Annotated in this window: 100 protein-coding genes and 13 pseudogenes; 59 read left to right on the forward strand and 54 right to left on the reverse strand. The window is 70.5% G+C overall.

What is annotated here, in order from left to right; all coding sequences use genetic code 11:
* Positions 1-290 precede the first annotated feature (290 nt).
* Complete coding sequence (locus tag AB0M76_RS32180) at positions 291-4,493, reverse strand: trypsin-like peptidase domain-containing protein (protein WP_365956275.1); 4,203 nt, start codon at positions 4,491-4,493, stop codon at positions 291-293.
* Positions 4,494-4,549: 56 nt separating this feature from the next.
* A complete protein-coding gene (locus AB0M76_RS32185; protein ID WP_365956276.1) occupies positions 4,550-4,957 on the reverse strand; it encodes a CU044_2847 family protein in 408 nt (135 codons plus the stop codon).
* Between the two features lie 381 nt (positions 4,958-5,338).
* Here AB0M76_RS32185 and AB0M76_RS32190 point away from each other — a divergent pair, with 381 nt between their 5' ends.
* Positions 5,339-5,536 carry a hypothetical protein gene (locus tag AB0M76_RS32190; protein WP_365956277.1) on the forward strand — a complete coding sequence of 66 codons (198 nt, stop codon included), beginning with the start codon at positions 5,339-5,341 and terminating at the stop codon, positions 5,534-5,536.
* Between the two features lie 364 nt (positions 5,537-5,900).
* On the opposite strand, the gene AB0M76_RS32195 is transcribed toward AB0M76_RS32190, so the two are convergent.
* The 4 genes from AB0M76_RS32195 to AB0M76_RS32210 all read right to left on the reverse strand — a co-directional run bounded on the left by AB0M76_RS32195 (position 5,901) and on the right by AB0M76_RS32210 (position 8,882).
* Positions 5,901-6,683, reverse strand: a complete 783-nt coding sequence (locus AB0M76_RS32195) for an oxidoreductase (RefSeq protein WP_365956278.1) — start codon at positions 6,681-6,683, stop codon at positions 5,901-5,903.
* 77 nt (positions 6,684-6,760) lie between these two features.
* Positions 6,761-7,339, reverse strand: a complete 579-nt coding sequence (locus tag AB0M76_RS32200) for a TetR/AcrR family transcriptional regulator (RefSeq protein WP_365956280.1) — start codon at positions 7,337-7,339, stop codon at positions 6,761-6,763.
* A gap of 149 nt (positions 7,340-7,488) precedes the next feature.
* Positions 7,489-8,190, reverse strand: coding sequence for a 2-phosphosulfolactate phosphatase (locus tag AB0M76_RS32205; protein ID WP_365956281.1), 702 nt, complete (start codon positions 8,188-8,190; stop codon positions 7,489-7,491).
* 104 nt (positions 8,191-8,294) lie between these two features.
* Positions 8,295-8,882 (reverse strand): TetR/AcrR family transcriptional regulator, encoded by a 588-nt coding sequence (locus AB0M76_RS32210; protein ID WP_365956282.1) that lies wholly within the window; start codon positions 8,880-8,882, stop codon positions 8,295-8,297.
* A gap of 281 nt (positions 8,883-9,163) precedes the next feature.
* On the opposite strand from AB0M76_RS32210, the gene AB0M76_RS32215 reads away from it, so the two are divergent.
* From AB0M76_RS32215 to AB0M76_RS32245, 7 genes and pseudogenes are all read left to right on the forward strand, one after another.
* Positions 9,164-10,822, forward strand: a complete 1,659-nt coding sequence (locus AB0M76_RS32215; protein ID WP_365956283.1) for an ABC-F family ATP-binding cassette domain-containing protein — start codon at positions 9,164-9,166, stop codon at positions 10,820-10,822.
* Between the two features lie 59 nt (positions 10,823-10,881).
* Positions 10,882-11,814 (forward strand): virginiamycin B lyase, encoded by a 933-nt coding sequence (locus tag AB0M76_RS32220; RefSeq protein ID WP_365956284.1) that lies wholly within the window; start codon positions 10,882-10,884, stop codon positions 11,812-11,814.
* A 41-nt stretch (positions 11,815-11,855) separates the two neighbouring features.
* Positions 11,856-12,059, forward strand: a pseudogene (locus AB0M76_RS32225) (TetR/AcrR family transcriptional regulator); the annotation flags it as partial.
* Positions 12,060-12,494: 435 nt separating this feature from the next.
* A complete protein-coding gene (locus AB0M76_RS32230; RefSeq protein WP_365956373.1) occupies positions 12,495-13,997 on the forward strand; it encodes an MFS transporter in 1,503 nt (500 codons plus the stop codon).
* 431 nt (positions 13,998-14,428) lie between these two features.
* Positions 14,429-14,875, forward strand: a complete 447-nt coding sequence (locus AB0M76_RS32235; RefSeq protein ID WP_365956285.1) for an SRPBCC domain-containing protein — start codon at positions 14,429-14,431, stop codon at positions 14,873-14,875.
* Positions 14,872-15,228, forward strand: coding sequence for a metalloregulator ArsR/SmtB family transcription factor (locus tag AB0M76_RS32240; RefSeq protein ID WP_365956286.1), 357 nt, complete (start codon positions 14,872-14,874; stop codon positions 15,226-15,228). The genes AB0M76_RS32235 and AB0M76_RS32240 overlap by 4 nt, the downstream gene beginning before the upstream one ends.
* An 85-nt stretch (positions 15,229-15,313) precedes the next feature.
* The gene (locus AB0M76_RS32245; protein WP_365956287.1) at positions 15,314-16,471 is read left to right on the forward strand and encodes a CapA family protein; all 1,158 of its coding nucleotides are present in this window, start codon (positions 15,314-15,316) and stop codon (positions 16,469-16,471) included.
* A gap of 424 nt (positions 16,472-16,895) precedes the next feature.
* Here the strand turns inward: AB0M76_RS32245 and AB0M76_RS32250 are convergent.
* The 3 genes and pseudogenes from AB0M76_RS32250 to AB0M76_RS32260 form a co-directional block, all read right to left on the reverse strand.
* Positions 16,896-17,342 (reverse strand): annotated as a pseudogene (locus AB0M76_RS32250) (RNA polymerase sigma factor); the annotation flags it as partial.
* Positions 17,343-17,572: 230 nt separating this feature from the next.
* Positions 17,573-18,043, reverse strand: coding sequence for a hypothetical protein (locus tag AB0M76_RS32255; protein WP_365956288.1), 471 nt, complete (start codon positions 18,041-18,043; stop codon positions 17,573-17,575).
* Between the two features lie 188 nt (positions 18,044-18,231).
* Positions 18,232-19,209, reverse strand: a complete 978-nt coding sequence (locus tag AB0M76_RS32260) for a GNAT family protein (protein WP_365956289.1) — start codon at positions 19,207-19,209, stop codon at positions 18,232-18,234.
* Positions 19,210-19,261: 52 nt separating this feature from the next.
* On the opposite strand from AB0M76_RS32260, the gene AB0M76_RS32265 reads away from it, so the two are divergent.
* On the forward strand, positions 19,262-19,894 hold the full coding sequence (locus AB0M76_RS32265; protein WP_365956290.1) for a TetR/AcrR family transcriptional regulator: 633 nt from the start codon (positions 19,262-19,264) through the stop codon (positions 19,892-19,894).
* 104 nt (positions 19,895-19,998) lie between these two features.
* Positions 19,999-20,331, forward strand: a complete 333-nt coding sequence (locus AB0M76_RS32270) for an Lrp/AsnC ligand binding domain-containing protein (protein ID WP_365956291.1) — start codon at positions 19,999-20,001, stop codon at positions 20,329-20,331.
* Positions 20,332-20,529: 198 nt separating this feature from the next.
* On the opposite strand, the gene AB0M76_RS32275 is transcribed toward AB0M76_RS32270, so the two are convergent.
* Positions 20,530-21,465: a LysR family transcriptional regulator gene (locus AB0M76_RS32275; RefSeq protein WP_365956292.1), complete on the reverse strand. Its 936-nt coding sequence runs from the start codon at positions 21,463-21,465 to the stop codon at positions 20,530-20,532.
* A 134-nt stretch (positions 21,466-21,599) separates the two neighbouring features.
* Between AB0M76_RS32275 and AB0M76_RS32280 the strand changes: the two genes are divergently transcribed.
* The 3 genes and pseudogenes from AB0M76_RS32280 to AB0M76_RS32290 all read left to right on the forward strand — a co-directional run bounded on the left by AB0M76_RS32280 (position 21,600) and on the right by AB0M76_RS32290 (position 23,782).
* The gene (locus tag AB0M76_RS32280) at positions 21,600-22,844 is read left to right on the forward strand and encodes an MFS transporter (RefSeq protein WP_365956293.1); all 1,245 of its coding nucleotides are present in this window, start codon (positions 21,600-21,602) and stop codon (positions 22,842-22,844) included.
* A 236-nt stretch (positions 22,845-23,080) separates the two neighbouring features.
* Positions 23,081-23,428 (forward strand): annotated as a pseudogene (locus AB0M76_RS32285) (PAS domain-containing protein); the annotation flags it as partial.
* Positions 23,420-23,782, forward strand: a complete 363-nt coding sequence (locus AB0M76_RS32290) for an SDR family NAD(P)-dependent oxidoreductase (protein WP_365956374.1) — start codon at positions 23,420-23,422, stop codon at positions 23,780-23,782. The pseudogene AB0M76_RS32285 and the gene AB0M76_RS32290, both read left to right, overlap by 9 nt.
* A gap of 481 nt (positions 23,783-24,263) precedes the next feature.
* On the opposite strand, the gene AB0M76_RS32295 is transcribed toward AB0M76_RS32290, so the two are convergent.
* The 5 genes from AB0M76_RS32295 to AB0M76_RS32315 all read right to left on the reverse strand — a co-directional run bounded on the left by AB0M76_RS32295 (position 24,264) and on the right by AB0M76_RS32315 (position 30,783).
* On the reverse strand, positions 24,264-25,958 hold the full coding sequence (locus tag AB0M76_RS32295; protein WP_365956294.1) for a DUF885 domain-containing protein: 1,695 nt from the start codon (positions 25,956-25,958) through the stop codon (positions 24,264-24,266).
* 87 nt (positions 25,959-26,045) lie between these two features.
* Complete coding sequence (locus AB0M76_RS32300) at positions 26,046-26,651, reverse strand: response regulator transcription factor (RefSeq protein ID WP_365956295.1); 606 nt, start codon at positions 26,649-26,651, stop codon at positions 26,046-26,048.
* Positions 26,652-27,023: 372 nt separating this feature from the next.
* Positions 27,024-27,530: a GNAT family N-acetyltransferase gene (locus AB0M76_RS32305; protein WP_365956297.1), complete on the reverse strand. Its 507-nt coding sequence runs from the start codon at positions 27,528-27,530 to the stop codon at positions 27,024-27,026.
* Complete coding sequence (locus AB0M76_RS32310) at positions 27,523-28,788, reverse strand: MFS transporter (protein WP_365956298.1); 1,266 nt, start codon at positions 28,786-28,788, stop codon at positions 27,523-27,525. The genes AB0M76_RS32305 and AB0M76_RS32310 overlap by 8 nt, the downstream gene beginning before the upstream one ends.
* 9 nt (positions 28,789-28,797) lie before the next feature.
* Positions 28,798-30,783, reverse strand: coding sequence for a YcaO-like family protein (locus AB0M76_RS32315; protein WP_365956299.1), 1,986 nt, complete (start codon positions 30,781-30,783; stop codon positions 28,798-28,800).
* A gap of 760 nt (positions 30,784-31,543) precedes the next feature.
* On the opposite strand from AB0M76_RS32315, the pseudogene AB0M76_RS32320 reads away from it, so the two are divergent.
* Both AB0M76_RS32320 and AB0M76_RS32325 read left to right on the forward strand, forming a co-directional pair.
* Positions 31,544-31,693, forward strand: a pseudogene (locus AB0M76_RS32320) (DedA family protein); the annotation flags it as partial.
* Between the two features lie 606 nt (positions 31,694-32,299).
* Positions 32,300-34,786, forward strand: a pseudogene (locus AB0M76_RS32325) (SpoIIE family protein phosphatase); the annotation flags it as partial.
* A 464-nt stretch (positions 34,787-35,250) separates the two neighbouring features.
* Here the strand turns inward: AB0M76_RS32325 and AB0M76_RS32330 are convergent.
* Both AB0M76_RS32330 and AB0M76_RS32335 read right to left on the reverse strand, forming a co-directional pair.
* Positions 35,251-35,853, reverse strand: coding sequence for a TIGR03086 family metal-binding protein (locus AB0M76_RS32330; protein ID WP_365956300.1), 603 nt, complete (start codon positions 35,851-35,853; stop codon positions 35,251-35,253).
* Between the two features lie 103 nt (positions 35,854-35,956).
* Positions 35,957-36,031: pseudogene (locus tag AB0M76_RS32335) on the reverse strand (DUF6193 family natural product biosynthesis protein); the annotation flags it as partial.
* A 496-nt stretch (positions 36,032-36,527) separates the two neighbouring features.
* Between AB0M76_RS32335 and AB0M76_RS32340 the strand changes: the two are divergent.
* Positions 36,528-37,052 (forward strand): hypothetical protein, encoded by a 525-nt coding sequence (locus AB0M76_RS32340; protein ID WP_365956301.1) that lies wholly within the window; start codon positions 36,528-36,530, stop codon positions 37,050-37,052.
* A gap of 93 nt (positions 37,053-37,145) precedes the next feature.
* Here the strand turns inward: AB0M76_RS32340 and AB0M76_RS32345 are convergent, their stop codons facing one another.
* The 6 genes from AB0M76_RS32345 to AB0M76_RS32370 form a co-directional block, all read right to left on the reverse strand.
* Positions 37,146-37,775 (reverse strand): class I SAM-dependent methyltransferase, encoded by a 630-nt coding sequence (locus AB0M76_RS32345; RefSeq protein WP_365956302.1) that lies wholly within the window; start codon positions 37,773-37,775, stop codon positions 37,146-37,148.
* Between the two features lie 385 nt (positions 37,776-38,160).
* Entirely contained in the window at positions 38,161-39,282 is a 1,122-nt protein-coding gene (locus tag AB0M76_RS32350; protein WP_365956303.1) for a nucleotide disphospho-sugar-binding domain-containing protein, read from the reverse strand.
* 374 nt (positions 39,283-39,656) lie between these two features.
* A complete protein-coding gene (locus AB0M76_RS32355; protein ID WP_365956304.1) occupies positions 39,657-39,800 on the reverse strand; it encodes a hypothetical protein in 144 nt (47 codons plus the stop codon).
* A 171-nt stretch (positions 39,801-39,971) separates the two neighbouring features.
* A complete protein-coding gene (locus AB0M76_RS32360; RefSeq protein WP_365956305.1) occupies positions 39,972-40,580 on the reverse strand; it encodes a hypothetical protein in 609 nt (202 codons plus the stop codon).
* A gap of 287 nt (positions 40,581-40,867) precedes the next feature.
* Positions 40,868-42,937 (reverse strand): phosphocholine-specific phospholipase C, encoded by a 2,070-nt coding sequence (locus tag AB0M76_RS32365; protein WP_365956306.1) that lies wholly within the window; start codon positions 42,935-42,937, stop codon positions 40,868-40,870.
* Positions 42,938-43,366: 429 nt separating this feature from the next.
* Positions 43,367-43,570, reverse strand: coding sequence for a cold-shock protein (locus AB0M76_RS32370; protein WP_266670860.1), 204 nt, complete (start codon positions 43,568-43,570; stop codon positions 43,367-43,369).
* Between the two features lie 391 nt (positions 43,571-43,961).
* Here AB0M76_RS32370 and AB0M76_RS32375 point away from each other — a divergent pair, with 391 nt between their 5' ends.
* From AB0M76_RS32375 to AB0M76_RS32415, 9 genes are all read left to right on the forward strand, one after another.
* Positions 43,962-45,182 (forward strand): cytochrome P450, cyclodipeptide synthase-associated, encoded by a 1,221-nt coding sequence (locus AB0M76_RS32375; protein ID WP_365956307.1) that lies wholly within the window; start codon positions 43,962-43,964, stop codon positions 45,180-45,182.
* A 129-nt stretch (positions 45,183-45,311) separates the two neighbouring features.
* Positions 45,312-45,704: a nuclear transport factor 2 family protein gene (locus AB0M76_RS32380; RefSeq protein ID WP_365956308.1), complete on the forward strand. Its 393-nt coding sequence runs from the start codon at positions 45,312-45,314 to the stop codon at positions 45,702-45,704.
* A gap of 106 nt (positions 45,705-45,810) precedes the next feature.
* Positions 45,811-47,817 (forward strand): ATP-binding protein, encoded by a 2,007-nt coding sequence (locus tag AB0M76_RS32385; protein WP_365956309.1) that lies wholly within the window; start codon positions 45,811-45,813, stop codon positions 47,815-47,817.
* A gap of 116 nt (positions 47,818-47,933) precedes the next feature.
* Positions 47,934-49,430, forward strand: coding sequence for an MFS transporter (locus tag AB0M76_RS32390; RefSeq protein ID WP_365956310.1), 1,497 nt, complete (start codon positions 47,934-47,936; stop codon positions 49,428-49,430).
* Between the two features lie 63 nt (positions 49,431-49,493).
* Positions 49,494-49,934 carry an SRPBCC family protein gene (locus AB0M76_RS32395; RefSeq protein WP_365956311.1) on the forward strand — a complete coding sequence of 147 codons (441 nt, stop codon included), beginning with the start codon at positions 49,494-49,496 and terminating at the stop codon, positions 49,932-49,934.
* Between the two features lie 33 nt (positions 49,935-49,967).
* Complete coding sequence (locus AB0M76_RS32400) at positions 49,968-51,332, forward strand: carotenoid oxygenase family protein (RefSeq protein WP_365956312.1); 1,365 nt, start codon at positions 49,968-49,970, stop codon at positions 51,330-51,332.
* A 116-nt stretch (positions 51,333-51,448) separates the two neighbouring features.
* Positions 51,449-51,703 (forward strand): HNH/endonuclease VII fold putative polymorphic toxin, encoded by a 255-nt coding sequence (locus AB0M76_RS32405; protein ID WP_365956313.1) that lies wholly within the window; start codon positions 51,449-51,451, stop codon positions 51,701-51,703.
* Positions 51,690-52,172, forward strand: coding sequence for an Imm50 family immunity protein (locus AB0M76_RS32410; protein WP_365956315.1), 483 nt, complete (start codon positions 51,690-51,692; stop codon positions 52,170-52,172). The genes AB0M76_RS32405 and AB0M76_RS32410 overlap by 14 nt, the downstream gene beginning before the upstream one ends.
* Position 52,173: 1 nt before the next feature.
* On the forward strand, positions 52,174-52,566 hold the full coding sequence (locus tag AB0M76_RS32415; RefSeq protein ID WP_365956316.1) for an Imm50 family immunity protein: 393 nt from the start codon (positions 52,174-52,176) through the stop codon (positions 52,564-52,566).
* Between the two features lie 11 nt (positions 52,567-52,577).
* Here the strand turns inward: AB0M76_RS32415 and AB0M76_RS32420 are convergent, their stop codons facing one another.
* The gene (locus AB0M76_RS32420; protein WP_365956317.1) at positions 52,578-53,417 is read right to left on the reverse strand and encodes a class II glutamine amidotransferase; all 840 of its coding nucleotides are present in this window, start codon (positions 53,415-53,417) and stop codon (positions 52,578-52,580) included.
* 290 nt (positions 53,418-53,707) lie between these two features.
* On the opposite strand from AB0M76_RS32420, the gene AB0M76_RS32425 reads away from it, so the two are divergent.
* The 4 genes from AB0M76_RS32425 to AB0M76_RS32440 all read left to right on the forward strand — a co-directional run bounded on the left by AB0M76_RS32425 (position 53,708) and on the right by AB0M76_RS32440 (position 57,707).
* Positions 53,708-54,718: a hypothetical protein gene (locus tag AB0M76_RS32425; RefSeq protein WP_365956318.1), complete on the forward strand. Its 1,011-nt coding sequence runs from the start codon at positions 53,708-53,710 to the stop codon at positions 54,716-54,718.
* 51 nt (positions 54,719-54,769) lie between these two features.
* Positions 54,770-55,354: a TetR family transcriptional regulator gene (locus AB0M76_RS32430; RefSeq protein WP_365956319.1), complete on the forward strand. Its 585-nt coding sequence runs from the start codon at positions 54,770-54,772 to the stop codon at positions 55,352-55,354.
* A 107-nt stretch (positions 55,355-55,461) separates the two neighbouring features.
* Positions 55,462-56,892 carry an MFS transporter gene (locus AB0M76_RS32435; RefSeq protein ID WP_365956320.1) on the forward strand — a complete coding sequence of 477 codons (1,431 nt, stop codon included), beginning with the start codon at positions 55,462-55,464 and terminating at the stop codon, positions 56,890-56,892.
* Positions 56,893-56,948: 56 nt separating this feature from the next.
* The gene (locus AB0M76_RS32440; RefSeq protein ID WP_365956321.1) at positions 56,949-57,707 is read left to right on the forward strand and encodes an SDR family oxidoreductase; all 759 of its coding nucleotides are present in this window, start codon (positions 56,949-56,951) and stop codon (positions 57,705-57,707) included.
* An 82-nt stretch (positions 57,708-57,789) separates the two neighbouring features.
* Here AB0M76_RS32440 and AB0M76_RS32445 read toward each other — a convergent pair whose 3' ends face one another.
* On the reverse strand, positions 57,790-58,332 hold the full coding sequence (locus AB0M76_RS32445) for an FABP family protein (protein WP_365956322.1): 543 nt from the start codon (positions 58,330-58,332) through the stop codon (positions 57,790-57,792).
* Positions 58,333-58,825: 493 nt separating this feature from the next.
* Between AB0M76_RS32445 and AB0M76_RS32450 the strand changes: the two genes are divergently transcribed.
* Complete coding sequence (locus AB0M76_RS32450; protein ID WP_365956375.1) at positions 58,826-60,364, forward strand: MFS transporter; 1,539 nt, start codon at positions 58,826-58,828, stop codon at positions 60,362-60,364.
* On the opposite strand, the gene AB0M76_RS32455 is transcribed toward AB0M76_RS32450, so the two are convergent.
* Both AB0M76_RS32455 and AB0M76_RS32460 read right to left on the reverse strand, forming a co-directional pair.
* The gene (locus AB0M76_RS32455) at positions 60,358-61,026 is read right to left on the reverse strand and encodes a hypothetical protein (protein WP_365956323.1); all 669 of its coding nucleotides are present in this window, start codon (positions 61,024-61,026) and stop codon (positions 60,358-60,360) included. The two genes, AB0M76_RS32450 and AB0M76_RS32455, sit on opposite strands and share 7 nt — an antisense overlap.
* Positions 61,027-61,158: 132 nt before the next feature.
* Positions 61,159-61,281 (reverse strand): hypothetical protein, encoded by a 123-nt coding sequence (locus AB0M76_RS32460; RefSeq protein ID WP_365956325.1) that lies wholly within the window; start codon positions 61,279-61,281, stop codon positions 61,159-61,161.
* Between the two features lie 633 nt (positions 61,282-61,914).
* On the opposite strand from AB0M76_RS32460, the gene AB0M76_RS32465 reads away from it, so the two are divergent.
* The 7 genes from AB0M76_RS32465 to AB0M76_RS32495 all read left to right on the forward strand — a co-directional run bounded on the left by AB0M76_RS32465 (position 61,915) and on the right by AB0M76_RS32495 (position 68,189).
* Positions 61,915-63,237, forward strand: coding sequence for an APC family permease (locus AB0M76_RS32465; RefSeq protein WP_365956327.1), 1,323 nt, complete (start codon positions 61,915-61,917; stop codon positions 63,235-63,237).
* A gap of 203 nt (positions 63,238-63,440) precedes the next feature.
* On the forward strand, positions 63,441-64,118 hold the full coding sequence (locus AB0M76_RS32470; protein WP_365956328.1) for a macro domain-containing protein: 678 nt from the start codon (positions 63,441-63,443) through the stop codon (positions 64,116-64,118).
* Positions 64,119-64,191: 73 nt separating this feature from the next.
* On the forward strand, positions 64,192-65,811 hold the full coding sequence (locus AB0M76_RS32475; RefSeq protein ID WP_365956329.1) for an ADP-ribosyltransferase domain-containing protein: 1,620 nt from the start codon (positions 64,192-64,194) through the stop codon (positions 65,809-65,811).
* Positions 65,812-65,955: 144 nt separating this feature from the next.
* Positions 65,956-66,387 (forward strand): hypothetical protein, encoded by a 432-nt coding sequence (locus AB0M76_RS32480; protein WP_365956330.1) that lies wholly within the window; start codon positions 65,956-65,958, stop codon positions 66,385-66,387.
* The gene (locus AB0M76_RS32485; RefSeq protein WP_365956331.1) at positions 66,387-66,614 is read left to right on the forward strand and encodes a hypothetical protein; all 228 of its coding nucleotides are present in this window, start codon (positions 66,387-66,389) and stop codon (positions 66,612-66,614) included. The genes AB0M76_RS32480 and AB0M76_RS32485 overlap by 1 nt, the downstream gene beginning before the upstream one ends.
* A 289-nt stretch (positions 66,615-66,903) precedes the next feature.
* Positions 66,904-67,368 (forward strand): hypothetical protein, encoded by a 465-nt coding sequence (locus tag AB0M76_RS32490; protein ID WP_365956332.1) that lies wholly within the window; start codon positions 66,904-66,906, stop codon positions 67,366-67,368.
* 137 nt (positions 67,369-67,505) lie between these two features.
* Positions 67,506-68,189 carry a hypothetical protein gene (locus tag AB0M76_RS32495; protein WP_365956333.1) on the forward strand — a complete coding sequence of 228 codons (684 nt, stop codon included), beginning with the start codon at positions 67,506-67,508 and terminating at the stop codon, positions 68,187-68,189.
* Between the two features lie 323 nt (positions 68,190-68,512).
* Here AB0M76_RS32495 and AB0M76_RS32500 read toward each other — a convergent pair whose 3' ends face one another.
* Positions 68,513-69,556, reverse strand: coding sequence for a hypothetical protein (locus AB0M76_RS32500; protein ID WP_365956334.1), 1,044 nt, complete (start codon positions 69,554-69,556; stop codon positions 68,513-68,515).
* Between the two features lie 584 nt (positions 69,557-70,140).
* Between AB0M76_RS32500 and AB0M76_RS32505 the strand changes: the two genes are divergently transcribed.
* The gene (locus AB0M76_RS32505) at positions 70,141-71,292 is read left to right on the forward strand and encodes an NAD(P)-dependent oxidoreductase (RefSeq protein ID WP_365956335.1); all 1,152 of its coding nucleotides are present in this window, start codon (positions 70,141-70,143) and stop codon (positions 71,290-71,292) included.
* A 148-nt stretch (positions 71,293-71,440) separates the two neighbouring features.
* Here AB0M76_RS32505 and AB0M76_RS32510 read toward each other — a convergent pair whose 3' ends face one another.
* The 5 genes from AB0M76_RS32510 to AB0M76_RS32530 form a co-directional block, all read right to left on the reverse strand.
* Positions 71,441-71,638: a hypothetical protein gene (locus AB0M76_RS32510; protein ID WP_365956336.1), complete on the reverse strand. Its 198-nt coding sequence runs from the start codon at positions 71,636-71,638 to the stop codon at positions 71,441-71,443.
* 441 nt (positions 71,639-72,079) lie between these two features.
* A complete protein-coding gene (locus AB0M76_RS32515; RefSeq protein WP_365956337.1) occupies positions 72,080-74,152 on the reverse strand; it encodes a dynamin family protein in 2,073 nt (690 codons plus the stop codon).
* A complete protein-coding gene (locus AB0M76_RS32520) occupies positions 74,152-75,939 on the reverse strand; it encodes a GTPase (RefSeq protein ID WP_365956338.1) in 1,788 nt (595 codons plus the stop codon). Before AB0M76_RS32520 ends, AB0M76_RS32515 begins: the two co-directional genes overlap by 1 nt.
* A 157-nt stretch (positions 75,940-76,096) precedes the next feature.
* Positions 76,097-76,699, reverse strand: a complete 603-nt coding sequence (locus AB0M76_RS32525) for an HAD family phosphatase (protein ID WP_365956339.1) — start codon at positions 76,697-76,699, stop codon at positions 76,097-76,099.
* Positions 76,700-76,726: 27 nt separating this feature from the next.
* A complete protein-coding gene (locus tag AB0M76_RS32530; RefSeq protein ID WP_365956340.1) occupies positions 76,727-77,956 on the reverse strand; it encodes an MFS transporter in 1,230 nt (409 codons plus the stop codon).
* Between the two features lie 160 nt (positions 77,957-78,116).
* On the opposite strand from AB0M76_RS32530, the gene AB0M76_RS32535 reads away from it, so the two are divergent.
* Positions 78,117-78,884 (forward strand): DeoR/GlpR family DNA-binding transcription regulator, encoded by a 768-nt coding sequence (locus AB0M76_RS32535; protein ID WP_365956341.1) that lies wholly within the window; start codon positions 78,117-78,119, stop codon positions 78,882-78,884.
* Between the two features lie 78 nt (positions 78,885-78,962).
* Complete coding sequence (locus AB0M76_RS32540) at positions 78,963-79,193, forward strand: hypothetical protein (protein ID WP_365956342.1); 231 nt, start codon at positions 78,963-78,965, stop codon at positions 79,191-79,193.
* A gap of 172 nt (positions 79,194-79,365) precedes the next feature.
* Here AB0M76_RS32540 and AB0M76_RS32545 read toward each other — a convergent pair whose 3' ends face one another.
* Positions 79,366-79,962 carry a hypothetical protein gene (locus AB0M76_RS32545; RefSeq protein ID WP_365956343.1) on the reverse strand — a complete coding sequence of 199 codons (597 nt, stop codon included), beginning with the start codon at positions 79,960-79,962 and terminating at the stop codon, positions 79,366-79,368.
* A 465-nt stretch (positions 79,963-80,427) separates the two neighbouring features.
* Between AB0M76_RS32545 and AB0M76_RS32550 the strand changes: the two genes are divergently transcribed.
* On the forward strand, positions 80,428-80,982 hold the full coding sequence (locus AB0M76_RS32550; protein WP_365956344.1) for a superoxide dismutase family protein: 555 nt from the start codon (positions 80,428-80,430) through the stop codon (positions 80,980-80,982).
* 63 nt (positions 80,983-81,045) lie between these two features.
* Here the strand turns inward: AB0M76_RS32550 and AB0M76_RS32555 are convergent, their stop codons facing one another.
* From AB0M76_RS32555 to AB0M76_RS32565, 3 genes and pseudogenes are all read right to left on the reverse strand, one after another.
* A complete protein-coding gene (locus AB0M76_RS32555; protein WP_365956345.1) occupies positions 81,046-82,269 on the reverse strand; it encodes a M20 family metallopeptidase in 1,224 nt (407 codons plus the stop codon).
* A gap of 22 nt (positions 82,270-82,291) precedes the next feature.
* Positions 82,292-82,492, reverse strand: coding sequence for a DUF5988 family protein (locus tag AB0M76_RS32560; RefSeq protein WP_365956377.1), 201 nt, complete (start codon positions 82,490-82,492; stop codon positions 82,292-82,294).
* A 75-nt stretch (positions 82,493-82,567) separates the two neighbouring features.
* Positions 82,568-83,257: pseudogene (locus AB0M76_RS32565) on the reverse strand (TetR/AcrR family transcriptional regulator); the annotation flags it as partial.
* Between the two features lie 167 nt (positions 83,258-83,424).
* On the opposite strand from AB0M76_RS32565, the gene AB0M76_RS32570 reads away from it, so the two are divergent.
* Together AB0M76_RS32570 and AB0M76_RS32575 are read left to right on the forward strand one after the other, a co-directional pair.
* Positions 83,425-84,663 (forward strand): saccharopine dehydrogenase C-terminal domain-containing protein, encoded by a 1,239-nt coding sequence (locus AB0M76_RS32570; protein ID WP_365956346.1) that lies wholly within the window; start codon positions 83,425-83,427, stop codon positions 84,661-84,663.
* Positions 84,664-84,737: 74 nt separating this feature from the next.
* Positions 84,738-85,211 carry a DUF2809 domain-containing protein gene (locus tag AB0M76_RS32575; protein WP_365956348.1) on the forward strand — a complete coding sequence of 158 codons (474 nt, stop codon included), beginning with the start codon at positions 84,738-84,740 and terminating at the stop codon, positions 85,209-85,211.
* 13 nt (positions 85,212-85,224) lie between these two features.
* Here AB0M76_RS32575 and sigJ read toward each other — a convergent pair whose 3' ends face one another.
* The gene (gene sigJ, locus AB0M76_RS32580) at positions 85,225-86,187 is read right to left on the reverse strand and encodes an RNA polymerase sigma factor SigJ (protein WP_365956349.1); all 963 of its coding nucleotides are present in this window, start codon (positions 86,185-86,187) and stop codon (positions 85,225-85,227) included.
* Positions 86,188-86,366: 179 nt separating this feature from the next.
* Here sigJ and AB0M76_RS32585 point away from each other — a divergent pair, with 179 nt between their 5' ends.
* Both AB0M76_RS32585 and AB0M76_RS32590 read left to right on the forward strand, forming a co-directional pair.
* Entirely contained in the window at positions 86,367-86,771 is a 405-nt protein-coding gene (locus tag AB0M76_RS32585; RefSeq protein WP_365956350.1) for a hypothetical protein, read from the forward strand.
* Positions 86,772-86,816: 45 nt separating this feature from the next.
* Positions 86,817-87,533: pseudogene (locus AB0M76_RS32590) on the forward strand (phytase); the annotation flags it as partial.
* A 49-nt stretch (positions 87,534-87,582) separates the two neighbouring features.
* Here AB0M76_RS32590 and AB0M76_RS32595 read toward each other — a convergent pair.
* The gene (locus AB0M76_RS32595) at positions 87,583-87,987 is read right to left on the reverse strand and encodes an ArsI/CadI family heavy metal resistance metalloenzyme (RefSeq protein ID WP_365956351.1); all 405 of its coding nucleotides are present in this window, start codon (positions 87,985-87,987) and stop codon (positions 87,583-87,585) included.
* A 153-nt stretch (positions 87,988-88,140) separates the two neighbouring features.
* Here AB0M76_RS32595 and AB0M76_RS32600 point away from each other — a divergent pair, with 153 nt between their 5' ends.
* The 4 genes from AB0M76_RS32600 (at position 88,141) to AB0M76_RS32615 (ending at position 89,863) form a co-directional block, all read left to right on the forward strand.
* Positions 88,141-88,455, forward strand: coding sequence for a metalloregulator ArsR/SmtB family transcription factor (locus AB0M76_RS32600; protein WP_365956378.1), 315 nt, complete (start codon positions 88,141-88,143; stop codon positions 88,453-88,455).
* Positions 88,456-88,551: 96 nt separating this feature from the next.
* Entirely contained in the window at positions 88,552-88,971 is a 420-nt protein-coding gene (locus AB0M76_RS32605) for an arsenate reductase ArsC (protein WP_365956352.1), read from the forward strand.
* Between the two features lie 105 nt (positions 88,972-89,076).
* A complete protein-coding gene (locus AB0M76_RS32610) occupies positions 89,077-89,247 on the forward strand; it encodes a hypothetical protein (RefSeq protein WP_365956353.1) in 171 nt (56 codons plus the stop codon).
* A 79-nt stretch (positions 89,248-89,326) separates the two neighbouring features.
* Entirely contained in the window at positions 89,327-89,863 is a 537-nt protein-coding gene (locus AB0M76_RS32615) for an NUDIX hydrolase family protein (protein ID WP_365956354.1), read from the forward strand.
* A 151-nt stretch (positions 89,864-90,014) separates the two neighbouring features.
* Here the strand turns inward: AB0M76_RS32615 and AB0M76_RS32620 are convergent, their stop codons facing one another.
* The 3 genes from AB0M76_RS32620 to AB0M76_RS32630 form a co-directional block, all read right to left on the reverse strand.
* A complete protein-coding gene (locus AB0M76_RS32620; protein ID WP_365956355.1) occupies positions 90,015-90,251 on the reverse strand; it encodes a hypothetical protein in 237 nt (78 codons plus the stop codon).
* A 400-nt stretch (positions 90,252-90,651) separates the two neighbouring features.
* A complete protein-coding gene (locus tag AB0M76_RS32625; RefSeq protein ID WP_365956356.1) occupies positions 90,652-91,329 on the reverse strand; it encodes a response regulator transcription factor in 678 nt (225 codons plus the stop codon).
* Positions 91,326-92,585: a histidine kinase gene (locus AB0M76_RS32630; protein WP_365956357.1), complete on the reverse strand. Its 1,260-nt coding sequence runs from the start codon at positions 92,583-92,585 to the stop codon at positions 91,326-91,328. Before AB0M76_RS32630 ends, AB0M76_RS32625 begins: the two co-directional genes overlap by 4 nt.
* 158 nt (positions 92,586-92,743) lie before the next feature.
* Between AB0M76_RS32630 and AB0M76_RS32635 the strand changes: the two genes are divergently transcribed.
* Positions 92,744-93,070, forward strand: a complete 327-nt coding sequence (locus AB0M76_RS32635; protein ID WP_365956358.1) for a DUF4190 domain-containing protein — start codon at positions 92,744-92,746, stop codon at positions 93,068-93,070.
* A 43-nt stretch (positions 93,071-93,113) separates the two neighbouring features.
* Complete coding sequence (locus AB0M76_RS32640) at positions 93,114-94,283, forward strand: serine hydrolase domain-containing protein (RefSeq protein ID WP_365956359.1); 1,170 nt, start codon at positions 93,114-93,116, stop codon at positions 94,281-94,283.
* A 108-nt stretch (positions 94,284-94,391) separates the two neighbouring features.
* Here AB0M76_RS32640 and AB0M76_RS32645 read toward each other — a convergent pair whose 3' ends face one another.
* Positions 94,392-94,817, reverse strand: coding sequence for an RICIN domain-containing protein (locus tag AB0M76_RS32645; RefSeq protein ID WP_365956360.1), 426 nt, complete (start codon positions 94,815-94,817; stop codon positions 94,392-94,394).
* Positions 94,818-95,267: 450 nt separating this feature from the next.
* On the opposite strand from AB0M76_RS32645, the gene AB0M76_RS32650 reads away from it, so the two are divergent.
* Entirely contained in the window at positions 95,268-95,699 is a 432-nt protein-coding gene (locus tag AB0M76_RS32650) for an SSI family serine proteinase inhibitor (protein WP_365956361.1), read from the forward strand.
* 20 nt (positions 95,700-95,719) lie between these two features.
* Here AB0M76_RS32650 and AB0M76_RS32655 read toward each other — a convergent pair whose 3' ends face one another.
* Together AB0M76_RS32655 and AB0M76_RS32660 are read right to left on the reverse strand one after the other, a co-directional pair.
* Complete coding sequence (locus AB0M76_RS32655) at positions 95,720-96,241, reverse strand: DUF3887 domain-containing protein (RefSeq protein WP_365956379.1); 522 nt, start codon at positions 96,239-96,241, stop codon at positions 95,720-95,722.
* A gap of 192 nt (positions 96,242-96,433) precedes the next feature.
* Complete coding sequence (locus tag AB0M76_RS32660) at positions 96,434-96,856, reverse strand: hypothetical protein (protein ID WP_365956362.1); 423 nt, start codon at positions 96,854-96,856, stop codon at positions 96,434-96,436.
* Between the two features lie 1,011 nt (positions 96,857-97,867).
* Between AB0M76_RS32660 and AB0M76_RS32665 the strand changes: the two are divergent.
* The 3 genes and pseudogenes from AB0M76_RS32665 to AB0M76_RS32675 all read left to right on the forward strand — a co-directional run.
* Positions 97,868-98,461, forward strand: a pseudogene (locus tag AB0M76_RS32665) (HAMP domain-containing sensor histidine kinase); the annotation flags it as partial.
* A 112-nt stretch (positions 98,462-98,573) separates the two neighbouring features.
* Positions 98,574-98,678 (forward strand): hypothetical protein, encoded by a 105-nt coding sequence (locus AB0M76_RS32670; RefSeq protein WP_365956381.1) that lies wholly within the window; start codon positions 98,574-98,576, stop codon positions 98,676-98,678.
* A gap of 190 nt (positions 98,679-98,868) precedes the next feature.
* Positions 98,869-99,207 (forward strand): hypothetical protein, encoded by a 339-nt coding sequence (locus tag AB0M76_RS32675; RefSeq protein ID WP_365956363.1) that lies wholly within the window; start codon positions 98,869-98,871, stop codon positions 99,205-99,207.
* A gap of 80 nt (positions 99,208-99,287) precedes the next feature.
* Here AB0M76_RS32675 and AB0M76_RS32680 read toward each other — a convergent pair whose 3' ends face one another.
* From AB0M76_RS32680 to AB0M76_RS32690, 3 genes are read right to left on the reverse strand one after another with little or no spacing between them, the layout of a single operon-like run.
* Positions 99,288-99,782: an SRPBCC domain-containing protein gene (locus AB0M76_RS32680; RefSeq protein ID WP_365956364.1), complete on the reverse strand. Its 495-nt coding sequence runs from the start codon at positions 99,780-99,782 to the stop codon at positions 99,288-99,290.
* Positions 99,779-100,216, reverse strand: a complete 438-nt coding sequence (locus tag AB0M76_RS32685) for a metalloregulator ArsR/SmtB family transcription factor (RefSeq protein ID WP_365956365.1) — start codon at positions 100,214-100,216, stop codon at positions 99,779-99,781. Before AB0M76_RS32685 ends, AB0M76_RS32680 begins: the two co-directional genes overlap by 4 nt.
* A gap of 3 nt (positions 100,217-100,219) precedes the next feature.
* On the reverse strand, positions 100,220-100,594 hold the full coding sequence (locus tag AB0M76_RS32690) for a VOC family protein (RefSeq protein ID WP_365956366.1): 375 nt from the start codon (positions 100,592-100,594) through the stop codon (positions 100,220-100,222).
* A gap of 247 nt (positions 100,595-100,841) precedes the next feature.
* Between AB0M76_RS32690 and AB0M76_RS32695 the strand changes: the two genes are divergently transcribed.
* Positions 100,842-102,074 (forward strand): tryptophan 2,3-dioxygenase family protein, encoded by a 1,233-nt coding sequence (locus AB0M76_RS32695; protein ID WP_365956367.1) that lies wholly within the window; start codon positions 100,842-100,844, stop codon positions 102,072-102,074.
* 56 nt (positions 102,075-102,130) lie between these two features.
* Here AB0M76_RS32695 and AB0M76_RS32700 read toward each other — a convergent pair whose 3' ends face one another.
* Both AB0M76_RS32700 and AB0M76_RS32705 read right to left on the reverse strand, forming a co-directional pair.
* Positions 102,131-102,379, reverse strand: coding sequence for a hypothetical protein (locus tag AB0M76_RS32700; RefSeq protein ID WP_365956369.1), 249 nt, complete (start codon positions 102,377-102,379; stop codon positions 102,131-102,133).
* Positions 102,379-102,588: a hypothetical protein gene (locus tag AB0M76_RS32705; RefSeq protein ID WP_266670757.1), complete on the reverse strand. Its 210-nt coding sequence runs from the start codon at positions 102,586-102,588 to the stop codon at positions 102,379-102,381. Before AB0M76_RS32705 ends, AB0M76_RS32700 begins: the two co-directional genes overlap by 1 nt.
* 207 nt (positions 102,589-102,795) lie before the next feature.
* Between AB0M76_RS32705 and AB0M76_RS32710 the strand changes: the two genes are divergently transcribed.
* Positions 102,796-103,971: a hypothetical protein gene (locus AB0M76_RS32710; protein WP_365956370.1), complete on the forward strand. Its 1,176-nt coding sequence runs from the start codon at positions 102,796-102,798 to the stop codon at positions 103,969-103,971.
* Positions 103,972-104,030: 59 nt separating this feature from the next.
* Here AB0M76_RS32710 and AB0M76_RS32715 read toward each other — a convergent pair.
* Positions 104,031-104,345: pseudogene (locus AB0M76_RS32715) on the reverse strand (amidohydrolase family protein); the annotation flags it as partial.
* Here AB0M76_RS32715 and AB0M76_RS32720 point away from each other — a divergent pair.
* Positions 104,345-104,775, forward strand: a pseudogene (locus tag AB0M76_RS32720) (alpha/beta hydrolase-fold protein); the annotation flags it as partial. The pseudogenes AB0M76_RS32715 and AB0M76_RS32720 sit on opposite strands and share 1 nt — an antisense overlap.
* Positions 104,776-104,791: 16 nt before the next feature.
* Here the strand turns inward: AB0M76_RS32720 and AB0M76_RS32725 are convergent.
* Both AB0M76_RS32725 and AB0M76_RS32730 read right to left on the reverse strand, forming a co-directional pair.
* Positions 104,792-105,061 (reverse strand): hypothetical protein, encoded by a 270-nt coding sequence (locus tag AB0M76_RS32725; RefSeq protein WP_365956371.1) that lies wholly within the window; start codon positions 105,059-105,061, stop codon positions 104,792-104,794.
* A 195-nt stretch (positions 105,062-105,256) separates the two neighbouring features.
* Positions 105,257-105,514 (reverse strand): annotated as a pseudogene (locus tag AB0M76_RS32730) (ABC transporter ATP-binding protein); the annotation flags it as partial.
* Positions 105,515-105,666: 152 nt separating this feature from the next.
* Here AB0M76_RS32730 and AB0M76_RS32735 point away from each other — a divergent pair.
* Positions 105,667-106,039 (forward strand): annotated as a pseudogene (locus tag AB0M76_RS32735) (formyltransferase family protein); the annotation flags it as partial.
* Positions 106,040-106,151: 112 nt separating this feature from the next.
* Here the strand turns inward: AB0M76_RS32735 and AB0M76_RS32740 are convergent.
* Positions 106,152-106,442, reverse strand: coding sequence for an amidohydrolase family protein (locus AB0M76_RS32740; RefSeq protein ID WP_365956372.1), 291 nt, complete (start codon positions 106,440-106,442; stop codon positions 106,152-106,154).
* Between the last annotated feature and the right edge of the window lie 593 nt (positions 106,443-107,035).

The raw sequence follows: 107,035 nt of genomic DNA on the forward strand, positions 1-107,035 counted from the left end.
GCTCCAGCCTTGCCCACTGTGCATCCGTCAGATCTCCACGCGCCACACCATGATCATCACCGATCAAGATCCACTTTCGCAACAGACCCTAGTACCGCGCAGGGTCGGCTGGGTGGGGCTGATGCGCCACCACGACCGCATCGACGGGCGTGCTGCCGCGCACGGGGCGCCGAGGTGCTGGGCCCGAAGACCGCAAGATCCGGCAACAACAGCTCCGTCCGCGCCCACTGCGGGGCAGGCAACGACGCGACCGGACCGACGATCGGATGAACCGGAAGGGGCTCTCCGGATCAGGGAGCCGTACAGACCGGGTGCTCTGAGGGCTTTACCGGGAGGCTGCCCCGTTCCTCGGCCGTGAACTCGCGGTAGCCGATGATGCTGCACAGTTCGCGCTGCCACAGGTCGGGGTCCAGGACGAGGGGCCCGCCTTTGCCGTCGGCGTCCGCGTAGATGACCGTACGGCCGTCTTGGGAGACGTCCATGAACGAGAACCTGCCCTGGGACAAGACACCCCTGCCGTTGTCGCCGGGGCGGCCGAAGACATACGTGTCGCGGATGGTGCGCTGGGCAATGTCAAAGATCTGCACCGACCCGTTCGCAGCCATCAAGAAGGTGCCGTCACCGTCGATGAATGCGCCGGCCACCGGAGTCTCGCCGCTTTCCGAGACGCTGCGCAGCGGGCTGATCTGTTTGCGGGCCGGTTCGCGTTGCCACAGCTCCAGATGGCTCTGGCCGCGGGACAGTGCGAAGTACCGGCCGCTGGGGTCGAAACGGATGAAGACGGCGTCGGCGGCTGTCCGTACGGTCGTGACCGTGCTGCCCGTCACGATGTCGACGATGCGGACGACGGGATCGTCAAGGACGAGTACGGCGACCTGGTTGGGCGCTGGAAAGGCTGTGACGACCACCTGCGGGATGCCCTTGCCCTTGCTGTCGTTCCTGGGGTGGAAGACGGCGGTGTCGAACTGCGCGAGCTGCCGGCCCGTACGCGGATCCCACTGCTGGATCTTGGTACCCGAGAGGGTCACGAGGTGGTTGTCCATGTCGAAGAAGAAGGTGAAATCGAGGTCTTTGGGATCTCCCGAGGGTGGCATGGCAGCAGTGATCCGGACCACCTGCCGGAGGTCGGATACCGTCCTGACGGAGATGGTGTTCTTGCCGTCGCGGTCGGCGAACAGCGTGCCGTCGCGGGTCTGCCGCAGGGGGCTGTTCTTGGTGTCCCAGAAGGGTTCGGGGCGTGGGACCTCGGCGAGCAGCTGGTCGCCGGGTGTGCGGCGCAGTTGCAGGCGTGAGCCGTCGCCCAGGACTGTGATCGTCTTGGTGGCGTCGGCAGTGAGTACCTGCTGGGCGACATCGAGGACCGCGACGGGTTCCGATATTTCGGTGTAGGTGATGCGTGCGTCGGACCAGCCGACGGCAGTGAACTTGCCGCCGGCGGATTTCAGACCGTCGATGTGGACGTACGACCCCTTCGGTCCCGCAGCCTCGGCAGCGACGGCGCCCCGGTCCAAGTCCACCAGCCTCAGTACCGACGAGCCGAGGAGCACCTTGGATCCGGATCCGTCGACGCCCCCGATGAGGCAAACGGACGATTTCGTTCGGTACGGGCGTCCCAGCGGGGAGCCGTCCGAGATCCTGCGGAGGTGGTAGACCATATCCTCCTCCTCCGCGTTGCAGACCACGACCGCCGTCCCGTCGCCGGAGGGTTCCGCGCCACTTGCCTGGTCCACCACGGTCCGGGCCGTACCCGTGGCCATGTCGATGGCCTCCAGTCCGGCCGTGTTGTTGAAGGTACCGACCAGGAAGGAGTGGCCATCCGGACCGAAGCGCAGCAGAGTGCTCATGTAGTACGGGGCGGGTACGGTGCCGCCGACGGCACCGCTGTCCAGGTTCCACCAAACCAGCCGGCCCGTCCCGGTGGACGACCCTGTGCCGTTCATCACCCGGGTCGCGATCATCCGGCCATTCGCCGAGAAGGCTGCCCGGCTGCCGCCGTGCGAGTCCGGGCCCATCCCGTCGACTTTGGGAAGCTCGTGGAGGGGACCGGCGATCGTGCCCCCGGTTGCGCTGATGTCGAACCACAGGAGGGTGCCGTCGCGTCGGACGAGCGCGCCCCGCCTGCCGTCCGCGGACACCTGGGCATCGTCCAGTTTCAGGTCGGCCGCCACTTTCTCGCTGCGGACCTGGCCGTTCAGTGCGTGGACGAAGACGAACGCCCCGCCGAGATCCGAGACGGCGATCACGACGTTGCCGTCCATGCTGGTGCGGATCCAGCGGATCGTCCCCGGCACGCCGGACAGTTCACGTGTAGAGCTCGAGTACGCGATGTACTGCTGCAGCAGCTCGTTGCGTGCCTCCTGCGTGGGGGAGGTCTTGTACGCCGCCAGGGCAAGCATCGCCGAGAGCGTCGCGTCGTAGGGTTTCTCGCTCTGTGCCATCTGGGTCAGCCCGCGGGAGAGAGCCAACGTCTTCTGCTGATGGCCCTGTTCCTGGGCGGAGAAGAAGAGACTTGCGAGGACCAGCGCGAGGGCAACGACTGTCCCGATGCCGGAGAACAGCGCCTTCCGCTTGCGGTTTCGTGACCGGAACTGCGTTCGCCCCAGATCCAGATAGTCGCGTTCGACCTCGTTCAGATCGGTGCCGCGCTCGCTCAGCCAGCGCCGGGCAGTATCCAGCGCGATGGCTGTGGGCAGCAGCTCCACGGCGCGCTCGCCACGCTCCCAGCGTTCCCGGTCGTGCCGCAGTGTTTCCCGCCAGACCAGGAAGGAACGGTCTTCCGCGGCCCATGCGCCCAGCTTGCTCCAGCCGGTGATCAGCGACTCGTGGGAGAGTTCGACCGTCTCGGAGCCTTCGGGGCTGCGGCCGGCGACCAGCAGCCGGGTGGCGGCGAGCCGCTGGGCAATCTGCCACTCCTCCTCGCCCAGCTCGCTCCGCAGCGCCGTCCGGCGTGTGGCGGCTGCCGATTCGAGCGGCACACGGATGAGCTGGGTGAAAAGGCTCCGGGCGGCCGGTTCGTCTTCCGGATCGACCTGCTCCGCCCAGACCTGGTCGGCATAGGCCCCGAGCGCGCCGGGGACGCCGCCGAGTTGTTCGTACGCCTGATGCGTCAGGGCCCCGCCGCCCTGCCGCTGCCACAGCAGATCCAGGGTGAACCCGAGGAGTGCCAGGGCACCCGGCTCGCTGCTGGTGTCGGCAAGGATGCGGTCGACCAGGTGGGGTTCGTAGTGCACCCCGGGGATTGCGTCGACGGGGGCCGTGACGATTTCCCTGAGTTTTCCGCTGCTCATCGGCCCGAGCGCGTAGACCTGTCGGCTGAGGACGTGCCCGAGGCGGGGGTGGGCGAGGGCCGCCTCCAGGAAATCGGCGCGCAGCGTGGTCAGCACCCTGACCGTGGTGGGCAGCGCCTCGTCGAAGAGGACCTCGGCGAGATCGTCGACGGCCGCGGGGGCGAGTGCGAGCAGCTCCTCGAGCTGGTCGACCAGGACGAGGAACCGGTGGCCCCCGTGCAATTCGAGCAGGCGGCGCACCGTGTCGGCCAGGCCGTGTCCTCGGAGCAGGCCGGCCATGTCGGGAATCCGTTCGAGCCGTTGCGTCTCGGACAGTTCGGGCTCGAGCAGCGGCAGAAGCGCGGCCGCGAGGGCCGAAAGCGGGTTTCCGCCGGAAGCAGGACGCAGGACCACGGCGATGTTGCCGGTCGCTCGGATCCGCGGGAGGACTCCAGCCATCGCCAGCGAGGACTTGCCGGATCCGGAGGGCCCGACGACGGTGGTCCACCGGTTGCGAGCGAGCATCGCGACGAGTTCGGCGGTCTCGGGCTGTCTGCCGTGGAAGACCGGCGCGTCGGCCTCCTGGAACGGTGACAGGCTGCGGTACGGCGAGGGCGGAAGGACGAGATCCCGCAGCTCCGGCACCGACGACAGCAGTCCGGCGGTGGGGATCAGGTAACTCGCCGCAGGATCGCCGGCCTCCGCCACTGCCATCATGCCGACCACGCCGGCGAGCTTGTCGTCCCAGACGGGCCCGCCGCTGAAGCCCCGCGAGACCCGGTAGCCGTTGGCGGCCACGTCGACCTGTACCCAGCCGTTGGCCTGCCGGGCCCGCAGCACGCCGGAATGCCATACCCCGCCAGGGCGGCCGGAGGGAAAGCCGAAGGCGCGTGCGGGATGGCCCCACACGTCCTGAGCTTCGACCAGCCGGAGGGGATGCGAGCCGGGCAGCGGCGCGCTCAGCCGGAGTACAGCCACATCCCCGGTACCGGAGGATTGCTGTGGCGGCAACCACAACTCGACGCTCGCCGTTGTACCCGGCCCGTCCACCGCGGCCGGCGGCTGCAGAGGCAGGCCGATGCCGAGCCGGGCGGAGGCGTCCGGCTCGACATCCTCGGGAAGGCCCAGCGCTGCAGAGACCACGTGCGCGCAGGTGAGGGCCAGATCCGCGGCGACCAGGAAGCCGAGGCCCACGGTGTCGCCACGCCCGTCACGGATACGCAGCACGGCGGCGTCGAAAGCCCTCGGCCCCGCCGCCCCGACGGCATCAGGGGGCAGCGAGATCACTGTGCCGGGCCTGCGGACGCGGCGGGCTCGGCGGGCTCGGCGGGCTCGGCCGAAGGGGAATCGGAGTCGGTGGGCGGCGATTTGTGCCAGGTCAGCGACACACTGAAGTTGGCCTCGGCCGCCGTGCTGGAGATCACCACATCGGCCTCGGCGGAAAGCGACAGCCCGAATTCGACCACGATCTCGTCGGGCGCGTCAGCCATGCCGCGAAAGCTCTCGACGAACCGCTGCGCGACCGGCCGGACCCCGGCCAGCATCTCCCCCAGAGACCGCGTGGCCCGGGCCACGACCTGACCCGGTCGAGCGACCTGGACCAGCCCCTCCCCCGCCTCCGAGATCTCCACCCTCACCACATCGGACGCCTCGCCCGCCGCGCCCACAGGTAACTCCACCAGAAACGACATGCCCGTCCCTTCGCACGGGCCCCGTCCCCTCCGCGTGAGCCCCCCGCTCTCTTTACCTCAGCAGCCGCGCCCGGTGAACCCCTTTGCACCACCGAATGGCAACAACTGGCCCTGGAAAGACCGGCATGCGATGCAGCCGACCAGGCCGGTGACCGACAGCCGAACGGTCGTGGCGGACGAGCTCGGCAACGAGGTCGTCGGGTCTGAGGTCGCTCACGATGATTGTCCTTCGGGCTTGGTGATCTATTCGGACGCTGTCAGGGTGTCTTCATCACTTCATTCGCAGGGGGTGGTGAACTGCCCGCCGCTGTACAGGACGCGGATTCTCCGTCCTGGGCTGTACGCGCGGCAGCCGGGCGCCGGCTCGCCGCCGCCGCGGAGGTGCCGGAGATCGCAGAGGTCCTCCAGCGGCTCCTGCTCGACGCCTACGACACCGGAGTGGTCCAGGAAACAGCGGAAGCTCTTCTCCAGCGGAGGGACATGTGGGGGTTGCGGGCCGTGTTGGCGGCCCTGGCCCGCGCCGTGGACCTCTCGGTCGCGGACCAGCTCGCCGCCGAAGTCGACTGCGACCCTCGCTGACTGTCCGGCGAACCCGGCGGGAATGAGCTCTTCCAGCAGCTGCGGGTACTGGCCACGGACACGGATGAGGGCGTACGTGAGGAGGCCCAGCGGTTGCTGGCCAGGCTGTTCACGCCATAACGGCCAACCACCGAATTCGGGCGCAGGGCCACTCCGCTGCCGCGAACGACGGCCGACACCCCCGGCGTCTGTGATGCCGAGGCTCTCCGCGTGCCAGGTTCGTCAACTTCGGCTGGGACAACGGCAACTACAGGCAGATGGAACGCTACGCTGAGATCAGCGATTTCCGATGGGAGGGTGGGGACACCACCACGTCGCCCTCACCCCGCGAGGCTCGGGCTGGCTCCTCGGTGTGACCGCTGGGTCAGAGGGTCTTTACCGTGCCGCCGTCGATGACGTAGTCCGCGCCGGTGATGTTGCCGGCAACGTCAGAGAGCAGGAACGCGATCAAGGCGGCAACCTCCTGCGGTTCGGTGATGCGTCCGGTAGTGATGCTGAAGGCCTCCGGTATCTGCTGCAGGAACGCGCCATGCTCGGCCCCGGCGCCGGCTGCCACCTTTCCGCCGAAGCCGTCGGGGTCTTCCCAGATGGTCGTGCGAACGACTCCGGGAGAGACGGTGTTGACGCGCACTCCCTGAGGGCCGAATTCCTCGGCCAAGGACTTCCCGAGTGCTGCGAGGGCCGCCTTGGCCGCGCTGTAGGCGACCGGACCGGCGGCGGGCAGCCGGGAGTTGATGGACGAGACGTTGACGATCGCTCCGCAGCGCTCGATCAGGCTGGGCAGTGCCGCGCGGCTGGCGCGGACCGCGCTGAGGAGGTTGAGGTCGAAAATGCGGGTCCACTGGGTGTCGTCGGTGTCGAGGAAGCCGACGGGCTCCACATCGTCCCCGGCTCCGACGTTGTTCACCAGCAGATCGATGCCGCCCAATTCCGCGAGGGCGCTGTCCATGAGGGTGGCAACACCCTCGGCGGTACTCAGATCCGCCGACACGGCGAGTGCTCCGGTTTCCTTCAGCTCGGGCGTGATGGTGCGGGCGGCCCCCATGACGCGGACGCCTTCGCCGATCAGCGTCCGGACGGCAGCCAGCCCGATGCCTCGGCTGGCGCCGGTGACGACAGCCGTCTTGGAGGTGAGGTTGAGATCCACGATGCTCCAGTTTTTTACCTATGAGTACAGAATTTGGGCAGAAGAGGCCCCTGGCCCGGCAAGTGCCGCGGCCCCAGTCAGAGGGAGTCGATCACCGCGTCGATCACTCGGTCGAGCCGGTCCGGCCCTTCGGCGACGCGCGCCATGAGCCGCATGCCCACGACGGTGTTCAGCAGAAGGCTCCCCAGTGCAGCAGGGTCGCGCGCGGGTGCAATTTCTCCCGCCCGCTGGCCTTCCTCGATCAGCGCCCGGAAGGCACCCTCGGTGCGGTCGAACATGCGGCGGACGAGCGCGGTCGCCATCTCGTCGACCCCCGCGAGTTCTGCCGCAGCGTTCACAGCCATGCAGCCCCGGCGGTCCGGGTCCGCAAGGTCCATCTCGGCAAGGAACCTCAACACCTTACGGAGACGCACCTTCGCCGGGCCGGACTCCTCGAGCATCCCCACGAGAGCGAGGGCCTGACCGTCGCGATAGCGGCGGAGCGCCTGCTCGAACAGAGAGTGCTTGCTGCCAAAGGTGTTGTAGAGACTGCCCTTGCCGATGCCGAGCGCGTCCACCAAGTCCTGCGGAGTGGTAGCGGCATACCCCTTCCGCCAGAACACCTCCATAGCCTGGTCGACAGCGATCTCCGGATCGAACTGCTTGGGCCTCGCCATGATCGGAACACTAGCACCTTTCTTGACCTGTAGGTCAAGAACAGGGGGTTCGTCAGCTGCTTTTCGATCCATACCAGAGCCCGACCGGCTGCCAGCGGCATGCCTCCCGCACGGCCTGCCGCCCGAGGGCGTGACGTACTGCTACACCATCAGATCGATGCCTCGTCGGTCAGCGAAGGCACGGCGCACGGGCGGAGGATCATGAGCGAGTCTTCCAAGGTCGCCACCATGGCAAAGGGGAACCGGTCGAGCTCAAGACAGAGTGCGACGTCATCAGGATGGACTCCTTGACGCACACCCTCCGCCAGCTCGTAGGCGGCGCGCGATTCGCCGGCGCGGCGGAGGAAACCAGCTGCATCCGTCCCAGCCTCGGTGGCCCTCCGAGCGATGTATTGAGCGCATGCCAGATCTTCATCGGCGCGCCCATCTTCGCCAGTGACGACGAACGTGACACTGCCACACTCGCGTGTCCGCAAGAGCCGGGCCGTTGCCTCCGCCACCACGAAGCCGGCGCACAGCACCAGCGACGCCTCCTTCACCGCAAGGGCGCCGACCGTCCCTGCCGTGGTCTTCTGCACAACGGTCCGTCCGCCAAGGTCAATGGATCGCAGCAGGCCTGGCGAGTTGACGGCGTCGAACCCGGGCGCGGGCGGACCGTCCTTGAGCGCCACCCAACCCTGGTGGCGGGCCTTGAGCGCCAGGGCTTCGTCCAGCGACTCGGCAAGAACGATCTTGTCCGCCCCCTGGGCAAAGGCCCAGGCAGCCACTGTGAAAGCACGCATGACGTCGACCACGACCGCCACGGACGGGGCTTCTGCCAGCTCAGGGATACCAAGGAAACGAGCGTCCATCCGGCCATGATCGCGCATGCCCGACCCGAAGCGCCCAGACGGTCGTACGCATCACATCGACGGTCTCGGAATGCAACACCCCCGGAGCAGGGGCCTTCGCCGCGTCAAGCCACGGACGGCGCGTCCGGGGCCCGCGTGAAGACCCCCGCGGCCGCCGCGGCCCGGGCGGCGCAGGCCGCACGGCGCGGCAGGGCGGGATCGGGGGCAGCCCGCAGCAGGAGCAGCTCCTGGTAGAGCGGGGCCGTGGCCGCCACCAGCAGGGCCCGCGCGTCCGGACCGGGCGGGACCTCGCCGCGGTCCACTGCCCGGGCGACAACCGGTGCACAGCGGGCGTAGCGGCCCTCCCAGAAGCGGGTCAGCGCCCCCGCGGCTTCGGCGGAGCGGAAGGACGCGGCGATCAGCGCCGTGGTGAGGCTGCCGCCCGGGCCTTGGTGTCCCGGGTGCAGGGCGTCGTAGACCTCCTGGTTGAGCGCGGTGAGGTCGTCCTCCAGGGATCCGGTGTCGGCGGGCTCCCAGGTGTCGTCGGCCGCCGCGTCGAGGACGTCGGCCAGCAGTCCGCCGACGTCACGCCAGCGCCGGTAGACGGTGGTGCGGTGCACTCCCGCCCGTTCGGCGACGGCGTCCACGGTGAGCGCGTCGTACCCGGCGGCGACCAGGACCTCCCCGACGGCCGCCAGAACCTGGGCGCGCACCCGGGCACTGCGACCTCCGGTCCGGCGCCGGGTCCCGGCAGTTCCGGCCGACGCACCCGGTGCGGCCGGTGCGGCCGGAGCAGCCGGAGCAGCCGGAGCAGCCGAGGCGGCCTGTCCCCCGTCGGCGGGGCGGTCTGAAAGATCGCTTGCGGCTGACGTCGTCATCATGGCAACATCTTAAAGCAACTGCCGTCGCATTAAGGAGTTCACGATGCTCATCCGCATCCCGTCCACCGCCCGACCCGCCCTCCCCCTCGTCGCCCACGCTCAGGAGTTCCCGTATGACCGCAACCACCGCACAGCTCACCGCGCTTGACGTCACCAAGGCCTACGAGGGCCGTCGCGTCCTCGACTCCGTCAGCTGCTCCCTCCCGCCCGGCGGCCGGATCGGCATCGTCGGCGAGAACGGCTCCGGCAAGTCGACCCTGCTCCGCCTCTTCGCGGGCGTCGAGCGCCCGGACCGGGGCCGGATCATCGCCCGTGCAGACGGAGGCATCGGGTACCTCCCCCAGGAGGAGGAGCTGCCCGGGCAGCTGACCGTGCAGCAGGTCATCGACCGCTCCCTCGCCCAACTGCGGGCCATCGAAGCCGAGTTGCGCCGGATGGAGCAGCGCATGGCGGACGGCGCCGCCGAAACCGACCCCGCACTGCTCACCGCCTACGCCGACCTGCTGACCTGCTACGAACTCCGCGGCGGTTACGAGGCGGATGCCCGCGTCGAGCGCGCCCTGCACGGCCTCGGGCTGGTCCACGTTCCCCGCGACCGCATGGTCGGCGGCCTCTCGGGCGGCGAACGGGTCCGGCTGCGGCTCGCCGCCCTGCTGGCCGCCGCGCCCGAGGTCCTGCTGCTGGACGAGCCGACCAACCACCTCGACGACGTCGCCCTGCTCTGGCTGGAGGAGCACCTGCACAGTCGGGTGGGCACCACGGTCACCGTCTCCCACGACCGGCTCTTCCTCGACCGTGTCGCCACCGTCCTGCTGGAGGTGGACGGGGACACCCACCGCGTCGTCCGACATGGCAACGGGTACTCCGGGTACCTCGCGGAGCGCGCGGCCGACCGGCAGCGCCGCACCGAGGCCCATGCCGCCTGGCAGGCCGAAGTCGAGGCGCTGCGGGAGCGGGCGGCCGGCAGCGCCCGCAGAGTGGCGCCGGGCCGGGCCCGCAAGGACGGCAACAAGATGGCCTACGACCGGGCTGCCGGCAGGGTCCAGCAGTCCGTGGCCGGGCGGGTCCGCCAGGCCGGGGAACGGCTGGAGCGGCTGCTCGCCCACCCCCTGGCCGCGCCGCCCGAGCCGCTGCGCTTCACCGCCGCCCCGCGTGCGGGCCGGACGCGGGGGCTGCTGGTGTCGGCGGCGGCCCTGGAGGTCCAGGGCCGGCTGGCCCCGGTCGACCTGGCCCTCTCCGCCGGTGACCGGCTGCTGCTCGGCGGGCCCAACGGGGCGGGGAAGAGCACCCTGTTGGGCCTGCTGGCTGGGGAGGCCGCGAACGCCGGGCCACCGGCCCGCGGGCACCTCGTACGACGCGGACGGACCGGCTGGCTGCGCCAGTTGCCCGACCGCGGCCCGGCGGGCCGGAGCGTCCTGGCGGCCTTCGGGCACGGTCGGGCCGGCGGCCCCGACGACCATGCCGAACAGCTGCTCTCCCTGGGCCTGTTCACCCGCGACCGGTTGGACGTCCCGGTAGGCAGCCTCTCAGCCGGGCAGCGGCAGCGCCTGGCGCTGGCCCGGCTGGTGAGCGAGCCGTACGACGTCCTGCTGCTGGACGAGCCCACCAATCACCTCTCCCCCGCGCTGGTGGAGGAACTGGAGGCCGCGCTGGCCGGTTTCCCCGGCGCGGTGGTCGTCGTCAGCCACGACCGCATGCTGCGCTCGCGCTGGCAGGGGAGGCTGCTGGACCTCGAACCGGCTACGCGCCGCACGCCGGCCGCCGCCGCCTGACGCCCCGCGCCTGGCCCCCGCGCTTCTTCGCCCCGTCTCGCTCTGCCGAAAGGACCCCCATGCCCCGCGACGTGTCTCTCGCCTCCGGACGCTCCTTCCCCGTGGCCGATACCGCGTCAGGCCCTTACGCCCTGACCGCAGGCCCGGACGGAGCGCTGTGGTGCACCCTCGTCCACACCGGGCGCATCGCCCGCCTGGACCCCGACGGCCGGACACCCGTGACCGAGTTCCCCCTGGACTCGTCGCACTGCGGGCCCGCCCAGATCACCGCCGGACCCGATGGCGCGCTCTGGTTCACCCGCATGCGGGACGACAGGATCGGGCGGATCACCACCGACGGCACACTCTGCTCGTACCCCGTCCCCACACCGGGCAGCGGCCCGTACGGCATCACCACCGGCCCGGACGGGGCGCTGTGGTTCACGGGGCTGAACTCGGACCGGATCGGCCGGATGGAAGTGGACGGCTCCGTCCGGGAGTTCGGGCTGCCCGGGCTCACCGGCGCCTTCCCCTCCATGATCACGTCGGGTGGCGACGGCGCCCTGTGGTTCACGCTCAACCAGGCCCACGCCGTCGGCCGGATCACGACCGCGGGCGAAGTGACCGTCCGCCCCCTGCCGACCGCGACGGCCGGACCGGTGGGGATCACCGCGGGACCGGACGGCGCGCTGTGGTTCACGGAGATCGGAACAGGCCGGATCGGCCGGATCACGACGTCGGGGGAGATCACCAGTTTCCCGCTGCCTGATCCGCAGTGCCGTCCCCACGCGATCACCGCGGGCCCGGACGGCGCGCTGTGGTTCACGGAGTGGGCCTCTTCGCACATCGGCCGGCTGACCATGGCCGGGGAGCTGACGCGGTACCCGCTGCCCGCACGGGACTGCGAGCCCCACGGGCTGGCCTTCGGCCCTGACGGAGCCCTCTACACGGCCCTGGAGCGCGGGGACATCCTGCGGCTGGTCCCGGAGGTCGGGTGGCCGGGCGGCCACTGAGGCGGCGTCTCGTTCGGTACGGAACTCACATGCCCCGTAGCGCCCGCGAGGCCGTGAACGGCGTCCTGAAAAGCTGGCTGGTGTTCGTCCAGGTCCTCTGCGTCGACTGGCTCACCCACGAGACCTGCACCCGCAACCAGTTGCCCGACGTCTGCATCGGGGCGGTTCTCGGCGCCCTCCGGCCGCTCCTCGCCGAGGACCCAGCCCCCGGCTGGCCGCCACAAGGACCCGGCGGGGATGCCTGAAAGGTGTCGCAGAGGGCTTGGTTCGGGGCATTTCCGTGGCCACGTAATACCGCACAACCCTCATGATGCATCAGCTCGCCCCGCTGTTCGGGACCTCCCCGGCCACCGTCTGTCGGGCCATTCACCGCCTGCGACCACGATTGGCGCTGATTCCCGTCCGCCGCGCGGGACAGCATCGCCGCGTCGTTCCTGAACTCCACCGGATGGGGAGACTTCCGTCCCACCAGGACACCGTTCCTCGGACCTACGGATCCGTTTGTCAGAGTGTCCACACGAAGGGAGTCAACTCATCTTGTTACCGTTGTGCCCTTCTCGAAGTGGGCCGAACTCCCGTCAGGCTCTGGTCTCCGTCGCACGGAATCTACCGGAAGGGAATTCGTGAAGCGGCGACAGCAGTTTATGGGCGAGCATCACCGTTGGTGGGTCCTGGGCGTGATGACCTGCGCTTCGTCGATGATCGCCATCGATGCACTGGTGGTACTGGTCGCCCTTCCCACCATCCAGCGGAATCTGGATGCTTCGACCACCGGAGCGCAGTGGATCATCAATGCGTATCTGCTCGGTTTCGCCTGTACGAGCCCGCTCGGCGGACGCATCGCCGACGTCTTCGGGCACGAACGCGCCTTCCGCTTCGGAACCGTACTGTTCGTCGTGGCCTCGATCGCGGCGGGTCTGGCCCAGTCCGAGGCCTGGCTCATCGCCGCGCGCGCGGCCCAGGGGGCCGGTGCGGCAATCCTCCGGCCCGCCTCCCAGGTGCTCATCATCAAGGAATTCGACCGCGGGGAGCGGGGCCAGGCCATGGGCATCTCATCCAGCGTCTCCACTTTGCTGTACGGCACGGCTCCGCTGATCGGCGGCGTGTTGACGACGGCGTTCTCCTGGCGCGCGATCTTCTTCATCACCCCACCCCTGGGGATCGGCGCACTGCTCCTCGCGCATGTTCTGCTCACAAGCAAGCCACCACGGCGCGAACAAGTCGACTGGGCGAGCGCACCCTTGTTGATCGGCGGTCTGGTGTGTGTGGTTCTCTCGCTCATGCAGGCACGGTACTGGGGATGGTCCTCGGCGACCGTCATCTCGCTGCTCGCCACCGGAGCCGTACTGATGACGCTCCTGGTGGTACGCGAACTGCGACGTCCGGATCCGCTCATACACCTCGAGTTGTTCGCGAGCAAGGAGTTCGCGGTGGGAGCGGCGGTCATCTCGACGGTGCGTTTCGCGTTCGTGGGATTCGCGGTGTTCGGGGTCATCTGGCTTCAGGACGTCGTGGGAATGTCGCCCTTCGAAGCCGGTCTCGCCGTACTGCCGCTCACTCTCCCCACGGTTGTGTGCGCGCCTCTCGGCGGAAGGCTCTACGACCGCCTGGGGCCTCGCGTTCCCCTGGGAATCGGCATGAGTCTGTGTGTGGGCGCTCTGCTCGGTGCGGCGGTGGAGCTGCATCGGCAGAACTACGGCTGGCTGGTGCCTTTCTACTGCGCGATGGGCATCGGGATGGGGCTCTGCGTCAGTCCGGCCTGGGTCACCGCACTCAACGGCACCTCCACGCGGATGCGCGGCAGCGCGGCGGGGGTGTTGCAGACCGCCCGGGAGATCAGTGCAGCGCTGGGTCTGGCGGTCATGGGCGCGATCGTGGCGAATCTCCAGGGCGCGCGGCTGGGTCAGCTCCTCCAACAGGACGGCCGTATCCCTTCCGACCGCTTCGACCAGGTCGAGCGATCCATCGGGAAGACGGTGGCGGCGACACAGCAGGGGTCACCCTTGCCCGCCGGGATCCCCGCCGACCTGGTCCCGGCCCTCAAGGCTGCGGTCACCACCGCTGTCTCGGCCGCGTTCTACGTGGGCGCAGCCGTGATGGTCACGGCGGCCGCGGCGGTTGCCTTTCTCCCCCGGAAGGCGGAACTCTCCGAGTCGGGCCATGGCCAGGACGGTCCTGCGTAAGCAGCACGGTGCTCGCCGGCGCGAGAGAGGCGCCCGGCCGTTCCGAGGTGCTGCAGGTTGTGCTGAACGGTGGGCCGACCGGGGAATCGCCGCTGCGCGAATCGGCGCGCGCCTCACCTGCGGCGTGGCCGCCGTCTGCGAGGCAGGGAAGGTCGGCTCCCGAACGGGGGCACGACGCGGGTGCGCAGGCGGTCACGGTCGCGAGGACGCGCGGGGCCGGCTCGCTCCGTTGCCGGCCGGAGCGGGCAAGCCCCCGTTCAGGGGACCGGATCGGCCAGTGCGGTGCCGGTGTCCGCCGCGAAGCCCCCCGGGCACGCTCCCGCCGGCCCGGCTGGCACGAGCGCCCCAGACGCAACCTTCGGGTTGCACCTGAAACGCTGACGTGCAACCCTGGAGTTGCATCATTGGATCGCGGATGAAGGAGTTCCGTCATGAGCGAAGACCGGATCGAACGCGAAACCCTGATCGACGCACCCCTGGACCGGGTCTGGCCACTGGTGGCGGAGCCCGGCTTCTGGGTCGCCGACCCGGCGAGCCCGTCCGGCACCCCGGCCCGGGAGGGAGAGTCCCTCGTGGCGCGGAACGCCGAGTACGGCGATTTCCCGGTGCGCGTGGAGAAGGTCGAGCCCCAGACCTACCTGGCGTACCGCTGGGCCAGCGCGTTCCCGGGAGAGGAGCTGCGCGAGGACAACAGCACCCTCGTGGAGTTCACCCTGACCGCGGAGGGCGACAAAACGAGGCTCCGCGTCGTCGAGAGCGGATTCGCGGCCCTGGCCGGGCCCGAGGACCTGCGCGCCAAGGCCGTGAAGGACAACACCGGAGGCTGGCCCCAGGTGCTCGACGCCCTCAAGAAGCGCATCGAGCAGTCCTCCGCATGACGGACGAAGATCGCGGCGGGGCGGAGGGCGTCGACGGCGTCGACGGCGTCCTCGCCGCCCTGGCCGACCCCACGCGACGGCGACTGCTGGATCTGCTCGCAGCGCAGGGCGAGGCCTCCGCGACGGCACTCGCGAACCGGCTCCCCGTCTCACGCCAAGCCGTGGTCAAGCACCTCGCCGTGCTGGACGCCGCCGGTCTGGTTTCGGGCAGCCGGGTCGGACGCGAAGTGCGGTACGCGGTACGGCCCGCGGCACTGGACGCGACGGCCCGGTGGATGGCCGCGCTCGCCGCCGACTGGGACAGGCGCCTTGCACACATCAAGCGCATCGCCGAGTCGACGGAGGGGCACTGAGGCCTGCATGCCGGGGACGGCCGGGCCGGCAGTCGCCGGGACGACGCCTCGCCGGCCACCCGCACGAGCTCGTTAGCCTGGAGGGATGGGCGGTGAACTCGTGCAGCTGTTCCTCGCCGGGGACGTCATGCTCGGCCGCGGCGTCGACCAGATCCTTCCGCACCCCGGTGACGCTTCCCTGCCAGAGGCGTACGTCGCCGACGCCCTCACGTACGTCGAGCTGGCGCAGGCGGCGAACGGCCGGATTCCACGTCCGGCGCCCTTCTCCTGGCCCTGGGGAGAAGCGCTGGCCCTCCTCGACGGGGCCGCGCCGAACGCCCGGATCCTCAACCTGGAGACGTCCGTCACCCAGAGCGACGACATCGCCCCCGGCAAAGCGGTTCACTACCGGATGCACCCCGCCAACCTGCCCTGCCTGGCTGCCGCCCGTCCCGACGTCTGCGTTCTCGCCAACAACCACGTCCTGGACTACGGCCGGCAGGGGCTCGCCGAGACCCTCGACTCGCTCGCCGCGGCACGACTGCGGACGGCGGGAGCGGGCCGCGACCTCGATGAGGCGCGGCGGCCCTCGGTCGTCCCCCTCCCCGGGCGCCGACGCCTGCTGGTCTTCTCCCTGGGCATGGCGTCGAGCGGCATCCCCCACACCTGGGCGGCCACTGCGGGGCGGAGCGGAATCGATTTCTCCGACGAGGCCTCGGATGCGGCCGCGGCCGAGGTGGTGGGCCGCATCCGGCAGGTGAAACGCTCCGGCGACCTCGTGGTCGTCTCGATCCATTGGGGTCCCAACTGGGGCTACGCCGTCCCGGGCGATCAGATCCGGTTCGCCCACGCACTCGTCGACGGCGGGGCGGACGTCGTCCACGGGCATTCCTCGCACCATCCGCGTCCGCTCGAGGTGTACCGGGGGCATCCGGTCCTGTACGGCTGCGGCGACCTGATCGACGACTACGAGGGCATCGGCGGCCACGAGGAGTACAGGGACGATCTGCGGCTGCTGTACTTCGTCTCGCTGGAGCCGGACACCGGGCGGCTCGACCACGCCCGCCTCGTCCCCTTGCAGGCCCACCGGATGCGCCTGCGGCACGCCTCGCGCAAGGACGCCGGGCGGGTCCACGAGGTTCTCGTCCGCACCAGCCGCGCCTTCGGCACCCACATCACCCGCGCCCCGGAGGGAACCCTCACGGTCCACCCGCCGGGGCGAGGTGCACTCGGCCGTACGCGCCCCGATCCGGTGATCCCCTGACCAGGCGCTGACGCCCGGCACCCGACGCAGGCACCTCGCGTAGCGTTCGGCTCATGCACACCACCCTGACGGACACGCCCGATGCATCCGGGGCGACGAGGGCGGCCCGACGCCCGAGTGCGGAGCGCACGAGCACCACTGGATGTACTTCGCGGAGGAACTCACCTTCGCCGATGCCGAGGCGATCCTGGCCATGTTGCGCGAGCTCTGCCCGAACGTGGTCGACGGCCTCCTGCCCGTATGGGTCCGCAACCTCGCCCACCGGCTGATTCTCTTCCAGCGACCCGACGCTGATGCGGGTGGCCGCCCTCAACCTCGAGACACACGGCCCTTCCTGGGACGACGTCGCCGAGAACTCCGCGCCCGGGCGGACGCCCTTGACCCGGAGGGATCCCTGCCTTGGCGGCAGGCTCCGAGGCAGGGGCGCGGCGGCGGCCTCCGCGGAGCCGAGTCCGGACCAGACGCAGAGCGTGAAGACCTCCCGCTCGCTGCGCCGCAGCATGCCCAGCGCGCGCTGCGCGGCGGCCAGCTGGTCGGCGTCGGCGAGGCGGGCGACGAGCTCGTCGGCGAAGTCCGGCACCGTCTCCTTGGCGGGCAGCCGCCCGAGGGCACGCTGGTGCCGACGGGCGGCCCGCGTGGTGTTGCGCAGGACGTTCACGGAGATGCCCATGAGCCAGGGGCGCGGGCTGTCCCCCTCGTCGCGCAGCTTCGCGCGCCGCCGCCAGGCCTCCATGAAGGTCAGCGAGACGACGTCCTCGGCGACGGACCAGTCCCCCGTGACGCGTACGGCATGCCGGTGAACCAGCTGCGCGTGATCGCGGAAGATCTCCCGGAACGCCTCCGGTTCCCCGGCGCGTATCCGGGAGTGCAATGAGTTCACATCAGCAGTTGTCCGCCCGAGCAGGAGGGTTCCCGTGGCTCATGTCACATGGTGGTGGCTACCTGGTCCGCGGAAAGTCCTTCAACGGTCAGGTTGCCGGTCCACAGGTGGTCTCGGTCAGCTACGTCGCATCGAAGCGACCGTCGAAGCCGACCCGCTTGACCGGCGCGAGCACCCGAAGCCGTGCAAGCCTCCTGCGCTCATGAACCGGTGCGCCGCGGTCACTTCAGGCGGAAGCTGCACATGGACGCCTTGCCGTCCTGGTTGTCGGCGACCTTCTTGCCGTCGACGGTGATGACGCACGGCGCCGCCTTGAGCATGCCGTCGGCGGCCTGCACCGAACCCGGGACCACGGAGACCGTCGTGCCGATGCGCTTCTCGGCTTCGGTGGTGAAAGTGATCGTCTCCGTCTTCTTCCACGGCAGCGTCACCTGTTCGCCCTTGTTGGACGCCAGGTTGTAGTAGATCTGCGTGGTTCCGGAGCCGAGCACCTCCAGGGTCACCTCGTGGCTGACCTCGCCACCGCCCGAGGCCGGCTTGCCGGATCCCGACGGGCTGCTGCTCGCGGTGGCGGCGGGCTTGTCCGGAGCCGTCGAGCCCTTCGCGTCCTCGGACTTGCCCCCGCCGCCTCCGCATCCGGTCAGCAACCCGGCGGCCAGCACCAGAGCCGTACCCGTAACGATCTTCCGCATGGTTTCCCCTCGTTGGACGAAAGCCATGATCTTAACCAGGGCATTCGCGCCATACGACAACGGTTCGGGCCCGGGGCTCAGGGACGCCGGCGGGACGCGCGCGGCGGTCAGTAGCGCCGGCCTCCCTCACACCCCCACCCTGGGCATCCGAAGGCGCGAAACGGACCTGCCCACCAGGATCCGCACGGTCATTCGGCGACGGTGGCGGGTGCGTCGTCCCAGGCCAGGGAGGACATCTTCCATCCTGACGGGGTCCGGAGGAACTGGGTGGTCTTGTGGCCGGAGCCCTCGAACCACTTGCCGTTGTGGAAGCCGGACTTGCGGTATTCGCTGAACCGGTGCGCGATCGATCCGAAGATCTCGGTCCGCTCGGCGACTTCCCATTCGGAGAACTCCGTCAGCGTCCCGTCGGTCAGCATCTTCTGCCGTGGCTCGATGAACGCGTCGAGGTCGTAGATCACGGGCTCGTCCCCGACGTTCGCGATGATCCTGCCCTGCGGAATGAAGACGTCGCGGATGACGCCGAGGTCCGGCCGGCGGTCGCCGGTGTTGGTGAAGGCGCCGACGAACACGTCCATCAGCCGGTCCAGCTCTGCCTGGACGCCGGAGACGGGCACTTCCCCGAGAGGCGGCCATTCTTCGGAGAGGACTGACCAGACTTCGATGTCGTGCCGCACACCTCGGTACGAAGAATGCTGCCGCAGCACACCGTCGCGGGTCATGCCCAGCCGGCGCGCGACCTCGATGCTGCGGGTGTTGCCCGCCGCGGCCCACCATTCGACGCGGCTCATCCCGCGCTCCTGGAAGGCCCAGCCGATCAGTGACCGGCAGGCCCGGGCGACCAGGCCCCGCCCCTCCCCGGCCGACTCCAGCCAGCAGCCGATCTCACACACCCCGGAGGCGCTGTCGAAGCGGGTGAACATGACGCCGCCGACCAGTGTGCCGTCCAGCCAGATCCCGCAGATGCCGCCGGTGTCCGTGGCGAGGCGGTCGGCATATCGCTGGAGGGTAGCCGTGGCCGAGTCGAGGTCGGTGCTGAACGTCGCCCAGGGTATCCACGGGTCCACGGAGGCCCGGGCGCGGTCGATGTGGGCGAGGAACTCCGGTGCCTGCCAGGGCTCCAGGGGGCGGAGTTGAGCATGGTCGCCGAGCGGCAGGGTGAACATGGACGTCTCACTCTCTGGTGCGTAACGAGCATTCGGTACGTAGGATGGCAGTATGCCGCCTGCACCTGGAGACCGTGAAGCCCGCCGCACGGACGTATCCGAGGCTGTGTGGCACGTACTCGCAGCCAAGGGGTTCGGCGGGCTGACCCTGCGTGCCGTCGCCGCCGCGATGGAGGTCTCGACCGGGATGCTCATGCACTACTTCCCGACCAAACGGGCCCTGATCACACACGCCCTGGACCTGCTGGAGAAGCGCACCGCGGAGCGTCCCCGCCGCGCGCGTCCCGCCGTGGGCCTCGCCACCGTACGCGCCATGCTCCTGGACATCCTGCCGCTGACCCCGGGCGACATCGCGCGCAACCGCATCTGGGTCAGTTCCTGGGACCTCTCCCTCGCCGACGACGGGCTGACCGCGCAGCAGGCCGATCGCTACACCCGGCTACGCTCGACGCTCCGCCCCCACCTCGAGGCTGCGCGCGACCTCGGCGAGCTCTCCTCGGCAGCCGACCCGGACCAACTCGCCGCCGCTGTCGTCGCGTTCACCCATGGACTCGTCGTCCAGGCCCTGTTCGACCCCGACCGATTCACCGAGGACGTGCAGATCACCATGCTCGACGACTTCCTCGCCTCGACCGCGCTGCCCCGGTCCGCCGCCGACGGCAGCCGACCGGCCGCCGGCCGGTAGAGCGGCCCCCCTGGACTCCCTGTCCTGCCCGGCAAGGGGGCGCCGCCCTTGCGGGGTAGGTCGTCAGCCCTTGACGACCTTGTCGTATCGGCGCTCGGAGGGCAGTGGACCCAACGCATCCGCGGCTCACTGTACTGCTGTGGCTGGAGGTGGCACCGGCAGCGCTGGCCGAGGTGACGCAGTCGCTGTCACGGAACACCGCGGTCACCTTCGCCGCCGTCACCACGGGCCGGGCGTCGGTCTTCGCCATGGTCCAGTGCCGCGACACCAGCGCCCTGTACGAGTTCTTGGCCGACGAGCTGGCCGCGCTGCCAGGCATCGGGCGGGTGGAGAGCGCCCTGATCCAGCGACGCGCCAAACGGGCGGGGCCGCTCCTCCTGCCGCCGATGCCGCAACGGCCGGGAGAGCGCGCTCCGGGACGGGCCCAAGGTCGCTGACCCGACGAATCGGCGGGGGCCGCGCCTGGCTGGTATGCCGATGAAGCCCCCTTCCCCGCGCCCGCGCCCGCGCCCATGCCCGTCAAGAACCGGCCCGGATGGCCGACCGCCGGGCCGATGCAGTCCTGCGCCCACCAGTTCCGCGGGTCGGGCCGAGCAGCCGGACCGTGCCCACAGGGTCGCGGTGATCTGCGGCGTTCAGCGTGGAATCACCCAGCTCGGCGCCCAGCTCCCGGCGGCGTCGTGGGCGGCCGCCGTGCCGGCGAGGTGGGCGCGGAGGGTGGCCAGTGCTGGGTGGGGGTTGTCGCGGTGCCAAAGGAGCGAGTGCGGGTAGACGGGTGTCGGGTCGGTCACCGGGATGCGGCGCAGGCCGTGGTCGGCGGGCCAGACGAGCCGGGTGTGTTCGCCCATGAAGGTGGCCAGGGCCGGGGTGTCGGCGACGGTGTCGAGGAGCGCGTCGGAGCCGAAGTTGGGGCCGGTCGCCTCGATGGTGAGGCCGAACTCGGCGACGAGGGCGTCGTAGTAGGCGGCCCACTCGGTACCGGGGACGATGCCGGGCATCCAGATCCTGTGCCCGGCGAGCTGGGCGAGGGGCACCGACCGGGCACCCGCCAGCGCGTGGCCGGGGCCGGTGAGGAGCTGGAGCGGCTCGTCGAGGACCCGGACGGACTCGATGTCTTCGGGAAGGGGCCGGCCGGGTGCGGCGACGGCGCGGAAGGACGCGTCGATCTCACCGGACCGGATGGCGGCGACGGCCGTCTGGATGTCGAACAGCATGAGCACGTCGAGGTCGATCTCGGGGTGCGCGTGGTGGAAGCCCCGCATCAGGCCCGACGGCGCGACGCGCGAGGCGATCACGTCGACGCGCAGTGGACGGTGGCCGGTGCGCACGGACGCGGCCGCGCGTTCGGCGACGCGCAGCAGTTCGCGGGCGTGGGGCAGGAATGCCTGCCCGTCGATGGTGAGCGCGGCGCCGCGCGGGGTACGGGTGAACAGCCGCACCCCGAGGTTGCGCTCCAGCGCGGCGATGCGTTTGGAGACGGCCTGCTGGGTGACCGCCAGCTCGGCGGCTGCCTCCTGGAACTGCCCCGCGTCGGCGGCGGCGACGAAGGTCCGGACGGTGTCGAGGTCCATGCCGGTACCCTACGGCCACAACCATCGGTTGTGGCCGATGATCCTGCGGTTGTTTGATTCCTGACCGTGGTGCTCGCTTTGATGCTTCTGATCGCGGATCGGTTGTGCAGGCGAGGGGCATCGGACATGAGGACATGAGGAGCGGACAGCGGCTGGGGCGGCGGTTCGGGTGGCTCTGGGGTGCGTACGGGACCAGCGCGCTCGGCACGTGGCTCGCCTTCGGCGCGTTCCCACTGATTGCCGTCCAGGTGCTGCACGCCGGACCGGCCGAGGTCGCCGCGCTCTCCTCCGCAGGGGCTGCGGTGGGCGCGGCCGCGGCGGTGCCGCTCGGCCCGTGGGTGGAGTTCCGCCGCAAGCGGCCGGTGCTGATCGCGATGGACCTGGTGCGGTTCGCGGCGCTGCTGACGATCCCCACCGCGTTCGCGCTCGGCGTGCTCACCTTCGTCCAGCTTCTGCTGGTGTCGGTCGTCGTCGCGGCGGCCGACATCACCTTCCGGGCCGCCTCCGGCGCGTACCTGAAAAAGCTGCTGCCGGCCGAGGACCTGCTCGTCGCCAACGCCCGATTCGAGTCCACGGCCTGGACGACCACGATCATCGGACCGCCGCTGGGCGGCATGGCGATCGGGCTCCTCGGCCCGGTGGCAACAGTGGTGGCGGACGCGGTCAGCTATCTGCTCTCGGCCCTGGGCATCCGCGCGACAGGCGGGCACGAGCCCCAGCCCGAGCGCCCGGCGGCCACGCCCATGCGGGCCCGGGACCTGCTCGACGGCTGGCGGTACATCCTCGCCGACGCGACGCTGCGTCCGCTGTTCTTCAACACCGCCTTGTTCAACGGCCTGGTCATGGCCGCCCAGCCGCTGCTGGCCGTCCTGATGCTCGGCCGGCTCGGTTTCGCACCCTGGCAGTACGGCCTCGCCTTCGCCGCACCCTCGATCGGCGGGCTGCTCGGTTCACAGCTGGCCCGACCGCTCGTCATCCGGTTCGGACAGCACCAGGTCCTGGCCGTGGCAGGGACCCTGCGCGCGATCTGGCCCCTCGGCCTTGCCTTCCTGGGACCGGGCACCGGAGGGCTGCTGCTGGTGATGGGCGTCGAGGTCGGGCTCATCTTCTGCTGCGGGGTCTTCAACCCCGTCTACGCCACCTACCGCCTCGAACGCACCGCGACCGACCGGGTCACCCGCACGCTGTCCGCCTGGGCGGTGACGACCAAGGCCACGACCGCGCTCCTGACGGCCGGCTGGGGCGTACTGGGCGCCCTGCTCGGCCCGCGTACAGCCATCGGCCTGGCCGGCGTACTCCTCCTGGCAACCCCGCTGCTGCTCCCCCGCCGCTCGGCAGCGCTTCCCTCCGAGCCGGAACCGGCACCCGGCCGCACCTGACGGGCCACCGCAGCCGTCACCGCGACCGCTGCAGCCCGTGACACTCGCCGGGGCCTCCCACCCGGCCGGGCCAGGCACCCGGCGTGGCGTTGCTGCGACCGACCACCACGGGCGAGGGGCCGAGCCTGGCGCTCAGGCGGCCCTCCCACGTCCTGCCCAACGGATTCCCACGCTCTCATCACCCGGCTTCTATCGTGGGAACCACAAACGGCATCGAGCGCTGAGGCAGGCCGGCCATGGCGGAGGCGGATATCGACTACGCGGGAGTGTTCCAGGCACTGCCCGGCATGGTCGCGCTCCTGACTCCCGAACTGGTGTACGCGGACGTCAACGAGGAGTTCCTGCGGGTGTCGGGCCGGACGCGCGAGCAGCTGGTGGGCCGGTACCTGTTCGACGTCTTCCCCGACAATCCCGGCGGCCCCACCGCCACCGGCGCGCGGAACCTGCAGGCCTCACTCCAGCGGGTGCTCGCCACCGGCGAGCGGGACACGATGGCGCTGCAGCGCTACGACGTGGAGTCCGTGGAACGGCCGGGTGAGTGGGAGGAACGGTACTGGAGCCCGGTCAATGCACCGGTGCTCGGAGGTGAACACGAGCCGGAAGGTGGTGCCCATGTCGTCCTGGCCTGCCGCAGCCACGAGCGCGGGCGGGAGGCAGTGGAGCGGCTGCGAAGCGAAGTACCCGGTGCCCGCACCGAACTGCGCATGCTCGATCTCGCCGACTTGGAATCCGTCCGCGGTTTTGCCGAGGGCTGGATCCACGACCGGCTCGATCTCCTGGTGAACAACGCCGGCGTGGCCATGGTGCCATTCTCCCGGACGGCCGACGGCTTCGAGTCGAGCACCGATACCGAGCGTTGTTCACCTACCTGCAGTCCAAGCGGGCCAACCTCTACTTCGCCACGGAACTGCAGCGAAGGGCCGATGCCGCCGGGCTGAGGCTGCGCAGTATGGCGGTCGCCCCCGGACTCACACGCTCCAACGTGCTCACCGGCGGCGCCAACAGCACCCGCGGCCGCGCGTACGGGATCCTCACGCGCCTGCTCTTGCGCACCGCCTTCCGCCCCACGCCGGAAGGCGCCAAGACCTCGCTGTACGCCTCGACAGTCCCCAACCTGCCCGGAGGCAGCTACGTCGTGCCCGACGGGCCCTTCCAGCTCAGGGGCGAGCGAGCCCGTCCTGCGCAGCCGGGAACGTGTCATCCAGGACTCCGCCACGGCCCACCAGTTGTGGGCGCTCTCGGAAGATCTCACCGGAGTGCACTACGCGTTCCCCGCGAACCGATGTACGGGCTCGCGGCCTTGTTAGGCAGCAGCGGGGCGGGCGCCTGACGGGGGATCCTGGCGGCGCGCTCGGCAGACCGTCCCACTGCGCAGACTCACTGACAGGCGACAACCTCGAGCCGCGGCACGTTTATCCCTCAGAGCGCTGAAATCTCGCTCAGCAGGTCGTCCAGGCCCAGCGAGCCCTGCGACAGTGCGGCCATGTGCCAGGCCTTGAGGTCGAAGTCCGCGCCGTGCCGGGCTCGGGCCGCCTCGCGGCCCATGAGCCATACCCGCTCGCCGAGTTTGTAGCCGATGGCCTGGCCCGCCATGCCCAGATAACGGGTGACCTCGCTCTCGACGTAGTCGGCCGGGCGGCTGGTGTGACGGGCGAGGAACTCCTGAGCCAGCCCCGGCGTCCAGCGCTCGCCCGGGTGGAAGGGGGAGTCCTTCGGGATCTCCAGCTCAAGGTGCATGCCGATGTCGATGATGACGCGGATGGCCCGCATCATCTGCGCGTCCAGGTAGCCCAGCCGCCGCTCGGCGTTGGACAGGAAGCCCAGCTCGTCCATCAGTCGCTCGGCGTACAGCGCCCAGCCCTCGGCGTTGGCGTTCACGAGGCCCACGGTGGTCTGGTAACGGGAGAGGTCGTCGGCTACGTGCGCCCACTGGGCCAGCTGGAGATGATGACCGGGTACGCCCTCGTGGTACCAGGTGGTGACCAGGTCGTAGACCGGGAAGCGGGTCTCGCCCAGCGTCGGCAGCCAGGTGCGTCCGGGCCGGGAGAAGTCCAGCGACGGCTCGGTGTAGTAGGGGGCGGCGGCACTGCCTGGCGGGGCGATGCGCGACTCGACCCGGCGTACCCGCTCGGCCAGTTCGAAGTGGGTGCCGTCCAGCGTGTCGATGGTTTCGTCCATCAGTGACTGGAGCCACTGCCGGGTCTCCTCGACCCCCTCGACGGCCTCGCCGTGCCGGTCGCACCAAGCCAGCGCCTCCCAGGGGGTACCGGCCCCCGGCAAGACCCTTTCGGCCTCGGTGCGCATCTCGGCGAGCAGCCTGTGGAACTCGGTCCAGCCGTACGCGTAGGCCTCGTCCAGGTCGAGATCGGCGCCGTTGTGGTGACGGGCGAGACGGATGTAGCGCTCCCGGCCGACGACGTCGGGTGATCCCTCGACGGCCGGGGCATAGGTGCCACGGAGCCAGTCGCGCAGTTCCACCAGGCCGCCGGTGGCCACTGTGGCGGCCGTGGTGAGCTCGCCCCGCAGCCGCTCGGGACCGGGGTCGGTGAACTCCGCGAACCAGCTCCGGTCCGTACCGATCCACTCGGTCAACTGGCCGACGACGGCCGAGACCTGCCGCGGCCCTGCGGGCAGCCCGCGTGCGAGGCCGGCGTCCAGAGAGGCACGGTAGCCCGCCAGGGCGTCCGGCACGGCGCGCAGCCGTCGCGCGATCGCGGCCCAGTCCTCGTCCGTGTCCGTGGGGGTGAGGGTGAGGACGTCGCGGACCTGGTGCAGAGGTGAGTCGAGGTTGCTGACCGTACGCAGGCTCTCGCCTGCCTCGTCCACGTCGAGTTCGGCGGTGAGCCGCTCACGCAGCAGCCGGGCGCAGCGGCGCTCGGCGATGTCGCCCGCACCGGGAACGGCCTCTGCGGCGGCGAGCTGCCGCAGGGTCGTACGGGCGAGCTGGGCCACCGATTCCCGGCCCTCCGGCGAGAAATCGGGGAGTCGGCCGGAACTCTCGGCGACGCCGAGGAAGGTGCCGGCGATCGGGTCGAGTTCGACGAGGGCGTCGACATGGGCGCCTGCCACCTGACGGGGCAGCCGACCGTCGCTGGGATTGCTGGAGTTGGGCATTCGAGCCGTCCTTGTGCGATGCGTCTGCAGTTTCAGTGCCGCCGTGCCGGACATCTGGTCATCCTTCGGAATTCGACCCACTTCGGATCAGATCCATTCCAGATTCCGGGCAATGCGCAATGCATCAATACGGTTGCGTGCACCTATGTTCACCACGATGGATGAAATGTAGTTGCGAACCGTCCCTTCCGACAGAGACAGTCGGGCGGCGATCTCCTCCACCGTGTCACCGCGGTCGAGATGCTCGAGCACGGACAACTGCCGGGGGGTCAGCGGGCAGTCTCCATGGGCCACGGCCGCAACCGCGAGCTCGGCATCGAAGGCTCGCTCACCCTCGTGCACCAGAAGGATGGCCTCGAGAAGGCGCTGCGGCGGGACACTGCGCCGTACCATTCCGCCGATTTCCCCGGCGAAGGCCCTGCGGACGGCGGATCGGACACACGCGGTGGCAACCAACAGCGTGCGGACCTTCGGAAGGATGGCGATCTTCTCGGCAATGTCGACGGTTTCCTCGTCCCTGCCTTCGAAACTGATGATCACGACATCGGGTCGATTCATCTCAGCGAACTCAAGTGCGGCATACCTGTTGTCCACCGATCCCACGACTCTGATTTCCGGCTGCTGTTCCAGCAGTGCCGTGAGCGCAAATCGAGACAGGGCAAGATCATCGTAAACCATCACATCGACACTCATTCGAATCCCCCGATCAATTGAGACGATGCAGCCGGCCGGGCGGGCGCGACCCGGAAGGCGTGGGCATACCGAACACCCTTGCATGCGACGCGTTTCGGACGTCGAATCATCCGCTGCCTGTGTCAGGTCGTGCTCGCGGATCAGCTTCCGGTACGCGTATCAGGGGCGCGGAGAGCCGCACCTGGGCACCCGCGGCCCTGGGGTGACGCTCGGCAGCACGCAGGTAGCGCACGCTGCACGCCGACCGCGCGCCGACGGCGGAGCTCCACTCTGCGGCCCGGGATGTAGCGCGGCGATGGCGCGAAATGGTGTGCGGTCACTGCTCCGGGTCGGATCCACCAGAGCCTCGGAGGGGATGACCAGGTCCCCCGGTCACCGCAGCGGCGTCAAAGGGAGTGCAAGGAGGTCCACACCGTGCGGCGGCCCCGTGAGTTCGCCGACCTTCGTCCAGCCCCACCGCCGGTACAGCTCGCGCGCCGACGCCTTGCTCGACGCGGCGAGTACGGCGAACGGCTCGGTGCGGTCGGCCAGCAGCAGATCCAGCAGCTCGCGCCCGTGCCCGCGGCCGCGCAACTCCGGTACGACCGCGAGCTCGTAGACGTAGAACAGCGGCCGGCGCAGCCACCGCGGCGCGGGCGCGGCGGCACGCGGATGCCACCATCCCTCCTCACGGTGCACGCCGTAGGCGAAACCGCTGAGCACACCGCCGTCGAGGACGGTGGTCACGGAGAAGCCGGGCAGCGCCGCGTGGCCGGCCAGCTCTCGGGCGAAGTCGTCCGCGGCTGCCGCGTCCTCGTGGTAGGGCGGCTCGTGGTAGACCCGGTGGTAGACGTCGCGGAACTCCTCCGGGCGGCGGAGCTCGGCCGCGCGCTCAGCCATGGACGGCCTCCCGCTGGGCGTGTGCGGGCAGCACACGGTGGAGTCGCTGCAGCACCACGACCGCCGCGAGGCAGCAGAGGCAGAGCGCAAACCACGGCAGGCCCGCTCCCCGCGCCAGCAGCCAGGTGAAGACCGTCGGCGCCATCACCCGGGCCAGGCTCCACATCAGCTCCTCCAACCCCAGGTACCGGCCGCGAAGATGCCCTGCGGCGATCGCCACGGTCAGCGCACTGCTGGTCGGGGCCTGGAGCAGCTCGGCGACCGTGAAGACGACCATGCCGAGGATGAGCCCGCCGAAGGCCAATCCGACGTGCTCGCCGGACACCGCCGCGAACAGCGCGAAGGACACCATCCACAGGACGGACGCCACCTGCAGCACTCTGGTCCGCCGGTACCGCTCGACCGCCCTGGCCACTGCGGTCTGCGCCAGCATCACCATGACGGTGTTGATCGCGAACAGCATGCCCGGCTGCCACGCCGGCAACCCGCGTGCCTCGATCACGTAGGCGCTCAGCAGCATGGTCAGCGCGAGGTCGCACAGGGCGAACACGCAGACGGTGGCCAGGACGCCGAGGAACGCCCGGTCGGCGAGTACCTCCCGGTACCCGTCGCGCCGCTGTTCCGGAGCGTCCGCGGCCGGGACCGGGCCGCCACCGCCGCCGGAAGGCAGCACGATGGTCCGGCGCCAGGTCGCGACCAGCCCGGCGGCGACGAGGAACGACACGGCGTTCAGCGCGACCACGGCGGTGTAGCCCGAGGTGCCGCCCCACCCGACGAGCGTGCTGCCCACCAGTCCGCCGGCGCCGATCCCGACGTTGCGCAGGGACCGGTCCATCGCGTACCAGCGCGCCCTGTGCCCGTCGTCGGCCACCTGCGCCACCAGCGCGGAGACCGCGGGCCGGAACAGGCTGTCACCCCACAGGGTGACCGTGACCAGCGCGACCAGCTGCCAGGGAGTGTCGGTGAACACGTAGGCGGTGAAGGTCAGTACACGGATCAGATTGCTCGCGATCAGCACGCGGCGCGGCCCGATCCGGTCGATCAGCGGGCCGCCCAACGGTCCCGCGGGCAGCGAGAGCAGCGCGCCGACGGACAGCATGAGGCCGACCGTGGTCAGTGGGATGCCCTTGGCGGCGTGGAAGTACACGACGGCGAAGGGGAGAAAGAGCCCGGTGCCCAGAGCATCGACGACCTGCGCGACGATCAGAGGCTTGCGGCCTTTGGTGTTCGGCAGGCCGAGTGTGTCGATGACAGCCATCGGTATCCCTCACGCGTGGGGTAGTGGGAAGACGTTGAACTCCTCCTCGGCCAACGGCTGCGACCGCCAGCCGAGCCGGACGCCTGCGCGGCCGATCCTGCCGTCGCCCCACATGGGCATGCCGGCGGGGAAGTTCGACACGAGGCCGGGCACGATCGTGTGGGCGGCACTGAACCCGGCCGCTTCGGCGTCACAGGTCGTCAGGTCGACACTGATCACCTCGAAGCCACGGGCCTCGACCCGTTCGCGGTAGGCCTCGAGGCTCCTCTGCTCGAGCGCGGGCAGTCCGTCCCAGGGGCGGGTGGGGAGGTCCAGTACCCAGGGTGCGACCCGCTCCCCCGCCCGCGGGTCGAGGTGGACCTGCTGCTGGCACAGCAGGTCCCGGACGTCGCTGAAGTCCGGGCGGTAGGAGTCGAGATAGCGCCGGTCGGCTCGGTACGGCTTGAGGTTGCCCAGGTGCGGCAGCTCCGCCTGGCCGTCCGCCAGCGTCTTGTCGTCGTCGAGGAAGCGGCAGGTGTGGTGCAGGGTGAACCCCTCGGCGAGCGCCTTCTCCGCCGCCTCCTGCGGGTCGGGCCGGGTGGCGAAGCCGATGCCCAGCCACCCGGCGGCCCGGTCGCGTACGACCGCGGCGAGCACCGGGACGTCGAACTCGTTGTCCAGATGGATCAGGCTGATGTCGTAGGCGTCCAGGCTGTCGGCGACCAGCTCGCGGATCCGGTCGGGCATCGGCAGCCGGGGAAGGCGGGCGGCGTTGGCCCACCACAGCATGGTGGTGTCCCGCTCGATCACCTCTTCGAGCCCCGAGGTGACGGCGTACTCCTCGCTGACACCGCAGGCCACGCCGGCCACCAGCGGATCGGAGTAGGCAACCGGGTCGTGCTCTCCGTGGGCGACCAGGAAGGCGGGCACCCACGCCGGCTCGCCGGTCGTCCACGAGTGGCCCTCGACCCAGGCGCACTCTGCGTCCACGGTCAGCGGCGCGAAGGGGAAGCCCTCGCTGCGGTACTGCCGCTGCGAATACAGGTGCAGCCGGCGCGGATCGAGCGCGGGCACCCCGGCCCTGCGCAGCTGGGCGTAGCTGCCGAACCGGAGCCGGTCCTCGGGCAGCCGGCTGCCGCAGTATCGTTCGACCGCCTCGCCGACGGCGCTGCGGCGGGCGGCGCCGAAATCGGACCAGGACGTGCCGAACGCCTGCCGGTCGTTGGGCCAGTCCGCGACGCGCCGCATGTCGGCGACGTCCACCGCGCACACCCGCAGCCGCGCCGGCATGCCCGGCAACGGAGCCAGCTCCTGAACGCCGGTCACCACGCCGACCTGATCGTCGACGAGCAGGTCCGCCTCGGCGTCTCCGCGCACCACCGGCCGCGGCCGCGTCGGAACCGGCAGGATGGTGCGCTCGATCCGGTCGAGCCGGCGCGGATCGAGCTCGACCTCGTCGACGGTGGCCTCGCCCGTGACCCAGCGCTCCAGGTACGTGCCGAGCTGTGCGGATGTCCAGCGGACGTCGCCGTCGCGGAGCCGGTGGCCGTCGGGCTGCGGCGCATCCCGCACGGCCTCGACGACCCGCGGGTCGTGCGCCGCGCTGAGCCGGCGGTCCAGCACGTCCGCGAAGTCCGCCGTGGTTCCGGGGGTGATGGCAGGACCGAGGACGGCCCGGCCGCGTTCATGGCGCAGCGGCAGCCAGCGCAGGCCGGACCGGGCACACAGCTCGTCGATACGGCTCAGTTCCCGGTGGCCGGAGTATGAGAAGGCGGCGACGAGCACGGTGTCGCGGACATCGACGACGGACAGGTCCTCCGGGGCCGGCCCGACATGTGCGTAGCCGGTGGTGCTCAACGCGTGGGCGAGTGGGGCGGTGAGCTCCGGCGCGCCGGTGATGAGGACCGTCGTACGCGCCACGCGCGCCGCCCGTTCGGCGTCGACGCCGGCCCCGGCCGGACGCAGGCAGCCGTCTTGCCGCAGGACGTCGACCACCTCGGCGTATTCGGAGGTCATTCCCTCCAGCAGTTCGCTGCGGGACCTGGTTCCGTCGCAGCGCGCCAACCATGCACGAAACTCTGATGTGGGGGCGGATATATAGAACTGCCCACCGTTCGGGGTGGCGAGAAAGCACAGATCCTGCTCGAGGTCGTATATCTCAACGTCCACGATTTCCAAAGCGGTGTCGTCCGCCGACATATCAGCCCCCATAGAAACTGACTCCTGGTGCAAAGTGCCACGGTCCCGGGAGAACCCCGGGACCGTGGTCGAAGGACCTCAGAGGGTCAGCTTCACTTGGCGACCGAGCGGTTGTGGACGACCGCACGGTTGTGCACGACCGCGCGGTTGTGGACGACGGCGCGGTTGTGGACCACAGCGGTGATGGCGTTGGTCTTGACGGTCGAGATCATGGTAATACCTCCCGTTTGGCTGTCAGTTACGAGAAATACGTTACGGGCATTCAGCACCGCCACCTAGGTGCATTCTTCACGAATCCTCGTGGATGGCTCACGGGTTCACCCGGAACTCCCCGTCCGGGAATACGGAACAGGGATACGGCGTCTGTCGGCGAGATGTCCGGCCTTCCGGCGGGGCGTCGGTGAGCTGGAGGCAAGGCCCTGCGGTTTCCGCAGGGCCGGCACTGCGGAAAACACCACTAGGTCGGACGGCAACCCTCATACCCCCGCTGAACAGCGGTTTCCAGGCTGGAAGGGAATCGGGGCAGCTGCTCCGGGCGACCGACCCGGCCAATCTTGGAGACCACACCGTGCACCTCATGTACCTGCCTCTTCCCCAGGCGCCCGCCGACGGCTTCGCGGGCTGGGCCGCCGACCTCGCCGACACGATGCGCGGCCCCGTGGCCGGCCTGGCCATCGCACTGGAGAACCTCTTCCCGCCGCTGCCCAGCGAGGTGATCATCCGGATCTTCGTCCTGCCGGCCCTGATGGCGGCCCTCGGCAAGTGGAGCTGGTGGCCGGGCGGACTGTCCGGCGGCCACCGTGCCCAGCATGCCGCGGGCTCCGGCCGCGGGGCCGAGGCCACGCCCCGGCCCCGCCCGACACCCGCGGACGAGCCGCAGTACGCAGGATTCGGCGCCCCGCAGGCCGCCGGCCCCGGCGCCGGGTACCCCGGTGGCGCCGTGGCCCTGGCCCGCACCGGTCATACGCAGGCCTGGCCACCGCTGCCGCAGCGCCACGACGGCCGAAGATCGTCAGCCAGGCCCTGGGCCAGGTGATCGACCCGGCTGCGGCCACTCCCGCACCGCGCGCTCATCTGCGAGGGCCGAACAGGGCCCCGAGACCTCGCGACGCCGCCATGAACGAGCCGATCGGGAGCGCGCCGGCCATCGCCCGGGCACCTGGGTGCACGACCTCGTGCCCGCCCATGGCCGCATCCGCCGGGCTACCGGCAGGGTCCACGCACCAAGGGCTCCACCGGCCCCACCAGGACTCTGTCCGCTCCCGACTCGCCGTGACGGTGTGGGGCGCGACAGCATGGAGGGAGGGCGGTCGGCCGCGGCTGCCCTTGCAGAAAGGCGTTACAGACCGTGACGAGCCAGCGCTTTGCGTTCTGCGGGGCTGAGCTGGCCGCTGTCTACGTGCTCGCCGACGGCCGCGAGGAACTCCATCTGGCCGAGATGACCGGAAACCGCTCCATGCTGTACGGGCTGCCGGCGGTCCTCTCCGTGGACGGGCACTCCCCGGCCGCCGAGGCCTACCGCTCGGGCCGCCCGCTGTGGCTGAACCCGAAGGAACTCGCCGCATACGTGGAGGAGGACCCGCACCACTTCCCCGGACGGGTGCGGGACGACTCCGTCAGGGTGTCGCCGGCCAGGCTCTCGCTCGGCGCCCTGCCGCTCGGGCACGGCTCCAAGGAGCTGGGCTGCCTGATCGTCGCCGGCAATGTCCCCGACGGGTTCAGCAACGACCGCCGAAGCCTGCTGGAACTGTACGCCGACCAGGTCGCCGCCGGACTCGCATCGGTGGCCGCCCACGCGCCGGGGCGCACGGCCCCGCGCCCCGTGCGGGGACACACGCTGGTGCCGCTCCGGGGCGGCGCGTTCATCCTGGAACTCGGCTCCGGCCACATGGAGGCGCACGCGCGCGTACTGGAACTGCTCGGGATCCCGCCCGACCAGTTCGACGGCAAGGTGGAGACGCTGCTCGCGAGTGCCGTACCGGACGACATCCCTGCGCTGATGGCCGTCGTGGAGCCCGACAGGCTGGCGTCGGGTCCGCAACAGCTGGCGTTCCGCATCCGCCGGCCGGGAGGTGAACTGCGCTGGCTGGGCCTGCGGTGCCGGGTGATGACGGACGACGACGGCAACCCCGTACGGGTCCTCGGCGTGGTGGCCGACGCCTCCTACCTGCGCCCCAGTGCCGACGAAGTCTCCATCGTGCAGCGGCTGTCCGCCACGCTGGCCGGCGCGACGACCATCAGGGACGTCAGCCAAATAGTCGTCAACTCCCTGCGCGGCCCACTGGACGCGAGCCGGGTGGCGGTCGCCGAGCTGGAGGCCGACCGGCTCGTGGTCACCGTCCTCGACCCTCCCGAGCCGCAGGCATGGCCGGGTATGTGGCGTTCGGAATGGCGGTCCGAGTGGCCGGACGCCTCGATGCACGACCTGCCCACGCTGCAGACCGTACTGCGGGAGGGCCATGTGAGCCTATGGCCGCCGGGTGCGGACCTCGAACCCGCTCTCGCGGGGATCGGGCCCGGCGGCCTCGCGGTCCTGCCGCTGCCGGCGGACGGCCGGATGGTCGGCGTCTGCCTCGTGGGATGGGACGGTGAGCACCGGTTCGGACCCGAGGAGCGGTCGCTGCTGACGGCCACCGCGGGGCTCGTGGGGCAGGCGCTGATGCGCGCGCACGCGCTGAACGCCGGCCACGAACTCGCCACGATGCTCCAGCGCAGCCTGCTGCCGCGCAAACTCCCTTCGCTGCCCGGTGGGGTGGCCGTCGCCCGCTATCTGCCCGCGACCGCGGGGCTCGAGGTGGGCGGCGACTGGTACGACGTCATCCCGCTCGGCGACGGCCACGTGGCGCTCGTCATCGGCGATGTGCAGGGGCACAGCGCCGGAGCCGCGACCATCATGGGCCAGATCCGGACGGCCGTGAGGGCCTACGCAGTGGAGCGCCACCCGCCCGATGTGGTCATCGCCCGGGCCAACCGCCTGCTCGTCGGCATGGAGACAGACCTCTTCGCCACCTGCCTGTACGTGGACCTGGACATGGAGGAGGGCATCGCCTGGTTCGTCCGCGCCGGGCACCTGCAGCCGGTCCTGCGCAAGCCGGACGGCAGTACCGAGGAGATACCGGTCGAGGGAGGACCGCCGCTGGGAGTGGTCACGGACGCCGAATTCCCCATGACGGAAGTCGGCTTGCTCCCGGGGACGATGCTCGCCCTGCTGACGGACGGCATGGTCGAGTCGTCCAACGTCCGTCTGGAGGACGGCATGCGCCGGGTGTGCGACGTGCTGGCCTCGTCGGACCCGGCCGACCCGGGGATGGTCGCCGACGAGCTGGTCGCGCGGGTCAACCGGCGGGACGACGACGTGGCGCTGCTGCTCCTGCGCTACGACGGCACCCGCGTCCGGCCGATGCGGACGAACTGGACCGTCTGGCGGCTCCCCAACGCCGTCCACCACGCTCGCCGTTTCGCCGCGCGCACACTGCGCTCGTGGGGCGTGGCGGAGGAACTCGACATCGCTCTGCTGGTGGTCTCCGAGCTGGTCACCAATGCGATCGCCCATACGCAGGGAGAGGTGCGGCTGGATCTGACGTTGTCCGCGGACCGGCTGCGGATCGCCGTGAACGACGCCTCGCCCCGCAGCCCGGTCAAGCCTGGGAACGTGGACTGGTCGGCGACCGGGGGCCGTGGAATCCTCATCGTCGAGGCGACGACGGCGTCGTGGGGCTCGGTGCCTCTCAGCGGCGGCAAGCAGGTGTGGGCGGAGGTGCCGCTGACCACCCCACGATCGGCTCACCAAGCGCGCTCAGCGGCTCCGCCCGGAGGCTGATGACGCTCAGAGCGAAGGGGCTGAACGTCTCCTATGAGGCCTTCTTCCGTGTCGTCGATGGTGGGCACTGGGAGAAAGTAGGCAGCGGACGCGCCTACGTCCGGGCCGGCGAAGCCATCGGCCCGGTCGAAGTGGGAAGCACGACCCGGGTATGCGGCCCCGTGAAGGTCGAGATCCGAGTACATGCCCGGGCCGACGGCGCTGCTTGGAGCGGCTGGTCTCCCGCGGCCACGAAGCAATGCCAAACCTGAGAGCCTGGATGCTCTGTGCCCCGGCGGGCCGGGGCACAGAGAACGGAGCCCCGGCCTCAGCCGCAGCCCATCGGTTCGCAGGCGAGCACGCCCAGCCGGAGCCCTGCTCGGGCGGGCCAGGTACGGCTGGGTCCCGTCGACCGCCATGGTTACAGAGGCTCACGGCTGCATGACCGACCGGAATGCGCTCCGGATGGACAGCTGTGGCCTACCTCATGCAGATGTCGGTGGCGTCCAGCCCGGGTCACGCCCGCTCAGCCCGACGGCCCGGTCCAGCAGCGGGGCGTCGTCCGGTACGGGTACGACCGGCCCGAAGATGCCCCCGCCTCGGTCCCCGTCCTCTGCAACCGCCAGCAGGAACACATGCGAGGCGCGCAGCGCGGCCTGATCGGGTGCGTACTCCTGACCGGTGGCCCGAGCCAGGTCCCATCCGTGCAGCACCAGTTCGTCGGCAGCCACCGCGGCCGCGATTTCGCCGGGCAGGTCCACGCCGCCCGCCCGGGTCATGCCGGTCCAGGCGGCCGGATCCTTCCAGGCTTCGGCCAGTTCACCGAGGACCCTGGGCAGTTCCTCCCGCCAGCGGGCGGGCAGGGAGGGCGTGGCTGCGCCGGGGGCCGTGTCCGTTGTGGGGCCCAGGTCCTTGCGGGCGGCATCGCGGAACGCGACGGCGAGGCTTGTGAGGTGACCCAGCAGGTCGCTGACCGCGTACTCGGGACAGGGCGTCCGGTCGGCGAGGCGGGAGTCCGGAACGGCCGCCGCGAGACGGGCCACGATCCGGGCTTGTGGTCCGAGGTCGAAAGTCCTCGTATCGGTCATCTGCCACTCCTCCCAGAGGATGGATCTGAAGGGTAGACCGGCGGCAGAGCCCGTACTCATCGCAACGCGCCCGCCGATCAGGCGCCGGACGGTCCGATGACGGTCAGGCGCGGCGGGTCGTGGTCGAGAAGCACAGCGCCCAGTGGCTCATGAACGGAGAGAGGGCGCGCAACAGCGGCCCGGCGCGCGTGCCGCCTCGATCAGCGCCTCGTACGTCTCCTGCCGGGCGTCATCCTGTTCGCCCGCCTCCAGACCCGCGCCCTGCCACTCGGAATCCGTCAGGCGCGCGGGATCGCGGTCGGGCCCCTCGAACCGGCCGGTCAGCGGCACCAGGGCCGCCGGGGCGGATGTCGTCCGGGGCCACCCCGTCGTGCCGAACCCGGGCAGCTCTGGCGATCTCCGCCAGGTCGCATCGGCGTTCGTGCCGCAACATCAGGCATAGCATTCACCCTCAATCCATTGCAACGTCGAGGATGGATGCTGTTGCATTAGACTCAAGGCGATTGCAACGATTTCGCCGCCTTTACCTGCAATAATGCCAATTATGCGCAACAAATCAGTTGCTCGATCGATGAATGCAACGTAGCGTTTCACTCATCAGAAACAACGGACCCGAAGGCTTCACAGGCCGGGAGGTGCGCGTTTCACAAAGGGAGCGATCAAAGGGGTCGGACATGGAGACAGCACAGAGCCGGCAGCAGGCGACACCCGGCGCCGTCACCGCCTTCGCCCGCTTCGTGCTCTGTGGCGGCGGAGTGGGACTCGCCTCCAGCCTCGCCGTGGCGGCCCTCGCCGTCTGGGTTCCTTGGGGCCTGGCCAACGCCCTGATCACGGCGGCTTCCACGCTCCTCACCACCGAGCTGCACGCACGCTTCTCCTTCGGCGCGGGCGGGCGCGCAACCTGGCGCCAGCACGCCCAGTCGGCCGGGTCCGCGGCGGCGGCGTATGCGGTGACCTGCGTGGCGATGCTTGTCCTGCACCAGCTGGTGGCGGCACCCGGTGCGCTGCTCGAGCAGGGCGTCTACCTGTCCGCCTCCGCAATCGCCGGTGTCGCCCGGTTCGCGGTGCTGCGCCTCGTCGTCTTCGCACGGAGCCGCTCGCAGGCCGCGGCCGCCGTCCGCACCGCCCGTCCCGTACACGCGACCGCGCCCCGCGCCGCAGCACCGGCCGGCCCTGCGGAGCTCTGCCGCGCCGCATGACCGGCCCGCCGCACGGCATGTCGCGGCACGCTACCCGTTCGTGATCAACACGGTCCCCTTTGAAGAACTGTCGCCGGCCGACGCGGGCACGCTCTACTGGCGGCGGGCCAGCAAGTGAGCGTCGAGGAACCCCCGCTCGGAGGCCGGGTCGTGGAGCAGCCGCGCGAAAGTCGTGAGCCCGGCCCCGGTCAGCAACTCTGCGAACCGGTCCACCGGCCAGCTGTAGGCGGGGGTCACCTTGTGGTCGAAGCGGACCGGCTCCGGTCCGTCGGTCGCGAAGAACGAGACCAGGAGCAGGCCCCCTGGTGCCAGGACACGCACCTGCTCGGCGAGCAGCACGGGCAATTCCCCAGGCGGAGTATGGATCATCGAGTAGTGGGCCAGCATGCCGCCGAGCGCGCAGTCCTCGACCGGCATGGCCTCCATCCGCGCCTCGTCGAACCGCAGCGCCGGATGGGCCCGCCGGGCGTGGTCGATCATGGCCGGGGAGATGTCGAGCCCGAAGGCCTCCAGCTCCAGGTCGTGGAGCATGGCCGTCAGATGTCCGGGCCCGCACCCGACGTCGGCTGTCCGCAGGTTCCCATTGCCGCGCACCAGCTCGGCGAAGGTGCCGATCATGGCCCGCGTGAACGGCCGCGTCTGCAGCCGATCAGCGAACATCGACGCATAGAGCTCGACGATCCCGTCGTAGGCCGCCCTGGTCTCGTCCTGGTGTTCCACCACGGGATAGAAGCTAACATCCGCGCCGTTCACCGCCGTTCCCCGGCCCCGTGCCGCACCCCCTGGGCAACCTCGACCCTCGTCGGGCGGACCCTGAGTTGGAACGTCAGGGGTGGAAGGAACGGTGGGACCGGTCCACCGGCGACCTGCGACCTGCGACCTGCGACCTGCGACCTGCGACCGAACAGGAAAGCTGCTGGCCGGCCCCGAAAGCCGAGTCAGGGACAGCGCCGGTCTCACATCGTCGGTGCGAACCCGCCAGCGACCCCCACCCACAGGTGGTGAGCCCGCAGGCCACAGTCGCAGATCACCCATTTCTGGCGGAAGCTGCCAACGCACCACGGTGGCGGGGCGACGGGCGCCCCGCCACCGGCGGTTGTGCTGCATCCTACGAGGCGGCCAGGGCCTCCAGGGCGGGGACCGTTTCGGCCGGGGACGGCAGGGCGGCGTTCTCCGCCTGCAGGCGGGCGGCGGCCTCCTGCAGGGCCTGGTCGGTGATCAGGCGGGTGAGGAGCGGGGCATCGACGTCATCGGAGGCGGAGCGCAGAGCGGCGCCGGTCGCGGTGAGGGCGTCGGCGTTGGTGAAGTGGTCGGCGCCCTGCGGAAGCAGGAGCTGGGGCAGGCCGGCCTGCAGGGCGGTGAGCAGGGTGCCGGAGCCGCCGTGGTGGATCAGTGCGTCGGAGGCGGTCAGCAGCTCGGCAAGCGGGACCCAGGGCAGCGGGCGGACGTTGTCCGGGAGGGTGCCGAGCGGGGTGAGGTCGGCGTCGCCGACGGCGAGCAGGAACTCCGCGTCCACCGCAGCGGCGGCCTCGATCAGGCGGATGATGGCGCGGACGCCGTCCATCTCGGTCAACACGGTGCCCAGGGTGACGGCGACGCGCGGGCGGGTGCCGCGGCGGAGCAGCTCGGCGGGGACGGTCCCGCCGCCGTTGTAGGGGATGTAGCGCATCCGCAGGCCGCCGGGGTCGCCGCCGAGCGAGGCGGGGACGATGTTCAGCGCGGTGGGCTCGGCGGGGCCGGCCACCTTGTACGTCTCGTACGCCTCGGTGAAGTTGGCGGCGAGTCGGCCGACCATGTCGAGGCCGGACGTGACGCCGAAGTTCTGGATCACCGACGGGATCTTGAGCTTGGCTGCGACCAGCGGGGCGGAGGCCTGAAAGGAGTCGTAGACCAGCAGGTCCGCGCCCCAGTTGTCGGCGGCGTCCAGCAGGCCGTCCACGGTGGGGCGGGAGACGAGCGCGAAGCCGTGGGCCGCCCTGTCGAGAATCTGGTCCGACGTCATGTCGGTAGCGACGTAGCGCACCTCCTCACCGGTGGATTGCTCGAACACGTCCCGGATGGTGCGGCCGTCGCCGATCTCGACGATCGGAAAACCTGCCTCGCGGAGCCGGTTCAGCGGCTGCGAGCTCGCGAACAGCACCTCGTGGCCGGCGGCGCGCAATGCCTGCGCCGTCGGGATCATCGGGAAGAGGTGGCCGGCCGCGGCCGGTCCGGTGAAGAGTATGCGCACGGTTTCTCCTTGCCAGTGGTCTACCGGTCCAGGACGAGTCGTGCGGGCTCGCCCCGGTTCGCTTCGGTGAACTGACGGGAAGGGAGCTTGTGTTCCCCGACGAGGATCGATAATCAGACATTCTGGAACGCGCCAGCAGGTGAGGTCGATGCCGAGCGCCTTGCCGATCTGTTGGATCCGGCGGGCGACGCTGCTGTGGTGCAGGTGGAGCAGGTCGACGGCCCGGCGCAGGGACCCGGCGGCGCAGTAGGCGTCCAGCGTGTGTCCAGGCCCTCGGGGTGGCCGGCCACGCAGGCCGGCGCGGCGACATCGGGGTTCTCGCTCAACGCGGCCCGGGGCACCTCCGCCAGGAGCGCCAGCGCGTCCAAGTCGGCCTAGTGGACGACAGGTTCGCGCGGCGTGGCGAAGCGCAGGGCGGTACGGGCCTCCCGCCACGTCCGGTCGGGGCTCTCGGCGGAGCCGATCCCCGCGCGCACGCCCGCCGGGAGCCGGTCCGGGTCGACGGCGGCGGCCGGCACGACCCCACGCCGCCGATCTGCGTGTACCGGCAGGCACTGTGCGGCACCGGCAAGGCCCCGCAGGGCCCGGCGGCCACCCCGTAGCCCTGCCTGCGGGCCCGGTCGGACGTGGCAGAGGGTACGGTTTCGGGGCGGTGGCTCGAGGGGATGCCCGCGGGCCACGGCGGTTGTTCAGCTGGAGTAGGGGCTCCACTGGCCGAAGTGTGCCAGCTCCTTGCGGGCGGCGTCCTCATCGAGGCCGAGCGCGGCGGCGGCCTGGGCGGCATTCAGGTCCTGTCGTGTGGCACGAGCGGCCCAGTAGCCGGACCGCTCGGCCGTGATCTGCGTCCGCCGGGCCGCTCGTACCGCCGCGATGGGGGAGGTCTTGGCCAGCTTGTCGATCTCCTCCTCCAGTCGCTCCAGAAGGACGGTGAGGCTGTCCGGCAGGGGGACGGTCGTCGCCTCGACTGCGACGGTGTGCCCGTCCCAGTCCCGCACACAGGCATCCGCCTCGTCGTCGGCAGCCTCGGCGAGTTCCTGCTCACCGATCGCCTCCCAGTCCAGACGGTGCTCGGGTCCGGCCCAGCCGCAGGAGCACACCGCACGCAGCGCCGCCGCCCGCGGCACACGGGGGAAGCGGCCGTCATAGACGCTCCACTCGGACGTCGAGTGCACGTGGGGCCCCGACCCGGTGTCGAAGTAGGCCGGGCCCGGCACGCTGCCGTCTGCCAGGAGCACGCCGACCGCGCCCTCGTGCGAGGTGCCGAACTCCTCCGTCGTCCACGTCTCCCGCTCGCCCATGACACCCCTCCAGCAACCAGCCCGCCATGTCCAGACACCCCGGGCAGGGGTGCCGGAGTACGACGATGCCGCAGCAAGCACCGTCAGCACGCCTGAATCCACGAATGAGGCGCTGGGACGGCACCGGCGCGCGGAAGCGCGGCCGCTGCGCGCACGAGGCTGGGCCAGGGTGATCAGGCTGATCCCCTGTTCCGTCCCGACGCCGTAGCGGGCCCGGCCAGGGCCGCGCTCGGCAGGGGACCTCGAGCGGCCCGCTCCACGGAGGGCTCCGGGGAGCGGGGCTCGGGTCAGGAGGACTGGTTCGTCAGGATCGCCGGGTCCGAGAGGCCGGCTGCGCCGGTTTCGACCTTGCCGGCGAAGCGGCGGCGGAAGTCCGGGGATTCGGATGCGGTGACCGTCACGTCGTACCAGCGTCGCGTGTTCTTCAGGGGAACGCTGTACGTGACGGTGGCGCCCTTGGCGACCGTGAGGCGCTTCGGCCCGCCGCCGTAGGCGTTGGTGACCGTGAGCGTCGCGGTCGACGCTCCGGCGTTGGTGAGGGTGAGGTCCAGGTTCCCCGTGGTGGCGTTGTGGCGGGCCGTGACCTCGGGGCCGGGGGTGGTGCCGGGGTTGCGGAAGCCGCGCAGGAAGCCGTTGGGGCCGTGGACGGTCAGGTCGGTGACACCGGCCGAGTAGCGGGTGTTCCAGGCGTCCGCGATCGACTTGCCGGCCTCGGTGGTGTACGTCCAGGGGGCGTCGGTCCGGTTGCCGGAGGTGACGTAGAACTGCGCGCCCAGGTCCGGGCCGCCGCTGAACGTCAGTCGGAACTTGCCCTCGTCGGTGAGTGCGGCGCCGTCCACGTACGGGGCGTACTTGAGCGGACGCGTGGGGCACAGGCCCTTCTCCTGGCGCGGCATGGTCGCCACGGCCGGCGGGGTGGCCCGGAAGTCGGGGTGGCGCTCGCGGTCCTGCGGCTCCCAGCCGCCGGTGTCGGGCAGCCGGACCGTGCCGGTGTCCGTGCGGGCGAAGTCGAAGGCGGAGGTCAGGTCACCGCAGACGGCGCGGCGCCAGGGCGAGATGTTGGGCTCCTGCACACCGAAGCGCTTCTCCATGAAGCGGATGACGGAGGTGTGGTCGAAGGTCTCGGAGCAGGAGTAGCCGCCGGTGCTCCACGGCGAGACCACGAGCATCGGAACGCGCGGGCCCAGACCGTACGGTCCGGCGACGTAGCCGGCCTTGCCGGGGAAGACGTCGAGCGCGGTCGGCACGGTCGACAGGCCCTGGTTGGCGTCCGCGGGGGCGTACGGCGGGACGACGTGGTCGAAGAAGCCGTCGTTCTCGTCGTAGGTGATGAACAGCGCGGTACGGGCCCACACGTCGGGGTTGGAGGTCAGCGCGTCCAGCACCTGCGCGATGTACCAGGCGCCGAAGTTGGCAGGCCAGTTGGAGTGCTCGCTGAAGGCCTCGGGGGCGGCGATCCAGGAGACCTGGGGCAGGGTGCCGGCGGTGACGTCGGCGCGCAGCTTGTCGAAGTAGCCCTCGCCGGTCCTGGCGTCGGTGCCGGTGCGGGCCTTGTCGTACAGCGGGTTGCCGGGCTGGGCGCCCCGGTAGTTGTTGAAGTAGAGCAGCGAGTTGTCGCCGTAGTTGCCGCGGAAGGCGTCGTTGATCCAGCCCCAGGAACCGGCGGCGTCGAGGCCGTTGCCGATGTCCTGGTAGACCTTCCAGGAGACGCCGGCCGCCTCCAGGCGCTCCGGGTAGGTGGTCCAGCCGTAGCCGGCCTCGGCATTGTTGAGGACCGGGCCGCCGCCCTTGCCGTCGTTGCCGGTGTGGCCCGACCAGAGGTAGTAGCGGTTGGGGTCGGTCGAGCCGATGAACGAGCAGTGGTAGGCGTCGCAGATGGTGAACGCGTCGGCGAGGGCGTAGTGGAACGGGATGTCGTCGCGCGTCAGGTGGGCCATGGTGGCCGGCGTCTTGGCGGGCACCCAGTTGTCGTACTTACCCTTGTTGAAGGCGCTCTGGCCGCCGGCCCAGTCGTGGTTGAGGCCCTGGAGGTACTCCATGCCGAGGTCGTCGGACGGAGGCCGGAACGGCAGCGTCTCCTTGCCCGCGTTGTCGGTCTGATGCCAGACGGACTTGCCGCTGGCCAGGGTCACCGGCCGCGGGTCGCCGAAGCCACGGACACCGCGCAGCGCACCGAAGTAGTGGTCGAAGGAACGATTCTCCTGCATCAGGACCACAACGTGCTCGACGTCGGCGATGGTGCCGGTCGTCCCCTGCGCGGGGATGGCGGCGGCGCGCGCGATGCTCTCGTTGAGCATGGTCAGGGCGGCGGCGCCGCCGGTGAGCTGGAGAAAGCGGCGGCGGTTGAGTTCTGCCATGGCGAGAGGGACCTCTGCTTCGGTCGAGAAGTGCTTGAACGCACCCCAGGACATCGTGCACGGGGTACCGGAGAGGGAGCCTGGCGTGACGGCGGCGAATACACCAGGCGAACGGCAGTCGGATTCCGTAGGAGTTCGGCCATTCCCCGTCGCCGCCGATGTGCCTGTGGCGTCTCGCCGGGTGGCACCTCGTCGGACCCCGTCGGGCTCTGCGGCCGGGACGGGGGCGCCGGCGGTCGTGCGGCGCGAGGCATGTAACGCCGAGGTGCACAGTTCGGGCGCGGGAGGAGAAGGAGGTCGACGGAGCGCTGGCGGCACAGGGCCAAGGAAGATCTGAGGGAAACCCTCTTATCGGCAGGGAAACGGTCCGGAAGCCGGCCCGCCCCCGGAGCGCATGCTCCGGGGGCGGGTGGATCCGGGCTGCGCGGATCAGGCAGCGGTGATGTTCTCCGCCTGCGGGCCCTTCTGGCCCTGCGTGATGTCGAACGTCACGGCCTGGCCCTCCTGGAGCTCGCGGTAGCCGCTGGAGTTGATGTTGGAGTAGTGGGCGAAGACGTCGGGGCCGCCGCCGTCCTGCGCGATGAAACCGAATCCCTTTTCGGCGTTGAACCACTTCACGGTTCCGCTGGCCATGGTCTTGCCCTCTCAGTCGATGTCGGGCCCGCACCACGCGGCCCCGGAGGTGATCGCCCTGGTCCGGCACTGCACAGCAAAACGCCCACGCCAGGGCGCGGGCAGGGACTGCGAACCACGACAGCTGCTGCTGACGCTACACGCAGGAGCGTCCCGTCACCAGAGAGCGACGATCACTGTTTGCCGGGAACGGGCCCCCGACCGCTGACGTCCCCGGACAGATCGGGCGAACCGCCATCCGACACGCCGTCACCACCGGGGGCGAGCGGAACCTGTGCCGTCGTTCTCTCGTCCTGCAGGCCGGGTGGGTCCGCCTGCTTGCTCCCTCGCGAACGCAAGGGCCCCGGCTCTTGCTCGTTCCGCGCACTGTGCACCTTGAGAGGTCCTCGCAATGCCCGTGGTCAACCCCCACTTCAGCGTCCTGTCCGAGGACTTCGCCGCAGACCCCTACCGCTGCTTCGCACAGCTGAGGGAGCAGGCTCCGGTGCACTACGAGCCGGCGATCGACAGCTACTTCCTCTCCCGCTACGAGGACGTGAAGCGAGTGCTGACCGACCACGAAGCATTCACCACCGAGACGCTGCAGGTGCGCGCCGAGCCGGTCATGCGCGGGCCGGTCCTCGCCCAGATGACCGGGGCCGAACACACCGCCAAGCGCAAGATCGTCGTACGGGGCTTCACCGGCCAGGCCCTCCAGAACCAGATACGCGCCATCCACGCCAACGCCGCAAAACTCATGGGCCCTTTCCTTACTCAGGGCCGGGTGGACCTGGTCAACGACTTCGGCAAGCCCCTCGCCGTCCACGTGACGCTCGACGTCCTCGGCCTGGACAGACAGGACTGGCAGCAGGTGACTGCCTGGCACAGCGGGGTCGCCGAGTTCATCACCAGCATGACCCTCACCCCCGAGCGCCGCCGGCACTGCATGGACTGCGCCGAGCAGTTGGAGGCCTATCTCCTCCCCGTCATCGAACAGCGGCGCGGCCGGCCCGGCGACGACCTGATATCGAAGCTGTGCACCGCCGAGTTCGACGGAATCGCCATGAGCAATCGTGACGTAACCGCACTGATCATCAACGTTCTGGCTGCCTCCACCGAGCCCGCGGACAAGACTCTCGCCCTGCTCTTCAAGCACCTGATCGACCACCCCGAACAAATGGCGCAGGTCCGCCGGGACCCGGACCTGCTGGCCGCCGCGATCGCCGAGACCCTGCGCTACACCCCGCCGGTCCAGCTCATTCCCCGCCAGGCCGAGAAGAACTCCGTGTTCGCCGGCGCCACCGTCCCGGCCGGTGCCACCGTCTTCTGCATGATCGGCGCGGCCAACCGCGACCCCGAAGCCTTCGCCGCCCCGGACGCCTTCGACATCCACCGCCCGGACCTGGGCACCGCCCGCTCCTTCACCGCAGCCGCCCAGCACCTGGCCTTCGGTACCGGACTCCACCAGTGCGTCGGCGCGGCGTTCGCGCGCGCCGAGATCGAGACCGTCGCCGCGATGCTCCTGCCCCAGCTCGACCAGGTGCGCTACAGCCCCGGCTTCCGCTACCGGGAGACCGGCCTGTACACCCGAGGCCCCGTCTCGCTGTCGCTGGACTTCACCCCCGTCCACTGAGGCGGACGGCCGGGACCAACGGCCGCCTCTCCCCCGGCTTCTGCCGGGTACCGTCCTCCGCGGGCTACCTCCCCGAGCCAGGACCTTCGTATCTCCCCTACTCCCCTACTCCCCTAGGCGAAGACAACCATGACATCGACCGGCATAGCCCGAGCCATCAACGACTTGCTGTTCAGCCCGGGCGTCGACCTCGCCGAAGCCCTCGACCGGCACTTCACCCCCGACTATCGCCAGCGCACCAACGGCGTGTGGAGTGACCGGACTTCCTTCGCCCGGCACATCACACGCCTGCGCTCCCTGATCCGCAGCGGACACATCGAGGTCCACGATGAACTCCGCGACGGACTGCGCTACGCCGACCGCCACACCGTCACCCTCAGCCACCACGACGGCCACACGTCGCGCACCGAGGTCTACCTCTTCGCCGAACTGGCCCCCGACGGCCGCTTCCAACGCGTAGAGGAGACAACCCTCCTGATCACCGGTCAGCTCGACGATGAGAACCTCGGGCTCATCACGTGACATGGGCGGGCCTTCAACGAGCGTTGCTCTGTGAAGGCCCCCCTCCATTAGGATCTCCGTCCGACCGGTCGGGTCCGGGTGGTGCACAAGGAGGACGGGAGCCGCCATGGTGTCAGTAGGGGAACGACTGAGCAGAGCGCGCGTACGGGCCTTCATCGGCCGGGACGAGGAACTCGGGCGCTTCGAGGAGGCGTTGGCCGGCGATCCGCAGGCGCCGTTCGCGTTCTACGTGTGCGGGCCGGGCGGCATCGGGAAGTCGTCGCTGCTGCGGCGCCTGGCGGACCACGCCCGTACGGCCGGCCGGCTGCTCGTCGAACTCGACGGCCGGTTCGTCAGCCGGGACCCGGCCGACTTCGAGCACGCTGCCGGTGCGTTCCTGGACGTTCCGGGCACGGTCCTGTTCGTGGATTCCTTCGAGCACTGCCAGTGGCTGGAGAGCTGGCTGTGGCACCACTTCCTGCCCCGCGCCGCGGACGACACCCTGGTCGTCCTGGCCGGCCGGCGCGCTCCGCAGCCGCAGTGGACCGCCGACCCCGCCTGGTCCCGGCTCCTGCACGTGACCGAACTGGAGCCGTTCTCCGAGGAGCAGGCCCGGAGCCTCCTGGTGGCGGCGCAGATCCGGCCCGAGCTACGGGACCGGGTGCTCCGCTTCGCCGGAGGCAACCCGTTGGCCCTGTCCCTCGCCGCCGCCGCCGGATCGGCGGGCTGCGGCAGGGAGGAGATCTGGGCCCCCACTGCGGACGTCCTGCGCACCCTGCTGGCGGGGCTGATCGGGGAGGTGCCCACGGCGGTCCACCGCCGCGCCTTGGAGGTGGCGGCGCAGGCCCACTCGACGTCCGAGGAACTGCTCGCCGCGGTGCTGCCCGGGGAGGATGCCCATCTGCTCTTCTCCTGGCTGCGGGACCTGCCCTTCATGGAGTCCACACACCGGGGGCTCCACCCGCACGACGCCGCACGCGAGACGCTGGCCGCCGACCTGCGCTGGCGAGCACCCAACGCCTTCGAGGCGATGCGCCAGCGCCTGGCGGACGAGTACCTGCGCATACTGCGCGAGGCGCCCGAGGAGCGGGTGTGGACCGTCACCGACGAGCTCTTCTACCTCTTCCGGGAGGGCGAGACCCTGGCCCGGCTGCGCTCCTGGTCCCGCGAGGACGAGGTGCACGACCGTCCGCTGCACCCGGATGACATCGATGCTGTGCTGCGCATGGCCGAGGAGACCGAGGGGGCCGCCTCCGCGGAACTGGTCCGCTATTGGGCGCAGCGTCAGCCGCAGGCTTTCAGCGTCTACCGTCTCGTGGACACGGGCCGGATCGTGGCGTTCACGGCCCGGCTGGCTCTGTCGGCCCCTCCCGACCCCCGAGACCTGGCCACCGATCCCGTCGTCGCCGCCGCGTGGCAGTACACCGATGCCACCGCGCCGGTGAGCCCCGGCGAACACATCGGCGTCAGCCGCTTCTCGATCTACCCCGAGCGGTACCAGGTGCCCTCACGCGTCATCGACCTGAGCAGTTCCCGGGCCCAGGCGGAGGCGGCACGCGCCCGCGGCCGCGCCTATGGCTTCGCCGTCTTCCGGGACGCCGAGACCTGGGCCGAGCGCGTCAAGGGCACCCTCAGCGACACCGGGGCGCGCCCGCGGGTCGGTGAGCACACCTACGGGCTGTTCGGCGTCGACTGGCGTCAGATACCCGTGGAGGCATGGCTTCAACGCTTTATATCGGCCACCGAGGCGCCGGTGCCTGTGCCGGCCGGACCGTCTCCCGTCTCGCGTACCACGTTCGACCAGGCCGTGCGTGAAGCGTTGGCCCACTGGCGCGATGCGGGCGCCTTCGCCGCCTGTGCCCTGCTGCGCACCCGTCTCGCGGCCGACTTCGGTGATCCTGTCGGGGCGTTGCGTGCCCTGCTGCGCCAGGCCGTCGACGACCTCGCCCGTGACCCGCGCGGAGTGCGCGCCCGCGAGGCCCTGACGGCGGGCTACTTCTCGGGTGCGCCCACTCAGGAAGCCGCCGCCCGCCGCCTCGGCCTTCCGTACGGCACCTACCGTCGCCACCTGCGTCAGGGCCTGGACCTGCTCTGCGAAGCGTTGTGGCAGCAGGAGCTGCACGGCTCCCGGTAGCAACGGCAGAGGCGTGGCCCCGGCAGGACCGGGTGGACAGGTGCGGACAGGAGTGGACAGCGCCCGTCCCTGCCGGGCCTGGAGGGTGGACACCGCCTGCCACGAGTCTGTGCGGCATGAACGTTGCACGCACGGAGACGGACCAGGCAGCTGCTCGAGCTCCCCGGCCGGGAATCACGCTCGCGGCGCTGGCCGCCGCTCAGTTCACCGTCATGCTCGCCACTTCCATCGTGAACGTGGCGCTCCCGCAGATCCGCGCCGGGGTCGGCCTCTCGGACGGCGGGACCACCTGGGTGGTCAACGCCTACGGCCTGGCGTTCGGGGCGCTGCTCCTCGCGGGCGGCCGGGCGGCCGATCTCCTCGGCCGCCGAAGGGTGCTGGTCTTCGGCCTCGCGCTGTTCGCGGCGGCGTCACTGGCAGCGGGACTGGCTGCATCCGCGAGCGTGCTGATCGCGGCTCGCGCCGTCCAGGGCCTTGGTGCCGCGGCCATCGCCCCGGCCGCGCTCGCCCTGGCGATGGATCTGTTCCCGCCCGGACCCGGGCGGGGCAGAGCGCTGGGGGTGTGGGGCGCGGTCTCCGGTGCGGGAGGGGCGGGCGGCGTCCTGCTGGGTGGTGTCCTCACCCAGGCGCGGGGCTGGCCCTGGATCTTCCACTCCGTGGCGCTCGGGGCGGCGCTGGTCCTGGTCGCCGTGGCGGCGCTGGTGCCACGGGCGCCCGGACGGAAGGACGGGCGGTTCGACCTGCTGGGCACCGCCGTCATCACCCTGGCCCTGACCTTCCTGGTCTGGGGACTGACCACCGCACGCGGCGCCGGCTGGACGGACGCCCGGGTGCTGGGCTCACTCGCCGGAGCCGCCACGCTGCTCGCAGCCTTCGCCGTGATCGAGCTTCACCGGCCGAACGCCCTCATACCGCCGCGCCTGTTCGCCACCGGCCGGGTCGCCGCGGGCAACCTGCTGATGGCCCTGCTGGGGTCCGTGTGGATCGCGCTGTTCTTCTTCCTGCCGCTCTACCAGCAACAGGTCCTCGGGGAGGATCCCCTGACCACCGGAGTGGGCCAACTCCCGCTCGCCGGGGCCAATATGCTCGGCGCGGCCGTGGCACCCCGCATCTCGCGGCGCATCGGCGCCACCGCAACGGTGACCGCGGCCCTGTTCACCGAGGCGGCGGGCCTGCTGTGGCTGTCCGGCATCAGCGCCCACGGCAGCTACCTCGTGGACATCCTCGGCCCGAGCATCCTGATCGGACTCGGGCTGAGCATCGCCTTCGTCCAGCTCACCGCACTCGCCGTGGACGGCGTCCCGCCGCAGGACGCGGGGCTGGCCGGCGGCCTGGTGAACACCACCCGCCAGGTCGGAGGCGCGATCGGCCTCGCCGCCCTGGCGACCCTGGCCGGTTCCGTCACCGGGCACGCCGCGGCCCACCAGCCGCACCTGGAGGCTCTCACCGCGGGCTACCGCACCGCCTTCACGGTCTCGGCCGCAGTCCTGGCCGCCACCGCACTCCTCGCGCTGTTCCTCACCCGCGGCACCGGCACGCGAGCCGCAACCACCACCGCCCACCCGGCTTCCGATCCGCAACCCTCCCGTCCACAACCTTCCCGAATCCCCTGAGCCGGCCGAGCCGATGGATCAGCCGCAACACCGACACATACCCGTCCTGGAAGGAACACAGCCATGATCACCATCGACGAGACCGCTCCCGTCATCGTCCGCCTGAGCGCTGTAGTCGAAGCCCCGCTCACGACCGTGTGGGAGCTGCACACCGACATCGCGGCCTGGGCCAGCTGGAACCCGGACATCGACCGGGCAGAAGCCGACGGCCCGCTGCTGCCCGGCAACTCCTTCAGCTGGCGAACCCACGGCCTGGACATCACCTCCACCGTGCACGAACTGGTCCCCGGAAAGCGGATCGTGTGGGGCGGCCCCGCCGGCGGCATCACCGGCATCCACGTATGGACTTTCGAGCAGAACGGTGACCTCACCACCGTCCGCACCGAGGAGTCCTGGAGCGGCGCCCCGGTCGAGGCCGCGGCCGACGACCTCGGCAAAGCCCTCCAAGACTCTCTCGACAACTGGCTTGCCCACCTCAAGGCCCAAGCCGAACACGCTTCCTGACCAAGCACCACATCTACGAAAGAGATTCCTGCCATGACGACTGCGAAGCCCTACCTGACCGGCCACTACACCCCTCTCGTCGAGGAGGTCACCGCCACCGGCCTCACCGTCGAGGGCACCCTGCCCCCCGAGCTGACCGGCCGGCTGCTGCGCAACGGGCACAACCCCAAGCCCGGCATCACCCCCGCCCACTGGTTCAAGGGCAGCGGCATGGTCCACGGCATCCGGCTGCGTGACGGCCGCGCCGAGTGGTACCGCAACCGCTGGGTGCACACCCCCGCACTCGACGGCGCTCCCTACATGACCGAGCACGGCCCCGACCTGACCGCCAGCACCGCCGGCACCCACATCATCGAACACGCCGGACGGCTCCTGGCGCTGTGCGAGGCGAACCTGCCCTTCGAACTCACCCCGGAGCTGGAGACGGTCGGTGCCTACGACTTCGGCGCCAAGCTACGCAACGCGATGACCGCGCACCCCAAGGAGGACCCGGTGACCGGGGAGCTCCACTTCTTCGGGTCCTCACCGTTCCCGCCGTTCCTGACGTACTACGTCTCCGATGCCAAGGGCGAGATCATCCACAGCGCCGAGGTCCCCGGAGCGACCGCCGCGCTCAAGCACGACTTCGCCGTCACCCGCCGCCACGTGGTGTTCGTCGAGGGCAACGTCACCTTCGACCCCGCGGAACACTCCGGCATCCCCTACAGCTGGAGTGACCGGCAGCCCGCCCGCATCGGTGTCATGCCGCGCGGAAACGACGGCGCCCGGCACATGCGCTGGTTCTCCATCGAACCGGGCAACATGCTCCACGTCTCCAACGCCTACGAGGACGGCCAGGGTCGCATCGTCCTGGAAGGCCCCACCGTGGACCGCGAGGGCTTCCGGCTCTCCTGGAACTGGTGGGTCGGCGCGCCCGACCGCGGCAGCGAGCCCGGCTCCCGCTCCTACACCCGCCGCTGGGTGATCGACATGGCCGATGGCACCGTCGGCGAGCAGATCATCGACGACCTGCCGGTGGAGTTCCCGACCCTCAACGAGGGTTACCTGGGCGCCGAGAACCGCTACCAGTACGCCATCTGCTTCCCCGACGAGAAGGGCTTCGGCGGCTACGGCGTCGTCAAGTACGATCGCACCACCGGCGCCCGCCGCATCCACCAGGTGGGCGACGCCCGCATGCCCAGCGAGGCCGTCTTCGTCCCCGCTGCCCGCGCCACGTGCGAGGACGACGGCTATCTGCTGACCGTCGTCTCCGACCTCAAGCAGGACGCCTCGCAGTTGCTGGTTCTCGACGCCTCCGGCCTCGACCGGGTCGCCACGGTCCACCTGCCCCACCGGGTGACCGCCGGGATCCACGGCTCCTGGGTCCCCGACGCCGCCCTGAACGACACCACGGGCTGACCCCAACCCGGCTGCCGGAGCCGCGAGGTGATCGCGGCTCCGGCACCGCCGTCCCCGGGCTCGCGACCACCCTCCCCGTACCGGCGCTCACTCAGCCGGCGATCGTTGACGACTGGGTGAAGGCGACGACGCCGGAATGGCAGGGCGGCAAACAGCTGATGGGGCCGGACCACCAGCCCATCTACTACACCGAAGAGTGGTACGAACTACCCAACGGTGACATCGTCGTTTACCAGGACCACTGGTTCGGTCACCAGAAGCCGGGCGAACCTGGATATCAACCGGCCCATGTCCGTGTCCGGCCCGGTGACGACCCCCGGAACGGCCAGATACCAGGGGCAGAGGAGCATTACTACTATGACCTGGACTGATTTTGTAGTAAATGCGGACTTCACTCCGTATTTCGATGAGGTTCCCGACCTGACCGGTGTCCGGCTGCGGTCGGTACACCTGGACGGCTGGGACCCGACCGTCACCCTGCGCCTCGACCTCCCGCGGTTCCCCGACCGCTGGGACGGCGCACCGGGCGACACCATGCAGTGCCAGATCCAGTTCGTCATGGTGCAGGATTTCCTCATGGAGGGGTGGCAGCCGCCGGTCACGGCGGATGTCGTTCTCCGTGCTCTGCCGGAACACAGGCTGGCGGTGCAGGTGGTGGCGCCCGGAGTCGCCGTGTCGTTCACGGCGAATGCGTCCGTTCTGGCGGGGAGGATCAGCGTCTTCACGCAGGAAGCGGACGGCGGGGACAGCGGCCCGCGCTCCTTCAGCCGTCCGCTCGAAACCCGCCTCTATCCGGCGCTTCCTCCGGCCTACGTGAACACCTTCTACGAGCGTGTGTGAGATGACTGCTTCCCACGACTGGCCGGAACTGCGGGACCTGTACGGCGCAGCGCCGGTGCCCGACCTGGACACCTGCCACTTCTTCCACGTCCACATCGACGAGCGCGGCACCTCCGTGACCTTCGGCTTCGAGACGTCGCAGTTGCCGGAGCACCCGAAGCCGGAGTGGACGGCGTCGGCGTACAACACCCTCCGCTTCTGGGTCGAGTTCACCGGGGTGACCGACCTGCGGGTGTCGGGCATCTTGGCGGAAGCCGAGCGCGCGGTGCGGATCACCGGCGGCGGGCCGGATCGCCTCGAGGTGTCGGTGACCAGTGAGACGCGCTCGATCGCCTTCTCTGCGTCGGCATCACGTGTCACGTATACACGCGTGTATCTGAGGGGATCGCTGTAGCGAGCGGAGCTTCACGTCGGAATGGGGGCGAACGGGCGGAGGTCGTCCGCTCCTGCCAGTACTACGCCGTAGCTGTGTTCCGGTACCTCGTTCCAAGCCCCCGGCAGGTCACCGAGCGGCTCGGACACGATGAGGCGGGTCTCATCCGACAAGTCGCGCAGGATGGGCATGTCGGGGTGCAGCGCGCGCAGCGATTCGACCTTGGTGCTGTAGAAGAGCGACCGGGCGTTGCCCTCGCTGGCGTAACGGAAGGCCCAGACCGCCGAGCCGTCGCTCACGGCGACGGTCATCTGCAGGGGCGCAGCGACGCCGTGCGCGTGGCCAACTCGCTCCACCAGGCCCGCCATCCGGGCCACCGCGCTCGGGGGGTCGGCGTCGAGGCCGAGGGTCAGTGCGAGGAAGAACATCACCTCCGAGTCCGTGGAGCCCTCGAGGTCGGCATACAGCTCGGGGTCCACGGCCAGGCAGAGCTCCCTTCGCAGCGTGTGGAATTCGGCGATGGAGCCGTTGTGCATCCACAGCCAGCGGCCGTGGCGGAAGGGGTGACAGTTCGTCTGCTGCACCGCAGTACCCGTCGAGGCGCGTATGTGGGCGAAGAGCAGCGGGGATCTGACGTGCTGCGCGATCTCACGCAGGTTGCGGTTGCTCCACACCGGGCCGATGTCCCGTACCACCGCCGGGATGGGGTTGCTCGAGTTCTCCGCGTACCAGCCGATGCCGAATCCGTCACCATTGGTCGTCTCGACACCGAGACGGGAGTGGAGACCCTGATCGATCAGGGAGTGTGCGGGCTTGTACAGAATCGTTTCAAGGACGAGCGGGGTTCCCGAATACGCGAGCCACCGACACATGATTGATCCCCTTCCCGGGTGAGCGCCTGCAGGAAGCCACGATTGCGCCGAGCACGCGGTCCACAGTCCGCCCCTGGCCGGCCCGACGGCTGTCAGGGCCGTCAGGGCCCCGAGGACCCCGAGGGTCTCCAAGTCGTCATTTCGATCACTTCGAGCATACGAGCCTCATTGGTTCGCCGCATCACTCCCCGGCGGCGCCCCCCTTCGGGCACTACTGATCACGCAGGGGCCACCCTCGGCACCCATTGGTACTGTCTATGCAACATTGCGAGGTTTCTGGAGATCTTGTGGTGCGCGCCTCCACATACGTCCGCCGACTGCCCGGCACTGCGCTCGTCTCGCTCGCCTGCGGAGCATGTCCGACCCTGCGGCCACCCGGTCCGGCGCAGGCGTTCTCCGGCGGCAACCACGAGAAGATCACTCACGGCGCCCTGAAGTGGGAGCCCAGGTCGTTGTTGGCGATGGCCGACTCGCGCGACGGGGCGATCGTGGCCGACGACCAGGGCGACTACTTCAAGCTCGGCACCCTGCACTGTGACAACGCCGACCACCTCGGCTCGCGATTCACGTCCGCGTACCCCCGAACCCGCGACGAGGCGAACACGGAACTGCTCGCCTGCATCCGTGGCTCCGTCGCCCGTCTGAGGGCTGCCGTCCGCTACGCCGACGGGCCGGTCGACTCCCAGGGCAAGGTCATCGCGCGCCGGAGCGACCTGGGCTCCCCCTGCACGTGGAACGGGAGGGCGGGACGCGCCAAGTGCACCGTCCTGGAACAGCTCGGCCGCGGCTGGCACCCGATCGAGGACTTCTACTCGCACAGCAACTGGTCCGACAAGGCCGACGCCGGCCCCATCGGCACGGCCAGCCCACCCGGACTGAACCGCACCGGCATCGCGCCGTTCCTCGACATCCGCCGCTACAGCCCCATGAACGACGCCGAGTGGACCAAGGAAGCCGCCGGCCTGATTCCCGAGGACCTGGCCACCGGCCGCTACCCGGACTTCGAGTCGACCGGTATCAAGCCCACCGACTGCGCCGGACGCATCGAGCACAACCGCGCTCTCAACAAGGACACCGAAGCCGCTGAACGTTCGAAGAACGGCAACTTTCAGCGGGCCACCGGGCTTGCCACCCAGGACATCGCCCGCCAGTGGAAGGACTTCACGGCAGAGCTCATCGCGACCTACCCCGACAACGGACGCGGCGAGCGGATGATCTGCGCGCTCACCCACGACACTCCTGCGACGACCAGCTGTCCCCACCGGCCCCGGGCGGAGACCTGCCCTGCGGTCAGGCCCTAACGGAACGAGAAATATTGACCGATCGTTCCAGATAGCTCTATGATCTTGTTTGTGGCCAGGACCAAGGAATTCGATCCGGACGCCGCGCTCCAGTCGGCCCTCGAGCTGTTCTGGCGGCGCGGATACGAAGCGACATCGGTGGCGGACCTCGTCGAGCACCTCGGCATCGGCCGGGCGAGCATCTACGCGACGTTCGGCAGCAAGCACGAGCTCTACCTCAAGGCGCTGGACCGGTACGCGGAGTCCGTCGACCCGCGGCTCTTCGCCGACCTGTCCGGGCCAGGGCCGGCCCTGCCGGCGGTACGGACCGTGGTGCGCCGTTTCGCCGCGGAGGCAGCCTCGCCGGAGGAGCGGCTGAACGGCTGCTTCGTCACCAACACGGCCGCCGAGCTGGGCGCTCACGACTCCGTGGCGGCCCGCCGGGTCGAATCGAGCTGGGACCGGCTGGAAACGCTGCTGCACGCAGCGCTCGTCCGGGCGCAGGCGCAGGGCGAACTGCCTCCGGAGCGCGACCCGCGCGCCCTGGCGCGGATGCTGCTGGTCCTGCTGCAGGGGGTGCGGGTCGTCGGGAAGGCCTCGGCCGACCCCGCCCGCGTACGGGACGCGGCCGAGCAGGCACTGTCCCTGCTGGACTGACCCGAACCGATCCGAACTGACCGCGACGCCCGCGGAGGAGCCGCCCGGCGCTCTTCCGCACGCCCAAATAATGGAACGATCGGTCAAATATCAAGGGGGGGAAGGACATGGGGAGGAGTACGACCTCCACCAGCACCACCAGGATCACCACACCCGGCACCACGACCACCACAACCACCACGCCCGCCGCCACACCCGCTTCCGCCGGAGCCACAGGCGGCCGACCCGCCTTCGCGCTGCTCGGCAGCATCCAGATCACGCTCATCTACACCCTCGCCGCCACCACCGTCCCGCTCCCCCGCATCGGCCGCGACTTCGCCCTCCAGCGCGCCGACCTGATCCTGTTGAGCGCCGCCTACGGCCTGGCCTTCGCCGGTCTGCTGCTCCTCGGCGGACGTCTCGCCGACCGGTACGGCGGGCGGCGCGCCCTCACCGCGGGCCTCGCGCTGTTCGCCGCGGCCTCTCTCGTGGCCCCCCTCGCCCCCGACGGCCCGGCCCTGCTCGCCGCCCGCTTCGCGCAGGGCGCCGGGGCGGCCCTCGTCGCCCCCGCCGCCATGGCGGTCCTACGCGCCCTGTTCCCGTCCCCCGCCGCCTACGGCCGGGCCATGGCCACCTGGGGCGGGCTCTCGGTCCTCGGCGCGACCGCGGGCAACCTGCTCTCCGGCGTCATCTCCGCCCTGCTGTCCTGGCGTTGGGCCCTCGTCGTCCCCGCGGTGGTGGCCCTGGCCGCCCTGTCCCTCGCGCCGCGGCTGCTGCCGGGCACCGTGCCGGGCCGGGGCAGGAGCCTGGACCTGCCGGGAGCGCTGCTCGCCACCGCCGGGATCAGCCTGGTCAGTTACGGCCTCGTGGCCACCGACGCCCGCCCTTGGACCTCGGCGGCGGTCCTCGCCCCGCTGTCCGCCGGAGCCGCCCTGCTCGCCGCGTTCCCCCTCGCCGAGCGCCGCTCCCGCGACCCGCTCCTGCCGCCCCGATTCCTCCTCGACCGGCGCCGGGCAGCATCCCTCGCGGCCGTCGCGCTCACCGCCTGCGGGACCGCGAGCACCTTCGTCCTGCTCTCCCTCCACTTCCAGCAAGACCGTGACTGGTCACCGCTGCGCACCTCCGCCGCCTTCGTCCCCTTCGCCGTCACCCTGATCGTCTCCGGCCGCGCGATCAGGCCCCTGACAGCCCGTCACGGTGCCCGCGCCGTCACCGCCGGGGGACTGGCCACCGGCGCGGCCGGGCTCGGGCTGCTCTCCCTCACCGGCCTCGACGCCGGCACCCCGTACTCGCTCGGCCTGCTGCCCGGCCTCATCCTCCTCGCGGCGGGCGGCGCCGCTTCCTTCGCCGGAGCAGCCGTCCTGGCCACCGAGGGGGTGCCCGCGCGGGACGCCGGCCTGGCCGGCGGCGTACTGAACACCGCGATGGAGTTCGGCCCGACCGTACTGTTCGCCCTCCTGCTCACCCTCGGCGACGGCGCCGCCTCGCTCGCCGCGACGGCCTCCGCGTTCGCCGCCGTGGCCCTCCTGCACTCCGTACGCCGCCGCGCCCGGGCGTGACGGCAGCTCTCCTCCACAGCCCTCCCCCACTGACACCCGTACAAGGAGCCACCGCTATGAACCGTTTCGCCGACGCGTCCGTCCTGGTCACCGGCGCCGGATCCGGCCTCGGCCGGGCGATCGCCCTCGCCTTCGCCGCCGAAGGCGCCCGTGTGGTCGCCGCGGGCCGGACCGCGGCCTCCCTCGACGAGACCGTGCGCCTCGTCCGGGCGGCCGGCGGCACGGCCGAGGCGGTCACCGCCGACGTCACCGACTCCGCCCAACTGGCCGCTCTCGTCCGGGAGACCGTCGCACGGTTCGGCACGCTGGACATCGCCGTCAACAACGCCGGGATACTCCGCGGCACGGTGCCCGCCGGCGACATCGCCGAGGAGGACTGGGACGCGGTATTGCGGACCAATGTCACCGGTGTCTGGCTGGCCATGAAGCACGAGATCGCCCACATGCGGGAGAACGGCGGCGGCACCATCGTCAACATCTCCTCGAACCTGGGCGCCCATGCCCGCATCCCGAACGCCGCCGCGTACATCACCTCCAAGGCCGCCGTCTCCGCACTGACCCGCGCAGCCGCCCTGGACCACATCCGCGACGGCGTGCGCATCAACGCGGTCAGCCCTGGAACTTCCGCCGCACCCATGTCCCTGCGGCCGGGCGAGACGGAGGCCGACCGCGCAGAGCGGGTCAAGAACGAGAACCCGCTCGGCCGCGTCGCGGAGGCCGAGGAGGTCGCGGCCGCGGTCCTCTACCTCGCCTCGTCGGCGGCGGGTTCCGTGGTCGGCCACGACCTGGTCGTCGACAGCGGCTCCTCCGCCTGACCGCCCGGCACCGGCCCCCGTCCCGCTTCCGCCCCGGCGCTGCCCGGCGGGCGCGGGGCCGGTTCCGGCCTCGGCCGGGCCGTCAGGAAGAGCGCCGCCGCAGCCGCGTGGTCAGGTGGTGCTGGAGCGGCTGCCCCACCGCCGCCATGTCGTGCACCACCGTCAGCAGGTCGCCGTCGATGCTGTAGCGCCGGCGCGTACCGGTGACCTCCTTGGCCAGCGGGGTCAGCGCCACGTCCTTCGTCCCGATCTCGATCTCCGTACCGGACACCGTGCCCACATACGTCTCGACGATCCCGGTGGCGTGGGCGAGGACGACCTCCAGGCCCGCGTCAGGCGTCACCCTCCACCAGCCGGCCTCCCGACCGGCAGGCCGGATGGGGGCCCCGGACTCGTCGACCAGCCAGGCGCGCGCCTCGTAACGCAGGAAGGGGCGCCCGTCGTGGCTGAAGACGACCTCCTGCTCGTAGCGGAAATCCCGTTCCAGCGTGGGGTACTGGCCCTGGCCCCGGCCGTGCCAGCACCCCACCAGCCCCAGTACGGGCGTCAACAGCGGGTGCGGCTCGGGGCCTTCGCCGAGGGTGTGGGTGTCGGGGTACGGATTCTCCTGCACCGGATCGAACATGGTCACCTTGTCTGTGTCGGCGAAACGGAAGCGGCGTGCGGCCCGGGCCGTCGATTCCGGATCCTGCTCACCCGGCCACCGCCGGGGAGACGCCCCAGGCCGTCGCCGCCCGGCACCCTACCTCGCTGCGCTGCCGGGACTCCCTCGGTGGGAAGGGGTGTCGCCTCCGCATCGGCCCTCTCCCGAAGGCTCTCCTCCACCCCGCAGACAGTTTCGTCGTCACCGCGGACCTGTCACTCCTGGCCGCCCATGACGAGGCGGCCGACGAGAGGGTACCGTCGTCGCGGCTGCGTACAAGCGCCTCTCGGCGCCCCCTACCGGCGTGCGGCCCGGCTCTCCGGCAGGGAAGATGAGGATTGTGAAGGGCAGAGGGAGCGCCGCCGGGGGCTCCTCCCATGGTGCTCCGCACGGAAACGGTGGGCAAGGCGGCACCGTGCCGTGGCTGTCCGGCCGGCAAGGCACCGCTCCGAACCAGACGCTCGCCCTCGCAGCCATGGTCTTCGCCGTCGCGATGATCTTCGTGGACCAGACGATCGTCAGCATCGCCGCCCCCAGCATCGTCGAGGAACTCGGCCTGTCGTCCTCCGGAATGCAGCGGGTGGTCAACGCGTACCTGCTCGCGCTCGCCGCGTGCTTCGCGCTCGGCGGGCGGCTCGCCGATGTCTTCGGGCACCGCCGGATGGTGGTGGTGGGCACGATCGTCTTCGTCGTCTCATCCGTTCTCTGCGGCTCGGTGCCGCCCGGAGACTTCGCCGAGAGCTGGCTCATCATCTTCCGGGCCACCCAGGGGCTCGGCGCGGCGCTGGTGTTCCCCGCCGCCCTCGCCGTCGTCGTTTCCGTCGTCCCCGTCGACAAACGGGGCCGGGCGCTGGCCCTGTTCTTCGTCCTCGCCGGCGCGCTCACCGCTCTCGGACCGCTGCTCGGCGGTTGGCTGACCGCGTGGACCTGGCGGGCCATCTTCTGGGTCAACCTCCCCGTGGCCGTCGTCGCCCTCGTCCTGACCGCCCTCGCCCGGATCCCCGACGCCCGGAGGCGTGAACGGCTCGACGTGCCGGGCGCCGTGCTCATCGCCGGCGGCATGGGGCTGAGCGTCCTCGGGATCCAGCAGTCATCCGCCTGGGGCTGGACCAGCCTCCCCACCTGGGCGTGCATCATCGGCGGGCTCATCGTCCTCGCGATCTTCTGCTGGTACGAAATGCGCACCGACGAACCGCTCATCAAACTGCGCGTCTTCCGCGACCGCGCATTCGCCGCCGACACCCTGGTGCTCTTCTTCTCGATGCTGGCGTTCGTCCCCGTGTTGTTCTTCGCCTCGGTGTACGCGCAGATCTCGCTCAGCTCGTCGCCCCACCAGGCCGCGCTCTACGTGCTGTACTTTTTCGCCGGCTTCGGCCTCTCGGCCCAGTGGGGCGGCAGGATCCTCGACAAGCACGGTGCCCGGCCCACGATGAAGCTCGGCACGGCGCTCGCCTGCGCGGGATTCGCCCTGTGGGCGGCGAAACTGACGGACCTGTCGGCCCACGACCAGTGGCCCTACGCCTGCCTCGCCGGAGCCGGCATGGGCCTCGTGCTCTCCCCGGCCTCCACCGACGCCGTGAACCGGGCGATCGGCGCCTCGTACGGCGAGGTCACCGGTGTCACCCAGACCGTGCGCAACTACGCGGGGGCTCTGGGCATGGCGGTGTTCGGCACGCTCCTCACCCATGTCATGACCAGCCGGGTCGCGGAGACACTCACCGCGAAGGGCCTGCCGGAGGCGGAGGTCCAAGGTGCGGCCCGCAACATCGCGGAAGCGGTCACCGGTCACCCGGACGACCGCAGTCCCACCGACGGCGGACCGACCTCCACGCTGATGCGGAGCGCCTTCCAGGCCGTGCACATGGACTTCGCCGAGGCCAACCAGTGGGTCTTCTACGGCATGTCCATCGCGCTGGGCGTGGCGTGCCTGTGCACACTGCTACACCCAGGGACACGGGTGACGGGCGAGGTCACGGAGGCGGAGGAGAGCATGCAGGAGCGAACTCGTCACTGACTGTCTCGGATGCTGTGGGCTGCTCGCCGCGTGAAGACGAGGATGAACGCCCCGGTCCAGATGATCCACACCACGCTGGGCCAGGCAGCGATCCGCTCGAACAGCCCTTGAACCCCGGGGTCCGGTCTCAGGGCCGTGAGCGTGGCCGAGACGATGGATGTCACGCCGCATGCGATGCCGGCGACGCCCCAGTACGGCCGACGCGCGTGCCGGAGCATGCCCCCCAGGAGCAGTACGCCCACAGCCCCGCAGAAGAAGCACGTTCCGGCGGACAGGAGATGCACGGTCGGACGGAGGTTGTAGGGATTGAAGCCGGTGGACACGAGTCCCAGTCCACTGACGGCCAATACGCCGAACGTGAGGTTCCTGAGACGGTCTGCCGGAAAGATCACCATGTTGAGCACGGCGGCCGAGGTGAGGCACACCCCTCCGACGATCCAGGCGATGTCCGCGGCCTCGTGCCAGGGCGAACAGAAGCGGAACCCCCCGATGAGACCGCATCGCGTCACTCCGAGCGCCGAGATGATGTGCTCTTCCAGGTTCCGACTCGAGGCATGAGGCAGGACGATCAGATTGTTCACCACGAAAATCTGAATCAATGACGCCCAGAGGAAGCCCCCGGCCGTGAGTCTCCTCGAAGCCGTGAAGGTGAGTTCGCGCATTCCGCCCGTCCGAAGCCGCCCCACTCAGTATGTCCTCCCCCGGGGTGCCGGAGGATCACCTTGCCTCGGTGAGTCCCGATCCGGTGCGCCGGATGGCGGCCACTTCGGCGAATGCGCTGAGCGGGTCGCCATTCACCCGTCGAGCAGTCCGGCCGGGCGGGACTTGCCTTGGTCGCTGCCCGGACAGAGGCTTGCCGTGGCGCCGAGGTGGGTGGCGTCGCCGGCGAAGGTGGCGGTGTCCGCGTCGGCGCCCACGGACGAGGGCCGTACGAGCGAATCACATACCCCAGCCGGCCCTCTCGCAGCGCACAGGGGATGAGCAAATGGCTTGCTCCTCAGGACACCACTCCTCCAGGGGCCACAGTTGAGCCGGAACTGTGGTCTCCTGCAGTCCACGCCTTTGAGCAGTGTGGCGCTGCTGCCGGCAATTCGGCCAGTTTGTTCCGGCTCACGCAGGGAAGCGAATGACTCACTCCGCAGGGCACCACTCACCGTTCCCCGGCAGGTTCCGCAGCGGCATCGTGCGGCCCTCACCGTAGCTGCGGCCGCGGGAATGATCTCGCTGGGAGGACACGGAGCCGCGCGCCGATCCAGCTGACCCGCCGCTCCAGCAGCCGCTGGGCAACAACTGGTGCGTCATACGCGGTCCAGGGTGACAACAACAACGCCACTGCCATCGGCGCCAACAGCCACGCGACCGCGGGGCAGGCTGACAACAACATGGCCACGGCCATCGGGTGCACCGCGCATGCGATCGGTGACGGGGAGGTCGACACCTGCTCCCCGTAGCCGTCGACCAGGAGCGATGGGCCCACTGGAGGTCGCTAGCGATCCACGGGCGCTTTCCATGCCTTCTCGGCTCCCCTTTCCGACGCCGCAAGGAGTCCGATGCCTGGAACTGCCAGTGCGGTCCCCCGGGCGAGCCTGACGCCCACCGACGTCACCATCATGGTCGTCGGCATCGTCCTCGGTATCGGCATCTTCAAAACGCCATCGCTGGTCGCGAAATACTCGAGCGACGAGACGGTGTTCGTGTTGCTTTGGCTGCTCGGCGGACTGATCACGGTGATCGGCTCGGTTTGCTATGCCGAGCTGGGCAGCACGCGCCCCGACGCGGGTGGCGAGTACGCGTTTCTGCGTGAAGCTTACGGGCCGAAAGTGGCTCTGTTGTTCGCCTGGGCGCGGTGCACGGTGATCCAGCCCGGCGCCATCGCTGCCGCAGCCTTTGTGATGGGCGACTATGCGAATGTGGTGTGGCCGCTCAGGGCGTACGGTCCGGGCGTCTACGCCCTCGTGTCGATCACGGTTTTCACCCTTGTCAACTACGTGGGAACCACGCCAGGAAAGCTGACCCAGAAGGTTGTTGAGGTCATCACCGTGCTCTCCATGCTCGGCCTCATCATCGCCGCGTTCGTCGCGACGGTGCCGACGCCGCGGGAGGGAACCCCTCAGGACTCGTCCCTGGGCAGCATCGGTCTCGCGATGATGTTCATTCTCCTGACCTACGGCGGCTGGAACGAAGCCGCATATCTCTCGGGCGAGCTCGAGGATGCCAGGCGTAACATGGCCCGGGCCTTGGTCGTTGGCGTTCTGATCGTCATCGGGGTATCCCTCGCGATGAATTTCGCCTATCTCCATGTGCTGGGGCTCGACGGCATCCGTGACAGCAACGCTGTCCGCTCCGCCATGATGCGCGTCGTCGCCGGTGACACCGGTGCGACGATCACGAGCGTCGTCGTCGTGCTCTCCACTCTGACCACACTCAACGGTTTGATCATCACCGGGTCGCGCTCGTACTACGCGCTCGGCCGTGATGTGGCCGCGCTCCGTTCGATCGGTACGTGGAAGGAGCACGGTTCAACTCCCGCCCGCGCGCTCGTGCTGCAGGGCGCGGTGTCAGCCGCACTCGTCGTCTTCGGAGCCGCCACACGTGTCGGGTTCCAGGCGATGGTCGCCTACACCTCGCCGGTGTTCTGGTTCTTCATGCTGCTGGTCTCCCTCTCGATCTACATCTTCCGCCGCCGCGAATCCGGCGGCGAGTCGCACTATCGCGTGCCGCTCTATCCGGTGACGCCGGCGATCTTCGCCCTCAGCTGCCTGTGGGTGCTCTGGTCCAGCCTGTTCTATGCCGGATGGGGATCAATCATCGGCGTCACGGTGCTCCTAGCCGGCACGCCGCTGTTGTTCCTCAAACCCACTCACTCGGGTTGAGGGTTTCGAGGGATATCGACGCGCGCCATGCGACACGTGCCTCAGCCACCACCAACGAAGAACTCGCGGTCCAAGACCGGAGGGCGGCTTGGGTACCAAGCCGCTCGGGCCGACGTCATCGTCCCCTTCCTGCCGCGGCGTTGTCAGTGGTGGCCGATAGCGTCGGGGGTGTTGGAAGGGCCGTTTCCCGACAGGAGTGGACGATGACCGAGAACCGTGTGCAGCCCGCGCTCAGGGTGGTGCTGACCGACGTCAACGAGCATGTGGTGGAGGCGTGGCGGGCGGCGTTCGCGGACACCCCCGGGATCGAGATCCGCAAGGGTTCGATCCTCGACGAGGACGTCGACACGTGGGTCACCCCGACCAACTCCCGTGGCCGGATGGACGGCGGGGTCGACGCCGTCATCAAGCGGCACCTCGGAGCCGGCATCCAGCTGCGCGTGCAGCGGGCGATCCGCGACCGGTTCGCCGGGACCCTCCCAATAGGCAGTGCCGTCTGCGTCCCGTCGGGTGCGACCGTCCCGCGGTACCTGATATCGACGCCGACGATGGTGCAGTCCTCGCAGAACGTGAAGGACACGCTGAACGTGGCTCTGGCGTGCGCCGCAGCGTTCCAGGCCGTCCACCGGCAGAACCGTCAGGTGCCGGGCAGCATTCGCTCGGTGGCTCTGGTCGGGATGGGTGCGCAGACCGGCCGGGTGCCCGCCCGGGTGTGCGCCAACCTGATGTGGACCGGCTTCACGCTCTTCCACGACCACTGGTTCGAGGACGACGACCAGATGCGCGCCACGATCACCACGCAGCTCGACGGCATCGAGAACGTGCCGGCCACGGAGCGGGTGCGCATCGTGCCACCGAAAGGGCATTCCTTTCGCCCCTGATCCCGTGCACACCGCCGGTCAGCCTGCCGGCCACCACCATCCCTCAGGTACGACAACCGGGAGCCCTTCTTCCATGACCGACGCCACCACCACTCCGGCCCAGCCCGATGCGAACGACCCGCTGGGCCTCACCGATCTCTTCAAGGGTGGCGGTGAACCCTGGCTTCCGTTCCTGAAGCCGGTCATCGAAGCGCAGCCGGATGCCGCCCGGTTCATCGGCCAGGGCCGCAGCCCGGAGGTCGTCCCGGTCCGTGAGCTGACCTTCCAGGCGCTCAAGCCGAACCCGCCGCACAAGTGGAAGGTCGTCGTCTTCGGCCAGAACCCGTACCCGCGGCCGGAGAGCGCCACCGGGATAGCCATGTTCGACAACACCTTCAACGACTGGAAGGACAGCCAGTTCGGCAGGGTCGTCAGCATCCGCTGCATCATCAAGGCGGCCGCGATGTGGAAGTACGGCATCGCCAAGAAGACACCCATCGCCGACGTCCGCGCCCTGTTGAAGGAGCGGGACACGGTCCAGCCGCCGGAGTGGTTCCAGGCGATGCTCACGCAGGGCGTGCTGCTGCTGAACGCCTCGCTCACGGCCAGCGGCGACGGGGCTATGGGGGCCGACCAGCACACCACGTTCTGGCGGCCCGTCGCCGAACGGATCGTCGAGGAGATCCTCAAGGCCAAGCAGGACGCCGACGAGGAGGACCGCGGCGTCGTGTTCGCCTGGTGGGGGGCCCACGCCCGCAGCCTGAAGAAGATCGTCCTGCGGCTCCAGAAGAAGTACCCGGACGTCGAGGTCCGGCACATCGATCACCCCAACCCGGCGGCCCAGGGCGACATCTTCTGCGAGGGCGACCACTTCGCCACGGTGAACGCGGCGCTCGCGTCGCTGGGCGCCGAGGAGATCGACTGGCTGCCCAGCAAGGGGTGGAACGAGGGTTCGGCGGGGGCCGGCGGTGCGGGCGGGGACGTCGCGGCACGCATGGGGGCCTTCATCGCGTCGACCATGGAACTGCACCAGCTGTACCTCGACCGGCTCACCGGCGTAAAGGACGAGGGGCTCGTCCTCCCGGCGATCACTGGTGTGTTCGACACCCCAGTGATGGACTTTCAGGATGCCGTCGCCCCGGTCGCCGAGGTGCTGTTCGGGCTCGGCAGGCAGATCGACCGGTCCCACGAGTTCGGCAAGCGCCGGGCGGACGAGACGGCCGGCCGCATGTCCGCCGACGCCATCGCCGCGCTCTACCTCTACACCTGCGAGTCCGCCTTCTACCGCGAGATCAATGCCGTCCTCCGTTCCCCGGACCGGACCAAGGTCGTTCCCTATCTCCCGTACCTGCGGCTGCTGTTCGCGGCGGTGTCGGGGCTGCCCGCCCACACCCGGCCGCTCTGGCGCGGTGTGTCGCTGGACCTGCGGGCGCAGTATCCGGTCGGGGGGACGGTGACCTGGTGGGGCGTGTCCTCGTGCACCTCCGAGCTGAGCGTCGCCCGGTCCTTCCTGGGCAGCCGCGGCAAGCGGACGCTCTTCGAGGTGACGCCCGCCCGGGCGGTGGGGATCCGGAGCTTCTCCGCCTTCACCGGCGAGGAGGAATACATCCTCGCGCCGGGCACCCAGCTCAAGGTGACGGACGTGAAGGCCGAGCGCGGCGGCCTGTGCACGATCAAGCTGACCGAAGAGGATGCCGCCCCTCTCGTCTCCTGACCATCCGCCGCGGGGCCGCAGCCCTGGCCCCGGTGTCCAGGGCCGCGGCCCCCGGACACCGGGGCCGCCGCGCTCCCGGGCAGCGATGATGACCAGTCAAAAATGGGTGCAGCAGGGGCAATCGGGGTGTGCAAGGCTAGGGAAATGACGTTCGAATTCGAAGAGGAATGGACACGGGCGAAGGGAGAGGCGGCCATGCGCCTCGCCTCCGCCGGACCGTCGCCCGCGCCGACTCCGCAACCGGGTCCGACCCCGTCCCCGGGCAAGCCCGACCTCGGCCTCGTCGACGGACCCGTGCACTCCAAGGCGTCCGGCATCCGTACGGCGAACTCGGAGGCCCAGGGCAAGTCCACGCTCGACGACGCCGAGGCCGTGGGCAGGAGCCACTCCGGATGGGTGGCCGGGCCGGCCAGCAACGATTGCGTGGGCGCCTGGCAGCGCAGGCTGAGGGAGCTCGCGGATCTGGTCGACGACGCGGCCGACGCCCTGACCACGGGCGCGAACGGCATCACCGCCGAAGACCAGGCGATAGCCGACCGGCTGCGCGCAGCCGGCGGCGTACTGGAGGACGTCTGATGGTCTCCGTACCCGAGCTGAAGCAGGCCGACCCGCAGAAGTGGCGTACGGCTGCCGACGACGCCGTGGCGGTGGCGAAGCAGTGCCACGGCCTCGCCTCGTACGCGCGCCAGGACGTCGCCCGGACTGTCAGCCGGTGCTGGACCGGCGAGGCCGGCCGCGCCGCCACGGAACGGTTCGTGAAGCACGCCGACGACTACGAGACGTCCGCGCGAGCAGTACGGTGACGAGTCGGGCAGCCGGGGCGGCGACATCAGGACCCGGGGAGAGAACTGGGACAAGGCGGAGCCGCACCTGGACGACGCCATGGCCTGGTACGCGTTGACAGACGAGCAGCGGGCCACCGCTCTGCGACAGCTCGAGTCGCAGACCCCGGCGGGCCACCACGTCTCCGTCGACCCGATCTACCATGAGCGCGGCGGTCCGGACACCGGGACGGGAACCGGCCCCGCGGAGCCCGGCACGCCCTCCCCGAGCCCCGGGCCGGCACCCAGGCCGCCGAGGAGCAACTGACGCATGCGCACACGGAAGTCCATGCCGCTGCTGCTGGGGCTGCTGCTGACGCTGACCGGCTGCGGTCTCGTCGGAGGCGACCGGGGCCCCAAGCCGTTGACGCCGATGCCGAGCGAGGTGCCGACCGGTCCCGAATACTCGACGGTCGACGACGTGATCGCCGCCCTGGCGAAGGGCGGCTTCGGCTGCAAGATGACTCTGCGGAACGAGTACAAGTTCGGCTCGAACGCCACGTGCGAGGTGCAGCACCGGGGTACGACCGTCTACAACGAGATCCAGGTGTTGAGCACGGCCCGGTTCAACCGGGACGAGGTCGGAAATTCGATTGCGACAGGGCGTCGGGCCCACCGTCAGACCATCGTCGCCGCCGGGAACTGGTTCATCTGGGTGCGGCCCGGGGTCTACGCCTACGACATGGCCGCGGCGCTGCCCGGTTCAGTGGTGCTGGAGCCGCTCGTGGAAAAGTAGCGGGATCGTACCCGCGGCGAGGGGCGCGGCGGGCGGCCCACCCGATCGGCCGCGCGGAGCGGTGGGGCCGCCGCCGGGGATGCAAGGCTGGAGCGAAGGCCCCCGGCCGAGGCCGGGTCGGACAGGAGGCGTTGCCGGTGCCTGGCGTGGATTCCCTGGTGTCGTTCGCGCCGTTCCTCGTGCCCGTGATCACGGGCTTGGTGGGCGGGATCAGCCTCGTCCTCAGGGACCGCCGCCAGGCGCGGAGCGACGACCACCACTACCGCAGGAGGCTGGAGAAGGCGCAGATGGAGGTCCAGTTCATCACCAGCTGGATCAAGGCCAAGAAGCTGGCGCCGACCGAGGCCCCGAACCCGGAGCCCGGCCACTGGCTTGACGAGACCTATGCGTCGGTACGCGCCTTCGAGGCTGCGGCGCGCCGCCACCGGGGAGGGCCGGGGAGGCTGCGCCGTCTGCTCCTGCTGCGCACGCTGCAAGGCGGCCCGGCGAAGGCCGTGCGGATCTTGTACTGGCTGGCCATCCTCGCGTTCAACGCGGCCCTCGCTTGGTGGGTGAGCATGATCGTCGACGGTCCGCCCGCCTTCTTCGGGACGGACCCGGAATCCCAGTCCGATGACGTCGATGCAGTCCTGGGGGTGGCGGGCTGCTTCCTGCTGGCGGCGATCGTCCTGTGGGCGTGGACGGTGCATCTGGATGCTTCGGAGCCGAAGGAGGGGTATCAGTCGCGGATCGACTCGGCCGCTTGGACGGCACAGGAGGACGAACGGCGACGTGCGGCGGCCGGGAAGGCGGACGATGGACCGGACGCGGACGCAGGGTGACCAGCCCCGCCTTCCGAGCGGCACTGCGGGCGGCGATGGACCGGGTCGGGCCCTGGTCCCGGGCCTGGTGCTGACCACGCACGGCCATCCTGACCACGTCGCCGACAACGACCTGGCCGACGAGCTGGGTGTCCCGGTCGAGCACTACGTCCCCGCTCTTGACCTCGACCAGATGCGGGACCCGGCGTCGTACCGGGCGCGGTCCTTCGAGCGCATCGCCTGGGCGGCACCCCCTGCCCGCGCCCGCACCGGCCGCCGACAAGGTGGTGTCACTCTTCCAGCCCATGCGGCCCTTCGGCCTCTCGTTCACCCTGCAGCAGCTTTCAGGCCGCCCTGCCTTTCGCGACCGAGGCGTACACGGTCCGGGCGGTTCCGCCCAGTCGTGGTCCGGCGAGCCAAGTGGACGAGGCCGGGCCGATGGAAGTGTTGCTGACGAGGGCGAGGGTGCCGTCGGGACGCCGGGCGAACCAGCCGCCGCCGGAGGAGCCGCCGGTCATCGTGCACCCGATGCGGTACAGCGACGGCCGGTCGGGGCGCAGGGACAGCCGTCCCGGGCGGTCCTGGCAGGCGAACATCCGCTGCCCGTCGAAGGGGGTGGCGGCCGGGTAGCCCCAGGCCTTCATCGCCGGGATCGCCGCCGTGGGCGGCGCGTCGAACCAGACCGGTACGGCTGCCCCGGTCGCCTCCTGGAGCGATGTGCGGGTGTCCTGCCGGGCCACGCGCAGCACCGCGAAGTCACCGGACGCCCCGGCGCCGCCGGTGGCGGCACCCTCCGCGAGCCATTGCTCGGAGGTCCCGGCCCGGTCCGCCCACCACGTGCCCAGCGGGGCGACCTCGGCCGCCCCGGCCGCGCGGCGGGAGGCGCCCGTGAGACCCCGGTCGTTGTAGGAGGGGACGAAGACGATGTTGCGGTGCCAGGTGCCGCCCGCGCCGCCGTGGACGCAGTGGCCCGCCGTCCACACCAGGCTGGAGCGGCCCGGCCGGGCCGGGTCCTCGACGGCGGTGCCGGAGCAGACGCTCGGGCCGTCGGGCCCGTCGAAGAAGACCTTCCCCAGCGTGGGGGCGCTCGCGCGGTACGGGGTTCGTTCGGCGGCGGCCGGGACGGGGGCCGGTACGGGGTCGGTCTCCCCCAGGTCGGCACCGAGCCCGTCCGCCACGGGCGTGTCGTACCTGTCGGCTTCGGCCATGCGCTGCGGAGTCCAGAGGCCGGGGATGACGGGGTTGGAGAAGCCCGGTACGGCTCGCCTGAGGGTGTCGACCGGCCCGGAGCAGGCGGTCGTGACACCGAGGACGGCGAGGACGATGAGCAGGACGGCCAGGACGCCCGGGCGTACGGCGCCCCAGGGGCGGCCGGAGTGCACGTTCATGGTGACGTTCCTCGGGGTGGGGACCGCGGCCCCCTGAACTGCCGGGCGCCGGACGGAAGTCGGAAGGGGGGATCAGCGGTGACGGGTGGACGGTGGTGCGTGGCCCGTCCACCCGCGCGGAGGACCGGGGGCCGGGTGCTCAGCCGCCGAAGCGGATGGACTTCACGGCCGGGAACCCGAGGTGGGCGGTGTTCTGCTGGGCGGTGCCGTTCTGGAAGGTCGGTTCGGTCGCCCCGGCGGGTTCCGGGACTGGGTCACTGGGGACACGGGGCTCCTCCCGGCCGAGTTCTGCCGTACGGCCGCTGAGACAAGACGGTGACAATTCCCGATCCGGCCGATGGCAGAGGGAGCCGTCCCGCAACCGATGGATCCAGCCCGGGCATGCCCCCGTGCGCGGCACGCCAGTACTGCTTCGTCAGGCCCTTGTTCCGGGATGCGGGTCGCCGCACTCCACCCCGGAGTTCCGGCCGCAGCCGAACCACTGGCCGTCCTGCCCCTCGCCACATCGACCGCCGGCGCCTTCTCCTCTGTGGGAACGGCAGTGCTACACATGATCCACAGGGCAGCTGAAAGGCAGTGGAACCATGTCGAGGGTATTGCCGAGTCCGGCGCAGGAGGGCACCGCCCGCGGCCGGGTCCTGGTCGTGGACTGCGCGCCGGGTACGACGGCGCTGGCCGAGCTGGCGGACCTCAGCCGTCTCGGCTTCGAACCGACGGTCAACATCCGGCGGGTGGCCGATCCCGACCTGCGGTCGCGCATCGCGCAGCAGTGGCGGACCGTGGACTTCGACGGGTTCGCGGAGGAGGAGCTGGCCCGGCAGCTGGAGGACGGCGGCCTCGGCCACGATGCCCTGAAGTGCCGGGCCGGCATCCCCCTCACCGAGGCCGTGCTCGAACGGGCCGCCTCGGGCTCCCTCCAGCACCGTCTGGTACTGGTCGGGCGCGCCGCGGCGGGCTCCGACACGTTCGACACGGCGGCTGCGCAACGTCTCGGCGTCGCCCTCCGCACCACCCCCGGAGCCAACGCCGGGGCCGTCGCCGAACTGACCCTGGCCCTCATGCTCGACGCCCTGCGTGGCGTGTCGCAGCGGGCACAGGCCCTGCGGCAGGGCTCCTGGGCCGCGGCGACCGCGAACCTGCCCACGGGCAGCCTGGCCGGTGCCCGCGTCGGGCTGGTGGGTTCCGGTGCCACGGCGCGCAGGGTCGCCGACCTGGTGCGTGCCTTCGGTGCCGAGGTGTGGGTATTCGGATCGCCGCGCTTCACGCAGAAGCGTGCGGCCGGGTGGCCCGGTCGCCGGGTCGCGTCCCTGAGGGAGCTGCTGGAAGGCTGCGACATCGTCTCCGTACACGTGCCGGCCGCGGCGGAGACGAACAGCCTCATCGGGGCCGGGGAACTCCGGCTCATGCGGCCGGGGTCGGTCCTGGTCAACACCGCCCGGGCGAGTGTGGTCCGCGAGGCGGACCTCGACCGCGCCCTTCGGGACCCGGGATCGGGCCCGTGGCACGCGGCGGTTGACGTCTTCGAGGCGGAGGGCGTCGGATTCACCTCCCCCCTCAGGGACAACCCCCACTGCACGCTCTCCCCCCACTCGGCGGGCATGACCCGCGCAGCCATGGAGGAGGCCTCGCGCAGAATCGTGGCCGAGTTCGCGCGGTACGTCGAAGAGAACGGCATCACGAGCGGCGGGCCCGGGCGATATCAGCTCCCGCTCACTTCACGCCGCGGCGAGCCCTGACCTGCGACGGTCGTGAGCATGTCGGGAGCGGCGGGCGGAGTTGCGGTCTGCCCGAGCAGGGACCTGTCCGGACAGCCCACCCGGTTACCGGCGGGTGGGCGAGGCCGCGTGGGCACCGGCCCCACCGGTCGCCGGTGCCCAGGCCGTTCTAGGCGTCGGGATTCTTACCTGCTGCGGCCTTCTTCAGGCGGTCGATGCTGAGCTTCGCGAAGTCCGCGTAAGGTTCGCCTTCGCGCAGGTCGAGGCTCTCCACGCGGACCACTGCGGTGCCCTGCCGCATGAGGATCTCGGTGGTGTGGCCGGTGAACGCCTCCGTCTCCTCCGCGCCCGCATCCACCCAGGTCAAGGGGTACCCATCGGAGAACTGGGTAGCCCTGGGGGTCCGTACGGACGGGTCTGCGAGCCACACGAAGCTGTGGTGGTCGGTCGAGAGGTGGCGAGAGGCGGCTGCCGCGACGGCACGGCGAGACGAAGAGAACAGGCGACGCGAGGAGGCTCGGCGGGAGGAGGACCGCGCCAGGCGGGAAAGCCCGGTGCGCAGCGCTGTGGAGGAGGTGTTGGAGGAGCGCCGCTGGCGGTACCGGAATCGAAACCGCTTCGAGGGCCCGGGCGCCGGCTGACACCGCGCCGACGGGGAGGACGGCGGGGGAACCTGCCACCCAGCTGTGGAGGGGGCCCGCGGCATCTGGCTCGGCCTCCTCACCGGCCTCGCCACCACCGCCGCACTCCCCACCACCGCCGCACTCCCCGCCGCCGTCTGACGCCCGGCCCCTGACGGCGCCTCCGGCTACGCCTGATCGGGCTCCGCCTCGGAGACGAACGGCTGCAGGAAGGTCGCGATGTGCTGCTCCACATCGGTGATCCGCTGCTCGTACGCGTAGAGCTGGTCCCGCATGCCCGCCTTCGCCTGCTCGTCCAGGCGGGACTCCTCGATGTTGCGCTGGACGATGCCGATGAGGTCCTGGAGCTGGATGTGGAGCGTTTCGCTGATCCCGCCCCACACGGCGCGCAGGTCGGCGGCGCGGCTGTCCGCGTACTGGCGGGCGGTCAGGCCTGCCGAGTCCTTCACGTGGTCGGAGAACTCCTCCGCCGCGCGCGACTGCAGCTTGCCGTTGGCGAAGATGACCGCCCCCGAGGCCAGCAGCGGTCCGACGGCCGCGCCGATGGCCACCGCCACACCGACCGGTGGAAGGGCCAGGCTGATCAGGCCGGCCGCTGCGGCGGCGGCCGTCCCGCCGACCACCGTCGCACCGGTGCCCGCTCCGATCGCCATGAGCGAGCTGGGGCGGAACAGCAACGGCACGTCGTCGCGGTGGCGGCGCCCGTCGCGCCCGTGGCCCTTCCCCGCCGCGATGGCGAGCGTGTAGAGCAGGTCCTTCTGGTCCCGGATGGACTGCGTGTTGCCGGTGAGTTCCGCGCGGAGCTTGTCGAGGAGGGTTGCGTGCGCCCTGATCAGCGGTTCGAGCTGGCGCACCAGATCGGCCTGCCGCTGCTCGATGAGCTGGTCGAGATCCTGGGTGCAGAAGACCTGCATACGTTCCTGGAGCCGGACGGTGTACGCGTCCATCAGCTCGTGCTGGGCTGCGACGCGGCCGCCCTTCGTGAAGGACCGGACGGCTCGGCTCAGGCGTCCCGGCCCGCTCGTGACGTGCCAGTCGGCGATCTCGCTGCTGATGCCGATCAGGAACGCACTGAACTTCAGCTGCAGTTCGTTCTCGATGTCGAGGATCTTGCCGCCGACGATGTCGCGGATCGCGTCGGCGCTGGCCCGCAGTTGGTCCTGGGTGGACTGGCTGCGGTCGAGGAGCTCGCGCAGCTCCGCCGTCGACTTCATCAGGATCGCGCCCTCGTCGTGCAACCGCACCCGCAGGTTGACGGCGTTGTGGCGCAGGAACTCGGCGAGACGGACGAACTTCACCCGGGCCGCGTCGCGCATGCAGAAGACCTCGAGGGCGGACTCGAGCCGCCCGATCCCCGACGCCTTCAGGCCTTCCGCGTCGCCGTCGATCCGCGACCGCAGGGCCTGGAGGGCGCTGATGAAGAAGACGTTGGCAGCAGCGGTGGAACCGGATTCCCCGCTGAGCTCGGCGACCGCGTTGCGGCAGCGGCTCATCACCTCCGCCCGTTCCTCCTCCTCGATCCGGTCGAACTGGTTCACCACGAAGAAGATGTCGCGGTGCCCGAGCTTCCGGACGCGGGTGAGGTAGTTCTCGGTCTCGTGGAGGGTGAACGGCCGTCCCGCATCGGTGACGAACACGACGGCGTCCACCTCCTCCAGGTACCGGAGGGTCACCAGCTCGCGGTCGGAACTCTCGTTGATCCCTGCCGAGTCCACGATCTCGACCGATCTGCGCAGCAGCTCCAGCGGCTGCTCGACGACGGCCAGCGCGAACGAGGGGGTGCGAGGAGCGCCGTACGCGTCGATCTGGAGGGAGACCTCCCGCTTGAACTCCTCCGTCGTGACGGCCGTCTCGACGCCCTGCCGGTCCGCGTCCCGGTACAGCCAGGCCCGCTCGGTCTCGCCCCAGCGCAGGACGGTCGTGAAGGCGGTGGCCGGATTGGCCTTGGTGGGCAGCAGCCGCTTTCCCAGCAAGGCGTTGATCAGGGTGCTCTTACCGCTGCTGAACTCGCCGAGCACCATGATGCGGAAGGTCTCGCGCTCGAAGACCGCCCCGTTGATCCCGAGGTCCAGTGCCGCGCCCGCGCCGCCGGGCGGGGCGATGACCGCCGCGGCCTCGCCGGCCACGCGCTGCAGGCGCTGGTAGTACGAGCGCAGTGTTCCGATGTTGTCGCTCCAGCCGCGGAACTGCGCGGCCGGTGATTCCTGGCCGGCCGGTAACTGCCGGTTCTCGTGCGCCATCAGGTCCCTTCCAGGGGAGAGAGGTGGGCGTGCACGGAGCGGCTCAGCGACCGTGCCGTGCTCTGCAGTGAACGCCAGTGGTCGAGGGACTCCGGCTGCGCGGCGACGGCTGTGGTGTGCAGCCGCCACCACTGCTCGTCGCGGTCCCGCGCCTGGCTCAGCAGGCGGTCGTACACCTGCCCGATGCGTGCCTCGGTCCGCGCCACCTGCTCCGTGAAGGCCGCCTCGACGATCCGTTCCAGGTCGTCGATGGCGCGTTCACGGCGCTCGGCCTGGCCGTGTTCGAGGGCCTCCGTGACGAGCGCCGTACCGGCCGCTCCCGCGATCTGCGCCACGACCTCGGTGGAGACAGGAGTCAGCACGCTCTCGATGGCGGTGCCGACGAACTCCGGCAGCCAGGAGGCGTCCCAGCCCGTCGCGTTCTGCGACTCCGCAGCGGCAGCCGCGTCGGCGACACCGGGCAGCGCCGCGGCCGGCACGACCCGCCCGGCACTGGGGGCGGCCAGTCCCTGGAACAGTTCCTCGCCGGGCCTGTTGCGGAGCAGGATGCCGCGCAGCCGGCGGGTGTCCTCTTCGAGTACCCGGTCGACGGTCCCGGTGATCCACGATTCGAACTGGTGCAGGACCTCGGCGGTGTACGGGATCGCGTGGAGGCGGATGAAGTGCTGTTCCTCCGGCGTCTCCAGCATCTGGGAGAAGCGCGCGGCAAGTTCGCGCGCTGCGGCGGCCCGCCGTCTGCGCGCCTCGGCGGCGATCGTCTGGACGAGCGAGGCGCGCCACTCCCCCGCTTCGGCGCTGAGCACGATCCAGTGGAAGCGTGCGCTCTCGTGGGCCGTGTGCCAGATCTGTGCGGCCCGCGTTCTGACGGGGTCGGTCCGGTGCACGTCCGTGAGCGCCCTCGCGGCGGCCTCCTCGACCAGGCCACAGGTCGCCGCGAGGAGGTGCAGTCTGCGGATGGTCCGCAGGGCGCGGCGCAGCCGGATGCCGGCCAGCTGGCCCAGGGCCGCGCGAAGCGGGGCGACGCCGTCGGGTTCCCCGGCCCCCTGCGCCGCGCCGGGCGCGGGGACCGGTCCGGGCAGCACCAGAGCCTCCGGAGCCCGGACTGCGACGAGGTGGTTGACGCGTCGCAGGATGTCGGCCGCCTCGTCCTCGACCTCGGCGAGCTTGGTGACGACGACGGCGAGCGGAGGGCTGTGCGGAGCCGCGGCCAGTGCCTTGATCCGAGCCTGTTCGGTGGCGAGCATGGCGCGGCGCGCCTCGGTGACGACGACCACCACATCGCAGTCGCCGACGATCCTGGCGAGCGCTGCGGTGTCGGGCTGCCGCACTCCGGACCAGCCCTCCCAGCCGGGGGTGTCGACGATTTCCACTCCGGCACGGGCGGGCCAGGACCCGGAGGGCACCTCGACGCGTACGGTGCGCAGGCCGACCGGGCCAGGGTGCTCGGGCCCGGCCTCCTCGGGAGTCCGGGGAGCCCCGGATCCGACGGGCTCTGCGGAGTCGGCGGATTCCGCGATGAACGGGCGCACGACGACGGGCGGTCCGTCCGTCGGGTGCACGGACACCGGCAGGCAGACCGTGCCGATCAGCTCGTTGACGAGGCGGGATTTGCCAACGTTGCTACCGCCGATGACGCAGATCCGGGCCCGCGGGGACTGGGCACGGCGGGCCGTGCGGCGGATCAGGGAGGCCGCGGAGTCCGCTCCGGCCCGGTCCGCGAGCAGGGCCACCTGCTCGGCGAGTTCACCTTGCAGCAGTTCCCGTTCGTTCTCCCCCGTACCGACCACAGCGCCGCCACCCCACCCCGTCAGGACCTCCCCGGCGCGACCATGATGCCAACGGATGCCGCCGGGCGCCGCCCGTTCGGCGGGAAGGCCTGGGCAGCTGCGCAGAGGAAGGCGTTGTTCGTGATCCACGGCTCTGGGACGGCAAGGATCGTACCGGTCACGGCAACGCCGCCTCCAGTACGGTCCGCAGATCATCGGGAGACGTGAACAGATGGCCCTGCAGTCCCAGTTCACGGGCCGCCAGGACGTTCTCGGCCCCGTCGTCGACGAACAGGATGTCCTCGGGGGGCAGTCCGAGTTCCCGGACGCACCACTGGTAGGCGGCCGCCTCGGGCTTGGCGCTGCGGATGCGGCAGGAGAAGCCGAGCAGTGTGAATCTTTCCAGCCACGGCTGGGTGGCCTCGTACTGGACGGCGAGCTCTTCCGGAATGCTGGAGAGGAGACCGAGGGTCACGCCCCGGTCCGCCAGGGCGGCCAGGAGTTCCACGCTGCGCTGGTCGATCTCGCTCCAGCCGGCCAGGTCGGCGGCGATCAGGTCGGCGGTCAGTCGTTCGTCGAGTGCGATTCCCAGCTCTGCACAGACCCCTTTCCAGTACGCCGGGCCGGCCACGTCACCGCGGTCGTAGGGGGCGCGCTGCGACCAGTACGCCTCCCAGAAGCCGCTGCTGTCGCCGCCGGCCGTGCGTTCCAGTACGGCCTGGGACTCGGGCGACTGGACACGCGCGATGACACCGAACATGTCGAAGAGAACGGCTTTCATCCTTCAGGTTCCTTACTTCTCGGGTCCTCACGTGGTGACGGTGTCCGCACGGTCCGCCCCCGCCTCGCGAGGGCCGCTCACGCCGTCGGGATCGGGGGCGTTCTTGCGCAGCCACAGGCTCAGGGCCGCACACACGGCGGCGAGGCCGAACAGCACGAGCGGCACCGCCTTCACATCCATGGTGTCGATCACCCCTCCCAGCAGCGGCGGGAAGGCCACGCCGCCGATCATCGAGGCGGCGATCACGTAGGCGCCGGCCGCGGCCACACCGGGCACGGCCCGGTTCAGCCAGGGCAGGCAGGTCGGGAAGATGGGCGCGATCATCAGGCCGACGCCGAAGTACGCGTACGGGGCAAGCGCAGGTACGGCCGCGAGGACCAGGAAGCCGGCCATGCCGGCGCAGCAGACGATCAGGATCGACGGTGCGGACCAGCGGAGGCTGAGCGGGGCGACCACGAACCGGCCGATGGTCATCGCCGCCCAGTAGGCGGAGGTTGCGGTGGCGGCGGTGGCGGCGCCGTACCCGACGGCTTCGAGGTGGGTGGGTTCCCAGCCGCCGACGCCGGTTTCGATGGCCACGTGCAGCACGTAGATGCCGATGAACACGGCGATGATGGGCAGCACCCGGGCTCCGGCAGTCGCGCCGCCTTCGGCAGGGGCCGGCTCCGGCTCCCGGGCGGCCACCCCGCCCAGGGTGACCAGGATGAGCAGGCAGACCACCCCGATGCCGAGGAAGATCTGCGGGTAGCGGTCCGCTCCGAGCCAGCCGATCAGGGCCGGGCCCGCGATGGCTCCGACACCGAAGTGACCGTTGAGCAGGTTGAGCATGGCGGTGCTGCGGCGGCCGAAGCCGATGGCGAACAGCTGGTTGAGGCCGTAGTCGATGCCGCCGAAGCCCAGACCGATGACGAAGGTGCCGGTCAGGGCCAGGTTCCAGCTCGGCGAGAGCGCGAAGAGCGTGGCGCCGGCGGCCATCAGCAGGTAGGAGCCGCCGAGCAGCACCCGGTTGTTCAGGCGGCCCCGCAGAACGTGGTAAATCAGCACACCCAGGAGTGCGCCGACGAAGTGGGCACTGAGGCTGAGTCCGGCGCCCGCGGGGCTGACGCCATACTCCTCCCGAAGGGCCGGGATCGCGGGGCCGTAGAGCGCCTGCAGGGCGCCGATCACCACGAACGCCACGCACGAGGCGGTGATGGCGACGGTGGTGAGAACAGGCCTTCCCGCCTCGGGCGGGCCGGCCTCTCTGGTGGCGGACATCGCTCTCCTCATCGCTCGTAGCAGAATGAACAGAAATGTTGTTCACAACTCGCCTAAGTTCACACCCGAGCGTGCATATTACGCACACCAGATGTTCATCTCAACAGATCGTGTGTGCACAACGCCATCCAGGGCCGCCTTCTGTGCTAAAAGCAGACACATGAACGTGATGGAGAGGCACAAGTTCGTCGTGAGCCTGCTCATGCAGCAGAACCGCGCGACCGTGGCCGAGCTGGCCCAGGCCACCGGTGCGTCCGAGATGACCATCCGCCGGGACCTGGAAGTACTGGAGTCGCGGGGAGCGCTGCGCCGGGTGCGCGGCGGCGCCGTGAGCAACCTGCCCGGCGGCGTCGAACCGCCCTACGCCATCCGGGCCATGTCCGGAGCACAGGCCAAGGAGCGGCTCGCACGCACCGTGGTCGAACTGCTCACCGACGGCGAGACGGTGGCCCTGGACACCGGAACCACTGCCGTGGCCGTCGCCAAGGCCATGGCAGACCGCCAGTTCACGGTGACCCCGCTCTCCCTGCACGCCGCGTTCGCCCTCTCCGCAAACCCCGGCATCCAACTGCTGCTGCCCGGTGGCCAGGTGCGCCCCGAGGAGCTCTCCTTCTACGGCCAGACGCCCGTCCAGACCTTCAAGGACCTGTGCTTCGACACGTTCATCCTGGGCTGCTGCGGTGTCGACCCGGTCCAGGGGGCAACGGCCTACAACCTCGAAGACGTACAGGTGAAACGAGCCGCGGTGGCCGCGGCGCAGCGGGTGATCCTGGTCGCGACCGCCGACAAGCTCGGCCGTGCGGCGCTGGGCCGCATCTGCTCGATGGAGCAGATCGCCCTCATCGTCACGGACGCACCCGACGACTCCCCGGTGGTCAAGGAGCTGCGCGACCACGGGGTGGAGGTGGTACATCCGTCGGGCGACTGACGGGGCCGGCCGTCTCCCGTCGTCCCGCCAGGCGGCGAAGTCACGACCGCCTACGGAAGCGACCGAGGCAGCCTCGTCGTGCAACACGGTGAGGGCTACGACATCCTGGTCCGCGTCGTCTACCTGGTCTATGACCAGCCGAAATCCGGATCGCCTCAGCAGGTGGTCGAGGTGGTCCCGATCGGCGGGCTTACCACGATTCCGGCCGGGGGCACCTCTTCTGTCACTGTGTCGGGAGACGCCAAGGCAGCCGTGCAGAGGTTCTCAGGTGGTCCGGCCGTCAGCGTCAAGACCTACTTCTCCCGATAGAACGACCGGCTCCCCGAGGAGGCCCTGGCCATCCACCGGCGCATCGAGACGGTCTGCCGCGCAGGGGTCCCGAGCCGGCAGCCCGAGCTCGCCGAACCAACCATGCGAATAACCCTGAACGGAAGCCACCTCCGACAAGAGCTGAGCCACCGCTCAGCCCCGACGAGGAGGCCTACGCCTGACCACGGCGCTCCTCGTTCCTCACCTGCAGCCGGCCAAAGGACGACGCACCCAGACCCACCAGCACGGCCACTCCGGCCGCGTAGACCGGCAACCACAGGGTCGTGGTGGAGGACAGGCAGTCGGCAAAGGCGACATGGCCTTGGACGTCCTGTGCGTGAGCCAAGGCGGCAGGGTCGCGACCAGCCAGGTCCGCCAGCGCCGCCTCCGTCCGGATCCTCTCGTACGTACGCAGCGCGGGACACCTGTCACGAGTGCCCGGCATCGGAAACAGCCACGGCCAGCGTTGCAGCATGGGAGCCACAGTGATCGCTACACACAGGCCGACGACCAGCGAATACGCCGCCAGATTCCCCATGTAGGCAGTTCGGAGGCCGGGCGTCCACGCCGGCAGTCGGTACAGGCAGAAGAGCACCGCGAGGAGCGTCACCCCGATGTACGTGGCGAACCACTGCCACGAACCTTGCGCGAGCACGGCCGTCAGCACGGCGCCGAGTGCGATGCCGATGACTCCCGGCTGGCCGGCAACACTGCGGCTCGCGCTGGTGGATGCCGAGCTCCGGGCTTCTTGGGGGCTTGGATCGTCCACGGTCTCTCCTGCCTGGCTCGGCCATCAGCATCACGGAGCATCGCGCCGTCGGCCTGCCGCCATGCCGGACCGGCCCGAATGCCTGGCCCGATTGGCGGGTCTTCCCCCGCTTCGGGGCTCAGCTCCGGGTAGCCGAGCCCGTACATCTCGGCAGCCCGGCGGTACTCGTCTGGAGGATCGTTCCTCCAGGGGGACCTTCGTCTGACCACGCGCCGCGGGTCGGATGACCGACTGACACGATCCGGAATCACGCGGCTGATCAGGCAAAAGCAGGCCGATACCCTGGAGACGCCCTGCGCAAGGCTGCGAGGTGGGCGAACATGGTCCTTGAGAAGCGCTGGCCGACACAACCGGACGATCTTGAGCTCCGGGCCGTGTAGCGCTTGATGATCCGGCACGCACATGGCTGGAACACGGGCGAAGGGGGGAGCCCCAGCGAGAACCCGTGGTGAAGAGGAGCAGAAGATGTCCTTGCTCGTTTCAGCGCTCACGGCCTCCCTGACTGTCGTCCTGCCCCTGGGCGTGGTCGCCGGCCAGGACGTGACGGTGGAGAGCTCGTTCCGGGCAGCCGACGGCCGGCCCACACACCAGGCGGTCACCTTCGACACGAAAGCGGTACCAGCCGGCAGCAAGGTCACTGTCACGGAGCGGGTCGACGGCGACGGCACCCACGTGGAGCTGCGGCTCCACGGCGTGGCGCCGAACCGGACGTTCGGCGCCCATGTACACCAGAAGCCCTGCGGCAGCAAGCCCAACGACTCCGGGCCGCACTACCAGAACGCCGTGGACCCCAAGCAGCCCTCGACGAACCCCGCGTACGCCAATCCCCGCAACGAGACGTGGCTCGACATCACCACCGACGGCCACGGCAATGGCGCCTCAGCGTCCACCCTGACCTGGCGATACCGTGCCGGCGGGGCCCGTTCCGTCGTGATCCACGAGCACGCCACCCACACGGAACCCGGCACGGCGGGCACGGCCGGCGCGCGGCTCGCCTGCATCAATGTGCCGTTCGAGTAGGAAACAGGGGACTGGGCTCGGGCCGGGCGCGGGCCGCGGTGGCCCGGGCGACCTCGTACGCCGTCAGCCCGCGAGGTACCGCAGTGCCACGGCTGCATGGAGGGACATACCGGTGGCCATCGCGTTCTCGTCGAACACGACGCGGTTGGAGTGGCAGTCCGGGGCGCCGTCGGCCGGGATGGAGGGTGGGCGGGCTCCGAGCAGGGCCATGGCCCCCGGGACGCGTTCGAGGACGTAGGAGAAGTCTTCGGATGCCATGACCGGGTCGGCCAAGTGCTGTACCGGAGCGGTGCCGAGGAGTTCGGTTGCGGCATCGCGGACCGTGGTGGTGAAGGCCGGATCGTTGTGTACAGGAGGGTAGCCTTGGGCCGGGTCGATGTCGGCCTCGGCGCCGTGCGCGGCGGCCACGTTACTGGCCACCCGTTCGATCACGGTGCGCATCCGCTCACGGGACCCCAGCGTCAAGGTACGGCAGGTGCCGTGCAGTTCCGCGGTCTCGGGGATGATGTTGGTGGTCGTGCCGGCCTGGATGCGGGTGATGCTGACCACCACCGGGTCGAAGACGCTGACCGTGCGCGTCACGGCAGTTTGCAGGGCTTGGACGATTTCGCACGCGACGGGGACGGGGTCGAGGGCAAGGTGCGGTGCGGAGGCGTGTCCGCCGCGGCCTCGTACGGTGATGCGGATCAGGTCGGACGCGGCGAACATCGGGCCGGGCCGCACGTGCACGGTGCCGGTCTCGAAGCGGGTCATGACATGCAGCGCGAACGCCGCGTCCACTCCGCTGCCGTCCGGGGTGTCGAGGACGCCTTCCTCGATCATGTACGGGGCGCCGCCTCCACGTTCCTCGGCGGGCTGGAACATGAACACAACGCGCCCGCGGATCTGCCCGCGGCGCGCGCAGAGCAGGCGGGCTGCGCCGATGAGCATGGCGGTGTGCAGGTCGTGGCCGCAGGCGTGCATGGCGCTCGGGATCTGGGAGGCGTAATCCAGGCCGGTGTCCTCCTGTTGGGGCAGGGCGTCCATGTCGGCGCGGAGCAGAATGGTCCGGCCGGGTTGCGCGCCGTCCAAGGTGGCGACCACCGAACTGAGCCGCTCCCCCGCGGTGATGCGCAGGGGCAGGCCTGTCAGGGCCTCGAGGACGGTCTGTTGGGTGAGCGGCAGGTGCAGGCCGAGTTCCGGTGCCCGGTGGAGGGTGCGGCGCACGTCGATGATGCCGGGCAGCAGCCGATGCGCCTCGTCGAGCAGGGTGTGCAGGCCGGTCGGCGGTCCGGTGAAGGCAGTCATTCGCACTTCTCGGCGCAGGCCGCTACTCAGCGATCTCCGTGCGCTCCCACCACTCGTAGACGGGGAGCCGGCCTTCTGTGCCGTTCTGGAACCGCGACGTGGCTTTGAAGTGTTCGTATCCGCCACGATGCGCAATCTTCAGATCTTCGCCCGTCGCGGTGACCGGTACGACCCGCTCCGGCAGATCTTCCGGCCCGCCCTCAAGTACCGCCATTGTCGTCATGGGTCCAGTCTCGCCAGCGGCCAAACCCCGCGCACCTCGACGCGCCGCCCCGCGCACCCGCCGCGTTGCCGCCTGGAGCCTTGCCTCCGCGCTTGCGAGGAGCATGTCCAGGGCGACCGGGTAGGCGCTGTGGTTCATCCGGGCGGCGAGCAGCCGTGTGGTGGCCGCGATGTGTGGGTACTGCTCGGCCGGCAGCCGGGCGTACGTGGACTCCCACTGCTGCTCGTCGGAGGTCCGGGATGTCTCGGCCAGGGCGAGGGCGCCGGCGTCGAGGGCCGCGAAGGCCAGGCTCTGGTCGATGAAGGCGTGGTAGATCAGGACCGCCTCGGGGTCGGGGAAGCCGGCGGTGCGCAGGATGCCGAGGACGGCCTCGTCGGCGGCGATCTCGCGGGGCCGGCCGGTCACGCGGCTGGCGGTCAGTACGGCGGCCTGCGGGTGGGCGAGGTAGGCGCCGTGGATGCGGAGGCCGAGTTCCCGCAGGTCACGGTGCCAGTCCCCGGTGGCCGCCCAGCCTTCGAGGGCCCGGCCGATCAGCTCCTCGCCGATGGCGAGGGTGAGGCCGTCCATGCCGTCGAAGTACCGGTAGAGCGTGCTGGGGTCCGCACCGAGGGCAGCGCCGAGCCGCCGGGCGGACAGTCCGGCGCTGCCGTGTTCGCGCAGCATGCGCAGGGCGGTGTCGACGATCAGCCGTTCGGACAGGACGGTGCCCTGCCGGGTGGGGCGCCGCCGCCTGCGGGCTTCCTCGGGGACCACCTGCTTCGCCATCGGGTGCCTTCCTCCGCCACGGACGTACGGTCGCCTCCGGACCGGCGGCCGTACGAGGGGCCTTATGCCGCTTATGCCAACACCATTGACCTTATCTCGCCGACCCGGCTTTCATCCCTCCCATGAGGCGCGGACCTGCGCGGACCTCATCGAGAGAGGGTTTCGTCATGCGTGTTCTGCTTGTGGGCGCCGGTGGCGTCGGTACCGCGATCACACGGATCGCGGCCCGCCGGGACTTCTTCGACCATTTCGTGGTCGCCGACTACGACCTCGCCCGCGCACAGGCCGCCGTGGCCGCGGTCGGCACCGGCACCGGCGCCGGCGCCGGGCGGTTCGTCGCGCGCCGCATCGACGCCTCCGACGAGGCGGCGGTGGCCGCACTCCTCACCGAGGAGCGGTGCGACGTACTGCTGAACGCGACCGATCCGCGGTTCGTGATGCCGCTGTTCGAGGCGGCCCTCGCGGCGGACAGCCACTACATGGACATGGCCATGTCGCTGTCCCGGCCGCACCCCGGCCGGCCGTACGCGGAGTGCGGGGTCAAGCTCGGCGACGAGCAGTTCGCGCGGGCCGACGCGTGGGAGAAGTCCGGCCGACTGGCGCTGGTCGGAATGGGTGTCGAACCCGGCCTGTCGGACGTCTTCGCCCGGTACGCGGCCGATGAGCTGTTCGACGAGATCGAGGAGATCGGCATCCGTGACGGGGCGAACCTGACCGTCGAGGGCTACGATTTCGCCCCGTCGTTCAGCATCTGGACGACGATCGAGGAGTGCCTGAACCCGCCCGTGGTCTACGAGCGGGACCGCGGCTGGTTCACCACCGAGCCGTTCAGTGAGCCGGAGGTGTTCGACTTCCCGGAGGGCATCGGCGCAGTCGAGTGCGTCAACGTCGAACACGAGGAGGTGCTGCTGGTCCCGCGCTGGGTGGACGCCAGTCGGGTCACCTTCAAGTACGGACTCGGCGAGGACTTCATCGCCAAGCTGAGGACCCTGCACGCGCTGGGCCTGGACTCGACCGAGCCGGTCACGGTGCGCAGCGCGGACGGCGCCCCGGTGCAGGTCTCCCCGCGCGACGTGGTCGCGGCGTGCCTGCCCGACCCGGCCACGCTGGGCGAGCGGATGGCAGGCAAGACCTGCGCGGGCACCTGGGTGAAGGGCACCAAGGACGGCCGGCCGCGCGAGGTGTACCTGTACCACGTGGTGGACAACCAGTGGTCGATGCGCGAGTACGGTTCTCAGGCCGTGGTGTGGCAGACCGCGGTCAACCCGGTCGTGGCGCTCGAGCTGCTGGCCGGCGGGGTGTGGGCGGAGGCCGGCGTACTCGGCCCCGAGGCCCTTCCGCCGCGCCCGTTCCTGGACCTGCTGACCGCGTACGGCTCCCCGTGGGGCGTCCGGGAGCAGAGCTGAGCCGGATCCTCCTCCCGTTCCGCGAGGCGGGGCCCGGTTCCGAGGCGGGTGGGCACGCCCGGCAGGATGGTCCCGTGCCTACTGCCCCCGAAATCCGTGACCCTGCTGCCACCGACCCGTTACGGACCCGACTCGCGGCGGCCGGAGTCGCGGTGGTGACCGTAGGCGCGGGGCTGGGGCTCAGGGCCGTGACGGCGGGGGACATCGCCAAGTACGGCGGAGACGCGCTGTACACCGTCCTGCTCCTCACCCTCGTCGTGGTCCTGGCGCCGAGGGTGACGCCCTTGCGGGCTGCCACCGGCGCCCTGGCCGCGAGTTGGGCGATCGAGTTCCTGCAGCTCAGCGAGATCCCCGGGGAACTCTCCCGGCGCAGTACCGTCGGCCGTCTCGTACTCGGCTCCACCTTCAATCCGCCCGACCTGTTCTGGTACGCGGTCGGCGCGGCAGCGGGCTACGCCGTCCACACGGCGCTGCGCTCCTGCCTCGACGCCGGGGGGCGCCGGGGGCGCCGAGCAGTACCGGACAGCACCCCGGGCGGCCATAGGTGAGTACCCCTGGAGCCTACGCGTCGCGGGGGTCTCGGCTCTCGGTCCACGGCCGGAGTTTCTCCGGGTTGCGGACTGCCCAGATACGAGTGACGCGGCGCCCGGTGAGGTCGAACGCCGCCACGGTCACGGTGACGCCGCTGTGTTGGGCGACGAGACCGGGCCGGCCGTTCACCGTCCGCTCCAGGAGCGTCAGCCCGGGGGCCTTGGCGGCGATGTGGATCAGGTACGCGGCGATGCGCTCGCTCCCCTCGACCGGGCGCAGGACGGTGCCGACCAGGCCGCCGCCGTCGGCGACCATCGTGGCATCGGGGTCGAGGAGATCGACGAGGGCCTCGATGTCCTTCGCCTCCCACGCCTCCTTGAAATTCCGTACCAGAGCAGCCTGTTCACCCGTCGCGGCGGCCGGAGCCCGCTCGGCGCGAATTCGTCGTCGGGCCGAGGACGCCAACTGCCGGCAGGCTGCCGGCGTCCGGCCGACGATCTCGGCGACCTCCGCGAACGGGTACCGGAAGACGTCGTGCAGGATGAACGCCACGCGTTCGGCCGGTGTCATCGCCTCGAGTACGACGAGGAAGGCCATGCTCACCGACTCGTCCAGGGTGACCCGGTCGGCCGGGTCGGCCGGCTCGGTGCTGCTGCCGCCCGCCGGCCCGCCGTGCCACTCCGTACGGTCGGGCAGCGGCTCGGGTATCCACGCGCCGACGTAGCTCTCGCGCCGCGCCCGCGCCGAGCCGAGCTGGTCCAGGCAGATGCGGGTGGCCACCGTCGTCAGCCAGGCACCGGGTGCCTCGATGGCCTCCTGCCGTTCGCGTGACATCGCGTACCAGCGGGTGTAGGTCTCCTGCACGGCATCCTCGGCCTCGCTCAGCGAACCGAGCAGCCGGTAGCCGAGGTTGATCAGGTGCCGTCGCTCGCCGACGAGCGCGCTCAGGCTCGACTCGGACCGGTCATGCCCTGGCTCGTGCGGGTTGTTCATGGCCTCGACCGCTCCCTGGTTCTTCGGTTCTTCTCGTCCGCTTCCGCTCTCGCCACTTCGGCGATACACCGCGCCGGATCCTGAGGTCGGGGCTTCGCCTCACATTTCGCGGGCCCACGTCGTCGGACCAGCGAGACACTACCGATCCATCGCCGCAAGGCAGAAGAGGGGACCGACTCATGGCCGCAACGACGACGGCGCAGCACCGCAGACTCAGGTTCGTGCAGGTGGCGATCGCCCTGCAGACCTTGGCCATCTTCTTCCAGGCCGTCACCGCCGGACTGCTGTTGTCCACGTCCCACGGCGAGATACTGCACGGCGTCGGGGCGCGTGTGATGTACGGCGCGTCGATGGTGTACGTGCTCGCCGCGGTCCTGGCGTGGCGGCCGGGCGGCGGCTCGCCCCGCCCCATCCTGTACTCGTCGGGCTTCCTCGTACTCGCCTCGGTACAGGTGGTGTTGGGCATCGCGCACATACCGTCGCTCCATGTGCCCCTGGGGGTCCTGATGTTCGGGCTGAGCGTGCTGGCGCTGGGCCAGGTGTTGTCCCCGCGCTGGTCGGGGCGCACCGGCACCGGCTCGTAGCCGCCTCGTCAACTGCTCCCGCCGCCGGCGGGACAGCGCTGCTGTGCCCTGGTCAGCCGCCGCCACGAGACGAGGCTCGCCCTGCTCGAACTGACCGCCGCCCCCGGCGGTACGGTCGGCTACCGCCTCGTGCGGAGCCTGGACCTGCCCTCCTCCTTCCGTCTGCCGAACGGCGCGTCCTGGAGCCCCTGCAGTGGGCCGGGCGAGCGGCCCCAGGTCGAGGGCATGGTCGTCGACCCCGCCGACGGCACCCTCTATGCCGGCCAGGAGGACGTCGGCATCTGGCGGATGCGGGCCGATCTGACCTCGGCGCCGGTGCTGGTGGACCGGGTCCGCGAGTACGGTGTCCCGGCCACGTACGACGAGGAGACCGAGGAGTGCACGCCCGGCGTCGACCCGGGCTTCGGCGGCCGCCGCCTGTCCGCGGACGTGGAGGGGCTGACCATCGTCGACGAAGGGGACGGTGACGGCTACCTCATGGTGTCGAGCCAGGGCGACAACACGTTCGCCTTCTACGACCGCGAGCGCAAGGACCACCACGAGTACGAGGGCGGCGTACGGATCACCGCGCGCTCGCGGGACCTCGACGGCTCGGAGGAGTGTGACGGGGCCGCGGCCCTGAACCAGCTCCTCGGCCGCGCGTTCCCCCGCGGCCTCCTCGTGGTCCAGGACGGCCACGACGCCCCCGAGGACGGCCCGCGCACCGCCACGGGCTTCAAGTTCGTGGACCTGGGCAAGGTGCTGGACGCCGTGGACGACTGACCACAGGGCGGGCCCGCAACCGGGCCCGCCCGACCCGGGCCATGGCGCGTCACGACACGCTGGTCGTCGCGATCGGCCCGACCCAGGCGGCGTCGGCCTTCACGACGTAGACCTCCCACGGCTCCTGGCCGGGACCTGTCACCCACACCTTGTCCTGCAGCGCGTAGCAGCAGGAGGTGTCGTTCTCCTCGAAGGTGGCGAGCCCGGCCTCCTTGAGGCGGTAGGTGGCGGCGGTGACCTGCTCGGTGGACTCGACCTCGACGCCGAGGTGGTCCAGCCGGGTGTCCTCGCCGGCCGGGCCCTCGATGAGGACGAGCTTGAGCGGCGGCTCGGCGATGGCGAAGTTCGCGTAGCCAGGGCGGCGCTTGGCGGGCTCGGCGCCGAAGAGCTCGGAGTAGAAGGCGATCGAGCCTTCGAGGTCGGCGACGCGAAGGGCGAGCTGAACACGGGACATGGCAGCCTCCCGGGATCCGGGTTTTATATCGACGGATATCGATACAGTAGCACTTGGCATTCGATAGACGACTGTCAACATAGACGCATGTCGAATCCGGAACTGCAGGTGCTCGGTCAGGACCAGGCGGCGGCCGTGGCGTGCTGCTCGCCGATGGTGCGCGAGCCGCTGGGCGAGGAAGCCGCCGTCGACCTGGCGAAGACGTTCAAGGCCCTGGCCGACCCGGTGCGGCTGCGGCTGCTGTCGCTGATCGCCTCGCACGAGGGCGGCGAGGCGTGCGTCTGCGACCTGACGGGCCCGTTCGACGTCTCGCAGCCGACGATCTCCCATCACCTCAAAGTGCTGCGCGAGGCCGGCCTGGTCGGCTCCGAGCGACGCGGAACCTGGGTCTACTACTGGCTGCTGCCCGCCGCCCTCGCCCGCCTCTCCTCGCTCCTCGATGCCCCTGCCGACGGACGCTCCGGATGACCGACGCGGCTCGGCTCGGGCGCCGAGCGGCCGTCCAGGTCTTCGCCGGCCGCTGATCCGCCCCGCTGCACCACCCGACCAGGAGGAACCCTCGCCGTGAGCGCTCCCGCTGTCCCGTCCGTACTGTTCGTCTGCGTCCACAACGCCGGCCGCTCGCAGATGGCCGCCGCCTTCCTCACCCACCTCGGCCAGGACCGCGTACAGGTGCGCTCGGCCGGCTCCGCCCCCGCCGACACCGTGAACCCCGCCGTGGTCGAGGCGATGCGCGAGGCGGGGATCGACATCTCCGCCGAGACGCCCAAAGTGCTGACCGTCGAGGCGGTGCAGTCGTCCGACGTGGTGATCACCATGGGCTGCGGCGACGCCTGCCCCTACTTCCCCGGCAAGCGATACCTGGACTGGCAGCTGGAGGACCCGGCCGGACAGGGTGTCGATGCCGTCAGACCCATCCGCGACGAGATCGAGCAGCGCGTACGCGGTCTGCTCGCCGACCTCGGCACCCAGGCCGCGCCATGAACACCTCCCGCGCAGCCGACGTGGGCAGGCGCGGTGCAAGGAGCTTCAGCAGCGGGGCCGGACCCGGCGGAGCCGGTCGTCCTGTGCACTGAAAAGATCCGGGACATGCCAAGTAGAACTGCCGAAGAGCTCCTTGCCGGCGTGCACGGCCCGACCCCCGAGCGCGCGCAGCGGATCGGTGACCGGATCGACTCGTGCCGGCAGCTGCGCGAGATCGTGGAACTGCACCCAGCCCGAACAACAACAACACAGAACACCGGCTCGGCCGTTCCGTAGCCACGACCGGCACGAAACTCCCGTATCCGAACCGGCCCGCATTCCTGCGGGCACCCCACCCGGAAAGTATGCTCAAACAATGTCTGACACGACCGAAACCACGCCCGGCTGGCTGACCACGGACGAGCTGGAAACGGCCCGGGCCCGGATGCCGATCCTGTACGTGGAGGCCGTGCCCGTACGTGTGGACGACAGCGGCGAAGTCACCAGCATCGGACTGCTGCTGCGCATCGGTCCGGACGGAACGGTCAGCCGGACCCTGGTGTCAGGCCGGGTCCTGCACCACGAGCGGGTCCGTGATGCGCTGCTGCGCCACCTGGAGAAGGACCTCGGGCCGGTGGCCCTGCCCCGTGTTCCCGCCTCCCTCCAGCCGTTCACGGTCGCGGAGTACTTCCCCACGGCGGGCGTCACCTCCTACCACGACCCGCGCCAGCACGCGGTGTCCCTCGCCTACATCGTGCCGGTGAGCGGCGACTGCCGCCCCCGCCAGGACGCGCTCGACCTGGTCTGGTTCAGTCCGCAGGAGGCTGCCTCGCAAGCCGTGGAGAGCGAAATGCCCGGCGGGCAGGGGGTACTGCTGAAGCAGGCACTTGCGCACGTGGGACACGTGTACTGAGCCCCCATGACGCCGTGTCCGCGCGGCTGCCGTGCCGGACGGCGCAGAGCGCGCGGACGCATCGCGGGCAAGACTGAGCCGACCCTGGACTGGACACTGCGCGCTGCCGCGGTGCCCAGCCGGGGCCGGCCGGTCTCCCGCCGGGCAGAACCTAGCGCGGGTTCCAGGTGAACTTGCCGCCTCCGACCCACCGGACCACGTCCAGGTCGTCGAGGTCGTGGATCACGATCCCCATCTCCGCGGCGAGCAACAGCACGTCGGTCATCGACATCGCCCTGCCGATGAACTCTCCGTCGACCTCCACGATGCGAAAGGGTGGGTTGCCGGGTTGAACGCCCAGTACGGTGATCCGCGCCGGGGACATGTGAGGTGTCGAGCCTTCGGTCATGCGGAGACGGTTCCATGCCGGGACCGGTGACGGGCGCGGCGACACGTTCCGAGGGGCCGATCGGTTTCCCTTTGCGGCGCCGTAACGCTGCCCGTGTACTGGTCGGCGCAGCCGCGGATGACGGTGGGGTCGGCTGCCAGGGGCGTCGCGGCGTGGGCGGAACAGGTGGAGCCGATCAGGCCGATCACGGCACTGGCCCAACAGGCGGCGGCTCGTGATCGGGAGATTCCCGTGGGCCTGCGGCGGCGCGATGTGGCGTACATGCGTTCCAGCCTCGACCTCAAGTTCGACACATGCGGCACGCCATCACCAGCCGATAATCAACGCCTCGGCAATTGGTCCACTCGTGGGCGGCGATGTGCCGCACAGGTCCACCGGACTCGGTCGCTCTCCGCTCGTGTCAGCCGGTGAACCCCGGCACCACCAGACCCGACTCGTAGGCGATCACCACCGCGTGGGTCCGGTTCTGGGCTCCCAGCTTGTTCAGTACGTTCCCGACGTGCGTCTTCACCGTCTCCAGGCTCACCGTCAGCGACTCCGCGATCTCCGGGTTGGACAGGCCGGTGGCCATCAACCGCAGCACACCCTCCTCCCGCCCCGTCAGCGCAGCCCTCGGCAACGCCTTCGAGGAGTGCAGCGGGCGGGCAGCGACCATGCGGCGCAGTGCCGCCGGGAAGAGGATCGCCTCCCCCGCCGCCACCACCCGCACCGCTTCCGTGATCTGACGGACCGGAAGCCTCTTGAGCACGAACCCGCTGGCCCCTGCGCTGAGCGCGGCGGTGACGTAGTCGTCGTTCTCGAAGGTGGTGATCACCACGACCTTCGGCGGCTCATCAGACTCGGCCAGCACCCGCCGGGTGGCCTCGATCCCGTTGCAACGCGGCATCCGCACATCCATCAGGACCACGTCCGGCCGTAGCCGCCGCACCTGTTCGACGGCCTCGACGCCGTCGGCGGCCTCCCCGATCACCGTGATCCCCGGCTGTACCCCGAGCAAGGTGCGCAGACCGCTGCGGGTCACCTCGTCATCGTCCGCGATCAGGAGTGTGACGGCTGCGCTCGTGTCAGAGCCGATCATGCCGACCACCGTACCGGCAGCCGGACCGCCAGCCGCCAGTGCTGCGGACCATGTGGGCCGGCGTCGATCTCGCCGTGCAGCAACCTCACGCGCTCGGCCAGCCCGGGCAGGCCGTGCCCGGATGTCGGGAAGGCACCCGGCCCCGAGCCCGCACCCGTGCTCGTGCTCGTGCCGGGGCCGGTCCGGTTGACCACGCTGAGCTCCAGTCCGTCCTCCGCGGCGGCCACCCGGACCCCGATCGGCCCGCCCGCCCCGTGCCGCAACGCGTTCGTCAACCCCTCCTGCAGTATGCGGTAGGCCGCCCGCGAGAGTGTCCCCTGCACCTGCGCCAACTCGCCAGACATTTCCGGCTCCACCACCGCGCCCGCGTGCCGCAACCGGTCGAGCAGCTCGGGCAGGTCGGCCAGGGTGCGGGTCGGCGCCGTCTCCGCCTTCTCCTCGCGCAGCACGCCAAGTACGTAGTCCAGGTCCTCCAGCGCGGCCCGGGCCGACTCCTCGATGCTGCGCAGGGCGGCCCGCGCCGCCACCGGGTCGGCGGAGAGCACCTCGCCGGCCACCGCGGCCTGGATCGTGGTCGCCGTCAGCGTGTGCCCTATGGAGTCGTGCAACTCATGGGCGAGTCGGTTCCGTTCGGCCAGCTGCAGTTGCCGCTCCGCCGCCAGCGCGAGCCGCTCAGCCGATGACGGTCCCAGCAGTCTGGGCGCCAGCCACCGCAGGGCGTTCGCTACCACCGCGCACACGGCCGCCGCCAGCAGCAGGCACCCGACTGCCGCGACCCAGCTCTGCCAGCCACCCTCCACCCGCACCGACCAGCCGAACAGACTCAGCCCCGCCTCGGCGCCGAGCCAACCTCCTGGGAGGACCAGGCCCGAAAGAAACAGCAGACCGCTCACCAGGGCCCCGGCCCACCCCAGTGCCACGTGCAGCAGCAGCCAGAGAGGAGTCCGCCAACGGCCGGCGCCGGAGCTTGCGGGCTGACGTGCAGTCACAGGATCCGGCAGCGGCACGCACAACAGTCGGCGGGCGGACGCGATCAGCGCCCGCCGTGTGATGCGGGCCAGCCCGACCACGCCGATGAGCGCTGCCCAGACCAGCAGGACCAGAACGGTCTGCACTGCCTCGGGAGCGGATCGCCACGCCAACAGCGGCAGCAGCGCGAAGGGCAGCAGTGGAAGGCTCGCCACCGCGCCGCAGTAGGCGAACAGCATGCCCGAGTACGTGGAGCCGCGCAGCAGCGGCCGGATGCCCTTGATCATAGTCGGCCAGTATGGCCGGGCAGCTCGCCGGTGACCTCCCCCGATCGAGGGAGTACTTTCTCCCGCTTTCCCGCGATGCGCATCCGAGACCCCGGAAGTCACGATCGTGCCCTGAGCAGTTGACCGAAGGACGGCTGATGAACACGCAAGGGACAGACATGTCGCCACATCACACGGTGTCGACCAACGGACTGGCCGGGGCGGCCGCGGTGCTGGGCGCTGTCGGCTTGAGCACGTCGGTCGTCTTCATCGGAGGCCCGCTCGGCGTCATCGGCCTGATCCTGGGCATCGTCGCCCTGAGGACGGCCAAGCGGACCGGCATAGGCCGGGGCCGAGCCATCACCGGCGTGGTGACGTCGGCCATCGCGATCGTGGTGTCCGTCCTCATCGCCGTCTTCGTGGTCTGGTACGCCAACAAGACACAGGAGTGCTACCAGCCCGACAGCCTCAGGCAATACAAGCAGTGCGTCCAACAGCAGCTGTAGCGCCGGATTCCCAACGGTTCCACGATTTCATAGGAGTTGACTCATGCCTGAGCAGGTAGCGCAGATGTTTCGTTCTTCCACGCGGCAGCAGGGCGGCCGGCGCGGAGCCCTGTCGGCCGCGGCCGCTGTGGCCGTCGGTGTCATGACGCTGGGCGCCCTGGCGCCGCCCGCGGCGTTCGCCGCCGCCCGGCCGGACACCGTCCAGCAGGGCCTGAACGCCCTGGTGCGCGGCGACGGCCTGCCCGCTGCGCTGGCGAGCGTCAAGGACCGTGAGGGCCGTACCCGCAGCTACACCGCGGGGGTGGGTGACCTGGCCAACGGGTCGAAGGTGCCTGACGACGGGCAGGTGAGGATCGGCAGCAACACCAAGGTGTTCACCGCGGTGGTCGTGCTGCAACTGGTCGGTGAAGGGAAGATCGGCCTGTACGCCACGGTCGACAGCTATCTGCCGGGCCTCGTACGCGGGGAAGGGTTCGACGGACGCCACATCACCGTCCGTCAGCTCCTACAGCACACCAGTGGACTTCCCGACTACGAAGCCCTCGTCGACGACGACATCCGTCAGCACCGCTACCTTGACCCCCGCGACCTCCTGGACATCGCCTTCCAGCGCAGGGCCGACTTCGCCCCCGGGACGAGCTGGGGGTACAGCAACACGAACTACCTGCTGGCCGGCCTGATCATCCAGAAGGTCACAGGCCGCCCCCTCGCCGAGGAGATGGACAAGCGCGTCATCCAGCGCATCGGGCTGCGCCACACCTATTTCCCCGCCCCTGGTGACATGGCCATCCGAGAGCCCCATCCCCGGGGCTACCACAAGGATTCAGCAGACGCGCCCCTGCGCGACGTCACGGAGATAGACCCTTCCGTGGGCTGGGCGGCAGGCCAGTTGATCTCCACCAATTCCGACCTCAACCGGTTCTTCACCGCGCTGCTGGCCGGCCGCCTCCTCCCGGAAGCCCAGCTCGCCCAGATGCGCACCACCGTCCCCATCGGGGACACCGGCGCCGCCTATGGACTGGGGCTCATGAGCAGGCCGCTGTCCTGCGGCGGTGTCTACTGGGGCCACGGCGGCGACATCAACGGATACGAGACCCGGGGCGGAGCCACCGACGACGGCCGCGCCGCCAGCGTCGCGGTGACCATCATCCCGCCCGACTACACAACCACGAAGCGTGTCGAGAGTCTGGTGGACACGGCCCTGTGCCGCTGAACCACGACGCACCCCAGCGCGCCGCGCATCAGCTCGGCCGGTGGCTGCCGGTCGAGCTGCGGCCGTGTGGTGGCCCGGCTGACAGGGGCCAGGCACCAACCGGCCTCCTCAGTCGATGGGCACTCCGGTCCGCAGGAACCAGCGGCGCGACGGGTGCGTGTCGCACGTGAACTGGACCAGCGGGAGGTTGTTCTCACGGGAGACGCCGCCCGCGACGGTCGCGCACTTGCCGGTCTGCAGGTTGATGATCTGATTGGAGGCGCTGCTCGATGCAGGGATACGCCAGCGGCGCGAGGGGTGCGTGTCGCAGGTGAACTGGACCAGTTGGAGGTTGTTGGCGGCGGATACGCCGCCCGCTACGGTCGCGCACTTGCCGGTCTGCGCGTTCACGAGCTGGAACGTTCCCGATATCCGTGCCGGGGAGGCGGGCGCGGTTGCCTGCGCGACCGCGGCATCGGGCAACAGGACGAAGCTCCCGGCGAGAAGAACGGTCGGCACCGTCAGAAGCCGACGCGCGCGGGTGTGCTTGCGCATGGGAGTGCCCCTCTCATGAGGGTGTGAGGGAGGTCAGAACACAGGGTGGCCGGCCCGAGGACGGTTCCGTCCTCCTGGGCTCAATGAACGGCTCTCCCACTATCGAAGCCCGCCCCCGGTGCCGCAACCGGTGACCGACCTTGGGCCGACGGATGCGGAACGGCAGTATCCGGTCAGCCTGGGTGGCCGTTCGATGAACCGCGCACGGCCGATGGCAGGTCAACGGCCTGCGAACGGCACGCCACGCCCGGTGTCACCCTCCGTCCGCGCGCGGTTGCGAAGGGCACACGCCCCACCTGAGCAGCCAGAACGACCATTCGGTCGCCTGCATTCGAACAAGGTGTCCGTAAATCGGTCATCGATGTGCACTCAGCCTTCGCACCAGAGAGACTCGGCAGCGTCAAGTCGACACACCGCAGCCAAATGCTGCATCCACCCTTTGAATTGAAAGTGAGTACTGTCGTGCGCTACCGCATCGCTGCTGTCTCCGCCGCCGCCCTTCTCTCCCTGACCGGCGCCACCGGCATCGCCGAGGCACAGCCCGCGAGCCTGTACGCCCCGTCCGCCGTGGTCCTCGCCGTCGCCAAGGGCGAGGACGCGGCCACCGTCGTGCGGGCGTCCGTCCTCAGCTGCGCACCTACCGCCCAGGGCACGCACCCCGACCCCCAGGCCGCCTGTTCGGCCCTCGCCGCCACCGCCGGCAGCCTCGACACGCTCCTGACCGCCCCGGACGCGAACCGCGCCTGCCCGATGCACTACGACCCCGTCACCGTCAGCGCGGACGGCGTCTGGAAGGGCAGCCGCATCTCCTGGCAGCACACGTTCTCCAACGCGTGCACCATGTCCGCGACCTTCAACGGGAATGCCGTCTTCGCGTTCTGACCGGCGGATCCGACGGGGGCTCAAGGCTGTCGGACGGTCAGCGAGATCGGCACACCCGGCTCGAGCAACCACAGACCAGCGACGCTTCCATCCTCGTGGAAGGACACGCGGAACTCCCCGGCCTCGCGTTCCATCCGCAGCGGCACACTGACCACGGTGAACTCGCCGGCTGTGACGTCCTTGGGATCCCCGTGTGATCGGTAGCGCCCGAACGTGGCCTGGTAGGTCTTCCAGGCCCCCGCGAGGGCGTCCGGGGTCAGTACCTTGCGCAGCGTCGCATCGAAGTGGGCTGTGGCCCCGGTGACGTTGCCGCTCACGATGTCGTCGAGCGTCTGGGTGGCGGTCCGGTCATACGGAGTCCGAGCGGCCGGGGAGGCTGCTGCGACCCGGCCCGCGACCGTCGTCGTGGCGGCGTGGGCCTGCATCGCGGCCGACGCGAAATCACTGGCCGGCAACAGCATGCAGGCGGCCAGCGCGACAGTGGCCACGGCCTGAACGAGTTGCCGCTCGCCGCTGCTGAACGTTGTGACGTTGCGCGGCATCAGAACCACGCCCCTCTCCGGCTCCGCGGGCAAGACACGTCCATCCTGCGCCCCTCGCTCTCCCCTCGCATGCCAGGGCCCGTCAGGCGGACGGGCTCACGCCCGGCTTGGGGGTGTTCTGACCTCGTTGCGGCAGCAGGGCCTTGCTACGGCAACACCACACCGCGATCCTTCAGGCAGCTGCTGAATGCCTCATGGCGCTGCTGTCGCCGCCGGGGCCACCGCCACGCCCGTTGAACTGCGGGCGCAGATCCGCACACGCCTGCGTCGCTTCCCTCCGCTGTGGGTCGGCCGGCGCCCCGCAGCCGGAGCCCCCGGATGCTCCACACCAGCCGTCGGCCCCGGCACCGGGCCCTCGGGTGCCGCGGGCGGGCGGCCGCTACCGCTCGGGCGCGGCGCCGCCGTGACGCCGTGCTGGGCCAGGCGCTGGCGGTACGCGTCCATCGCCTTCGCATTCGGCGACGCCGAGGCGGAGGCCGCCGCATGCACCGCGCCGGAACCGGACGAACAGCCCGCGAGCAGCAGCCCGCACGCCTCGAGGACCACGGCGGACAGGGCCGCCCGGAGCGCGACGGCGCTGCGCGCGGTGGACGGCCGGGGCCTGGTCCAGGACATGTCCGTTGCCTCCTCGGGGTGTCGGGCCGCCGGCGGCGTGGGCGCATCGGCGACCGAGACTGCACCGTACGGAGACGGGGGCGACCGGGGCGTCGGCTGGGAGTTCCCTGACAGCGGGCGGGCCACAGCGGCCCGGGGAGGTCGGGAGCGGGCGCAATACGCCTCTTATCACGCCCTGTGTTCGCTTCGTCCGGGAGTGGCGTTCCCAGGAAACTCCCAGGAAGCTCCCAGACCCTGCAGAGTACGGGCGGTCAGGACCCGGCTCCATGAAGGTGCTCCCACGGCGGCGCAGGGCCGTCCTGATCAACTCGGTGCTCGTGGCGGTCCTCGCGGGCGCCGGCGGCGCGTACGCGGCGGTGACCGGCGACAGCGGCAGTCCGGCGCGCAGCGGCGCACGGACCGTGGCGGTCACCAAGGGGCAGCCGCTCGGGAAGGTCGACGCGACCGCCGCGACGGAGACGCTCGCCCAGGCTCGGGCCGCACCGACCGCAGCTCAGGCCAACGCCACCAAGGCCGAGGCCGGACAGGCGAGTTCGGCGCCGAACACCGGCTCCTCGTCGTCGCGGGGCGGTTCCGCAGCCGCGCCCGCGCCGGCCGCCACGCCGACCGTCGACCCGGCGCAGCCGGCCCAGGCCCGCGCCCGGCTCACCCAGGCGCAGAACGCCGTGGACGCCGCGCAGCGCGCCCCCGACGGCACCGTACTGAAGGCACCCGCCGCCGGGACGGTGGCTTCCGTGTCGGCGAAGGCGGGTGACATGGTCTCCGATACCAGCGGCAGCGGCAGCGGCGGCGGTTCGGCCGGCGGCGACAGCGGTTCGGGCGGCAACTCCGCCTCCTCCAGCGCCGGTTCCTGGTCCTGCCTCTCCGGGTTCGTGGTGCTCACCAACCCGTCCGGCATGCAGGTGACGGCGAACTTCTCGGAGGCGGACGCTCTCAAGCTGAAGCCCGGCCAGGCTGCGACCGCTGCGGCGGATCGAGGAGGCGGCGGCGGAGATCTCCGCCGGGCGCCCCCTGTCGCACCGTATGCCCGACGCCTCGCCTCGTACCGAGACCGGCCGGCTGACCAGCGCTCTCAACGGAATGCCGGCGCAGATCGAGTCGGCGTTCGCGGTGCGCGCCGCATCGGAGGAGCAGATGCGGCGCTTCGTTGCCGATGCCGGTCATGAACTGCGCACGTCGCTGGCCGGCATCCGGGGGTTAGCCGAGCTGTACCGGATGGGCGCCTTCGTCGAGGAGGCGGACGTGAAACGGACCATGGCCCGTATCGGGAGCGAGGCGGTACGGCTCAGCGGTCTGGTGGAGGACCTGCTGACCCCGGTCCGCATGGACGAGCAGCGTCCGCTGGCGCTCGCCCCGATGGACCTGCGCACGCTCGCGGTCGACGCCCTGCACGACACCCGGGCGCTGGACCCGACGCGCGAGGTGACCTTGACCGGTCCGGGCGGCGTCGGCCTGCCAGGCCCCACACCGGTGAACGGTGACGAGGCTCGACTGCGCCAGGTGGTCGCGAACCTCGTCGGCAACGCCGTCACGCACACGCCCGCGGGTTCCCCGGTACGTATCGGGGTGGGCAGCGCAGGCGGCCACGAGGTGATCGAGGTGGCCGACTCCGGGCCGGGTCTCACGCCCGAGCAGGCGGCCCGGGTCTTCGAACGGTTCTACCGGGCGCCCCTCCCCCAGCCGACAGGCGGGCGGTGGGGCGGGCCTCGGGCTGGCCATCGCCTCTGCGCTCGTCCAGGCCCATGGGGGCGGGCTGGAGCTGGAGACGCCACCGGGCGGGGGAACGGGGTTCCGCGTCCGCCTGGAGCCGGCCGAACGCTGACCGTGCGGTGACTGCGCGCATCCGGACCGGCTGCCCCCCTGACCACACCCGCCGAACGTGCGTCAAGCCCCGAGCATCAGGGGCATGACCCGTCGTGCGTGCCTGGGGCCCAATGGAGACACGGAGCCCGCCACGGGCTCTCCCCGGGGGCCTCGCCCCCGAGGCCCTCTCGCACCACAAGGAGCACATCATGATCCGTACGACCCTGACCACGCGTCTCGCTCTCCTCGGCGCCTCCACCGCCCTCGCCGCAGGCGGCGCGCTGCTGCCCTCCAGCGCCTTCGCCGCACCGGCTGCGCCGCAGGTCGCAGCCGTGCAGACGGCACCCGACCACCAGGCGCACCATGCCGGCAACACGACGACGGTCACCGAGACGAAGACGTTCAGTCGCACACTGCCCGACGGCAGGGTCAGGGTCACCACGACCACGAAGGTCACCAAGACGACCAAGCACCACGGCAAGGTGGTCAAGCAGAGCATCACGACGACCGTGTCCAAGAAGACCCTCCCGGCGCCGCAGGCCGACTGAGGCAGCCACACGGAAACGTGGAATGGCCCGCAATCCCGTCCGGGGTTGCGGGCCATTCGTGGCTGCGTGGAACGGCGGCTCTAGCCGGCGGCGCCGGCGTCGGCGGGCCGGTCGGGGTCGTCGAGACTGTCGAGGAAGGCGGCCAAGGAGCGCATGATTCCGCCGCGCCAGCCGTTGCCCATCAGGGTGCGGGCGCGCTGCTGGAGGGGGTGGTCGGGGTCGAAGCCCTCGTGGTCGAGGAGGAGGCGGGTGCCGCGGCCCTCTGGGTGCAGGGTCCACGTGATGGTCCAGTCGACGTCGATGCCCTGGTCGGGGTCGGCGTCCTGCCAGCCGATACGGAGCATCCGGCCCGGCTCGAAGGCCAGCACCTCGGCGGCGATGGTCCCGGAGAAGCCGGTGGCCGGCATCGGGATCGCCTGCATGGTGTAGCGGTGGCCGACCTCCAGGTGGAAGTCACCCGGCATGAACCAGCGGGCCAGCAGCTCGGGTTCCGTCAGGGCCCGCCACACCTTCGCGGGCGGGTGAGGCAGGAATTGATCGACGTGGACCGCGGTCAGGTCCTCGCGTCCGGTCATGGAGCGTTCTCGTTTCCGTCGGGTGTGCGGGGCGGGGCGGGCGCGACGGTCGTACGGGGCACGGGACCGGGTGGGGACGGCTCGTCCGGCATCTCGTCCAGGAGACCGGCCAGGGCGCTGAGCTTCTCGCGCCAGAACCGCTCGTAGGGGTGCAGCCACTCCTGGACCTCCAGCAGCGGCGCCGCCTGGAGGCGGTAGATGCGCTGGCGGCCCGCCTTCGTCTCGGCGACCAGCCCGCTCTCGCGTAGGACCCGCAGCTGCTCGGAGAAGCTCGGGCGTGCCATGTCGAAGTGCGCTGCCAGCTCGGCGACCGGCTGCGGGCCCTGTTCGCGCAGCAGTCTGAGGACCTCTCGGCGTATCGGACTGGCGAGGGCCGCGAACACCCTGCTCTCCGCGTCTTGCGCCGTCTCGGCCGTGCCGCCCCCGCCCGCCACGGCTCAGAACCCTGCCGGTACGGGTGCGGCCAGGACCCAGGCGTTGCCGTCCGGGTCGGCGAACGTGGCCTGGCGGCCCCACGGGTAGTCCACCGGACCGCCGACCTCGACGCCGGCCTGGGCGAGTTCGGCGCAGTCGGCGTCCAGGTCGGTGCTCTCCAGCAGGGTCGCGGCCAGACTCCCCGGGGTGAAGCCCATCTCGGCGGTCGCCAGGACAACACTGGTCTGGGCGCCCTTCGGGGCGATCTGGAGCCACCGGATGGGGCCCACCGCACGGTCGGACACGACCTCGAATCCGAGGATGTCGACGTAGATGGCCTTGGCCCGGTCCTGGTCGGAGACGGGCACGGTCACGAAACGGGTGTGGGTGATGTTCATGCACACTCCTGCGCCATGTCAAGCCACGAATGTTCGAGCGAAGACGTACGGCCCTTCGATCATGCCTAGTGGGACCCAGGGCCCCGCCAGGGAAGCGTGAGGCTCACCACCGTCCAAGGAAGAGATGAGTCGCATGACTTCTGACTGCCGAACGCGATGCATTCGGGCGATATCCCAAGGCGGATGCCTCGGAGCAGATGCCGAGAAGAGTCCCGAGTCTCCGGCCCGCGGGACGTGTGGTTCACGCGTGGCTGCCTTCCGGGAGGTCAACCGCTGGGCGACCGGAGACGGCCTCACGGATGAACTCGACGGGATCTCCCTGGCGCGGGCCGTAACGGAACAGGCACGGCGCAGAGGAAAGCATTTTCTGCCGAAGAGGACTCTTGTCCAGATGACTGATGTTCGCAGCCGGAACACTTCAGGCCGGCCGTTTCTCGATGCATTTCTCCACTGCGTGCTCGACAAGCACGAAGGCCGCTTCTGGAACCGAAGTTATCTCGCGCTGCCGCTCCTCGAGCTCCTGTTGGACGAACGGCACTCCGCGCTGAGTCCTGACCGACTCGCCACGCTCCTCATCTCCGACGTCATACGGTTCGAGATCGAAGCAGTCGGCGTGTCACCCGAGGAGCCGGGCCGGGGCCGGCCGGATCCGACGACGCTGCGGAAGCGGCTGCGCCACGCTCTGCGGTTCGTGGGCGATCACGTCGGCGCGACGGACTCCGGTGACCTGTCCCTGCCGGCAAGGATGCCCGAATCCCGGATGGAAGACCTTCTCCCCCACCTGCCGCGGCCACCTGCGACGGACGCGGGCCGCTGGTTCGACGTATCCGTCCAGCCGGTGTACGTGGCGCACGACGAATATTTCTTTATCCGCGCCCTTCAGACCCACGAAATGGTCTTCACCACGATCTCGACGGACGCGCAGGCAGCTGTAAGGTCAATGCGTGACGGGCGCCTCGAAGCCGCCGTGCAGCGAGTGGATCACGCGACTGCGATGTTCGAGCGCGCCTCGGCGCTCTTCCGGATCGTCGCCACGATGCGGGCGGAGCAATTCTTCGCATTCCGGCAGTTCACCCAGGGCGCCAGCGCCATCCAGTCCGAACAGTACAAGCGCTTCGAGATAGCGTGCGGCCCGCCGACCGCCCCGCGCTTGCGGTCGGCTGCCTTCACGAATGTGCCGGCCGTGCGCGCCGAGGCCGAACATGCCGGCCATGACAGTCTCACTCGGGCCTATCTCGACATCCGCCGCGAGGGCGGATTCAGCCAGGCGGAATGGACTGTTCTCGATGCGGCACTCGGCCGGCTGGAAAGCAGGCACCAGCGCTGGAAGTCCACCCATCGCAGGCTCGCCGTGCGCATGCTCGGGGACGCTCACGGGTCGGGTTACACCAGCGGCGTCCCCTACCTCACCGAATGCCTGGACAACCGCCTGTTCCGGCAGCTCGGGGAGGTCTGCTCGAAGGCTTCCGCGACCGACTGACGAGGAGAGAACGCCTAGCCGCCGGTCACCTCGGCCGGCGGGACGGGCCGGGCGGCTCAGGCCTCGACGTACGCGACGAGGATCAGTGTGCCCAGCGCCGTCGGGACGTACAGGACGCGGACGCCGTCCTGCCGGTGTTCACGGACGGACCCGTGCTTCGACGCCACTCCGAGCTCCGGGTTCCGGGAGACGGCGACGAGCACCGGGTCGAGCCGCGTCCGGTCGCCCTCCGACATCCTCTCGATCTGCTCCTGCGCTACGTCGTAGAAGACGACGCGGGCGCGGCGAGGGCCGTGCTTGCTCATCAGGCGACGTTCGGGATGGAGGAGTTGTCGTCCAGCGGGGGCTGACCGAGGTTCTCCCGCAGGTCTTCCCACGGGACGACGCGCTCCATGTCGATGCCCTCGCCGGCCAATCGCTCGAGCACGTACGCGATCTGCGGATCGTCGGCCACCAGCTCACGTGCGTCGGCGCGCAGCGCATCCTGTTCCGCCTGGTCGAAGACGATCCGCATCGGGGCCTCCCGGTATAGGTACTGCCACGAGGCTAGCGCAGCACCCCAGCCGTGCGGGACCGTTCGGCCGGTCACCCCGCGCCCCGCGAGGCGGACCCGAAGGGGCGTCCACGGCCCGGGACATGGGGTGGGGAAGCGGCTGCCAGGCCTCTGACGAGGTGGGATACGTTGTGGCTCCGTTCGGGGGACGATCCATGGAGCTTGTACATGACGCAGAACACAGGGTGGGGCGGCCACGGAGGCGGCTGGGGTGGCACCCCGCAGTGGGGCGGCTGGGCTGCGGCGCCGGCGCCGCAGCCTGGTGTGATCCCCCTGCGGCCGCTGGCCCTCGGGGAGATACTCGGCGGATCCTTCTCGACCATCCGGCGCCACTGGAAGCAGCTGGTCGGCGTCATGCTGGCCGTGCAGGCCGTCGTGCTGCCGGTCATGGCCCTCGAGGTGGGCGCCGCCGTCGCCGTGGTGTACCGGCACATCGAGCCCGTCTTCGATCCGCCTTTCGGGACGGAGCCCACGGCCGAGCACGTCGTGCCGTTGGTCGTCGCCGGCAGCGCGCTGTTCGTGCTGCTTCTGGTGACGGGCGGGCTGGGCATGGCGGTCCTCACCGCGCTCTGTCCGGCGGTCCTCAAGGAGGCGGTGATGGGCCGCCCGACCACCTTCCGTGCGATGTGGCGCGCCGCCCTGCGGCGCACACCCGCGGCGGCCGGCACGATGCTGCTCACCGTGCTGATCGCCGGTTCTCCGATGTTGGCCGTCATGGCGGTGTGGCTGCCGCTGATGTTCTCCGCGGCCTCCGGGGAGATCTCCCCGGCGATGGTCGCCCTCCTGCCGCTGTTCCTGCTGGTCGCCATCCCCGTGACCGTGTGGCTCAGCACCCGGCTCGCCCTGGCCCCGGCCGCCCTGGTCATGGAGGGCGTCGGCCCGGTCACCGCGCTGCGCCGCTCGGCCAAGCTGGTCCGGGGCGAGTGGTGGCGGATCTTCGGCATCACCATGCTCGCCGGGCTGATTGCGGGTGCGATCTCATACCTGATCCAGTTGCCGTTCAACCTCATCGGCATGTTCGCGGTGATTCCCGCCGCGGCGGACCAGACCGAGGGGAGCGGCCCGACGTCCGGCATGATCACCGCCATGGTGGTGGCCTTCATCGCCATGCTCCTCGGCGGCGCGGTCAGCCAGATGTTCCAGATCGGATTCACCCAGCTCGTGAGCGGGGTGCTGTACGTCGACCAGCGGATCCGCCGCGAGGGCCTCGCCGATGCGATCCTCGCCGAGCTCGCCTCCACGGCTCCGACCACCGGCCCCGCGCCCGCGCCTGCGCCCGCGGCACCGTCCACACCTCCGGCACCGCCCACGCCCCCGCAGCCCGAGGAGCCGACCGACACCTGACGGGTGTCCGCAGGTCCCTCCCGACGGGTCCGACTGCCCGCCTGCACCGTCGGCTTGCCGGTCTCGCGACCGTCGACGTACGTCGCCACCACCTCGATCGCGCCGATGCGCGAGACCTCGACGCGCCGCGGGTCGTCCCCGAGGACGACCAGGTCGGCGCGTTTGCCCGGGGTAAGGGTGCCCGCTCTGTCCTCCCCGTGGCAGGCGTAGGCACCGGCGACGGGGTAGGCGTGCAGGGCCTCGTCGACGGTGATGCCCTCGTCCGGGCCGATCAGCTGCCCGGACTCGGAGGCGCGCTCGGCCATGAACTGGATGGCCCCCAGCGGAGAGCCGTCCGCCACCGGCCGGTCGGAACTGCCCACCAGGGTGATACCGGGACGAACTGCTGCCGCTGGTGGCGGATACCGGCCTGCCCGCGGACCGGGACCGGCTGGTGGTCGCCGGGCAGAGCCTCGGCGGGCTGAGCGCGGTGTACGCGGCGCTGGAGTTCCCGGACCTGGTGTCCCGGGTCGCCTGCCAGTCGGGGGCGTTCTGGTGGACCTCCGGCGCCCTGGAGCTCGCGGACCGCATGGGCGGCCCGGTCGGCGGCGCCATCGCCGCACCGCTGCCGGAGCGCCCGGACCTGTCCGGTCTGCGGGTCGCCTTCGACGTGGGGGACACGAAACGCGGATGCTGCCCCACTGCGAACTGGCCGAGGCCTTGGCCCAACAGGCCGGAGCGACCGTACGGGTGTCACGCTCGGCGTCGGGCCACGACCGGGCCGGCTGGCGGTACGCCCTCCTCAGGGACGTCGCCTGGGCGCTTCTAGAGCCTGCGCCCGCTAGGGAGCTGCGCTGCAGGCGGTCACCGCGGTCCCGTTGGTCACGCTGGCCTTCGTCAGGGCGGTCACGCAATGGTCGTGGTCGCCGGTCGACCCGGCCGTACACGCCGCCCGGATGGAGGCCGGGACCTCGCCACCGTGCAGCTCCTGCTCCACCTGGTTGATACAGGCCGAGACGTCCGCGTGGGCGGCGGGAGCGGTGAAGGCCGCGCCACCGAATACGAGGGTCAGGCCGGTGAGGACACCTGCGAGACGGGTTGACGTGCGCATGGGACGCACCTGCTCTCCGGGATCGTCGCGCGGCCCGGGACCTGTATGTGCCGGATCCGCGTGGGAACGGCGCCGAGCGCACACGGCCGACGTGCCGCGAAGGGCCCGGGCCCCGCACCGGACCGGCTCGGCAAGGCTTCCCCTCCTCGTTCGACGCTAGAGCAGCCCGCTGCCCTACGCACCCGCTGGGGCGGGTCAGCGGGCCACCGCCAGGCAGTAGTCCTCGTCGGTGGCGAGGAGGTTGCGATGGGTGTCCTCGGCGGTGATGACGCCCTCGTCCAGGACGAGGACGCGGTCGGCGGCGTCCAGGAGGGCCGGGCTGCTGGTGATCACCACGATGGTGCGGCCGCGGCGCAGCTCCGCGAGGTTGCGTGCGATGAGTTGTTCGGTGACCGCGTCGACGGCCGTCGTCGGGTTGTGCAGGACGAGGATGTCGCTGTCGGCGGCGGCTCGCCCGGGTCGAATCCGGTGTCGCGGTCCCGGGCGAGCAGGTCGTCGACCCCTGTGTCGGTCGCGAGGGTGAGTGTGCGGGCGTCGACCCGCCGGCCCGCCCCGAGCACCTGGACCGGGGTGCCGTGGTCGTCCGTGGTGAACCCGGCGCCCACCAAGTGGGCGTCACCGCGCACAGGATGAACGAGGAACTCGACGCCGGCGACATCGTGCGGCAGGAGGCGGTGCCGGTGGGGCCGACGGACACGGCCACCGACCTCTTCCACCGGACCGTCGACCTCATCGGCCCCGTCGTCGTCGGCGCGCTCGACCTCATCGCCTCGGGGCGGACGGAGTTCACCCCGCAGGACCGGGCGCAGGCGAGCTTCTTCCACAAGCGGTCCGTCGAGGACAGCCGGATCGACTGGACGTGGGCCGCGGAAGGCCTGGACCGCCTGGTCCGCACGCGTACGGACGGAGGACGGCCGGGAGCTGCCCGCGACCGAGTACTTCACGTCCATGGGCGGCTACCTGACCCACCGGCCCTGAAGCCCCGGCCAGCTGCCCCTTTGCATGCCCGCCCCGTGCGGGCTGATGGCAGGCATAGCCCCAGCGCCACTCCCGGCTGCTCCCCTACGGCCGATCCGAGCGCCCGGTGGTCTCAGGCGCGAGCAAGTCGGGGGATGAGGAGTTCGGCGTTGCCGCGGTTGATCGCGTGCAGCTGTCCGTCCTCCCAGTGGGGGTACGTGTCCAGCCCGTCGTCGAACCCGGTGGCCCACTCCTCGGGGAGCATGGGGAAGTCGCTGCCGTACAGAACGTGTCCGGGCGCGGCGAAGGCGGTCAGCGAGAGCAGCGATGCGGGGCCGGCCGAGATGGCGGTGTCGAAGTAGAAGCGCCGCAGGTCGTCCAGCAGGCCCTCGGGGGTGGTGTCGGGGTGGAGGCGGGCGGCCACTGCGTGCCTCCTCGAATACGGGTGCCTACGTCTGCGTCAGCCTGACCACATCAGAGGGGACGGCGGGTGACCGACGGGCCGGCCCCGCCCGGAACACGGACGAGGCCGCCTGGAACTCACCGGAACAGCCCAGCCACCGCACTCGGGCGGGTGCGGCACCCGCGGTACGGGTGAGCCGTAGCGGCCGACTGCCTCGGTGAGGGCTCCGGCTCTCCACTGTGCAGGCCCTGCGCCCGCGGACCGCGTACATGTTGAACATGGGTTCGATACTGCGAGCGGGGCGGCCCCTTCCCGCATCAGGGAGGGACTTTTATCAAGATCGGCACCCGGCGTCAAGCCACGTATTCGAGTGGCGTGACGCACACGCCCCCACACGGTTTATTGGAAGTACGCCCCCACCGGGGAAACCCCCGGAGAAACAAAAGGCCAATCAAATCCCCCGGCCTATCCAGCGGGGCGGTACACAAAACCTTATTCGTTGCCGAATGGAGAATTGCAATGTTCGAGCGTTTCCCGACCCGCCGCATCGTCCTCGCCGGAGCCTCCCTCGCCCTCCTCGGCGGCGGCATAGCCCTCCCCGCCACCGCCATGGC

The organism is Streptomyces sp. NPDC051364 (assembly GCF_040682115.1).
In the GTDB taxonomy this organism is placed as follows: domain Bacteria; phylum Actinomycetota; class Actinomycetes; order Streptomycetales; family Streptomycetaceae; genus Streptomyces.

What these genes read in the sequence shown, in the direction of transcription:
- AB0M76_RS32395 (WP_365956311.1), top strand. Translation starts at nt 49,494, where the DNA reads ATGATCACCATCGACGAGACCGCTCCCGTCATCGTCCGCCTGAGCGCT.
- AB0M76_RS32625 (WP_365956356.1), bottom strand. Translation starts at nt 91,329, where the DNA reads ATGATCGGCTCTGACACGAGCGCAGCCGTCACACTCCTGATCGCGGAC.
- AB0M76_RS32530 (WP_365956340.1), bottom strand. Translation starts at nt 77,956, where the DNA reads ATGTCCGCCACCAGAGAGGCCGGCCCGCCCGAGGCGGGAAGGCCTGTT.
- AB0M76_RS32585 (WP_365956350.1), top strand. Translation starts at nt 86,367, where the DNA reads ATGGCCGCAACGACGACGGCGCAGCACCGCAGACTCAGGTTCGTGCAG.
- AB0M76_RS32235 (WP_365956285.1), top strand. Translation starts at nt 14,429, where the DNA reads ATGAGCGAAGACCGGATCGAACGCGAAACCCTGATCGACGCACCCCTG.
- AB0M76_RS32275 (WP_365956292.1), bottom strand. Translation starts at nt 21,465, where the DNA reads ATGGACCTCGACACCGTCCGGACCTTCGTCGCCGCCGCCGACGCGGGG.
- AB0M76_RS32440 (WP_365956321.1), top strand. Translation starts at nt 56,949, where the DNA reads ATGAACCGTTTCGCCGACGCGTCCGTCCTGGTCACCGGCGCCGGATCC.
- AB0M76_RS32185 (WP_365956276.1), bottom strand. Translation starts at nt 4,957, where the DNA reads ATGTCGTTTCTGGTGGAGTTACCTGTGGGCGCGGCGGGCGAGGCGTCC.
- AB0M76_RS32470 (WP_365956328.1), top strand. Translation starts at nt 63,441, where the DNA reads ATGACCGAGAACCGTGTGCAGCCCGCGCTCAGGGTGGTGCTGACCGAC.
- AB0M76_RS32675 (WP_365956363.1), top strand. Translation starts at nt 98,869, where the DNA reads ATGATCCGTACGACCCTGACCACGCGTCTCGCTCTCCTCGGCGCCTCC.
- AB0M76_RS32370 (WP_266670860.1), bottom strand. Translation starts at nt 43,570, where the DNA reads ATGGCCAGCGGAACCGTGAAGTGGTTCAACGCCGAAAAGGGATTCGGT.
- AB0M76_RS32645 (WP_365956360.1), bottom strand. Translation starts at nt 94,817, where the DNA reads ATGCGCAAGCACACCCGCGCGCGTCGGCTTCTGACGGTGCCGACCGTT.
- AB0M76_RS32315 (WP_365956299.1), bottom strand. Translation starts at nt 30,783, where the DNA reads ATGACCTCCGAATACGCCGAGGTGGTCGACGTCCTGCGGCAAGACGGC.
- AB0M76_RS32515 (WP_365956337.1), bottom strand. Translation starts at nt 74,152, where the DNA reads ATGGCGCACGAGAACCGGCAGTTACCGGCCGGCCAGGAATCACCGGCC.
- AB0M76_RS32330 (WP_365956300.1), bottom strand. Translation starts at nt 35,853, where the DNA reads ATGACCGATACGAGGACTTTCGACCTCGGACCACAAGCCCGGATCGTG.
- AB0M76_RS32260 (WP_365956289.1), bottom strand. Translation starts at nt 19,209, where the DNA reads ATGTTCACCCTGCCGCTCGGCGACCATGCTCAACTCCGCCCCCTGGAG.
- AB0M76_RS32555 (WP_365956345.1), bottom strand. Translation starts at nt 82,269, where the DNA reads ATGACTGCCTTCACCGGACCGCCGACCGGCCTGCACACCCTGCTCGAC.
- AB0M76_RS32420 (WP_365956317.1), bottom strand. Translation starts at nt 53,417, where the DNA reads ATGTGTCGGTGGCTCGCGTATTCGGGAACCCCGCTCGTCCTTGAAACG.
- AB0M76_RS32550 (WP_365956344.1), top strand. Translation starts at nt 80,428, where the DNA reads ATGTCCTTGCTCGTTTCAGCGCTCACGGCCTCCCTGACTGTCGTCCTG.
- sigJ (WP_365956349.1), bottom strand. Translation starts at nt 86,187, where the DNA reads ATGAACAACCCGCACGAGCCAGGGCATGACCGGTCCGAGTCGAGCCTG.
- AB0M76_RS32445 (WP_365956322.1), bottom strand. Translation starts at nt 58,332, where the DNA reads ATGTTCGATCCGGTGCAGGAGAATCCGTACCCCGACACCCACACCCTC.
- AB0M76_RS32560 (WP_365956377.1), bottom strand. Translation starts at nt 82,492, where the DNA reads ATGACGACAATGGCGGTACTTGAGGGCGGGCCGGAAGATCTGCCGGAG.
- AB0M76_RS32380 (WP_365956308.1), top strand. Translation starts at nt 45,312, where the DNA reads ATGACATCGACCGGCATAGCCCGAGCCATCAACGACTTGCTGTTCAGC.
- AB0M76_RS32455 (WP_365956323.1), bottom strand. Translation starts at nt 61,026, where the DNA reads ATGCGCGAACTCACCTTCACGGCTTCGAGGAGACTCACGGCCGGGGGC.
- AB0M76_RS32660 (WP_365956362.1), bottom strand. Translation starts at nt 96,856, where the DNA reads ATGTCCTGGACCAGGCCCCGGCCGTCCACCGCGCGCAGCGCCGTCGCG.
- AB0M76_RS32485 (WP_365956331.1), top strand. Translation starts at nt 66,387, where the DNA reads ATGGTCTCCGTACCCGAGCTGAAGCAGGCCGACCCGCAGAAGTGGCGT.
- AB0M76_RS32615 (WP_365956354.1), top strand. Translation starts at nt 89,327, where the DNA reads ATGTCTGACACGACCGAAACCACGCCCGGCTGGCTGACCACGGACGAG.
- AB0M76_RS32280 (WP_365956293.1), top strand. Translation starts at nt 21,600, where the DNA reads ATGAGGAGCGGACAGCGGCTGGGGCGGCGGTTCGGGTGGCTCTGGGGT.
- AB0M76_RS32310 (WP_365956298.1), bottom strand. Translation starts at nt 28,788, where the DNA reads ATGGCTGTCATCGACACACTCGGCCTGCCGAACACCAAAGGCCGCAAG.
- AB0M76_RS32710 (WP_365956370.1), top strand. Translation starts at nt 102,796, where the DNA reads ATGACGCAGAACACAGGGTGGGGCGGCCACGGAGGCGGCTGGGGTGGC.
- AB0M76_RS32465 (WP_365956327.1), top strand. Translation starts at nt 61,915, where the DNA reads ATGCCTGGAACTGCCAGTGCGGTCCCCCGGGCGAGCCTGACGCCCACC.
- AB0M76_RS32240 (WP_365956286.1), top strand. Translation starts at nt 14,872, where the DNA reads ATGACGGACGAAGATCGCGGCGGGGCGGAGGGCGTCGACGGCGTCGAC.
- AB0M76_RS32340 (WP_365956301.1), top strand. Translation starts at nt 36,528, where the DNA reads ATGGAGACAGCACAGAGCCGGCAGCAGGCGACACCCGGCGCCGTCACC.
- AB0M76_RS32205 (WP_365956281.1), bottom strand. Translation starts at nt 8,190, where the DNA reads ATGGACGCTCGTTTCCTTGGTATCCCTGAGCTGGCAGAAGCCCCGTCC.
- AB0M76_RS32700 (WP_365956369.1), bottom strand. Translation starts at nt 102,379, where the DNA reads ATGAGCAAGCACGGCCCTCGCCGCGCCCGCGTCGTCTTCTACGACGTA.
- AB0M76_RS32525 (WP_365956339.1), bottom strand. Translation starts at nt 76,699, where the DNA reads ATGAAAGCCGTTCTCTTCGACATGTTCGGTGTCATCGCGCGTGTCCAG.
- AB0M76_RS32635 (WP_365956358.1), top strand. Translation starts at nt 92,744, where the DNA reads ATGTCGCCACATCACACGGTGTCGACCAACGGACTGGCCGGGGCGGCC.
- AB0M76_RS32450 (WP_365956375.1), top strand. Translation starts at nt 58,826, where the DNA reads ATGGTCTTCGCCGTCGCGATGATCTTCGTGGACCAGACGATCGTCAGC.
- AB0M76_RS32435 (WP_365956320.1), top strand. Translation starts at nt 55,462, where the DNA reads ATGGGGAGGAGTACGACCTCCACCAGCACCACCAGGATCACCACACCC.
- AB0M76_RS32390 (WP_365956310.1), top strand. Translation starts at nt 47,934, where the DNA reads ATGAACGTTGCACGCACGGAGACGGACCAGGCAGCTGCTCGAGCTCCC.
- AB0M76_RS32305 (WP_365956297.1), bottom strand. Translation starts at nt 27,530, where the DNA reads ATGGCTGAGCGCGCGGCCGAGCTCCGCCGCCCGGAGGAGTTCCGCGAC.
- AB0M76_RS32255 (WP_365956288.1), bottom strand. Translation starts at nt 18,043, where the DNA reads ATGCGGAAGATCGTTACGGGTACGGCTCTGGTGCTGGCCGCCGGGTTG.
- AB0M76_RS32360 (WP_365956305.1), bottom strand. Translation starts at nt 40,580, where the DNA reads ATGGGCGAGCGGGAGACGTGGACGACGGAGGAGTTCGGCACCTCGCAC.
- AB0M76_RS32500 (WP_365956334.1), bottom strand. Translation starts at nt 69,556, where the DNA reads ATGAACGTGCACTCCGGCCGCCCCTGGGGCGCCGTACGCCCGGGCGTC.
- AB0M76_RS32220 (WP_365956284.1), top strand. Translation starts at nt 10,882, where the DNA reads ATGCCCCGCGACGTGTCTCTCGCCTCCGGACGCTCCTTCCCCGTGGCC.
- AB0M76_RS32705 (WP_266670757.1), bottom strand. Translation starts at nt 102,588, where the DNA reads ATGCGGATCGTCTTCGACCAGGCGGAACAGGATGCGCTGCGCGCCGAC.
- AB0M76_RS32640 (WP_365956359.1), top strand. Translation starts at nt 93,114, where the DNA reads ATGCCTGAGCAGGTAGCGCAGATGTTTCGTTCTTCCACGCGGCAGCAG.
- AB0M76_RS32620 (WP_365956355.1), bottom strand. Translation starts at nt 90,251, where the DNA reads ATGACCGAAGGCTCGACACCTCACATGTCCCCGGCGCGGATCACCGTA.
- AB0M76_RS32570 (WP_365956346.1), top strand. Translation starts at nt 83,425, where the DNA reads ATGCGTGTTCTGCTTGTGGGCGCCGGTGGCGTCGGTACCGCGATCACA.
- AB0M76_RS32200 (WP_365956280.1), bottom strand. Translation starts at nt 7,339, where the DNA reads ATGGCGAGGCCCAAGCAGTTCGATCCGGAGATCGCTGTCGACCAGGCT.
- AB0M76_RS32475 (WP_365956329.1), top strand. Translation starts at nt 64,192, where the DNA reads ATGACCGACGCCACCACCACTCCGGCCCAGCCCGATGCGAACGACCCG.
- AB0M76_RS32410 (WP_365956315.1), top strand. Translation starts at nt 51,690, where the DNA reads ATGACCTGGACTGATTTTGTAGTAAATGCGGACTTCACTCCGTATTTC.
- AB0M76_RS32385 (WP_365956309.1), top strand. Translation starts at nt 45,811, where the DNA reads ATGGTGTCAGTAGGGGAACGACTGAGCAGAGCGCGCGTACGGGCCTTC.
- AB0M76_RS32610 (WP_365956353.1), top strand. Translation starts at nt 89,077, where the DNA reads ATGCCAAGTAGAACTGCCGAAGAGCTCCTTGCCGGCGTGCACGGCCCG.
- AB0M76_RS32725 (WP_365956371.1), bottom strand. Translation starts at nt 105,061, where the DNA reads ATGCGCACGTCAACCCGTCTCGCAGGTGTCCTCACCGGCCTGACCCTC.
- AB0M76_RS32630 (WP_365956357.1), bottom strand. Translation starts at nt 92,585, where the DNA reads ATGATCAAGGGCATCCGGCCGCTGCTGCGCGGCTCCACGTACTCGGGC.
- AB0M76_RS32375 (WP_365956307.1), top strand. Translation starts at nt 43,962, where the DNA reads ATGCCCGTGGTCAACCCCCACTTCAGCGTCCTGTCCGAGGACTTCGCC.
- AB0M76_RS32480 (WP_365956330.1), top strand. Translation starts at nt 65,956, where the DNA reads ATGACGTTCGAATTCGAAGAGGAATGGACACGGGCGAAGGGAGAGGCG.
- AB0M76_RS32300 (WP_365956295.1), bottom strand. Translation starts at nt 26,651, where the DNA reads ATGAGTGTCGATGTGATGGTTTACGATGATCTTGCCCTGTCTCGATTT.
- AB0M76_RS32400 (WP_365956312.1), top strand. Translation starts at nt 49,968, where the DNA reads ATGACGACTGCGAAGCCCTACCTGACCGGCCACTACACCCCTCTCGTC.
- AB0M76_RS32655 (WP_365956379.1), bottom strand. Translation starts at nt 96,241, where the DNA reads ATGCCGCGCAACGTCACAACGTTCAGCAGCGGCGAGCGGCAACTCGTT.
- AB0M76_RS32245 (WP_365956287.1), top strand. Translation starts at nt 15,314, where the DNA reads ATGGGCGGTGAACTCGTGCAGCTGTTCCTCGCCGGGGACGTCATGCTC.
- AB0M76_RS32595 (WP_365956351.1), bottom strand. Translation starts at nt 87,987, where the DNA reads ATGTCCCGTGTTCAGCTCGCCCTTCGCGTCGCCGACCTCGAAGGCTCG.
- AB0M76_RS32265 (WP_365956290.1), top strand. Translation starts at nt 19,262, where the DNA reads ATGCCGCCTGCACCTGGAGACCGTGAAGCCCGCCGCACGGACGTATCC.
- AB0M76_RS32505 (WP_365956335.1), top strand. Translation starts at nt 70,141, where the DNA reads ATGTCGAGGGTATTGCCGAGTCCGGCGCAGGAGGGCACCGCCCGCGGC.
- AB0M76_RS32600 (WP_365956378.1), top strand. Translation starts at nt 88,141, where the DNA reads ATGGTGCGCGAGCCGCTGGGCGAGGAAGCCGCCGTCGACCTGGCGAAG.
- AB0M76_RS32680 (WP_365956364.1), bottom strand. Translation starts at nt 99,782, where the DNA reads ATGACCGGACGCGAGGACCTGACCGCGGTCCACGTCGATCAATTCCTG.
- AB0M76_RS32215 (WP_365956283.1), top strand. Translation starts at nt 9,164, where the DNA reads ATGACCGCAACCACCGCACAGCTCACCGCGCTTGACGTCACCAAGGCC.
- AB0M76_RS32690 (WP_365956366.1), bottom strand. Translation starts at nt 100,594, where the DNA reads ATGAACATCACCCACACCCGTTTCGTGACCGTGCCCGTCTCCGACCAG.
- AB0M76_RS32230 (WP_365956373.1), top strand. Translation starts at nt 12,495, where the DNA reads ATGACCTGCGCTTCGTCGATGATCGCCATCGATGCACTGGTGGTACTG.
- AB0M76_RS32295 (WP_365956294.1), bottom strand. Translation starts at nt 25,958, where the DNA reads ATGCCCAACTCCAGCAATCCCAGCGACGGTCGGCTGCCCCGTCAGGTG.
- AB0M76_RS32415 (WP_365956316.1), top strand. Translation starts at nt 52,174, where the DNA reads ATGACTGCTTCCCACGACTGGCCGGAACTGCGGGACCTGTACGGCGCA.
- AB0M76_RS32365 (WP_365956306.1), bottom strand. Translation starts at nt 42,937, where the DNA reads ATGGCAGAACTCAACCGCCGCCGCTTTCTCCAGCTCACCGGCGGCGCC.
- AB0M76_RS32535 (WP_365956341.1), top strand. Translation starts at nt 78,117, where the DNA reads ATGAACGTGATGGAGAGGCACAAGTTCGTCGTGAGCCTGCTCATGCAG.
- AB0M76_RS32490 (WP_365956332.1), top strand. Translation starts at nt 66,904, where the DNA reads ATGCGCACACGGAAGTCCATGCCGCTGCTGCTGGGGCTGCTGCTGACG.